Origin of the sequence: Streptomyces sp. NPDC057099, assembly GCF_042671245.1 — a bacterium.
In the GTDB taxonomy this organism is placed as follows: domain Bacteria; phylum Actinomycetota; class Actinomycetes; order Streptomycetales; family Streptomycetaceae; genus Streptomyces; species Streptomyces purpurascens.
This window is the reverse complement of record NZ_JBHUTX010000020.1, coordinates 1-109962: the sequence shown is the minus strand read 5'-3', so window position 1 is coordinate 109962 and position 109962 is coordinate 1. Positions and strand designations below refer to the sequence as shown.

Genomic DNA, 109962 nt, shown 5'->3' with positions numbered 1-109962 from the left:
AGTGCCGTGTCGCGGTCGGAGTCGATCCGGGTGTTCCGGGTGCTGGCGGAGCCGTTCGACGTGACCAACGGGCTGCTGACACCGTCGATGAAGCTGCGCAGGGACGAGATCGTGCGGCACTACGCGGCCGAGATCGACACGATGTACGAGTCTCGCAGGCGGCCCGGGCGGCCGAGCACCCCGGAGGATCCTTCGCACTGGGACGACTCGGACAACGTGTTCCGTTGAACGCGGACCGGACGCGTAGTCCGCGCTCGCACGGGAACACGACAGTGGCGACGCAAGAGAGAGGACGACAGCCCTGACGACAGCCCTTGCTGACGACCGGGCCGGAAAGGCGATATGTCAACCGAGCCGCGTGGGGACGACGCACTGACCTCCGAGGACATCCCGAGCCGCACGAACAGCTTCGTGGGCGAGCCGCACGACGTGACCGGTGCGCGGCTGGCCGCGGAGGGGTTCTTGCGCGACCTGGCACGATCCTCGCCGCCCTCCGCCCCCGAGTACTGGGACGACATCCTGCTGGTGGTGACGGAACTGGCCGCCAACGCGGTCCAGTACGCCCCGGGTCCGTTCGCGCTGCGGATGCGCCGGACCTTCGACGGGGTGCACGTGGTGCTGCACGACACCAGCAGCACGGAGCCCGCCCCGCGGCCCTTCGATCCGCGCAGCGGGGGCGGCGGCATCGGCTGGCACCTGATCCACACCCTGTGCGACCAGGTCAGCGTGGTGGCCGACGAGCGCGGCAAGGACGTGCACGTGTTCCTGCCCTGGTGAGCCGGGAGCGTCACGGGCGCGGAGCGCCCGTGACCGGCCCGGACCGAGGCCCTCTCAGACCGAGGCCGCCTCGCGTGGCGGCAGCCGGTCGTAGTAGTCGCCCACGGCCGTCAGGTACTCCCGGTCCCTGGTCTCGCTGTCCGTCTGGAAGCGGGGGGCCTCCTTCGCGTCTCCCCTGGTACAGGCCAGTGTGATCTTCCGGGCCTGTGTGTCGATGCCGATGACGACTCCGGCCGGCACCAGCACGCTGCGGCCGAACACCCAGACTCCGGTGTCGACGACCAGGTGCCGCATGCCGTGCGGGGCGTCCTCGCGGTCCATGTGCCCGATCGTGCCGTCGGTCGCGGCGACGGTGAACCCGGTCAGGTCCTGCCCCTCGACGTGACCGCTGTCCGGCGCGTACGACCAGATTCTGTCGATGGCCACGCTGCTCCATCCTCCTTCGCGGTGTACGGATCGCGGATCCCCGGGCGGACGATTCCCGCCCACCCGGCTCCACAGCAGCAATTACCCTCCTGCCGCAAGCGCATTCGGCGCACACCCCTGCCACCGTACGACGCGGAGCGGCGGGTATCGGAGAGGTTCCGGTCAGGTGGAATGGAGGGCGGCTTCCTGGGTAATCGCGGGGGCGCGGTGACATACGGAGCCCGGTGACGAAGGGAGGCACATGAGACACGGCATCCGAGCCCGCCCGACAACCGGCATCGCCCCGTACCGCGGTCACCCCTGAGAGGTGACCAGCCCAGGCCGTAGCACTTGATGGAGGTATCCGTGCCCCTCGCCCAGAACCCGCTGTCCGTGGAAGTCGAGCTGCCCCGGGAGGACGTGGCCCTGATCACGGTCGACGGCTACCTGGACGTCGACACCGCGACCGAGTTCCAGGCCCATCTGGCCAACCAACTCCACCACGGCCGGCGGCATTTCCTGCTCGACCTGTCGTCCGTCCCCTTCATGGACTCGTCGGGGATGAACATCATCCTCCGCGTGTACCAGGAGACCCGCAAGACCGCCGGCAGCGTGCACGTCATCAGCCCGACGTCCGCCGTCCGCCGCATCCTCGACCTGACGGGCGTCAGCATCACGGTTCCCATATCGGAGAGCGTGGACGAGGCTCTGGCCCGTGCCGACGAAGTGCCGGACACCCCCGAGGAGCCGGGGGCGGCGGGCGCCTGACGACCCGGTGCCGTCGCTCCGGATCGCTTGCGCCGGATCCGGTGTCGTACGAGGTCGGGGCATGGTTAGAGTTGTCGTCCGGCAAGTGTGATCATGCCGTTCTCGTTTCCCGAAGCGGGCTCGGTCGACGCAACGCGGAAGAGGAGAGAACCAGGTGCCGGAGCAGGAAGCGGACGGACAGCTCGAAACGCCCACGCGGGAGGTCAGGGACTTCCTGCACCGCCGGCGCGAACAGATCGCCCAGCGGTGGGCGGACGAGCCGCTGTTCCGCACCGTGTTCACCGTCTCGCGCGACGAGGCGGTGGAGGCGGGCAAGGCCGTCGTGGACGCGCTGGCGCAGGTGGCCGACTCGGACCAGGTGGAGGACCCGGACTCCGCGGGGTTCAGCGGGGTGCGGGAGCAGCTGGCCCGGATGGGCGCGGCCCGTTCCCGTGCCGGGCTGTCCAACACCCAGGTGTCCAGCGAGCTGGCCGCCCTGCGGCCGCCCGTCGAGAACCTGCTGGCCGCCGACCTGGAGCAGGCACCGCCCGAGCACCTGCGGGCGTGTTCGACGGCGTTCGCCGTGCTGATGGGCACCCTGCGGCTGGTGGCCATGCAGACGGCGCTGAGCGAGTGGGAGGCGCTCAGCGACCGGCAGCGCCTGCAGCTGATGGAGGTGGCCACGCCCGTCATCCGGCTGTGGGACGGCATCGTGGCCGTGCCGCTGATCGGGACGCTCGACAGCGCTCGCAGCCAGGTGGTCATGGAGACGCTGCTGGACGCCGTCGTCGACCAGCACGCCCGGTTCGCGATCCTGGACATCACCGGCGTGCCCACGGTCGACTCGCTGGTGGCGCAGCACCTGATGAAGACGGTGGCCGCCGCGCGGCTGATGGGCGCCGAGTGCATCGTCTCCGGCATCCGGCCCGCCATCGCGCAGACCATCGTCCACCTCGGTCTGGACCTGGACGTGATCACCCGCGCGAACCTCGCCGACGCGCTGGGGTACGCGCTGCACCAGCTCGGCGCGGACATCGTGAACGCGGGTACGGGACAGCGGTGAGCGACGCCTACCTCCGTCCCGCCACGGGCCATGTGCCGGTCCTGCGGCTCGGCGACGTCCTCCTGGTCACGCTCCAGGGGGACCTGCACGACAGCACGGCCCAGCAGCTCCAGCAGGACCTCGCGGAGACCATCTCCCGTACCGGGGTGCGCGGTGTCCTCATCGACATCTCCGGGGTGGAGATCGTCGACTCGTTCCTCGGCCGGGTGCTGGCCGAGATCGCCGCGCAGGCCAAGCTGCTGGCCGCGCGGACCGTGGTGGCCGGCATGCGCCCGGCGGTCGCCATCACCCTGGTGGAACTGGGACTGACGCTGCCGGGGCTGCGCACCGCGCTCAGCGCCGAGGCGGGCATGGAGCTCCTCACCCGGCGGACCCCGGTGGCCCGTCCCGGCGGCCCGCGTCAGGAGAGTCCGTGATGCACACCGCCGCGGGCGTGGAGGCCTGCCTGCCCATCCGGTCGGACCTGGACCTGGTGTGGGTGCGACAGCACGTGCGGCAGGCCGCGGCCCTGCTCGGCTTCGGCCTGGTGGCGCAGACCAAGCTGGTCACCGCCGCCAGTGAGCTGGCCCGCAACACCCTCGTGCACGGCGGTGGCGGGCAGATGGAGGCGACGCACGTGAGCAGCGCGGGTGCGCAGGGCCTGCGGCTGGCCTTCACCGACGAGGGGCCGGGCATCGCCGACCTGGACCGGGCGCTCAGCGACGGCTACACCTCCGGCGGCGGACTGGGGATGGGGCTGAGCGGCGCGCGGCGCCTGGTACACGACTTCCACATCGACAGCACGCCGGGCGACGGCACCACCGTGCGGGTGACCTGCTGGGTCGCCCACCCGCCGCGTCCGCGCGAGGAGGCCTGATGCCGCGCGTGTGGGACGTCCCGGTACGCGACTCGACGCGGGTGCGCGACGCGCGGGTCGCCGCGGAGGACGCGGCCGCGCTGGCCGGTCTCGACGAGCGGCGCACCGCGGCCGCCGCGCTGGTCGCGACCGAGCTCGCCACGAATCTGCTCAAGCACGCCGAGGGTGGTCAGGTGCTCATCGACATCGTGGCGCCGCCGGTGCTGCGGGAGGGACGTGACGAGTCCCGGGTCGTGCAGATCGCCGCGATCGATCACGGCCCGGGCATTCCCGACGTGCCCGCGGCGCTGCGCGACGGTTTCTCCACGACCCGCTCGCTCGGTGCGGGCCTCGGCACGTGTCTGCGTCTCGCCGACGACTTCGGCCTGCACAGCACGCCGGGCCGCGGCACGGTCGCGGTGGCCCGTGTGGGCACCACGCCCCGCGGTGACGGACCGCCCGCCGGGCCGGCCGTGCGCGTGTGGGCCGACGGGGTCTCGGGGAGCTGGAGCGAGACGCCCGGGCCCGGCACGCCGGGTGGTGCCGTTCCGGGGTGGTCCGGCGGTGTCCCCGGGCCTGAAGCGCGGCCCGGCCCGTCGGACGACGGCCCCGCGCCGGTCGCCGCCGTGCGGGCCGGAGGCGTGAACATCCCCTACGCCGGAGCCGAGTGCTCGGGCGACGCCTGGGCGTGGGTGCGGGCCGGGGAGCGGGTGACGCTGATGCTGGCGGACGGTCTGGGGCACGGTCCGGAGGCCGCTCGTGCCTCGTCCGCCGCGGTCGTGGCGCTGCACCGCTGGGCCCACCTCTCCCCCGCCGAGGTGCTGCGGCAACTGCACGGCGCGCTGAAGGGCACCCGGGGCGCGGCCGTCGCCGTGGCCCAGCTCGATCTGCGGGCCGGGCGGCTGCGGTTCGCCGGCATCGGCAACGTGGGGGCGCGACTGCGCACGGACGGCACCTGGCGTCATCTGCTGTCGCGGCCCGGCATCGTCGGCGTCCACCGGCCCGGCACCCTCCGCGAGGAGGAGGCCGACTGGGCGGACGACCGGCTGCTGATCCTGCACACCGACGGCCTGCCCAGCCGCTGGACGCCGCCGTCCGGCGCCGGGCTGCCCGCGGCCGACCCGGCCGTGACGGCCGCCGTGACGATACGTGACGCGAGCAGTCCCGCCCGCCCGGTGCGGGACGACACCGCCGTGGCCGTGCTGACTCCGACCCCGCCGGAACGCCCATGATGCGCACTTGGCAGATCACCACCGTCACCGATGCGGCACGCGCCCGCATCGCCCTCGCGCGCCTGGCCGCCGCGTACGGGGTGCCCACCGTCGAGCGGACGAGGCTGGCCGCCGCCCTCAGCGCGCACCTGCGTCAGTGCCTCACCAAGGGCGGCACGTGGCTGCTCACGACGGACCTGGCCGGCTCTCCCACCGAGGAGGGGCTGCTGCACGCCGTGGTGACCCCGTCGCCGGACGCGTCCGCCGCGGCCGGGGAACCGCCGTGGGAGGTCACGGCCCCCTGCCCCGAGGCGGCCCGGGCCGGGGAGAGCGGCACCGTCGCGGACGACCCGGCCGCCCTCGCGGAGGCGCTGCTCGGTGCCGACGAGGACACGGCCGTGGTGCTGGACAAGCTCACCGAGCAGGAGGACCTGGTCTCCTTCCACCGCGAGGAGCTGCACCAGACGAACCAGGGCGTCCTGGCGCTGCACGCGGAGCTGGACGCGGCCGGGCGGGCCCAGCGCGAGGCCTTCGCCGCCGAGCGCAGCGCCCGCAACGAGGCGGAGAGCGCCCGCCGCAGGCTGACCTTCCTCGCGGACGCGAGTGCCGTGCTGACGGCCTCGCTCAACCACGAGGAGATCGTGCGCCGGCTGCCGGACCTGCTGGTGCCGGAGTACGCGCGCAGCGTCGACATCTGGCTGTTCGACCACGAGGACGACCGGCACGGGTCGGCACCGCATCCGGCCGCCGCCGTGGTGGCGGCCCGGACCGGTCGGCCGCAGTACGCCGCCGACCATCCGGGTGGCCTGCCCGGCGTCGAGGACCAGCCGCCTTCGGCGCTGGATCCCGGGCGGCCGCTGCTGTGTGTCCCGCTGCCGACGCGACGGGCGCCGCTGGGAGTCCTGACCCTGTCGCCGCCCGGTGCGCGCTGGGACCCGGACGACGCGGTGATGCTGATCGAGCTGACCCGGCGGGCCAGCATCGCGATCGACAACGCCCGGCGCTTCGAGCACAACCGCGACATCGCCGAGACGCTGCAGCGCGCCCTGCTCACGGATCTGCCGACGACGCCGGGGCTCAGCCTGGCCGCGCGGTATCTGCCCGCCACGCACGGGATGAACATCGGCGGTGACTGGTACGACGCGTTCCGCCAGCGGGACGGCGGTCTCATCACCGTCATCGGCGATGTGACCGGGCACGGGCTGCACGCGGCCGTCATGATGAGCCAGCTGCGCACCGCGCTGCGGGCGTACGCCGTCGACGGCGACAGCCCGGGCCGGCTGCTGACCCGGCTGCATCGGTTCCTGCACCATCTGCAGCCCGACCTGTACGCCACCGCCGTCATCGCGCGCTTCCACCCGGACGAGCCCACCCTGACCTGGGCCGCCGCGGGGCATCCGCCGCCGGTGCTGCGGCTGCCCGACGGGACCGTGCGCACGCTCGACGCCAAACCCGGCGCCATGCTCGGCATCCCGCTCACCCAGGAGATCGCCGACCACACGGAGCAGGTGGAGCCCGGGTCGACGCTCGCGCTGTACACGGACGGGCTGGTCGAGCGGCGCGCGCAGGGCATAGACCCGGGCATCGAGCGGCTGGCCACGGCGCTCGGCGGGTTCCGTTCCGCGGAGCTGGACGCGGATCTGGAGGGCTCGGCCGACCGGATCCTGCATCCTCTGCTGAGCGATTCCGAGCGCGACGACGACGTGTGTCTGCTGCTGTGTCATCTCCAGGGGGACGCCACGTCCTGACGGCGCGGTCCGACCGGCGTCCGGCCGGCCGTGCCTTGCACGCGTTCTTCACTCCCGCCTGGTGCTTTTCGGCCACCGGGCGGGCATGGTGGTGATCGACGCGTTCGTCTGCCTGCCGCGTCCGACTGGCGTCCCGGTCGGACACGCGGTGGGATCGAAAGGGTGCGAACCAGCGATCCAGGGGCAGTCGAAAGGCGTTCGAGGCAGACCGCCTGGAGCCGCAGAAAGGGATGAACACCGTGACACGACCCAGGATCCTGGTGGTTGGCGCAGGCTTCGCCGGCGTGGAGTGCGTCCGCCGTCTGGAACGGAAACTCTCCCCGGACGAGGCCGACGTCACGCTGGTGACGCCGTTCGCCTACCAGCTCTACCTGCCGCTGCTTCCCCAGGTCGCCTCCGGCGTGCTGACGCCGCAGTCGATCGCCGTCTCCCTGCGCCGCAGCAAGAAGTACCGCACGCGGATCATTCCGGGCGGGGCCGTCGGCGTCGACCTGAAGTCCAAGGTCTGCGTCATCCGCACCATCACCGACCAGATCGTCAACGAGCCGTACGACTACATCGTGCTGGCCCCCGGCAGCATCACCCGTACCTTCGACATCCCCGGTCTGACGGACCACGCGTTCGGGATGAAGACGCTCGCCGAGGCGGCGTACATCCGTGACCACGTCATCTCGCAGCTGGATCTGGCCGACGCGAGCCAGGACCCGGACGAGCGGGCCTCGCGGCTGCAGTTCGTGGTGGTCGGCGGCGGCTACGCGGGCACCGAGACCGCGGCGTGCCTGCAGCGCCTGACGCACGCCGCCGTGAAGCGCTACCCGCGGCTGGACCCGGGGCTGATCAAGTGGCATCTGATCGACATCGCGCCGAAGCTGATGCCGGAACTCGGCGAGAAGCTCGGCAGCAGCGCGCAGGAGATCCTGCGGCGGCGGGGCATCGAGATCTCCCTGGGCGTCTCCATCGCGAAGGCCGGCCCCGAGGAGGTCACCTTCACCGACGGGCGGGTGATCCCGACCCGCACGCTCATCTGGACCGCAGGGGTCGTCGCCAGCCCCCTCATCGCCACGCTCGGCGCCGAGACGGTCAAGGGACGGCTCGCGGTCGCCCCCGAGATGAACCTGCCGGGCAACGACGGGGTGTTCGCGCTCGGCGACTCGGCCGCCGTGCCCGATCTGGCCAAGGGCGACGACGGCGCCATGTGCCCGCCCACCGCGCAGCACGCCCTGCGGCAGGGCAAGCACGTCGCCGACAACGTCATCGCGGCGCTGCGGGGGCAGTCGATGCAGCGTTACGTCCACAAGGACCTCGGGCTCGTCGTCGACCTCGGCGGCACCGACGCGGTCTCCAAGCCGCTGGGCATCGAACTGCGCGGCCTGCCCGCCCAGGCCGTCGCCCGCGGCTACCACTGGTCGGCGCTGCGCACCAACGTGGCCAAGACGCGGGTGATGACGAACTGGCTGCTCAACGCGGTCGCCGGCGACGACTTCGTACGGACCGGCTTCCAGACCCGGAAGGCCGCCCGGCTGAAGGACTTCGAGTACACGGACGCCTATCTGACGCCGGAACAGGTGCGGGAGCACATCGAGGGCTCAGGTCGGCGGGACTAGGCGGGGTCGAAGGGGAGCTTCCGATTCCGGCATGACATGCTGAGACGCGGATCTTGGTGTGGGTCGGGAGAGAGTGCGGCGGCGTGAGGGCAGCAGGACGGTCGGTGTGGACAGGTCTGCGGGACCGGATCGCGGCGTCCGACCCCGGACTGCTGCGCCTGACGGCCGGGTTGCGCACGGTCGGCGCCATCGCACTCACCCTGGCCGTGCTCAGCCCGTTCGGGGCCGATGTGCACCAGCTGGTGGCGGGGGCCATGGCGGCGATGGTCGCCACCTTCGCCATCCGGGAGAAGCAGCTCGGACCCCAGGCCGTGACACTGGCGCTGGGCCTGCCGGTGGCGCTGGCCTCCGTGTCGCTGAGCGCGGCGCTCAACGCGCGTGTCTACGTCGGTGACATCTTCTTCGTCGTCCTGATCTTCTGCGCGGTCTACGGCCGCCGGTTCGGCGACCGCGGCACCGCGCTGGGGCTGATCGGCTTCCAGGTCTACTTCCTGTCCCTGTTCGTCGGCGTCACCGTCTCCTCGCTGCCCGCGCTGTGCGGCGTCATGGCCGTGGCGTTCTGCTGCAGTGCCGTACTGCGCTTCGCGGTGGTGCCGGCGACGCCCACGGGCGTCCTGATGCGGCTGCGGCTGGCCTTCCGCGCCCGGCTGGCCCAGCTGGTGTCCGCACAGCTCGACCTCCTCGACGCCGACGGGGAGGAGATGGACAAGGCCCTGGACGCCGTGCGCGAGGGCACCGCGCGGCTGCACGAGACGGCGATGATGATCCAGGCGCAGCTGGACGAGGGCACCCAGGACGAGTCGGTGGCGCGGCTCGTGCAGCGCCGGGTCGCGGACGCGGAGATCGCCGCCGAGCGGCTCGGTCTGCTGTTGCTGACCGCCCGCACCGCCGAGCGTGCCGACACGCTCACCCTGCACCTGCCGGGCGCGCCCGCGCCGTCGCTGAGCGCGCCGGCGGTACCGGACGAGGCCACCGCCACGCTCCGCCGGGATCTCCAGGCGCTGCACACCCTCGTGCTGCGGGCCGGGAGCGGCCATACAGGCACAGGGCTGGCCCACGTACGCAACCGGCTGCTCGGCTACCGGGACGAGGAGAACCTGCCGGCCGCACCCGCCGCCGTCCAGGACGTCTTCCGGGGCATCGGCGAGTCGGCCCGCGCGGTCATGGGTCTGCGGATCGCGCTGGACGGCCCGCAGGACGAGTCGGACGACACCCCTGCCACGGCCCGCTCCCGCGAGGAGCTGGACGCCGAGGACGCGGCGATCGACGGCGGCGGCGAGGAGCCGACCGTCGAGGAGGAGACAGGTCTGCGGCGGCCCACCACGCGTGCCGCGGTACAGGTCGCCGTCGGCTCGACGCTGGCCATCGTGGGCGGCGAGCTGCTGTCCACACAGCGCTGGTACTGGGCCGTGCTGACCTGCTGGATCGTTTTTCTGAACACCGCCTCGACGGGCGAGATCCTCGTCAAGGGCTACCGGCGGCTGCTCGGCACGGTGTTCGGCGTCGTGGCCGGAATCGTGCTGGCGGGACTGGTCGGGCAGCACACGTGGACGGCGTTCGCGCTGGTGCTGGTGCTGATCTTCGCGATGTTCTACTCGGCGCCGTTGTCGTACACGCTGATGTCGTTCTTCGTCACGGCGATGCTGGGGCTGCTGTACACGCTGCTGCACACCTACAGCCTCGACGTGCTCGTGCTGCGGGTGGAGGAGACGGCTCTGGGCGCGGCCTGCGGCGTGGTGGCGGCGGCGCTGGTCCTGCCCGTGCGGACCGACCGCCGTACGAACGAGCTGCTCGGCACCGTGCTCGAACGGCTGGCCGATGTCACCGAGGCCGCGGTCGGGCAGCTCAGCGGCGGGCCCGCGGACGAGCTGCTGGACAAGGCGCGCGACCTGGACCAGGCGCTGGCCGACCTGCGGGCCGCCACGCAGCCGCTGACCCATCCGGTCACGCCGCTGCGGGCCCGGCGCCACACGGCCCGGTACGTGGTGGCGCTGCTGGAGACGTGCGCGTACCACGCGCGGACGCTGGCGGCGACCGCCGAGCTGCTGCCCACGCATCCCTCGATCGCGGCGGACCCGCGGTTGCGCGGGGCCGCGGCGCGTACCGTGCGCAACATCGGGACCATCGCGGCCCGGGTCGAGGACGAGCACACCGGGGCCCGGGTGGAGACCGGCCCGAGCATCGCCTCGCTGCTGGGGTCCGACGCCGGCACACCGCGCTACGGCCGGATCACCGACCGCGTGCTGCGGCACCTGGAGCGGCTGGACGAGGCCGTGGTGGGCCTGGCCCGGCCGCTGGGCGTGCCGGTGGCGGAACCCCGGAGCTGAGGCGCGGCCCGCTCAGAAGTCCGTGGGCAGTCCGCTGACCTCGGCGATGCCCCGGAGCTCCTCGGTCTGCCTGTGCCGTTCCTTGATGTAGTCGGCGATCTCGCCGAGGCGGGCCGGGTCGGACGCGGTGGTCGCGTCCGTGACGATCCTGACCGGGCCGGTGTCGTCGACGTCGAGTTCGACCACTTCGTTGTCGAGGCGGCCGGTGACGGCGGTGGCGATGACGAGGGCCACCTCGTCACGCACCTCCTGGGGCAGTTCGTCGCCGTCCCCTGAGTCGAGCGCGAAGTCGAGGCTGGACAGGCGCTCCTCGTCGATCGCCTCGAGGACCGGTTCCACCACGCGCATCAGGAGGCGGTAGTCCTCGGTGTCCATCCGGATGCGCAGGAGGTCCAGGTACATGTCCACGGGCCGGTCGTCGCCATGCGGAATCTCGGAATCGCTCATTGGCTTCGTGTTCCCCGCAGGACGCGGCTCAGACGCGTCGCCAGCGGGCCATCGCGAAGGAGAACACCCCGAACAGCACCAGCCCGGCCGCGACGCAGACCAGGAGCCAGGGGCCGAGGGGGGTGTCGGCGAAGGTGCGCAGGGTGTCGTCCAGGCCCTTGGCCTGGTCGGGTTCGTAGTCGATCGCGGCGCGGACGGCGAAGACACCGGCCACGGCGAACACCAGCCCGCGGGCGGCGCCGCCGGCCACGCCGGTGACGTCCACCAGCCGACGGGTGCGGCGGTCCATCTGCCCGAGCCGGAGCTTGTCGTGGTACTTGCGCAGGACCGCCCGTACGCCGATCCATCCGCCCGCGGCGACGATCGCGATCCCGGCCGCGCCGACCAGCCACTGCCCGCCGGGTATCTCCAGGGCTCTGGCGGTGGCGTCCCGGGACTGCTGGTCGCTGGAGCCGCCGCCGCTCTGGTGACGGCTGGCCGCGAAGGACAGCACGGAGTAGGCCACGAAGGCGTAGAACGCGCAGCGGACGGCTGCCATCAGCCGCTTGCGGGCGCTGCGGCCGTCCTTTCCGACGGAGCCGAAGAACACCTCGGACAGCCGCCACAGGGCCATGCCGACGAGCCCGATGCCCAGGGCCCAGAGCAGCACCGCTCCGAACGGCTTCTGCGAGATCGCCGCCAGGGCTCCCCCGCGGTCGGCCTGCTCCTTGGTGTCACCGAAGGCGATCTGCAGCGCCAGCGCGCCGACCAGCAGATAGATCACGCCCCGGGCGGCGAATCCCGCCCGTGCCGCCCCCTCGGTCACCGAACCCTTTGCCGCCCGTCGAGCTCGGAACCGTCCGGTCTGTGCCAGCGCACTCGTGTTCATGTCGACCTCCCGGCGTTCCGCATGCCCCCGCTCTGCGGCCACACACCCGGCCGGCCTCCGGACCAGCGCATTCCGGCCTGGCGACCCGGGAGTGCCCGGCCGGGGCGGGTACGCGACAGGGCCCGGCCGCGGCTGATGCCGTCGGCCGGGCCCTGTCCCGCCCGTGGTCAGGTGGCCAGGGCGGCGGTCCCGCGGGCCGGGTCAGGCCGTCGTGGAGGTGCTGCCGCCGTCCCGGGCGCCCGTCCGCTGCCCCAGGGCCTCGTCGCGCACACGGGCGCAACTGCGGCTGATGAGCCGGGAGACGTGCATCTGGGATATGCCGAGGTGGTCGGCGATGCGGCTCTGCGTCATGTCCTCGAAGAAGCGCATGTAGAGAATGGCCCGTTCGCGTTCCGGCAGGCGGCGCAGGCCTTCCTTGGCGGACTCGCGGTCGACCACGACGTCGTAGGAGGCGTCGGCCGCGCCGAGGGTGTCCGCGAGGCTGTAGCCGTCGTCGTCGGCCGAGAGCTCGGCGTCCAGCGACAGGGTGCTGAAGCTCTCCAGCGCTTCGAGCCCGGCGCCGACCTCTTCCTCGGTCAGGCCGGTGCGGGCGGCGAGGTCCGCCACGGAGGGCTCGGGGCTGCCCGGGCTCTGAGTGAGTTCACGGCGTGCCACCCGCACCTTGTTGCGCAGTTCCTGCACCCGGCGGGGGACCCGCAGGGCCCACATCCGGTCCCGGAAGTGCCGCTTGACCTCGCCGGTGATGGTGGGGACGGCGTAGCTCTCGAAGGCTCCCCGGCTCGGGTCGAACCGGTCGACGGCCTTGACCAGTCCGAGAGCCGCGACCTGCTTCAGGTCCTCCAGCGACTCTCCGCGGTCGCGGAAGCGGCCGGCGATGCGGTGGGCCATGGGCAGCCAGAGCGCGACGAGCTCGTCACGGACGGCCTCCCGCTCGGGACCCTCCTCCAGTTCCGCCATCCGGGTGAAGAGGGCCGCGGTGTCCGGGGCGTCGTCGTGCCGCCGCCGGGCGGCGGTGGTCGTCGTTCCGGGCGTGCCGGGGCGGTTCGTGGGCGTGTCGATGAGCATGCGGATTCGCTCCTGACAACGGTGATTTCAGGGTCTACCGCGGGAAGGCCGCCGCCCGGATCGCCTGGAGGGCCTCCGGGGCAGTCATACCGCTCCCGCCGGCGCGCCTCCGGTCCGAAGCACGAGGTTGCGACTGCCCTGCCCTCGGTGGAACAAACTCCACTTTGCTGTGCAATCTGCCCGGGAGCCGGCACCCGGGTTTTCAGGCGAAGGGCACGACGGCGGTGATGCACTTGCCGCCGGCCGGCAGGTCCGAGACGCGGACGTCGCGGGAGAGCCGGCACACGATGGGCCAGCCGTGGCCCCCGTGCCGCAGCCGTCCGTGCGGATCGGTGGGCGGCGCGGTGACGGGCAGTGCGTCACTGCGGTCGCTCACCGAGACTCGCACGCCGGGGCCGTCGACGTCGACCTGGAAGTCGGTGACGCCGCCGCCGTGCAGGATCGCGTTGGTCGTCAGTTCCGAGACGACGAGCAGCGCGTCGGACAGGGCGTCCGCGTCGCACGGGGTGTGGGTGGCGCGGCAGCGTTCGGCCACGGCCCGCTCCACGGCCCGGCGCGCCTCGGCGGGTTTGTACGGCCGGGCCCGGTCCGCGCCGAGCGGCCCGAATACGGATTCGATCATGTGCTCGTCGCACATCCTGCAGCTCCCTGGTCGGTGAAGACGGGAAGCCGGGTCCGGCCCGCGTTCCACGGCCGCCCGCACGGGGCACGCCTGGGGCTCACGGTGCCCGCTGCTTCCTTCAGCCTGCCGCGGCGTTCGGGGCGCGCACCTCGCGAGCGCCGCGGTCCTCTTCTCTTCGGCTGACCTCTCCCCGCACCTGCAAACCTCCGGTTCGCCTCCTCCTGCCGAAAAGCGCCCGAACGGCCGCCGGTCGGTGCCATCTCCGCGCGATGTGCGGGTAGGCGGGGTGCATGACCGATGTGGTGGACTCGGACGAACTGCTGCGGCGTATCCGGCGCGCGAGGACCTGCGCGGCGCGGGAGGAGCGGACGTGGCGTGCCAGGAGCGAGGAACTGGGCGCGACCGACCCGAAGGGGGCCAGGGACGCGACGGTGCGAGGGATGTCCTACGAGGCGGTGGTCAGGGTGCTGGACGAGATCCTGACGCCGGGCAAACACAGTCCGGAGGAGTGACCGGGGCCCGGCGCGGAAGGTGAAACGGGTCACCCGCCCCGCTCCGGGGTGCACAGCCGGCCCCTGGATGGTTTATCGTTCATTCATACGTGGTGCCGGAGTCGAACCCGTGGTCCTCCGTGCATCACCGCTAACGGCCCTGGCTGGTCTCCCCCGTCCAGCCAGGGCTTTTTCATGCCCGGAGAAAGTTGCGCACGCCGAGGTGCCCGAGGCCCCGCCAGCGGCTGAAATGGGCGTAGGGAGAAAGCACCGGAAGTCGACCTCCCGGCGAGGAGCTCCGCCTCATGACCAAAGCGATCAAACTCCTGACCGCCCTGCCTCCGTCGCAGCGGCACCGTCTGATGACGCTCGCGCGGGAGGTGTCCTTCGCCGAGGACACCCGGATCTTCGAGGCGGGCGGCGCGGCCGATCGCTTCTGGGTCATCCGCTCCGGCGCGGTCTCCCTGGACCAGGAGGTCAACTCCCTGCAACGGGTGACCGTGGCCAGCCTCGGCGCCGGCGACCTGCTCGGCTGGTCCTGGCTGTTCCCGCCGCACACCTGGGACTTCGGCGCGGTGGCGTTCAGTCCCGTACGGGCCTACGAGTTCGAGGCGGCGGCCGTGCTGGAACTGTGCGAGGAGGATTCCCAACTGGGGCTGCTGCTGGTGCGATCGGTCGCCGAGGTGCTCGCGCACCGGCTGGAGATGACCCGGGGCAAGCTGATGGAGCAGTACACACTGCACCGGCGAGGGGCCCTGTGAGACGTCAGACGCGGTAGCGGCGCAGTGCCGGTACCGCGGCGGCCAGGGCCAGCATCACGGCGACGACCAGCAGGCCGCCGCCCGTGACGGCTGCGCGGGGGCCGAAGGCGGAGCCCGCCGTGCCGTGCAGTACGTCGGCGAGGCGCGGGCCGCCCGCCACGACGACGGTGAAGACGCCCTGCATGCGCCCGCGCATCTCGTCGGTGGCGGCGGACAGCAGGATCGCTCCCCGGAAGACCATCGAGACCATGTCGGCCACACCGGCCACGGCGAGGAACACCACGCCGACCCACAGACTGCTGCTCAGTCCGAATCCCGCGATGGCCACACCCCACGCGACCACCGCCCCGATGACCATCCAGCCGTGCCGGCGCGCCCGGGAGAAGGTGCCGGAGAACAGGCCGCCGAGCACGGCGCCGATGGGGATCGCCGCGAACAGCAGGCCCAGCGCGAGCCCTTCGCCGTAGGGCGCGTAGGTCTGGGCGGCGAGCTGCGGGAACAGGGCGCGCGGCATGCCGAGGACCATGGCGATGATGTCGGCGAGGAACGACAGCAACAGCACGGTGTGCCCGGAGATGTAGCGGAAACCGGCGGCGATCTCCCGTACGCCCGCGCGGCGTTTTCCCGTGCCGGACAGGGGCGGCAGCGCCGGCAGCCGGTACACCGCCCACACCGTGACGCACAGCGCCAGGGCGTCGATCAGATAGAGCTCGGGCAGCCCGATCACGGGGATGAGGGCACCGGCGAGCAGCGGGCCGGCCACCTGGCCGGTCTGCATCACGGTCGAACCGAGGGCGCCCGCCGCGGGCAATTCGTCCTCGGGGACCAGGCGGGCGATGGAGGCGGTGCGGGCCGGTGCGTTCAGGCCCCAGAAGGCCTGCTGCATCGCGAGCAGCACCATGAGCGCGGCGACCGACTCCAGACCGGCGAAGGCCTGGAGCCAGAACAGCAGCGAGGTGACGGCGATGCCGCTGTTGGTGATCAGCAGCAGCTTGCGCCGGTCCATGCTGTCGGCGATCGCCCCGCCCCACAGCGCGAACACGATCAGGGGCACGAGGCCCGCCAGGCTCGCCGCGCCCACCCAGGCCGAGGAGCCGGTGATGTCGTAGATCTGCTTGGGCACGGCGACGGCGGTGAGCTGGCTGCCGACGGCCGTGACGATGGTCGAGCCCCACAGCCGCCGGTAGGCGGGGCGGCGCAGGGGGCGGGTGTCCATGGCCCAGCGGCGCCAGCCGCGGCGCCGGGGTGCCTCCGGCGCCGGATCCTGTTCTTCCGTCCTGCTCTCGCTCGTGTCCACTCGCCGCTTCCTGGATGCTCGCTACATCTACCGGGCCGGGGATCACTATCCCACCGGCCGCCGAGCGCCCCGGAGCCGAGGTGTCAGCTTCCGGCGATGAGCGCGGCACCGAGCACGATCATGGTGGCGGCGAGCACACCGTCCATGACGCGCCAAGCGGCGGGCTTGGCGAGGAAGCGGCCGAGCAGCCGGGCGCCGAAACCGAGGGCGGTGAACCAGCACAGGCTGGCCAGCACGGCGCCGAGGCCGAACGTCCAGCGCAGCGGGCCCTGGTCGGCGGCGACGGAGCCCAGCAGGAACACGGTGTCGAGGTAGACGTGCGGGTTGAGCCAGGTCATCGCCAGGCAGGTGAGCACGGCCCGGCGGGCTGATCCGGCCGCCTCCCCCTCCGCCCGGAGTCCGCCGCCCGGCCGGATCGCCCGGCGGGCGGCCAGGGCGCCGTAGCAGAGCAGGAAGGCGCCGCCGATCCAGCCGACCGCCGTCAGCGCGCCCGGCCATGCCACCACCACCGCGCCGACGCCGCCGACCCCGAGCGCGATGAGGGCGGCGTCGGAGAGGGCGCAGATGCCGACGACGGCGAGGACGGCTTCGCGGCGGACCCCCTGGCGCAGGACGAAGGCGTTCTGCGCGCCGATGGCGACGATGAGGGACAGTCCGGTGCCGAATCCCGCGGCTGCGGCGGTGAAGGTGCTGGTCATGACCTCGACGCTACGGACGGACCCGGCCCGGGTACAGCTAAAGATTCTTACGTATCATTAACGCACGTGATGACTTCCGAGATGGCGGACCTCCCTCTGGACCAGGTGCGGACCCTGCTCGCGGTCGTGGACGAGGGCACCTTCGACGCGGCGGCGGCCGCGCTGCATGTGACGCCGTCGGCGATCAGCCAGCGGGTGAAGGCGCTGGAGCAGCGCACGGGGCGGGTCCTGCTGCTGCGGACCAAGCCGGTGCGGCCCACCGAGTCGGGCGAGGTGCTGGTGCGGCTGGCCCGCCAGGTGGCGCGGCTGGAGCGCGACGCGTACGCGGAGCTGGGCCTCAGCGGTACGGGCGAGCCGACCCGGGTGTCGGTGGCGGTGAACGCGGACTCGCTGGCCACCTGGTTCCTCGGGGTGCTCACGCGTGTGCCGGAGGAGCTGCGGCTCCACTTCGAGCTGCGCCGCGAGGACGAGGACCACACGGCGGCGCTGCTGCGGGAGGGGGTGGTGATGGCCGCGGTGACCTCGTCACCGGATGCCGTGCCGGGCTGTTCGGTGCGGTCCCTCGGGCGGATGCGCTACCTCCCGGTGGCCGCGCCGGACTTCGCCGCACGCCACGTCTGCGGCCCTCTGGAGCAGGTGCTTCTCGATGTGCCCGTCGTGTGCTTCGACCGCAGGGACGACTTCCAGGACGGCTTCGTCCGCCGGCTCACCCGGGGGCGGAGCGGCGCGAGCGCGCTGCGGCACTACGTACCGACCTCGGAGGGATTCGTCGACGCCGTGGCCGCCGGACTGGGCTGGGGCCTGGTGCCCGAGGCCCAGGCGGAACCCCTGCTGCGCACCGGCCGGCTCGTCGGACTCGCCCCGGGCCGGACGGTCGACGTTCCCCTGTACTGGCAGCAGTGGAAGCTCGACTCCCCGGCGCTGGCGCAGGTCGCGGAGACGGTGACGGCGACCGCAGCGGAGGCGCTGCGCACCTGAGGCGCGCCGCCCTACTCCCCGATGCTCTCCAACTGCGCCGCCGCGCTGTGCAGCAGCATGTCCAGGGCCGTCGGATAGGCGCTGGTCAGCATGCGCGTGGCGAGCAGGGGTGCCGCTTCCGCGATGCGGGGATGGGTGGTGGCGGGCAGGCGGGCGTACGTCGAGCGCCACATCTCCTCGTCGGCGTGCAGTGAGGCGGTGGGCAGCGCCAGCGAGGCGGCGTCGAGTGCGGCGAAGGCCAGGGTGGTGTCGACGAAGGCGTGGTAGACCCGCACCGCGTCCGGCAGCGGGAAACCCGCCGTGCGCAGGACGTCCAGGACCGCCTCGTCGGCGGCGAGTTCGTGGGCCCGGCCCGAGACACGGCTGGCGGTGAGCACGGCCGCCTGCGGATGCGCCACGTACGCGGCGTGGATGCGCAGCCCGACGGCCCGCAGATCCGCCCGCCACTCCCCCGTCGGCGCCCAGCCGCCGAGCGCCTGCCCGATCAGCGCGTCGCCGATGGCGAGCGTCAGGTCGTCCATGCCCCGGAAGTACCGGTAGAGCGTGCTCGGGTCGGCGTCCAGGGCCAGGCCGAGCCTGCGGGCGGTCAGTCCCGCGCTGCCGTGTTCGTGCAGCATGCGCAGCGCCGTCTCGACGATCAGCTCCTCGGACAGCACGGTGCCGCTCTTGGTGGGCCTGCGCCGACGGCGTTTCTCCTCCGGCACCACGGGCTTCGGCACGACGGCTCCCTCCTTATGCCAACGCCATTGACCTTAAGACAGAGGGCGGCGTTTCATCTCCTCAAGGGCCCGCCACGTTCTTCGCAAAAAGGGAGTTTCTGTCATGCGTGTACTGCTCGTGGGCGCCGGCGGTGTGGGCGGCGCGATCGCCCGTATCGCGGCCCGGCGGCCCTTCTTCGAGGCGATGGTGGTGGCCGACTACGCCCCGGCCCGGGCCGAGGCGGCGGTCGCCGCGCTCGGCGGCGACACGCGGTTCACCGCCGAGCAGGTGGACGCCGGCGACGAGGCGGCGGTGGCCCGCCTGCTGTCACGGCACCGCTGCGACGTCCTGCTGAACGCCACCGACCCCCGCTTCGTGATGCCGCTGTTCCGTGCGGCCCGCGCTGCGGGCGCCACCTATCTCGACATGGCGATGTCGCTGTCCCACCCGCACGAGGACCGGCCGTACGCGGAGTGCGGGGTGAAGCTCGGCGACGAGCAGTTCGCGCAGGCGGCCGACTGGGAGAAGGAGGGGGTGCTGGCCCTCGTCGGCATGGGGGTGGAGCCGGGCCTGTCGGATGTCTTCGCGCGGTACGCCGCCGACGAACTCTTCGACGAGATCGAGGAGATCGGCATCCGGGACGGCGCGAACCTGACCGTGGACGGCTACGACTTCGCGCCCTCGTTCAGCATCTGGACCACCATCGAGGAATGCCTCAACCCCCCGGTCGTCTACGAGAGCGACCGCGGCTGGTTCACCACCGCACCCTTCAGCGAGCCGGAGGTCTTCGACTTCCCCGAGGGCATCGGACCGGTCGAGTGCGTCAACGTGGAGCACGAGGAGGTGCTGCTCGTCCCGCGCTGGGTCGACGCACACCGGGTCACCTTCAAGTACGGCCTGGGCCGGGAGTTCGTCGAGACACTGAGGACTCTGCACCTGCTGGGTCTGGACCGCACCGACCCGGTGACCGTGCCGGGGCCGGACGGGCCGGTGGCGGTCTCACCCCGGGACGTGGTCGCCGCGTGCCTGCCCGACCCGGCGACCCTGGGCGAGCGGATGCACGGCAAGACGTGTGCGGGCACCTGGGTTCGGGGCGTCAAGGACGGGAAGCCGCGCGAGGTGTACCTGTACCACGTGGTCGACAACCAGTGGTCCATGAAGGAGTACGGCAGTCAGGCCGTGGTGTGGCAGACCGCCGTCAACCCGGTGGTCGCGCTCGAACTCCTCGCCACCGGCGCCTGGTCCGGCACGGGTGTGCTCGGCCCTGAGGCGTTCCCGGCCGGCCCGTTCCTGGACCTGCTGACGGCCTACGGCTCACCCTGGGGCATGCGCGAGCAGTGACCCGTTGTCCGTGCGAATTTGTTTCACGAGGCATCGACAGGTGACCCGAAAAGGAGTAATCATCCGAACGGGCACGTTTCTACTGTGATGCAGGTGACTTCGATGGACAACTGGCGAGACCACGCTGCCTGCCGGCACGAGGACCCCGAGCTCTTCTTTCCGATCGGCACCACGGGCCCGGCCCTGCTGCAGACGGAGCAGGCCAAGTCGGTGTGCCGGCGCTGCCCCGTCCAGGACGAGTGCCTGCAATGGGCCATGGACACGGGCCAGTCCATCGGCGTGTGGGGCGGCACGAGCGAGACGGAACGGCGTGCGCTGAAGCGGCGCACGGCGGCCCGGCGCCGCTCCGGCTGACGTCCCTCCACCGGCCGTTCGGGGTGGCCGGGGTTACGCTCGCGCCGTACCCGTCCGTCACAGAAGGGGCCGGCCATGAGCGTGCGCGTCCGCCGTGTCTACGATCCGCCCGAGCCGGACGACGGGACGCGCGTCCTGGTCGACCGGCTGTGGCCGCGCGGACTGTCGAAGGACGCGGCCCGGGTGGACGAGTGGCCGAAGGCGATCACCCCGTCGACGGAGCTGCGCCGCTGGTACCACGCGGGCGAGGCCTCCCACGAGGAGTTCGCCGAGCGGTACGAGGCAGAGCTCACCGGCGACGAGGCCGCCGAACTCCTCGGCCACGTACGGGACCTGGTCCGTGAGGGCGATGTGACGCTGCTGACCGCGTCCAGGACGCCCGAGCAGAGCCACGCGACGGTACTGGCCCGCCTCCTCGACGGCTGAGGAGGCGGGCCCGGGCGCGTCAGGCGGTCTGCTTCGCCGCCGCCCGGCCCGCCGCCCGGCCCGAGAAGAGGCAGCCGCCGAGGAAGGTGCCCTCCAGCGCGTTGTAGCCGTGGACCCCGCCGCCGCCGAATCCGGCGACCTCGCCGGCGGCGTACAGCCCCTCCACCGGCTTGCCGTCGGCCCCGAGGGCGCGGGAGTCGAGGTCGGTCTGGATGCCGCCGAGGGTCTTGCGGGTCAGGATGTGCAGCTTGACGCCGATCAGGGGGCCGGCCGCCGGGTCGAGGATGCGGTGCGGGGTGGCGACCCGGCCGAGACGGTCGCCGATGTAGCGGCGGGCGTTGCGGATGCCCTGCACCTGGGCGTCCTTGGCGTAGGGGTTGGCGATCTGCAGGTCGCGCGCCTCGATCTGGCGCTTGATCCCGGCCGTGTCGAGGAGCGGCTTGTCGGTGAGGTCGTTCATCTTCGCGACGAGCTGTTCGATGCCGGGCGCGGTCACGAAGTCGGCGCCCTTGCGCAGGAACGCGTCGACCGGGCCGGGGGCGCCCTTGCCGAGGATGCGTTCCTTGAGGAACCCGGCGCGGTCCTTGGCGGTGATGTCGGGGTTCTGCTCGGAGCCCGACAGCGCGAACTCCTTCTCGATCATCTTCTGGGTGAGGATGAACCAGGAGTGGTCGTGCCCGGCGATGTCCTCGGTGGTGCGCAGATGCTTCAGGGTGCCGAGGGTGTCGTAGCCGGGCAGGTACGGCCCGGGCAGGCGGCGGCCGAGGGCGTCGAACCACATCGAGGACGGCCCGGGCAGGATGCGGATGCCGTGGCCGGGCCAGATCGGGTCCCAGTTCTGAAGGCCCTCGGTGTAGTGCCACATGCGGTCGCGGTTGACCAGTCGTACGCCCGCCTCGGCGCTGATGTCGAGCATCCGCCCGTCGACGTAAGCGGGTACGCCGGTGACCATCTCCTGCGGCGGGGTGCCGAGGCGCTCGGGCCAGTGGCGGCGGACGATGTCGTGGTTGGCGCCGATGCCGCCGCTGGTGACGATGACGGCCTGGGCGGTGAGTTCGAACTCGCCTATCGGGTCGCGGTTGGAGGCGACGCCGCGGGGTGAGGAGTCCTCGGCCAGGACCGTGCCGCGCACGCCCCGGGCGGTGCCGCCTTCGACGACCAGTGCGTCGACGCGGTGGCGGTGGTGGAAGGTGAGCAGCCCGTCGCGCGCGGCCTGCTTGGCGTAGCGGACGAAGGGTTCGACGACGCCGGTGCCGGTGCCCCAGGCGATGTGGAAGCGGGGCACGGTATTGCCGTGGCCGTGTGCCGTGAGGTCGCCGCGCTCGGCCCAGCCGACGGTGGGCAGGAAGGTGATGCCGTGCCCGTCCAGCCAGGACCGCTTCTCCCCCGCGGCGAAGTCGACGTAGGCGCGCGCCCAGCGCACGGCCCAGGAGTCCTCGTCGTCCAGCCGGTCGAAGCCGGCACTGCCCCGCCAGTCGCTCCAGGCGAGGTCGAAGGAGTCCTTGATGCCCAGGCGCCGCTGCTGCGGCGAATCGACGAGGAACAGCCCGCCGAAGGACCAGAAGGCCTGTCCCCCGAGGTTGGCGGCGTTCTCCTGGTCGACGAGGGCGACCTTGCGGCCCTTGCTGGTCAGCTCGTGTGCCGCGACCAGGCCGGCAAGGCCCGCTCCTACGACGATGACGTCGGCGTCCATGGCGACCGTTCCCTTCCTCAGTACTGCCTGTGATCGGGGGTGCCGCTGCCGTCGGTCAGCAGGGCCGTGAGCAGTTGCTTCAGCCAGGCGCGGGCGTGTTCGACGTCCCGGTCCAGCAGCAGTTGCGTGGTGACGCCGTCGTACGCGGCGACCACGGCACGGGCGGCGCCGTCCGTGCCGCCCAGGACGGCGGGCAGTGCGGTGTGCCCGCGGGCCCGGCCGAGCCGGTCGGCGATCGCCTGCCGCAGCCGCGCGCGGTGTTCCAGCAGGCTGTGCGCCACGTCCGGGTCGCGGGCCGCGTGCACGAGGAAGTCCGTCTTCACCAGGAGCCAGTCCCGGTCGAGGAGCAGCACGTCGGTGACGCGGTCCACGGTGGCCGGCACGTCGAGGCCGGGTCCGTCGAGGGCGAGGGCGCCCGACACCTGCTCGGCGATCAGGTCGGCCCGCTCGCGGTAGAGGGCGAAGAACAGCTCGTCGAGGCTGGAGAAGTTGGAGTAGAAGGCGCCTCGGCTGTAGCCGGCGGCCTCGCAGACCTCCTCGATGGAGACGTGCCCGAAGCCCTTGGCCGCGAACACGGAGAACGCCGCGTCCAGGAGGTTGGCCCGCGTGCGCACCCGGCGCCTGGTCACACGCCCCGTCGTCCCCTCCACGGCCATGTCCGGCCCCCTTTCGATACATGACTGTATTCGATACACCGATGTATCGAAAGCCTCGCGTCGCGAAGCCTGGAGATTCAATGGAACATATTTTCGATTGCGGAGTACGCTGGGCGCATGCACCTCCAGGGCTCCCTCTTCGACCAGACCGACGAGCTGCGCCTCGGTCCTCTCGACGGGATCAGCCGAACCGACCTCGGTTTCGGCGCCTGGCTCGACGTCCTGCCCGCATGGCTCAGCGGTTCCGACGACCTGTTCGAACAGCTGGCCGCCGAGGTGCCGTGGCGGGCGGAGCGGCGCACCATGTACGACCACGTCGTCGACGTCCCCCGGCTGCTCGCGTTCTACGGCACGGACGACCCGCTGCCGCACCCGGTACTGGACGAGGCGCGGGACGCCCTGTCCGCCCACTACGCCGGCGAGCTCGGCGAGCCGTTCACGACGGCCGGGCTCTGCTACTACCGCGACGGCCGGGACAGTGTGGCCTGGCACGGCGACCGGATCGGACGCGGTGCCCGCGAGGACACGATGGTCGCCATCCTCTCGGTGGGAGCGCCCCGGGACCTGCTGCTGCGCCCGATGCGCGGGGGCCGCGACACCGTGCGCCGCCCGCTGGGCCACGGCGACCTCGTCGTGATGGGCGGCTCCTGCCAGCGCACCTGGGAGCACTCCGTCCCCAAGAGCACCCGGGCGACGGGGCCGCGCGTCAGCATCCAGTTCCGCCCGCACGGCGTGAACTGAGGCGGTCCGAACCGCCCTGTCGCGCGGGCCCCTTGAGGCGGACCCGGCGATTCCGCCTGCGGCGGGGTCTGATTTCCTTCTCTCGTCGGGCTGGGACCACACAACGCGGGGCGATCATGCGGGCAGACGTACGGCAAGTCGCGGACGGCACCTATCTGGTGCACGGCTCCAACACCAACTGGGTGATCCTCACGGAGGGGGACGCCGTCACCCTGGTCGACACCGGCTACCCCGGGGACCGGGAGCAGGTCCTCGCCTCGCTCGCGGAGGTGGGCAGTTCCCCGGAGGCGGTCGCGGCGGTGCTGATCACGCACGCGCACAACGACCACCTGGGTTCCGCCGAGTACCTGCGCGCCACGTACGGCACGCCCGTCCATCTGCACGAGGCCGAAGTGCCGCACGCGCGCCGGGAGTTCCTGCACCAGGTGTCCGTCGGGACGGTGCTGAAGAACGCCTGGCGGCCCGGTGTGCTGCCGTGGGTGGTGCACGCGCTGCGCTCCGGAGGCACGACGCACAATCCGGTCACGGCCCCCGAGCCGTTCCCGGCGGCGGGCGCCCTGGACCTGCCGGGCCGGCCCGTACCGGTGCACACGCCGGGCCACACCGACGGGCACTGCGCCTACCATGTGCCGGGCACCGGCGTGGTGATCTCCGGCGACGCCCTGGTCAGCGGGCACCCCACCTCGCGGATCGAGGGACCGCAGCTGCTGCCGGACATGTTCCACCACGAGCTCCCGCGTGCCGTGGCCTCCCTGGACCTGCTCGCGGAACTGGAGGGCGAGCTGCTGCTGCCCGGGCACGGGCCGGTCCACCGCGGTCCGGTGCGGGACGCCGCTCTGCGGGCCCGCGAGCACGCCCTCTAATCTGATGTGACGATCGGCGGCGAGACAAGGACACCCGGCCCATGGCACTGCAGATCAGCGCGACCAACCCGGAGCACCCCGCGCTCTTGCTGGAACTGCCGTGGGACGTGCCCCTGGAGGAGTGGCCGGAGGAGTACCTCGTGCCTCTGCCGCGCGGTATCTCCCGGCACGTGGTGCGCTACTCCCGGGCCGGTGACGAGGTGATCGCCGTCAAGGAACTGGCCGCGCGGCCCGCGCAGCGCGAGTACGACATGCTGCGCGACCTGGACCGGCTCGGCATCCCGTCGGTGGACCCCCTCGCCGTGGTGACCGGCCGCACCGCCCCGGACGGCGCCCCGCTGGAGAGCGTCCTGGTCACCCGGCATCTGGGCGGCTCGATGCCGTATCGCTCGATGTTCGAGACGACCATGCGCCCGGCCACCATGCACCGGCTGATGGACGCGCTCGCCGTACTGCTGGTGCGGCTGCACCTGGCCGGGTTCGCCTGGGGCGACTGCTCGCTGTCCAACACCCTCTTCCGGCGGGACGCGGGCGCCTACGCCGCCTATCTGGTGGACGCCGAGACCGGTGATCTGCATCCGCAGCTCAGCGTCGGACAGCGCGAGTACGACCTGGACCTCGCCCGGGTGAACATCAGCGGGGAGCTGCTGGACCTGGAGGCGTCCGGGGCGCTGCACCCGTCCGTGGACCCCATCGAGTTCGGCATGGAGATCTGTGCCCGCTACCGCGGCCTGTGGGACGAGCTGACCCGCACCTCCGTCTATCCGGCCGGCAAGTACCAGCACATCGAGCGGCGGATCCGCCGTCTGAACGAACTCGGCTTCGACGTCGCCGAGATGCAGATCGAGCACGCCTCGAACGGTGACACGGTCAGCTTCGTGCCCAAGGTCGTCGACGCCGGCCACCATCAGCGGCAACTGCTGCGCCTGACCGGCCTCGACACGGAGGAGAACCAGGCCCGGCGGCTGCTGAACGACCTGGAGAGCTGGATGGCGACCCAGGACGACTACGCGCCGGGCGATCCCCTGGGCGCCCGCCCGGAGGTGCTCGCCCACCGCTGGGTGCGGGAGGTGTTCCGGCCGACCGTGCGGGCCGTGCCGCCCGAGCTGCGCGGCGCCGTGGACCCGGCGGAGATCTACCACCAGCTCCTCGAACACCGCTGGTACATGTCCGAGCGGGCCCAGCACGACATCGGCATCGAGACCGCGGTCGAGGACTACATCCGGAACATCCTGCCCAAGGCCCGCAAGACCCTGCAGCCGACCGCGGACTGAGCCGCCGCGGCCGTCACCTCAGGCGTCGTCAGGCGTGCGGCACCACGGCGACCGGGCAGCGCGCGTGGTGCAGCACCCCGTGCGCCACCGAGCCGATCCGGGCGCCGACGGCCGTACGGTGCGCCCTGCGGCCCACCACCATCAGCTGGGCCGTCCCCGCCACCGACAGCAGGACCTGGCCGGCGCTGCCCATCTCCACGTGCTCCGTCACCGGCACGTCGGGGAAGCGCTCGCGCCACGGCCGGACCGCCGCGTCCAGGCTCTTCTTCTCGTAGGGCTCCAGTCCCCCGGCCTCGTCGAGGAGCTTCAGCGAGCCCGGGCTGTAGGCGAACACGGGCGGCAGGGTCCAGGCCCGTACGACCCGCACGGTCGCCCCGCGCGCGGCCGCCGTCTCGAAGGCGAACCGCAGCGCGTCGGCGCTGTCCTCCGGGTCGCCCTGCTGGCCCACGACGATCTCGCGCCCGGCGGCCTCGGCCGAGGGCTCGTCGCCGGCCCGGACGAGCACGACGGGCCGGGCGGCCTCGGCGATGACCTGCTGGCCGACCGAGCCGAGCAGGAATCCGACGATCGGCCCGTGCCCGCGCGAGCCCAGCACCAGCAGCTCGGCGTCGGCAGCGGCGGCGAGCAGGGTGTCGACGGCCGGCCCCTCCACGACGTCGGTGCTCACGGCGAGGTCCGGGTGCCGTTCGGTGACGGTCCCGACGGCCTCGGTCACCGCGTTGCGCACCCACTCCGCCTGGCTGTCGGCGTCCCCGGCGATCCCCGCTTCGAGCGCCTCCTGCGGCTGGACACGCCAGGCGTGCACCACTCGCAGGGCCAGCCCGCGCCGCGCCGCCTCCCGGGCCGCCCAGGACAGAGCGGCAAGGCTCTCCCGCGATCCGTCGACTCCTGCGGTGATCGGGCGTGTCATCCGGCTGCCTCCCTGTGGAACGTCACGGCGTGCTGCTCAGTCTTCACTACCCCCCGTCGGTGAGCCGAGGCATCCGAACCTGATCTCCGTATCGGAGCGCGGCGCGGCGATCGAACATACGATGGGCGAAGGTCGGTGCGGTGCCCCGGGGCGCCGTGCCGGTAGTCGACCGCCCGGTGTGGGGGACGTATGGCACAGGCCGCCGACGCGGCGCGGACCGTCATCATGACCGTGGACGACGACCCGGGGGTCTCACGGGCCGTGGCCCGGGATCTGCGGCGGCGGTACGGCGCGTCGTACCGGATCGTGCGCGCGGAGTCCGGCGAGTCGGCGCTCGACGCGCTGCGGGAGCTGAAGCTGCGCGGCGATCTCGTGGCGGTGATCCTGGCCGACTACCGGATGCCGCAGATGAACGGCATCGAGTTCCTCGAACAGGCCCTGGACGTGTACCCGGGCGCGCGGCGGGTGCTGCTGACGGCGTACGCGGACACCAACGCGGCGATCGACGCGATCAACGTCGTCGACGTCGACCACTACCTCCTCAAGCCGTGGGACCCGCCCGAGGAGAAGCTCTACCCGGTGCTCGACGACCTGCTCCAGGCGTGGCGGACCAGCGACTTCCGGCCCGTGCCCAGCACCAAGGTCGTGGGGCACCGCTGGTCGTCGCGGTCCTCGGACATTCGGGAGTTCCTGGCCCGCAACCAGGTGCCGTACCGCTGGTACTCCGCCGAGGAGCCGGAGGGCCGGCGGCTGCTGGCCGCGGCCGGCACGGACGGGATGCGGCTGCCGGTGGTGATCACGCCGGACGGGACGCCCCTGGTCGAACCGGAGGCCGTCGACCTCGCCGCCCGGGTCGGTCTCGCGACGACCCCGACGGCCGACTTCTACGACCTGGTCGTGATCGGCGGCGGACCGGCCGGGCTCGGCGCCGCCGTCTACGGCGCCTCCGAGGGGCTGCGGACCGTACTGGTGGAGCGGTCGGCGACCGGCGGCCAGGCCGGACAGAGCTCACGCATCGAGAACTATCTGGGCTTCCCCGACGGTGTGTCGGGGGCGCAGCTCACCGACCGGGCGCGGCGGCAGGCGGCGAAGTTCGGCGCCGAGATCCTCACCGCCCGCGAGGTGACGGCGCTGGAGGTCAACGGCGCCGCACGGATCGTACGGTTCTCCGACGGCTCGGCGGTCGCCGCGCACAGCGTGATCCTGGCGACCGGCGTGTCCTACCGGCAGCTGGCCGCGCCCGGCTGCGACGACCTGACCGGCTGCGGGGTCTTCTACGGCTCGGCCCTCACCGAGGCCCCTTCCTGCCAGGGGCAGGACGTGTACATCGTGGGCGGCGCCAACTCCGCCGGGCAGGCGGCGATGTACCTGTCCCGGGGCGCCAAGTCGGTGACGCTGCTGGTGCGCGGCTCGTCGCTGTCGGCCTCGATGTCGCACTACCTCATCCAGCAGATAGACGAGGCGCCCAACATCCAGGTGCGCTCCCGCACGGTCGTCGAGGCCGCGCACGGCGACGGCCACCTGGAACGGCTGACCCTGCGCGACGTGGACAACGGGCACACCGAACAGGTCGACGCGCAGTGGGTGTTCGTGTTCATCGGCGCGGCCCCGCTGACCGGCTGGCTGGACGGCACGGTGCTGCGGGACGAGCGCGGTTTCATCCTCGCCGGGCCCGACCTGACCCCCGACGGCCGCCCTCCCGAGGACTGGGAGCTGGACCGGCCGCCGTACCACCTGGAGACGAATGTGCCCGGCGTGTTCGTGGCGGGCGACGCCCGTGCCGAGTCCGCCAAGCGCGTGGCGTCCGCCGTCGGAGAGGGAGCCATGGCCGTGATGCTCGTCCACCGGTATCTGGAGCAGTCATGAGCGGTCGGTCGATGCCGTGCAGCCCCCAGGAGATCGGGGCGCTGTTCCTGTTCGAGAAGCTCACGCCCGAGCAGCTCGGCAGGCTGTGCGGCGAGGGACGGGTGGAGCGGTTCGAGCCCGGTCCGGTGTACACCGAGGGCGAACCCGCGACCTGCTTCTACGTGATGCTGGACGGCACGGTCGTGCTGTACCGCCGGGTCGGCGGGGACGACGTGGAGGTGACCCGGACCTCCCAGCGCGGGGTGTACGCGGGGTCCATGCAGGCGTATCTGGGCGACCGGGTGCGGCAGGTCTACAACAACTCCATGCGCGTCACCGAGCCGACGCGGTTCTTCGTGCTGCCCGCCGACACGTTCGCGGACATCATGCAGGAGTGGTTCCCGATGGCGGTGCATCTGCTGGAGGGGCTGTTCTTCGGTTCGAAGAGCACTCAGCGGGCCATCGGGCAGCGCGAACGGCTGCTGGCGCTGGGCTCGTTGTCCGCGGGGCTCACCCACGAGCTCAACAACCCAGCGGCGGCGGCCGTACGGGCCACCGCGACCCTGCGGGAGCGGGTCGGCAAGATGCGGCACAAGCTGGCGATCATCGCGCAGGGTTCGTACTCCCCCGAGGTCATGGCCAACCTCATCGACATCCAGGAACGCACCGCCGAGCGGGTCGCCAAGGCACCCGTGCTGAGTCCGCTGGAGGCCTCCGACCGGGAGGACGCGCTCAGCGACTGGCTCGACGACCAGGGCATCCCGGACGGCTGGCGGATCGCGCCCACCTTCGTCCAGGCCGGTCTCGACGTGGACTGGCTGGACCAGGTCGCGGCGGCCGTGGACGAGGAGATCCTGCCGAGCGCGATCGGATGGCTCAATTACACCGTCGAGACCGAGCTGCTGATGGACGAGATCAACGACTCGACCACGCGCATCTCGCATCTCGTCGACGCGGCGAAGCAGTACTCTCAGCTCGACCGCGCGCCCTTCCAGAACGCCGATGTGCACGAACTCCTCGACTCCACCCTGCTGATGCTGTCGGCCAAGACCGGCAAGCGGATCAAGGTCGTCAAGGAGTACGACCGGTCGCTGCCGAGGATCCCGGCGTACCCGGCCGAGCTCAACCAGGTGTGGACGAATCTCATCGACAACGCGGTGTCGGCCATCAACAGCGCGGGCGGTGAGGGGACGTTGACCGTGCGGACGGCTCCGGACCACGACCGGCTGCTGGTGGAGTTCCGGGACACGGGCGTCGGGATCCCGGCGGCCGACCGGGGGCGGATCTTCGATCCCTTCTTCACGACGAAGCCCGTGGGTGAGGGCACCGGGCTCGGGCTCGACATCTCCTGGCGGATCGTGGTCAACAAGCACCACGGGAGCATTCAGGTGGAGTCGGAGCCGGGGGACACACGGTTCCAGGTGCTGCTTCCGCTTACATCGGTCGAGGAGGAGCCTTCATGAGTGGCGACAGTGGTGACAGTCGTGCCAACGGGATCGACCCGGGCGTGCCGCCGAGCGGCAACGGGTGCGTCGAGTGCGATGCGGGTGGCGGGTGGTGGTTCCATCTGCGGCGGTGTGCGCAGTGCGGGCACGTGGGGTGCTGTGACAGTTCGCCCGCGAAGCATGCGACGGGGCATTTCCGGGCTACCGGGCATCCCTTGGTGCAGAGCTTCGAGCCCGGGGAGAGCTGGTACTGGGACTACTCGGCGAACGAGTTGTACGAGGCCGGGCCGGAGTTGGCTCCGCCGGGGAGTCATCCTGCGGATCAGCCGACGCCGGGGCCTGCGGGGCGGGTGCCGGTGGACTGGGCGAAGGTGTTGCGGGCCTAGGAGGCCCCCTGACAAAAGAAGGTTGGTTCAGTGCCCCAGGGTTCATTCGTCACGCCGGTTGTGGGGCGGGAGTCCGAACTTGCCCGGCTGAGTGGCGTGCTGGACCGTGCCCGGGGTGGGGAGGCGCGTGCGGTACTGGTCGCCGGAGACGCCGGAGTCGGTAAGACGCGGGTCCTGGAGGAGGTGTCCGGGCAGGCCGCCGCAACCGGGATGGTCGTTGTCACCGGGCACTGCGTGGACCTCGGGGACGTCGGGCTGCCGTATCTGCCGTTCACCGAGGTGCTGGGGGTGCTCTCGGGGGACGAGCGGTTCGCCGCCGCTCTGGCCGCGCACCCGGTGGTCGAGCGGTTGCTGGGGGCCGGGACCGACGGTGTGCGGGACGTGGACGGGCGATTGCGGCTGTTCGAGGGGATGGCGGGGCTGCTGGCCGATGTGGCGGATGTCGCCCCGTTGCTGCTCGTGCTGGAGGATCTGCACTGGGCCGACCAGTCGTCGCGGGATCTGCTGCGGTTCCTGCTCGGCCGGGGTGTCCTCCGGCACCGGCTGGCGGTGCTCGCCTCGTACCGGGCCGACGACCTGCACCGACGGCATCCGCTGCGGCCGCTGCTGGCGGAGTTGATACGGCTGCCCGCCGTGGAGCGGCTGGAGCTGCGGCCGCTGGCCGATCCCGATGTGGCCCGGCTGGTGCGCGCCCTGGAGCACCGGCCGCTGCCGGACACCACCGTGCGGCGGATCGTGGAGCGCGCCGAGGGGAACGCCTTCTACGCGGAGGAACTGTTCGCGGCCAGCGACTCGGAGCCCGGTGGGGTGCCCGGCGGACTCGCCGATGTGCTGCTGATCCGCTTCGAGCAGCTCTCCGACACCGCGCAGCAGGTGCTGCGGACCGCGGCCGTCGCCGGGCGCCGGGTGGAGCACGAGGTGCTGCGGGAGGCGGTCGGGCTGCCCGAGGAGGAACTGGAGTCGGCGCTGCGCGAGGCGGTGGGACGACAGCTTCTCGTGGCCGGGGACGACGACACGTACTCGTTCCGGCACGCCCTCGCCCGCGAGGCCGTCTACGCCGATCTGCTCCCCGGGGAACGGGCGAGGCTGCACGGCGCGTTCGCGAGGCTGCTCGCCGGACGCGGCCGGACCGCCGAGAGCGCCGCCGAGCGCGCGCACCACTACCGGGAGAGCCATGACCTCGCCGAGGCACTGACCGCCTCGCTCGAGGCGGCCGACCACGCCCAGCGGGTCGGTGCGCCCGCCGAGGAGCAGCGGCATCTCGAAGCGGCCCTGGATCTGTGGCCCGCGGTGGGTTCCGAGGTCCGGCCCTCGGGCGGCGGCGTCGACCGCGTGACGCTGACGCTGCGCGCCTCGGCTGCGGCCGTGCACGCCGGGGAGCTGCACCGCGCCGTCTCCCTCACCCGGTCCGCGCTGGGCGAGCTCGGCCAGGACGCCGACTCCGAACTCGCCGCCCGGGTCCGCTACACCCTCGCCGGGAACCTGCTGAGCGTGGACAGCCTGACGGCGGCGTTCGCCTACAGCAGCGAGGCCCTGGGGATGATCCCCGAGGATCCGCCGTCGCGTACCTGGGTGTGGGCGGCGGCCACTCATGTCATGGCCGCACGTCACGTCGGGGAGAACGAGACCGCGGTGCGGGTCGCCCACCGGGCCCTGGGGGTGGCGGAGCGGCTGCGGGTGACCGATGCCCAGGCGGACCTGCTGATCTCCCTGGCCGTGTTCGACGGCGGCGGGCGGCGCAGCCCGGAGGGGCGTGAGCGGCTGATCAAGGCCCGGGAACTGGCCCGGAGTTCGGGCAACGCGCCGGTGGAGCTGCGCGCCCTGTTCAACCTGGCCATGGGGTGCTACGAGTCCGGTGCGCTGGCGGAGTGCCTGCCCTGGCTGACGGAGGGCCTGGACCGGGCCCGGCGCGCGGGGCTGCTGTCGTCGCCGTATCCGCTGGAGATGCGGTACCTGCGACTGCTGGTGCTGCATGTGCTGGGCCGCTGGGACGAGTGCGTGCGCGCGGCGGCCACGGACGCGGACGTGCTGCCGTCGGCCGGAGGCTACACGGACGGTCCGACGCTCTCCGTGGCGCTGGCGCGCGGCGATCTCGTGGCCGCCGACCGGTCGCGGGCCCTGCTGGAGGGGCCGTTCGACTGGATGGGCACCATGGTCGCGGGCATCGTGCTCACCGACGCCGCCGGACTGCGCCGCGATCCCGAGGACGCGGTGCGGTGGATGCGGTCCACGGTCACGACCCTCACCGACGAGGCGGGCACCCGCCCGAACGTCACGGTCCGGCTCGCCGCCCTGGCGTTGTCCGCCGTGGCCGACGCGGCGGCGGGGCTGCGGCTCACCGGCGACGCGGCGGGAACCCGCCGCTGGACGGACACCGCGACCGAACTCGTCGAACTGGCACGGGCCACCGCCGAGCGCGGCGAGGACGGCGGCCCCCAGGGTCCCGAGGGGCAGGCGTGGCTGGCCCGGGCGGAGGCGGAGTGGCTCCGGGCCGTGTCGGGGCCGGACGCAGCGGCCTGGTCGGAGGCGGTGAAGGCCTTCGGCTACGGCGATGTCTACGAGCGGGCGCGCTGCCGGTTGCGGTACGCCGAGGCCCTGGTGGCGGCCGGGCGTCGCGAGGAGGCGGTGGCGGAGGCCCGGGCGGTCCGGGAGACCGCCGACGCCCTCGGTGCCACGCCGCTGCGGGAGCAGGTCGACGCCCTGGTCCGGCGCGGCCGGCTCTCGGACGCGCCGGGCGCCGAGGACCGGGCCGGCGCGCTCACCGCACGCGAGCAGGAGGTGCTGCGGCTGCTCGCCCTCGGCCGCAGCAACCGGCAGATCGGCGACGAGCTGTTCATCAGCGGCAAGACGGCGAGCGTCCATGTCTCCAACATCCTCGCCAAGCTGGGCGCGTCGAGCCGTGGCGAGGCGGTGGCGATCGCCTACCGGGAGGGTCTGATCACGCCGGAGCCGTCGGCGTCCGGCTGACCGGCATGACGGGCGGACCGGGCTAGCGGCTCCCGCAGTCGAGGCTCTCGAGGTCGACGGCGTCGGCCATCGCCTGCATCCCCTTGTCGTTGGGGTGCAGATGGTCGCCGCCGTCGAAGGCGGGGAGGATCCGCTCGGGGTCGTAGGGGCTGCGCAGGACGCGGTCGAAGTCGGCGACCGCGTCGAACTCGCCGCTGTTGCGGATGAAGGCGTTGACCTCCCGGCGCACGGCCTCCCCGGCGGGGTCCCATTCCTGCCAGCCCTTGAAGGGGGCGATCGTGGAGGCCACGACGCATTTGCCGGCCGCGTGCACCCGGTCGATCAGGGTGCGGTACCCGGCGATCAGCTGGGCGGCCGTGGGGCCCGGCTCGAGCTTGATGTCGTTGACCCCCTGGAAGAGGAACACCGTGCGCACGCCCGGCAGTGAGAGCGCGTCCCGCGAGAGGCGGTTCAGGGCGCTCTGCCCGGGACCGTCGGTAAGGACCCTGTTTCCGGCGATCCCCGCGTTGGCGACCCCCTTGACGGTCGTCGTGGGGAACTTGGCCAGCCGGCGGGCGAGGTAGTCGGGCCAGCGCCGGTTGAGGTCGATGGTGGACTGCCAGCCGTCGGTGACGGAGTCGCCCAGGGCGACCACGGCACCCGCGGCGGGCCGCGGCCGGACGGTGACGGCGTCGAGGTAGAACCGGGAGCCGGTCCGCTGTTTCCAGTGGGCCGCGCTCTCCTCCGCGGTGTGGTCTCCCTCGGCGGTGTACGACGTCTGCATCGCCATCCAGTGCCCGGTGAGCGCGCCTCCCGCCCGGGCGACGTACAGGCTGACGGCGAGCGAACTCGCGGCGGGGACCCGGCCGGGCAGCGGGTCGCTGTGGACGATGCCGCCGGCGGGGACGGTGACGGAGCGCGCGCCGTCGAAGGTCAGGCGTCTGTTGCTGCCGGGGACGAGCGCGGCTCCGTCGCGTTGCAGGCCGGCGTGGACATTGCCGAAGGTCACCGGCTGGTCGCCGAAGGCGTTGGACAGCCGCACCCGCAGGCCGCTGCCGCCGACGCTGGTGTGCACCACGAGCCGGTAGCCGCGGCCGTCGACCGCCTCGCCGATGTGGTCGGCTGAGGAGGCCCAGGTGACCACGCCGTCCCCTGGCTCGGCCGGGGCGCTGGGAGGCGGGGCCTGCTCGTCGGCCCCCTGGGGTGTCGCGCCCGCTCCGCAGCCCAGCACCAGGCAGGTGGAGAGGGCCGCCAGGGCGATACGGCGGTGGGGGCGTGCGGTGCGGGGCATCGTCGGCGCTCCTTCGGCCGGTCGGCGGGCGATCGTCCGGGACGGTCCCGGCGTACGACACGGTAGTGGTGCGACCTCTGGCGCTGCGCACGTGCCCCTGTCGCGACGGGACGAGCCTCTCGATCACGGCTGTCAGGACGCCTGCGGCACGTCGATCCGGTCGATGTCCGGCGCGTGGCCCGAACCGCTGTCGAACGTGATCGTGTTGGTACCGGCCTTGAGGGTCACCGGGACGCTGACCGTCTCGACGGTGCCCCAGTCGCCGGTGGAGGGGAACCTGTGGCGGGTGGCCTCGCCGCCGTTCGCGGAGATCTCGACCGGGCGGGCGTCGCCGCTGACGTAGGCGACCTCGACCTGGTAGGTGCCGGGGCGTTCGACGACGACCTCGTTGAAGGTGAGCTTGCCGCCGAGGTAGAGGCCGCCGACCTTGCGGTCGCCGGAGCAGGACGGGCAGTCGGTGGGCGCGGCGTTGCCGGTGAGGGTGTTGGCGGCGGACTCGGCCTCGTAGCCCGTCGTGGCGAGTGTGCCGCCGCGCGGGGTGACGGTGAGGAGGCGGGAGCCGTGGGCGGGCAGAGTCCGGGTGATCCTGTTCTTGTGGCTGCCGAGGTTCTCGTGCTTCCACAGGTCGCGGACCCCGGCCTTGCCGGTGACGCCGAGGGACGCCCAGTGGGCGGTGACGGCGGCGGGCCTGTCGGCGAGGTTGAACAGGGCGACGGTGTAGCTGCCGTCGGGGTTCTCGGCGGCCCACACCTGCTGCGGGTCGGAGGGCGTGACGGGGCGTGCGGGTGGCGTGGCGTCCTGGTTGACGGCGATGACCTCGCGGTTCGTCAGCAGGGACAGGCCGTGGGCGTCGAGGCGGGTGAGGTCGTCGCCGGTGTACAAGGGGGACTTGGCGATGGCCCACAGGGTGGCGTAGCTCTGTCGCTCGGCCTTGGTGAGGCCGTCCATCTCGCCGTTGCCGACGTCCAGGGAGTCGAGGTCGTTCCAGCCGCCGGGGCCGGCGTGCCGGGTCCAGCCGGGGACGTCGTCCCAGCGGTCGTCGACGGAGTTCTCCCAGCTGACGAGGGTGTTGCAGTAGCACTCGACGTCGGTGTCGATGCGCCAGCCCTGGGAGTGCTTCTTCCAGTCGGCGACGCGGCCGATGTCGAGCGACCAGGAGATCTCCAGGTGGATCGGGCGTCCGGTGGCGGCGATGGCCTTCTGCCAGGCGGCGACGTCGGCGACGTTGTCGTACTGGTCGCCGCTCTTGCCGGAGCCGGGTCCCACCCCGTCGAGTTTGAGGAAGTCGTAGCCCCAGTCGGCGAACATCCGCGCCTGGGAGTCGACGTACTTCTGCGCGCAGGGGCCGGAGAAGTCGAGCTTGTAGGCGCTGTCCCAGCCGTTGGTGGTGCGCAGGTCGTCGTGGACGATGTCGGCGGTGGTGCAGCCGGGGGCGCCCAGGACGGGCACCCTGCCCTCGCCGTAGGCCTCCTTCTCCAGGCCCACCGGCAGATAGATGCCTGCCTTGAGGCCCTTGGCGTGGATGTGGTCGGCGACCGGCTTCATGCCGCGCGGGAAGCGCACCGGGTCGGGCCGCTGGCGGGCGTACCGGTCGAAGCCGGGCCGCCACGCGTTGTCGCGCCACCAGCCGGCGTCGATGTTGACGTACTCGTAGCCGTACTTCTTCAGCTTGGCGGCCAGCGCGTCGGTCTGCTTCAGGACGTTGGCCTCGGTGAGGTAGCTGTAGTCGCCGTCCGGGTTGAGGCCGGGGTACTTGGAGGACTGCATGCTCCAGCTCGACCAGCCCATGTACGGCTTGGCGGCGAGGGCGGGCGCGGTGGTGCCGGCCCGGGCCTCGGCGGGGGCCGTGGTGACGGCGCCCGCGGTGAGGGCCAGAACCACCAGGGCTCTCAGGGCGCGTGCGGGCATGACGGAGTACGAGGTTGACCGCATGGGTCGTGCCTCCCGGTGTCGGTTCAGCGGCCGGGCCGCTGGTCGGCTGTGATGAAGGACTGGATGGCGGTGGCGGCGGCCCCCCGCGCCCACTGCTCGAAGGGCAGGGGTCTGGTCTGTACGTCGCACCGGGCGGCGGAGCCGAAGGCGGCGGCATCGAACGCGCCGCGGATCTGCTCGGCGAACAGGTCGTAGGCGGCCAGGCCCTCGCCGGAGATGATCACGCGTTCGGGTCCGAGCAGGTTGGCCACGGTGGCGATGCCGCGCCCGATCGCCTCGCCCGCCCGCGCGTACACCTCCCGCGCTCCGGCGACCCCCTGGTGGGCCAGTGCCAGGGCCTCCCCGGTGCCGGCGACCGGCAGACCCGTGGCCGCACGGACCTGACGGACGATCGCGGCGTCGCCCGCGACGGCCTCCACACAGCCCCGGTTGCCGCAGTGGCAGGGCGGACCGGACGGGTCGACGGTGACGTGCCCGATCTCCCCGGCGACTCCGTGCGCACCGGCGACGACCCGGCCGTGCACGACGAGGCCGCATCCGATGCCGGCGCCGACGGTCACCACGGCGAAGTCGGACAGTCCCACCCCGGCGCCGAACCACTGCTCGGCGACGGTCAGGGCCCGTACGTCGTTGTCGACGGTGACCGGCAAACCGGTCGTGGCCGCGGCGAGTTCGGCGAGCGGTACGTCGTACCACTCCAGGAACGGCGAGTACCGGACGGTCCCGGCGGTGCGGTCCACATCGCCGGAGACGGCGATGCCGAGGCCCAGCACGCCCGTGCCGAGGCCTTGCGCCTCGGTCAGCAGGTCCTGCGCCAGCGCGGTGACCGCCGACAGCACGTGCCGGGTGTCCCGGGCGGACAGGGGCACGCGCCGGGAGACACGGACCCGGCAGCACAGGTCGGTGAGCACCCCGATGATCTCGTCGCCGGTCACCTTGGCGCCGATGAACAGCGCCCGGTCGCCGTTCACGCGCAGGGGGTTGGCGGGCCGCCCGAGCGTCGGCCGGGCCTCCCCGTCCGCGTCCTCCGCGAGGTAGCCGGCCTCGATCAGCGGCCGAACCGCCTTGGTGACGGCGGCCGGTGACAGTCCGGCACGCCGGGCCGCCTCCAGCCGGGTGAGGGGGCCGTGGGACAGAACGGTGGTGAAGACCTGGGAAGCGGCCGGGGTGTTCGCCGGGAACGTCTCGGCACGACGTGTCGAGTGCATGACCGGAACGTAGGAGGGTTAATTTCCGCTGTCAATAAAAGAAGCAGGATAGCTCCCGAAGCCCTGGGGCTCGGCCCCCGTCGGGAACCCTCGCCCTCTCCAGGCCGTTGTCCGGGCGTGATCAGCGAGTTGGTCCCCGGTGGCAATCTGGCGTTGCCGGGCGGTGCGGTGACCGTCCGGGTGCCCGGGCCGTTCGACGTGTCCGCGCTGATCACGGACGACAGCGGAAGGGTCGGGGGCGACGGCGACTTCGTCTTCTACAACCAGCCGGCCGCCCCGGGGGCCGTACTGCGGCGTGACACGCTCACCGTGGACCCGTCGAGGTTGCGTGCCGGAGCCACGCGGGTCACCGTCGCCGTCAGCCCCGCCGAGCCCGGAACCCCTCTCGGCCGCCTGCCCTCCCCCACACTTCACGTCACCGACGCCGCCGGCCGCCCCCTCACCCGTTTCACCCCGCCGCGCCCCCGCGAGGAGACGGTGCTGCTGCTCGCCGAGTTCTACCGACGCGGCGACCGCTGGAAGCTGCGGGCGCTGGGCCAGGGGTACGCCGACGGACTGGCGGGAGTCGCCCGGGACTTCGGCGTCGACATCGCGGACGACCCGTCCGCGTCGGAGTCGGGCGCGCTCGACAACGGGGTGCGCCGAGCGGCTCTCGCGCCCACGACCGGGCAGGCGGGGGCCTCGGCCGCACGGCACCGGGCCGCCACCGAACCGGCCCACCGTGGCGCCCACTCCCCCGGACCTCCCCGACCACCCGCCTTCGCGCCCTCCGCACCCGATCCCGACGGGTTCGTCGCGCTGGTCAACTCCGCGCGGGCCGCAGCCGGTTCGCCACCGACGACCCTCGACGCCCGTTTGGAGTCCGCCGCCCGGGAGCACGCCGCCGCCATGGCGACGACGGGACGCCTCGGCGTCGAGAGCCGGGACGGTGTCTCCGTCTTCCAGCGCGTCAGCAACGCGGGATACGCGTTTCTCACCGTCGGCGAGCACCTCGTGTCCGGCCCGCGCACACCCGCCGAGTTCGTCGCGTACTGCCTGCGCACCGACGCTCCGCGCCGCACCCTGCTCCACCCGGTGTTCACCCACACCGGACTGGCCCACGTCCACGACGGCCCCTCCGGTGACACCTACTGGACCGCCCTGTGGGCCCGGCCCTTCACACCGGACGGACTGGCCGGCACGGCAGCGGCCGTCACCGACCTCACCAACCGGGAGCGGGCACGGGCCGGACTCCCTCCCCTGGCCGTCGACCCTCTCCTGACCGCCGCCGCGCAGGCGCACAGCGCCGACATGGTGGCCCGCGCCTTCTACTCGCACACCGGGCCCGACGGCAGCCGGCCCTGGGACCGCGCCGCCGCGGCAGGATCCGCCCGGCGTTCCATCGGCGAGAACATAGCCTGCGGCCAGCGCTCCCCCGCCGACGTCGTGGAGGGCTGGATGGACAGCCCTGGCCACCGGGCCAACATCCTCAAGCCCGACTTCACCCACATCGGCATCGGCTTCGCCGGTGGTGGCCGGGCGGGCACGTACTGGACGCAGCTCTTCGGCGCCTGACACCGCGCCACGTCGCTCCGAACCGTCGCCCCCACCGTGATCTTGGCGGAGGGAGACACTCCGGGCGAGGATGCCCGTATGAAGGGTGACCTCTTTTCCAGCGAGCACATGGCCCAACCGCCCGTCGCGGCGGGCATGACGATCGAGAACGCCAAGTGCGTCCGGTACACGGTGAACGGCGAGATGCTCTCCCGGCAGGGCGCGATGATCGCCTACCGCGGCAACCTCCAGTTCGAACGCAAGGGCCAGGGCATGGGCGGCATGCTCAAGCGCGCGGTCACCGGGGAGGGACTGCCGTTGATGGCGGTGCGCGGACAGGGCGAGGCCTGGTTCGCCCACGAGGCGCAGAACTGCTTCATCGTCGACGTCGAACCCGGCGACGAGTTCACCGTCAACGGCCGCAACGTCCTGTGCTTCGACGCGACGTTGTCGTATCGCATCGCGACCGTGAAGGGCGCCGGCATGACCGGCGGCGGCCTGTTCAACAGCGTCTTCTCCGGGCACGGCAAACTGGCCCTGGTCTGCGAGGGCACCCCGCTCGTCATCCCGGTCTCCGCGCAGCACCCGGTGTATGTCGACACCGACGCGATCGTCGGCTGGACCGCGGGCCTGCAGACCTCCCTGCACCGCTCCCAGTCCATCGGGTCGATGCTGCGCGGCGGCTCCGGCGAGGCCGTGCAACTGGTGCTCCAGGGCGAGGGATACGCCGTGGTGCGGCCGAGCGAGGCGACCCCGCAGAAGCCCGGACAGCACTGATCGAACCACGGAAGCCCCTCGGGTGATCTACGCCTCACAGGCAACCCGGTCCGTTCACTCGACGTCTTGATCGACAACAGGTGTGCCCTGGCCCTTGTGGCCAGGGCCGGTTTCCCCCCTTCTATACGCACCATGTATACACAGCGCGTATACATGGTGCGTATACGAACCGAAAGGCATCGATGTACGGCAAGGCATTCGCCCCGGAGTACCAGGGCGCGCTCACCACTCTGTCCGTCAACTCCTCTCTGACCGACGTACTGGCCGCCGGCACCGAGCAGTTGAGGGCGGCCGAGCGCGCCGGCGAGCCCGGGGAGGTGGCGCGTTCCGGACTCGCGGTGGCCGAGGCGCAGCGTCGGCTGGGCCGGGTCGCGGACGCGGACCGGGCCTGGAAGGCGAGTTACCGCGCCGCCCGCGAGGCCGAGGACGTCGGGGCGATGGCCTGGGCCCTGTGGAGCGGCGGCACGCTGGCCCGGCAGCGCGGCGCGCTCCGGCTGGCCCGCCGTCTCCTCCAGCTCGCGGCCGACCTGGGCGAACGCGGCGGGGACGTCGTCGTACGCGGCTACTCGCTGGCGGGCCTGGCCGAGACCGGCCGCATCCAGGGCGACTACGAGGCCGTCGGCCGGCTGCACGAGCAGTTGCTCGCCGAGGCCCGGCGGCGCGGCGAGGCGCGGCACACGGTGTGGGCGCTGGAGGGCATCGCGCAGATGCACCGCAACACCGGGGACTACGACAGGGCGTACACCCTGTTCGAGGAGTCCGCCGAGATCGCCGCGCGGGCCGACGACCGGCGCGGTCACGCCTGGGCGCTGCGCGGTCTGGCCGATGTGGTGTCGGTGCGCGACGGGGACACCGAGCGGGCCCTGGAGCTGCTGAGCGAGGCGGAGGCGTCATGCCGCGCGATGAAGCTGTCCAGCGCGCTGGCCTACAACCACAAGATGCGCGGCAACGTGCTGTACCGGGCCGGGCGTTACGCCGAGGCACGCGCCCTGTACGAGCAGGCGCTCGCGGAGTTCCGCGAGATGAGCGAGCCGCGCGGGGAGGCGCTCTCGCGCCTCGGACTGGCCAAGGCCCTGGCCCGGCTGGGCCGCGACCGCGGCGAGACGGCGGCCGAACTGGCCGACCTCGCCGGCACGCTGGAGCGGATCGGCCTCCAGCACGCCCGCAAGATGGTGGCCCGCGCCCATGAGGAGCTGGGGATACCGGACGCGGGGCTCGCTCTCGCGGGGGCGACGGAGGCGGCACGATGACGGCGCTCCCCACGGCGGTGCAGGCGGCACGGCGAGACACGGCGGTACGGACAGCGCGCCAGGACACGGCGACGCAGTCCCCGACCACCCCGCACGCGACCCGGCTTGAGACCGCGACGCCTGGCGAGCCGCAGGGTCTCGTCGACGACTCCGGCCGCTCCCGCGACGCCCACGCGGTCCTCGAACGCTGCCGTGCCCTCGTGCGTCCCGCCCTGGTTGAGGCCGTCGGGCGGCTGCATCCCTGGGTCGGCGAGATGGCCGCGTACTCCTTCGGCTGGTGTGAGGTGGGCGGCGCACCGGCCGTCGCCTCCGGCGGCAAGGGCGTACGGCAGGCGCTCGCGGTGCTGGGCGCCGAGGCGGCCGGTGCGCCCGGCCGGTCCGGGGTGGCGGCGGCCGTGGCGGTGGAACTGGTGCACACCTTCTCCCTGCTGCACGACGACATCATGGACGGCGACGCGGACCGGCGCCGCCGCCCGACCGTGTGGAAGGCCTACGGCACGGGGCCCGCGGTGCTCGCGGGCGATGCCCTGTTCGCGCTGGCGATCGAGACGCTCGCCGCGCAGCCGGGCGGTGCCGGTGCCGTGCGGACGCTGTCCGGGGCGCTGGGTGACCTGGTGCGCGGGCAGGCGGACGACCTGCTGTTCGCCGAGCGGCCCTGGACGGGGCCGCGGCGGGTGCGGCCCGACGAGTACCGGACGATGGCGGAGCACAAGACGGGCGCCCTGCTGGGCTGCGCTGCCGCGCTGGGTGCCGTGCTCGGGGGTGCCGCCCCGGAGACGGTCACCGCGCTCGACCGGGTGGGCCGGCACCTCGGGATCGCCTTCCAGATCGTCGACGACGTGCTGGGCATCTGGGGTGACCCCCGGGTCACCGGCAAGCCGGTCCACGGCGACCTGCGGGAGCGCAAGAAGACGTTCCCGGTGCTGGTCGCGCTCGGCTCCCCGAGCGGCGGCAGGATCGCCGCGCTCCTGGAGAGCGGAGACGAGCCCGACGCGGCGGCGGCGCTGATCGAGGAGGCGGGCGGCCGTTCGGCGGCCCTGGCCGAGGCCCGGCGTCACCTCGCCGTCGTCGAGACGGCGCTCGCCGGGGTGCCGCTGGCGGCGGGAGCGGCCGGCGAACTGCGCTCGCTGCTCGACTTCCTGGTCCGGCGCGACGTCTGATCCGGTGCCTTCCGCCCGGCGTGATTGACCTCGGCCGGGTCGGCGGGCCAGGGTGCGACCAGGCGTGTTTCGCGACCCCGCGCCGGAAGGACGACAGCAGTGATCAGCATCTCGGAGATCGAGGCAACGGCCGAGCGGATCGCCGGGCACGTCGAGCGCACGCCGACCGTGTCGAGCCCGGGGCTGTCGGCGCTGCTCGGCACCCCGGTCACCGCGAAGCTGGAACTGCTGCAGCGCACCGGCTCGTTCAAGGCGCGCGGGGCGACGGCGAAGCTGCTGTCGCTGGGCGAGGCCGAGCGGGCCGCCGGGGTGGTGGCGGTCAGCGGCGGCAACCACGGGATCGCCGTCGCGGTCATGGCCGCCGCCCTCGATGTGAAGGCCACGATCGTCATGCCCCGCTCGGCGCCCTCCCGTGCCGTGGAGATCGCGGAGACGTCCGGCGCGTCGGTGCGGCTGACCGACGACATGGACGGCGCGTTCGCGCTCATGACGCGGCTTCAGCAGGAGGGGCTGACCCTGGTCCACCCCTTCGACGACCCGGTGGTGATCGCCGGGCAGGGCACGGTCGGCCTGGAGTTCGCCGCCGACGCCGGGGAGCTCACCGACGTGCTGGTCAGCATCGGGGGCGGCGCGCTGATCTCCGGGGTCGCCGCGGCACTGCGGGCGCGGCGGCCCGGGGTGCGGGTGTGGGGCGTGGAGACCGAGGGCGCCCAGGCCATGTCCGAGGCGCTGGCGGCGGGCGGTCCGCTGCCGGTCGCCCTGTCGTCGATCGTCTCCACGCTCAGCGCCCCGTCCGTGTCGCGGCTGACGTACGACCATGTCTCGGCCCTGGTCACCGAGGTGCTCGTGGTCCCGGACCGGGAAGCCGTGCGGGGCTCGCTGGAGCTGGCCGACCACGCCAAGGTGTGGGCCGAACCGGCCGCCGGCTGCCTGCTGCCCGCCGCCCGGCGGGTTCTGGAGCGGGTCGGTGACGGAGCCCGGCTCGGCCTGGTGGTGTGCGGGGGCAACGCGACCACGGGAGACATGATCGCCTGGTCGCATCGCTTCGGTCTGCGCTGAGGATCCGGCCGCCCTCGGGGAATCCGTCGCGGAATTCATCGGAGGGCTCCGAGTTCAGATGTTGTACACCGCGGCATTTACCGGCGGTTACCACCAGGCCAGCCCGGAATTTGCGAATCCGCGGGCGGCGGCGGGCCAATTCTCCGAGCCCTAGGAGGCCGGGCGGCCGAGGTGAGCCGTGCCGGAGCCCATGAAAGACCGTTTCTCCTCGCGCACTTGCCCCCATCTCTTGAACAAAAGACAAGAATGAACACGGAGTTGCGATCCGATTGAACAGAGTGCGCCTCACTCCCCGTACCTCTGGAAAAGGTTGAGAGCCAGATTTCCAGTCGAGGGATGGCCATGGGCAGGGCGCACGTCTCCACACACCAGTTGGTCGCCGGCCGGTACCGGCTGCTCGAGATCATCCAGCGCGAGACCAACCGCATCTGCTGGTACGCCGAGGACACCGGCGCCGGCGAGGTCTCGCGGCCGTGTCTCGTCACCCAGATCGGGCTTCCGGACGACCCCCTCGAACCCGAGCGCCGGGCCTCCGCCCGGCTGCTGCGCACGTCCGAGAACATGGCGCTGCTGTGCCCGGGCCGGATCGCCACGGTCGTCGACACCGTCGAGGAGGCCGGCGCCCTGTGGACCGTCAACGAGTGGATCGACGGCACGCCACTGGGCGAACTCCTCTCGGAGCAGGGCACGTTCAACTACGTGCGCGCCGCGCGCATCGGCCTGGAGCTGCTCGACGTCCTGGACGCGGCGCACGCCGAGGGCATCACCCACGGCGAACTCAGCCCCGGCCAGGTGTTCGTCCGTGAGGACCACTCGGTCGTCGTCACCGGCTACGGCCTGGCCGGCGCCACCCTCGCGCCCCGGCTCACGGCCCCCGCGTACGCCTCTCCGGAACAGGCCCGGGACGAGCGCATCGGTCCCGCCGCCGACCTGTGGGCGCTGGGCGCGATCCTCTACACGATGGTCGAGGGACGCCCGCCGTTCCGCGACCGGGGGCGCCCGGAGAACACCCTGAAGGCCGTGGACCGGCTGCCGCTGCGCTCGCCGGTGCGCTCCGGGCCGCTCACCCAGGTCGTGCAGGGACTGCTCCGCAAGGACTCACGGGAGCGGCTGACCCGCCCGGTGGTCCGTGAGGCGCTGACCCGCGCGCTCAGCGAGGACCCGGAAGCGGCCATGGCGTCGGTGCAGGCCCCGCGGCTGCGCGGCTCGTACGCCGCCATACTGCCGGGGAACCCGGCCTGGAGCAGACGGACCATGGTGGCCGGGACGGCCCTGGCCGTCGTCACCGTCGCGGTCGCCGTGCTCGCCGCGACCCAGGGGCTGCCCGGCAGTGACACCGGCGGCGAGGCGGCCGACTCGCCGGCCCGGCCGCCTGCCTCCGCCGCCTCGCCTGGCGAGAGCACCGGCGACGACAGTCCCGAGCCGTCCGGGACGCCCAGCCCGACCGAGGAACCCTCCTCCCCCACACCCACCCCGTCGTCTCCCGAGCCCACGCCGTCCGCCCCGGCCACCGGCCTGCCGCCCGGCTTCCAGCGCTACCACGCGCCGGAGGGCTTCTCCGTCGCGCTGCCCGAGAACTGGAAGCGGCTGGACACCGACCGCCAGGGCCTCGCGTACCGGGTCGTCTTCGGTGCCGACGGCGACGACCGCACGCTGGCCGTCACCTACAGCGCGGACGCGGGCCCGGACCCCGTGGCCGTGTGGCGGGACGACGTCGAACCGAACCTGAAGCAGTCCGGTGACTACGAGCGGATCGGCGCGATCCGCGCGACGACGTACCAGGGGCGCGAGGCCGCCGACATGGAGTGGACGGCGGACATCGGCGACACCCGCGTACGCACCTTCGGCCGGGGTCTCCTGCTGGGCGGGGGCCGGAGCTTCTCGCTGCGCTGGACGACCCCGGCCGCGGACTGGGAGGACAGCGCGAGCGAGGAGACGTTGCGCACCGTCCTCAAGACCTTCCGGCCGGACTCAGACTGAACCGCGTGGTGCGCGCAGGGAGATGAGCGGGCCGGGACGCAGGGGCTGCGTGCGCCAGCGCGCGGTGAGCGTACGGTCCGCGAGGGAGCACGTCAGCGCCAGGCGGTGCGGGGTCTCCAGGAACGCGGCCTCCACGGCCAGCGTGCCGGCATCGGTCCAGCCGCCGCTCACCGCGGTCGGGAGCGGCGCCTCCGTCACCGTCCAGTCCGCCTTCCCGATCCGCAGCTCCAGCCGGGTCTCCCCCTCGGTGAGCCTGAGCGTCCAGGCGTCCGCGTCCTGCCCGAGTTCGGCCGACAGGGCCGGACCGTCCCCCGCCGGGGAAGCGAACGCGGCGGCGGCCCAGCCCTCGGCCCGTCCGGGCGGTGTCGGGCTGCCCGGGGCGGGCGGCAGCGCGAGCCCGGCGAGGCGCTCGCGCAGGGCCGCGTCGGCGGTCTCCCGGCCGGTCAGCGGTTCGGGGCCGAAGGCGGGCAGCAGATGCTTCCAGACGAGGTCCAGGTAGTCCTGCATCCGCTCGGTCGCCGCGGTCGTGGCGATCACCGCGTCGTGCTCGGGCAGTACCAGGCAGTACTGGCCGTACGCGCCGTCGCCCCGGTAGCCGTGCCGGGAGGTCCAGAACTGGTAGCCGTAGCCCCGGTCCCAGTCCTGCCGGTCCACCTCTCCCGTGGCACCGGCGGTCGGGATGTGCGGGCGCGAGGCCCGGGCCGCCCATCCCTCGGGCAGCAGCCGCCTGCCCTCCCAGATTCCGTCGCGCAGATACAGCTCGCCGAGCCGGGCGATCGCGTCGGTGGTGGCGTGCAGACCGCTGTAGCCGATCTCGCGGCCGGCGCGGTCCCGCTGCCAGAACACCTCGCCGATACCGAGGGGATCCAGCAGCCGCGGGCGCAGATACTCGGTGAGCCGCTGCCCGGTCACCCGCTGGACGATCGCGCCGAGGGTGTAGGTGGTGGGCTGGTTGTAGGCGAAGACGGTGCCGGGGTCGCGGTCCGGCGGAAGGAGCAGGAACCCGCGTACGGGCTCCGCCCGGTCCAGCCCGTAGGTCTCCTCGATGGTCTCCCGCTCGTGGCCGCTCGCCATCGACGCCACGTGCCGTACGAGCATGGCGCGGCTGCGGGGGTCGGTGATGTCGGCCTCGAACTCCGGGAAGTAGGAGATCACGGGCGCGTCGAAGTCGAGCAGTCCCTCGGCCTCGGCCAGGGCGGCGGCGGTCCCGGTGAAGCTCTTGCTGAGCGAGTACAGCAGGTGGGGGCGGTCGGGGGTGTAGGGCGCCCACCAGCCGGAGGCGACGAGGTGTCCGTGCCGCATGATCATCAGGCTGTGCGGCTCGATCTCCGGGGCCGCTTCGAGGGCGTCGAGGAAGGCGTGGACGCCGGAGGCGTCGACACCCTGGGAGGCGGGGCTGCCGGTCGGCAGGGCGGAGGCACTCATGGAGGCATCCTCCCCCTGCCGCCGGACCTTGATCGAGCCGTTTTCACGCCCGCTGTCCGGGGACTCGCCGGTCATGGTGCAAATCGGATACACGATGATGACCGAACAGGCCGGCCCCCGAGCGCTCGTCGACCATGTGGTGCGGGCCGAGGAGGCGGGCTTCGACTTCTCGGTGACCTCCGACCACTACTTCCCGTGGCTGCGCTCGCAGGGCCACTCGCCCTACGCGTGGGCGGTGCTCGGCGCGGCCGCCCAGGCCACGTCCCGTATCCCGTTGATGACGTATGTGACCTGCCCGACGTTCCGCTACCACCCGGCGGTGGTGGCGCAGAAGGCGGCGACGCTGCAGTTGCTGTCCGAGGGCCGGTTCCGGCTGGGACTCGGCTCCGGCGAGAACCTCAACGAGCATGTGGTGGGCGGCGGCTGGCCGTCCGTCGACGTACGGCACGAGATGTTCGAGGAGGCCGTGGAGATCATCCGGGCCCTCTTCGAGGGCGGCCACGTCAATCACCGCGGCACGCACTTCGACGTGGAGTCGGCCCGGCTGTGGGACCTGCCGGACGAGGCGCCGCCCATCGGCGTCGCCGTCTCCGGGGAGCGGTCGTGCGCACTCGCGGGCCGGCTCGGCGACCTGGTGATCGCCACCGAGCCCAAGCCGGGCCTGCTGGAGGCGTTCGACCGGCACGGCGGCGCGGGCAAGCCCCGTATCGGCCAACTGCCGGTCTGCTACGACCCCGACCGGGACACGGCCGTCGAGCGCGCCCACTCCCAGTTCCGCTGGTTCGGCAGCGGCTGGAAGGTCAACTCGGAGCTCCCGCACCCGGATTCCTTCGACGCGGCGACCCGGTTCGTCACACCCGACGACGTGGCCGACGCCATCCCCTGCGGTGACGACCCGGACACCTTCGTCGAGGCCGTCCGCCCGTACGCCGAGGCGGGTTTCACCGAGATAGCCCTGGTCCAGATCGGCGGCGAGTCGCAGCCGGCGTACCTGGACTGGTCGGAGAAGACCCTGCTGCCCGCGCTGCGCGACGCGTTCGGCTGAGGCCGGTGGCGGCAGATGCTTTCCGAGGGTGGAGATAGGCTGCTGGCCTGCACGTACTCGATGCAGCCAACCCCCCTCAGGAGAGTCGTCCGTGACCGTAGCCATCACCCCGCCCGAGACCTCCCCGGCGCCCGTCTCCGACCTTGTCGCGCTGGACGCGCGGGAGTTCGGGGCGTACGCCCGGACCGGAGGGTGGGCCTTCGGGCTGAAGGTGGCGCGCAGCGTGCGGCCCGGCGGGCAGGGCGCGGACGAGACGCCGAAGGTGTCGGCGAAGGAGTTCGCGGAGCTCGCCGGGTGCTCTCCGGAGCGGGTCATGCGCTACTACAAGGCGTGGGACCGGGCGGCGGACGACGGTCTGGTCCCGCACTTCGAGGCGCTGGCGCCGGGTGCGGACGTGGAACTGCCGGACGCGGACGTGTGGCTGAGCTACTACGTCTCCCGCAACAGCGCCACCTCCGAGCGCGGCACCGCCATCACCGAGGCCGCCGAGGCGGAGGGCATCCGGCCCACGAAGGCCCTGGAGGTCGCGGAGAACCCCACCGCCCTGCGTGCCGCGATCCTCGCCGACCCCTCCACCGCCCGCGCGGCCCGTCAGGCCCTGCTGGACCGGGTCCGGGAGGACCCCGACCTGCAGGCCGAGCTGGCCCGTGACGTCGTGCGCACCGACGAGCTGAAGAAGGCCGTCGCCGGCGAGAGCAGGGCGGCCGACCGCATCGGATACGTGCGCCAGATCGCCGAGTCGGGGCAGATCAAGACGCCCGCCGGGCAGACCCTCGACGCACCCGCCGATCTGCGTCAGGAGGCCGAACGGCATCTGTCGCTCATCGACGAGCTGGACGAGGACGAGGACTCCGGCGAGTGGGCCACCGAGGCGTACGACACCATGAAGTCCCTTGTCGTGGAGACCGTGGAGGCCGATCCGGGGCTGCGGGTGCAGGAGCGGCGCACGAAGTTCTACAGCAGCCTGCAGCGGGCGACCAAGGTGTTCGAGGAGCTGACCTTCGACGACACCCCGGAGTTCTACGAGGACGACATGGTGGAGCGCCTGGAGGAGCTGCAGCGGGCGGTGGCCGTCTGCATCGAGTCGCTGCGGGGTGCCCGCGGGAATCACCCCGAGGGCTGAGCATCTTGCGCGTGTGAGGGGTACTAGAGGGCTCTACGTCGGTTCATCCCGGAGGCCCTTTCGTGAACTCCTTCGTGCACAAGACCCTGGTGGTGCAGCTCCAGGCCGGTGACACGGACCGTTTCTCGGTACTCGCCCACCTGAGCTACGACGCCGCGGACCCGTTCGCCGTCACCCTCGTGTTCAGCCACGACGGCCGCGTGCTCGCCCGGTGGCAGCTGGACCGCGAGATGCTCGCCGACGGTCTACGGCGTCCGGTCGGGATGGGCGATGTGCGGATCCGCCCGGTGTCGCGGGGCATGTGGCAGGAGCTGCGCCTGGAGTTCCTCGGTGACGCCCGCCCCGACGGCGGCCGTCACCACGCCCTGGTGTTCGCGTGGGCCCCGGGGTTCGCGGCGTTCCTGCGGGAGACCCACGAGGTGGTCCCGCCGGGCCGCGAGGAGGTCCATGTGGACGATTTCCTGGCGGACGTCATCGCCGGGGGCTGATCCCAGGGGCATAGGGCCGGCCCGGCGGCCGTCACTCCGACGTATGGCGGTACCTGGTCCACAGGGGCAGGACGAACCAGCACAGCAGGTACCAGCAGACCACTCCGGCGACCAGGTAGGGCACGAAGCCGTTGTGCGTGGCCACGCGCAGGATCAGCAGCAGGGAGGCGGTCGTCGTGGCCAGCAGCAGGAGGAGGCCGAGCAGCGTCAGCCGGGAGGCCAGCCGTACCGCCTGCGGCTTGACGCGCCGCCCGGAGACGAGGCGGTGCAGGGACACCGGGCCTATGAGCGCCCCGGTCGCGCACGCGCCGAGGACGACCGTCACGAGGTAGATCGTCTGGTCCGTGCCGGTCAGTTCGTCGTACTTCTCGGTGAAGACCACAGTGAGCAGGAAACCGAACAGGATCTGCACGCCCATCTGGGCCACGCGGACCTCCTGGATGAGCTCCTGCCACATCCGGTCCGCTCTTTCCTCCTCCGTCTCGTTGCGCCCCCGGCGCCTGGCCCCGCCCTCTACCGTCTCCGACACGGTTCCTCCCGGTGTGAGACCTCAGGTGCTTCTCTCCCGCGAGTTCCCCGGAACGGGCCGTCCTCCCGGGCCGGGCGGCGGTTTGAGCGACCAGGCGAGGGTTACACGGACGACGCGAATGACGCAGAACCCGAGGAGGTCGTGGACGCATGTCCGGAACGCAGCTCACCGTGACGCTCAGCGGCGGCGGCACGGGCGACGCACGAGCGGTCGTCCGCGCCCTGCAAGGCACGTTCGGGGCGCCGGACGAGCTTCCCGCCGACGAGAACGCGACGGTGCACACGGCCACGTTCGGCGATGCGGAGGCGGGGCGCGCCGGCCGTGCCGGGGAGAGCTCCGAGCGGCTGTCCGCGCCGGTGACCGTGACCGTGCAGGGCACCCCGGAGGCGGTGCGGCGGGCGAGCGACACGCTCACCGGGGCCTTCACGGCCCGCGACGACGGGGTCGCCTCCGGCGACCAGGAGCAGGAACGGCAGCTGCTCCTGGTGCCGTGACGGATACCGTGAACCGGGCAGTCTCTACCAGCGGGATTCGATCTGGTCCTTGATCCGCTGCTCGTAGAGGTCGCCGATCGCCGCCAGCGTCCGGCCGGACAGCTCCGGCAGGCGGGCGGCGTTCGCGTTGGCGCGGGCCTGCTCGGGTGAGCGGGCGCCGGGGATCACGGTCGTGACGCCGGGCTGCTCGATGATCCAGCGCAGGGCCAGCTGGGCCGGGGTGTATCCCTCGGGGGCGAGTGCCGCGAACTCGGCGGCGGCCTCGATACCGGTGGCGTAGTCGACGCCGGAGAACGTCTCGCCCACGTCGAAGGCCTCGCCGTGCCGGTTGTAGGCGCGGTGGTCGTTGCCGGGGAAGACCGTCTCCCGCGTGTACTTGCCCGACAGCAGGCCGGAGGCGAGCGGGACGCGGGCGATGATGCCGACCCCCGCCGCACGGGCGGCCGGGAGCACCTCGCGCAGGGGCTTCATACGGAACGGGTTGAGGATGATCTGCACGCTCGCCACGTTGGGCCGGGCGATCGCGGTCAGCGCCTCCTCACAGGTCTCGACACTGACGCCGTACGCGGCGACGCGCTCCTCCTCGACCAGGGTGTCGAGGGCGTCGAACACCTCGTCCGTGGAGTAGACGGACGTGGGCGGGCAGTGCAGCTGCACCAGGTCGATCCGGTCGACGCCGAGGTTGCGCCGGGAACGGTCGTTCCAGTCGCGGAAGTTGTCGAGCACAAAGTTCTCGGGGATCTGGTCGACCCGGCGGCCCATCTTCGTGGCGACCAGGACGTGCAGGTCCGGCCTGCCGCTGAGGAACGTGGCGATGGTCTGCTCGCTGCGGCCGTCGCCGTACACGTCGGCGGTGTCGAAGAAGGTCACCCCGGATTCGGCCGCCGTCTCCAGTACCGCGAGGGCTTCCTTGTCGTCGACGTCTCCCCAGTCGGCACCCAGCTGCCATGTGCCCAGGCCCACGACGGAGGCATGCTGACCCGACCTGTCGAATGTGCGCTCGTCCATGGGCGTCAGTCTGTCATCCGTCACGGCCACGCGCGGAACGTATCCCTCCGGCCCGTCCCCCCTGCCCGATTCACTCACACGAGTGAATAGTGGCGACAGGAACGTGTCACGTGTCAGCCGGGCCCCTAGCGTGACTCCACGTGACTACCGGTTCAATGAGCAACTGCCCTTCCCAAGAACCGCGTTGGACGCGCCGGGGCTTCCTCCTCACGGCGGCCGCCCTCGCCGCCGTGCCGGGTCTGCCGGCGGATCCGGCGGCCGCTGCGGCGGAGCTGCCGGACTTCCCGGCGGATGTCGCGCTGTACCGCTCGGCGTACCGGAACTGGGTCGGCGAGATCACCGCGGACGGTCTGTGGGCCTGTGCGCCGGACGGCCCGGAGCAGGTGGCCGAGGTCGTCAACTGGGCGTGGCGGCACGGGTGGCGGGTGCGTGCCCGGGGCGCCTCGCACGGCTGGTCGCCCCTGACCGTGACGGAGGGGACACCGTCCGGCGCGCCCGTCCTCCTCGTCGACACGACGCCTCGTCTGACCGGCCTCACGCTGGACTCGCCGACGGCCGTACGGGCCGGAACCGGCGTGACCATGGAGGCCCTGCTCACCTTCCTGGAGGAACACGGCCTGGGAGTCACGGCGGCTCCCGCTCCCGGTGTCCTCACCCTGGGCGGCGCCCTGGCGATCGACGCGCACGGCACGGCCGTTCCCGCACGGGGCGAGCGCCGGCGGCCCGGGCACACGTACGGCTCGCTCAGCAATCTGATCCTGTCCCTGACGGCGGTCGTCTGGGACTCCCGGGCCGGCGCGTACGTGGTGCGCACGTTCCGTCGCGACGAGGCGGACGGTGCCGCGCTGCTGACCCATCTCGGACGGTCCCTGGTGACCGAGGTGGTGCTGCGGGTGGGCGCGAACACGAACCTGCGGTGCGTGAGCCGTACGGACATCCCGGCGGGCGAGTTGTTCGCCGCGCCCGGCTCCGGCGGGCGTACCCTCTCGCGCTACCTGGACGAGGCCGGGCGGGTCGAGGCGATCTGGTTCGCCTTCACCGAGCATCCCTGGCTGAAGGTGTGGAGCGTCTCCCCCACCCGGCCGCTGACCTCGCGGCGTGTGACGCGGCCGTACAACTACCCGTTCTCCGACAACATCCCGACGCCGGTGGCGGAGCTGGTGGGCCGGATGACGTCGGACGCGGCCTGGTATCTGGCGCCGGTGCTGGGCGCCGCGCAGTATGAGGCGGCCGCGCTCGGGCTGGTGACGACGCTGTCCGCCGATCTCTGGGGGCCGTCCAAGAACACCCTGCTGTATCTGAAGCCGAGCACCCTGCGGGTGCACGCCGACGGCTACGCGGTCCTGACCTCGCGGGAGCGGGTGCAGCGGGTGGTCTCGGAGTTCGCGGCCTTCTACCGGGAGCGGCTGGCGGCGTACGCGGCCCGGGGCAGCTTCCCGGTCAACGGCTCGGTGGAGATCCGGGTGACCGGCCTGGACGAGCCGGGCGACGCCGGAGTGGCCGGGGCCCGCCCGCCGCTGCTGTCCGCGCTCCGGCCGCGCGCGGACCACCCCGAGTGGGACACGGCCGTGTGGCTGGACGTCCTGACGCTGCCGGGCACGCCGGACGCTGAGGCGTTCCTGCGGGAGATCGAGCGGTTCCTGCTGCGTACCTTCGACGGCGGGTTCGCGCTCACCCGGGTGGAGTGGTCCAAGGGGTGGGCGTACACGGACGACGGGGTGTGGAGCGACGAGGAGGTCCTGGGGTCGGTGGTGCCGTCCGCCGTGGGTACGGCGGAGTGGGCCGAGGCGGACGCGGTGCTGGACCGGCTCGACCCGCACCGTGTGTACGGCAACGCCTTCCTGGACCGGCTGTTCGGCCCCGGTGCCTAGGGGGTGAGGTGTGCCTGCACCGCTGGCGCGTACCGGTCCACCAGGGCGTCGACCGTGCTCGCCCGCACCTCGGTGCCGCGGGCGATGCCGTACATCACGCCCAGGCCGAGCAGGGTGGCCACGGCCAGTTCGGCGCGCAGGCCGGCGTCGGGGCCGGATAGGCGATCGGTGAGGCGATCGGTCACCTGGGTGCGGAAGTTGGCGCGCAGGATGTCGCCCTGCTCGCCGTGCAGGGGCGCGAACACGATCCGCAGCAGCGGGTCGGCGCCCTGCTCGGACTGGCTGACCAGGACGTGGCTGACCATGTGCGCTCCGAGTTCGTCGAGCGGCGCGGCCAGCAGGGCGGCGGCGTCGGTCTCGAAGGACATGACCCGGGCGAACAGCGTGTCCTTGTTGCCGAAGTACTTGAGGATCAGCGGCGGGCTCACGCCGGCGCGCTCGGCGACCGCCTTGAGCGTGATGTCGGCGTGCGCGTGCCGGGCCAGCAGATGACGGGCCGCTTTCAGGATGGCCGCCTTGGTGGCCTCGGCGTCCCTGCGGGCCGGAGTGGGCGTGACGGGTGGAGTGCTCACGGCACTCATGCTCCCTCCATCGCGCGGTCGTGCGCGCCCCGGGTGCGGTCCTCGTCCGGCGCACGGCCGTCCGGTTCGTCGGCCGTGGGGTCGCCGGGTATGCAGAGCGCCGCCACGACGGCCACCAGGGCGACCGCACCGGCCATGGCGAACGCCAGCAGATATCCGTGCAGGGTGGGGACCGGGGCCCCGCCGACCAGGCTGGTGTGGTGCACGAGGACGGCGGCCACGGCGGCGCTGGAGCCGGCCTGGCCGATCGTCCGCATCAGGACGTTGACGCCGTTGGCGGAGGCGGTCTGCCCGGCCGGTACGGCACGCAGGATGAGCGTGGGCAGCGCCGAGTAGGCCAGGGTGGTGCCGGTGGCGACGACCGTGGCCCCCGCGATGATCATCCACAGATCGCGGCTGTCGGCGATGCGGACCGCGTACCCGGCGGCGATGACGGCGGCCCCGAGGGCGAGTGTGACGCGCGGGCCGCGCGCGGCGGAGATCCGGGCGGAGACGGGCGACAGCAGCAGCATGACCACGCCGCTGGGCAGCAGGCAGAGACCGGTGGCGACGATGGACAGACCGAGCCCGTACCCGGTCGCCTCGGGCGCCTGCACGAGCTGGGCGGTGACCAGGGTGTTGGCGTAGAACGCGAATCCGGCGAGCAGCGCCGCCACATGGGACAGTCCGACCCGGGGCCGGGCCACCAACCGCAGGTCCACCAGTGGCTGTTCGGCCCGCAGCTGCTGCCACCACCACAGCGCGAGCACGACGGCGGCGGCCAGGAAGAGGCCCACGACGCGCGGGCCGCCCCAGCCCCACTGCCCGCCCTGGGACACCCCGAGCAGCAGGCAGACGAGCCCCACGGCCAAGCCCAGCGCCCCCGGGACGTCGAACCGGCCCGGCTCGCGCACCGGCGACTCCCGTACCGCCCACCACACCAGCGTCACGCCCGTGGCGCCGAGGGCGCTGGTCACCCAGAACATGGTGTGCCAGTCCGCGTACTGCACGATCACCGCCGCCAGCGGCAGGCCGAGCGCGGCGCCGATGCCGACGGTGGAGCTCATCAGCGCCACGGCCGAGCCCCGGCGCTCCGGCGGCAGCTCGTCCCGCAGGATGCTGATGGACAGCGGGACGACCGCGGCGGCGGCCCCGGACAGGGTGCGGGCGGCGATCAGCACGCCGATGTCGGAGGTCAGGGCGCACAGGACCGACCCCAGAGTCATCAGCGCGAGGGCCGCCATGAGCACCCGTCGCTTGCCGTACATGTCGCCGGCCCGGCCCAGGACCGGGGTGAGGACGGCCCCGGACAGCAGGGTGGCCGTGACCATCCAGGAGACCGTGCCCGCCGAGGCGCCGGTCAGCCGGGGCAGGTCGGGCAGCAGGGGCACGACCACGGTCTGCATGACGGCCATGAGGATGCCGCCGAACGCGAGCACCGGGACGGTGAGCCGGTTGCGTATCGCGGCGGTCCGGTCCATCGGCACTCCAGCGGACGGCGCCTGGGCGAGGCGGCAGGTGAATGGCAATTCACCTTAGCCGGTGAATTGCCATTCACCCAAGTCGGGAGGTCCGGTCGACCTCGGGGCACCGCCGGGAGGGCGGACCACCGAATCGCGCCAGTTTCGCGGCGTGACGTGCACCACGGGCAGCGGGTCCCGTGGGGAGGAACAACCTCCCCGACGCCCCAAGCGGGCGGAATTTCCCCTTCCGTGCCCGCGCCCCCACCACTGACAGCAAGATCATCTTTGTTCAACCTTGCACGACATGGGGGGAATTGCCCGGATCGCAGCCAACCGGCTCGCGCGGATTTCTCCCGGTACCGGATGGACCGGTAGGCATGCCCAGGTCAACACCCGAACCGACCCAGGAGGTCCGCATGCCGGAACTCACCCGTCGCCGCGCGCTCACCGCCGCGGCCGTCCTCGCCGGGACCGCCGGCGTCCTGCCCGCCGTCGTGCCCGCCACGGCCGCCACCGGGCACGGGCACCACGACTCCCCCGGGACCTTCGACGAGGTCTACAAGGGCCGCCGGATACAGGGCCGCCCGGCCACCGGGACCGGTCATCACCACCACGGCGCCGGATACGCGGTGTTCGTCGACGGTGTCGAGCTGCACGTGATGCGCAACGTCGACGGCACCTGGATCAGCGTCGTCAGCCACTACGACCCGGTGGCCACCCCGCGCGCCGCCGCCCGCGCCGCGGTGGACGAGCTGCAGGGCGCGCCACTGCTGCCCTTCCCCGCCAACTGATCCGCACCGAAAGGCTCTGGAGCACCCGCACATGACCGTCCGCAAGAACCAGTCCGCCCTGACCGCCGACGAGAAGCGGCGTTTCGTCGCCGCCCTCATGGAGCTGAAGCGCAACGGCCGCTACGACGAATTCGTCACGACGCACAACGACTTCATCGTCTCCGACACCGACAACGGCGAGCGGACGGGCCACCGCTCACCGTCCTTCCTGCCCTGGCACCGAAGATTCCTCCTGGAATTCGAGCGGGCGCTCCAGTCGGTGGACGCTTCGGTGGCCCTGCCGTACTGGGACTGGACCGTCGACCGTTCGCCGCGTGCCTCGCTCTGGGCGCCCGACTTCCTCGGCGGCACCGGGCGCGACCGGGACGGCCGGGTGTCGGACGGGCCGTTCGCCTCGGCCGGCGGGAACTGGCAGATCAATGTGCGGGTCGACGGCCGTACGTTCCTGCGCCGGTCCCTCGGCGCCGGGGGACGCCAGCTGCCGACGGCCGCCGAGGTCGAGTCGGTGCTGGCGATGCCGACGTACGACATGGCGCCCTGGAACAGCGGCTCGGACGGTTTCCGCAACCATCTCGAAGGCTGGCGCGGCGTCAATCTGCACAACCGCGTCCACGTGTGGGTGGGCGGGCACATGGCCACCGGCGCCTCGCCCAACGACCCGGTGTTCTGGCTGCACCACGCGTACATCGACAAGCTGTGGGCCGAGTGGCAGCGGCGGCACCCCGGCTCCGGCTATCTGCCGGTCTCGGGCACGCCGAACGTGATCGACCTCAACGAGACCATGCGGCCGTGGCACGACACGAGCCCGGCGGATCTGCTGGACCACACGGCGCACTACACGTTCGACGCCTGATCAGGCGGTGGCGGCCGTGCGGCACTCCGGGTGTCCCCAGCCGCTGTCGTTCTTGCTGATGGGCTCGCCCGCCGCGTAGGAGCGGCCGCACTGGCAGCGGCCGGGGAACTTCGCCTTGATGGTGCGCGAGGAGCCCTTGGCGCCGGAGGCCTTCGCGGTGCGGGCCGAACCGCCGCGCGGGCGGGAGCGGGGTGCCTTGACCGGGGTGTCCGGGGCGGGCGGCGGCTCGGGGGAACCCAGCTCGCTGCCCGCGGACTCCTGGACGGTGGCGGCCTGGCTGGCGGCGCGGTCGGCGAAGTCGTTGAGCCGGTCGCCGTCGACCTGGTGGGCGGGCACGTAGCGGAACTCGACCGAGCGGCCGTCCAGGAGTTCGTCGATGCGCACGACGAGGTCCTGGTTGGCGACCGGCTTGCCGGCGGACGTCTTCCAGCCGTTGCGCTTCCAGCCGGGCAGCCAGGTGGTGACCGCCTTCATCGCGTACTGCGAGTCCATCCGGATCTCGAGCGGTACGCCCGGGTCGGTCGCCGTCAGCAGGCGCTCCAGCGCGGTCAGTTCCGCGACGTTGTTGGTGGCCTTGCCGAGCGGCCCCGCCTCCCAGCTCACCGGGCTCTCGGAAGCGTCGGCGACGACCCAGGCCCAGCCCGCGGGTCCCGGGTTTCCCTTCGAAGCCCCGTCGCACGCGGCCACAACACGTTCACGCATGGGCTCGATCATGCCATGGCCGCACGGTCCGCCCGGCCGGGAGGGTGGGGTGGTTACGACACGTCGGCCAGCTTCGGCATGTCACCCTCGGTCGTCGTGACATCGATCACCGAGAAGATCGCGCCCTGCGGATCGCTGATGGCGGCGAACCGGCCGAACGGCGTGGTCATCGGACCGAACCGCAGGACGCCGCCGAGCTTGGTCGCCTTCGCCACGGCGTCGTCGCAGTCCTCGACGGTGAAGTAGACGTTGATGTACGGCGGCATCTCGGGCGGGAACTCCTCCGTCATCTTCATCCGGCCCAGCACGGTGCGTTCGCCGAGGTCGTAGATGCGGAAGTCCATCTCGCCGTCCTCCATGTCCCGCTGCCGGTAGGAGAAGACGGCGGGGAAGAACGCGTCGGACTTCTCGGGCTCGCGGGTGAAGACCTCGGCCCAGATGTAGGCGCCCGGTTCGGCCATCACCTCGAAGCCCTCGTGGGTGCCCGCCTGCCAGACGCCGAAGACGACCCCGCTCGGGTCGCGGGCCAGGCACATGGTGCCGAAGTCGCCGACCTGCATCGGCTCCATCAGGACCTCGCCGCCGTTGTCGCGGATCCGGGCGGCGGTGGCGGCGGTGTCCCGGGCGGCGAAGTACAGGCACCACTGCGACGGGGCCTCCGGCTGGCCGGGCATGGGCGGGACGACGGCGGCGACCGCCTTGCCGTCCGCGTAGGCCTGGGTGTAGTCGCCGTACTCCGGCGACGCCTCGGCGAAGGTCCAGCCGAGGACGTCTCCGTAGAAGGTCTTGGCCCCTTCGAGGTCACTGAACGTCGCGTCGGCCCAGCAAGGGGCTCCTTCAGGTTGCACGGCCATGGCTACGGCCCTCTCCGGACGGGTGGATGGTCCGTTTCCTCACGCTAGTCACCCTCGGGTCGGCCCGCGCGCCGAACGGGCCGTTCCGCAGCAGACTGGGCAGGAGCCCTCGGCAGGACGGGGAGCGGTATGGCGGACGGGACGATGCGCGCGTGGTCGGTGGAGCGGCCGGGTCCGGTCGAGGAGGGGTCGCTCCGGCTGGTCGGGAAACCGGTGCCGGTGCCCGCGGAGGACGAGTTGCTGGTGCGGGTGCGCGCCTGCGGAGTGTGCCGTACGGATCTGCATGTCGCCGAGGGCGATCTGCCCGTGCACCGGGCGGGTGTCACGCCCGGGCACGAGGTCGTCGGGACGGTGGCCGGGGCGGGCGCGGCGGTGCGCGGCCTCGCGGTGGGCGACCGGGTCGGCGTGGCCTGGCTGCGCCGCACGGACGGCGACTGCGCGTACTGCGCACGCGGCGCGGAGAACCTCTGCCCCCGGTCCGAGTACACGGGCTGGTACGCCGACGGCGGCTACGCGGAGTACACGACCGTACCGGCCGCGTTCGCCTATCGGATGCCGGACGATGTGCCGGACGTGGCGCTGGCGCCGCTGCTGTGCGCGGGCATCATCGGCCATCGCGCGCTGCGGCGGGCCGCGCTGCCGCCCGGCGGGAGGCTAGGGCTGTACGGCTTCGGGGGCAGCGCCCATCTGTGCGCGCAGGTGGCGCTGGCCGAGGGGGCCGTCGTGCACGTCATGACGCGTGGTGCGGCCGCGCGGCGGCTGGCGCTGGAACTGGGCGCGGCGTCCGCGCAGGACGCGTACGCGAGGCCGCCGGAGCCGCTGGACAGCGCGATCCTCTTCGCCCCGGCCGGCGAACTGGTCCCGGTGGCGCTGCGCGCCCTCGACCGGGGCGGCGTCCTCGCCATCGCCGGCATCCACCTCACCGACACGCCTCCCCTGCACTACGAGACCGAGCTGTTCTACGAGAAGCAGGTGCGCAGCGTCGCGTCCAACACGCGTGCGGACGGCCGCGAGTTCCTGACGCTGGCGGCTCGCCACGGCGTCCGGGCGACGACGCATCCCTACCCGCTGTCGCGGGCTGTGGAGGCGCTCGGGGACCTGAAGGCGGGGCGGTTCGACGGGGCGGCGGTGCTGGTGAACGACTGGGTGTGAGTGGTGTCGGCGTGCGGGTCACCACGGGGTGTGCGCCGGAGGGGGACGGGTGGTGACCGCGGCGATACGCGGCGTCCGTGCGCCCTGTGCGCCGGGCGCGGCGGGGTCGGTGACCGGCGTGGGGGCACACGCCGGCTCGTCCTCCACCCCCATCGTGGGTTTGCCACCTCCGGCGCGAGAAACCGCCCCCTTCACGCGGTTATCCGGGTACCTCTGCCGCTGTTTGGCTATGCCTCGCGGCGCGTCCGGCTCACGGGCGCCATGAGTCGCCGCCTTCGCCGGCCACCCCACCGTCCCTGCCACCACTCCACCCATCCCGGCCGGCCACTCGGCTCGGCCGGGGCAGGGCGCACCCGTGTCCCGGGCCTCCCGGGCCACCCCCGCTCAGCAAAGGCCTCGCCCCGCTCACTCAGCGAACACCCCGTTCGATCCCAGGGAGGGAATGTGTCCGCCCCCGAAAGCACCACCGGCCCCGCCACCGACGAGCCCGCCCCCGAGCCCGCTGCCGGCAACGGCCCGGCCGAGGCTCAGCTCACCAGTCTCGGCACGCAGGCGGCGCGCCGGCTCGCCACCACCACCAAGTCCGTGCCCCAGATGCAGGCCATCACCTCACGCTGGCTGCTCAAGATGCTGCCGTGGGTCGACGTCCGGGGCGGTGCCTACCGGGTCAACCGGCGTCTGACGTTGCGTCTCGGCCGGGGCCGGGTGCAGTTCGAGCAGAACGGTGCCGACGACATCAGGGTCATCCCTCAGACGCTCACCGAACTGCCCGTGCTGCGCGGCTACTCCGACGCCGAGGTGCTGAAGCAGATCGCGTCGCGCTTCGAGGTCCGTGAGGTGCGGGCCGGCGAGGTGCTCTTCGAGGCCGGCCAGCCCGTGACCGAGGCCTATCTGATCGTGCACGGCCGTTTCACCCGGTACGCGACCGGCAAGTACGGCGAGGAGGAGGTCATCGGCGTCGTCACGGACGGCGAGGGGCTCGGTGACGAGGCGGTGGGGCGGGCCGACCCGCTGTGGCTGACGTCCGTACGTGCGGAGACCTCGGGCGTCGCGCTGGTGCTGTCCTGGGACGCGCTGCGGGAGTACACGGACCGCGTCCCGTCCTTCGCGGCCCATCTGGAGGCCTACGCGGAGCGGCAGAGCAAGCCGATGAACCGCAAGGGCGAGGCGGATGTGCCGGTGCAGGCCGGGCACGTGGGCGAGCCGGTGCTGTCCGGCGGCTTCGTCGATTACGAACTCGACCCACGCGAGTACGAGTTGTCGCTCACGCAGACCGTGCTGCGCGTCCACACCCGGATCGCCGACCTCTACAACGACCCGATGGACCAGACCGAGCAGCAGCTCCGGCTGACCATCGAGGAGATCCGTGAGCGGCAGGAGTGGGAGCTGGTCAACAACCGCGAGTTCGGGCTGCTGCACAACATCGACTACAGCCAGCGCATCAGCACGTTCTCGGGCCCGCCGACCCCGGACGACCTGGACGAGCTGCTGTCGATGCGGCGCAAGACGCGGCTGTTCCTCGCCCATCCCAAGGCGATCGCGGCGTTCTTCCGGCAGTGCAACAAGCGCGGGCTGGTGCCCGGTACGGCGAACGTCGACGGGCACGAGGTGCCCGCCTGGCGCGGTGTGCCGTTCTTCCCGTGCGGCAAGATCCCGGTCAACGACCACCACACCACCAGCATCATCGCGCTGCGCACCGGCGAGGCCGACCAGGGGGTCGTCGGACTGTTCCAGACCGGTATCCCTGAGGAGTACCAGCCCGGCCTGAACGTACGGTTCATGGGCGTCGACGAGACCGCGATCATCCGCTACCTGGTCACCGCGTACTACTCGATGGCCATCCTGGTGCCCGACGCCGCGGGCATCCTGGAAAACGTCCAGATCGGCCGGACGGCCGGCTGACGGGGTGGAATCGAACACGCCCATGAACCCGCCCCCGCCCCCCGGCTCCGAGCCCCGCCCTGTGGCCTCACCGGCCCTCGGAACTCCGGCTCCACAGCGCTCGGGCTCCACGCCCCCACCCGGGCCACCGGCCCCCGGCTCGCCGATCCCACCGACTGCCGAATCCCCGGGCCCATCGGTCCTACCCCCCCTCGGCCCCCCGGTCCCACAGGCTCACGGGTCCCCGGCGCCACCGCCCTCGGGCTTCACGCCCCAACCCGGACCACCGGCCCCCGGGTCCCCGACCCCACCACCCCTGGGTTTGCCGATCCCACCGACTACCGAATCCCCGGGCCCACCGGCCCTGCCACCCCTCGGCTCCCCGGTCCCGCAGGCTCCCGGGCCCCCGCCCTCGGCCTCCACGCCCCAACCCGGGCCACCAGCCCCGGAGTCCCCGACCCCACCGACTGCCGAATCCCCGGCCCCACTATCCCCGGGCTCCGCGACCCCGCCGAGCCCCGCACCCCGGGCGGCCTTCCGGCCTCCCGCCCCACCGGCCTTCGGCTTCTCAGCCCCACCGGCGCTCAGGTCTCCGGCACCACCGCCTTCGGGCTCCGAGCCTCCTCCAGCCGCCGGCCTTTCGGCCCCAACGCCCCTCGGCTTCTCAGCCCCACCGGCACTCAAGCCTCCGGCACCACCGCTGCCCTCGGGCTCCGAGACCCGGCCAGCCCTCGATCCTCCGACCTCGAGAACCGGCCTCCCGATCCCACCGATCGCCGAATCCCCGGTCCCCCAACCCCCCGGCTCCGCGACCTCACCGGCCACCGCGCCCCGCCCGGCCTTCCGCCCTCCCGCCCCACCAACCCTCAACTTCTCGGCCTCAAGCCCTCCGGGCTCAGCGATCACCAGGCCCCCGGCCTCCACGATCCCAGCACCCCCAAGCTCAACAACCCAACCCACCCCCACCCCCCGGCACACCCCACCCGGCCCCCCGAGCCTCGCCCGTACCGGACGGGCGAGGCCCGGCGGGCCCGTGCCCGGGCTTCGGTATCGGCCTGCCGTGCCCGCCGATCCCGAGAAGGTCGTGGAGATCGACCGGAGGCTGGAGGCCTGGGCGCACCGGCTCGAGCTGTTTCCGCCGGCGTGGACGGGGGACTTCGCGGGGTTCCAGTTCGGCCGGGCCGTGGTGCTCCAGCATCCGGGGGCCGCCGATCTGGACCGCCTCGCCGTCGCAGGCGAACTGCTGCTGGCCGAGAACCTCGTCGACAGCTGCTACTGCTCGGAGGACGAGGACCGGGGCGGATCCACCCGCGGCCTCGGCGGGCGGCTGATCATCGCCCAGTCGGCACTCGACCCCTTCCACGGGCCACCCGAGGCGGAGAAGGAGTGGCGCCAGGGGCTGACGGCCGACGGCCCACTGCGCTCGTACCACCGCGCGCTGCGGGACTACGCCGGGTTCGCCACGCCCAGCCAGGCCGACCGGTTCGTGCACGACATCGCCCGGCTGCACCTCGGGTACGTCGCCGAGGCCGCCTGGGCGGAGACGCGGTACGTGCCGCGCGTCTGGGAGTACCTGGTGATGCGGCAGTTCAACAACTTCCGCCCGTGTCTGTCGATCGTCGACGCCGTGGACGGCTACGAACTGCCCGAGGCGCTCTACGCCCGACCGGAGATCCAGCGGATCACGGCGCTCGCGTGCAACGCCACGACGATCGTCAACGACCTGTACTCCTTCACGAAGGAGCTCGCGGCCGAACCGGACCACTTCAACCTGCCGCTGGTCATCGCCGCCGACGAACAGTGCGGACTCAAGGCCGCCTATCTGAAGGCCGTCGAGATCCACAACCAGATCATGGACGCCTTCGAGGAGGAGTCCGCGGTCCTGTCCGCCGGCTCGCCGCTCGTCGAGCGCTACGCCCGGAGCCTCGCCGCCTGGGTGTCCGGCAACCACGAGTGGCACGCCACCAACACCCACCGCTACCACCTGCCCGACTACTGGTAGAGCACAGTCCCTTGACGTCACGCCAGAAGCACGAGGAGCCGTCCTTGACCACCACCGCCGACGCCGCGACCGCAGCACTGCAGCCCTCGCCCGCCGCCGACTCGACGTACCAGACCCGCGTGGCCGACTACTGGAACGCGGAGGAGAACCCGGTCAACCTCGAACTGGGGAAGATCGACGACCTGTACCACCATCACTACGGCGTCGGAGAGGCCGACTGGTCCGTGCTCGACGAGCCCGACCCGGCGTTGCGTCGCGAGCGTGTCACCTCGGAACTGCACCGCCTGGAGCACGCCCAGGCGGAACTGCTAGCCGCTCACCTCGGCCTCCTGACGCCCGCCGACCGCGTCTTCGACGCCGGCTGCGGACGCGGCGGCGGCAGCGTCGTGGCGAACCTGCGGTACGGCTGCCGCGCCGACGGCGTGACCCTCTCGGCCAAGCAGGCGGACTTCGCGAACGAGCAGGCCCGGCAGCGCGGCATCGACGGCAAGGTCCGCTACCACTGCCGGAACATGCTCGACACGGGCTTCCCCTCGGGCGCGTTCGCCGCGTCGTGGAACAACGAGTCGACGATGTACGTGGAGCTGGACCTGCTGTTCGCCGAGCACGCCCGGCTGCTGCGCCGCGGCGGGCGCTACGTGGTGATCACCGGCTGCTACAACGACACCTACGGGCGGGCCTCCCGTGAGGTCTCCCTGATCAACGCCCACTACATCTGCGACATCCATCCGCGGTCGGAGTACTTCCGGGCGATGGCCCGCAACCGGCTGGTCCCCGTCCATGTGCAGGACCTCACCGACACGGCCCTCCCCTACTGGGAGCTGCGCAAGCAGGCCGACCATCTCGTCACGGGCATCGAGGACACGTTCCTGACCGCGTACAAGAACGGCAGTTTCCAGTACCTGATGATCGTCGCCGACCGCGTCTGATCGAGCGTCAAGTCGTCGGCCACGGGCGCCTCGTGGCCGACGCGTGTCTTCCGCCCCGGGCCCGGCTGTGCTTGCCTGGGGAGCCGTTTCACCGGCCGGGGCGGGAGTTGCGGAATGCGCGGACCGTGGATCGTGGGTGTCCTGCTGGCCGGGCTGCTGCTCGGGGCGTGCGGGGATCCGTCGTCCGGACCTGACACGTCCCCGCCGTCAGCGCCGGAGGTGTCCACGACCACGCACCAGAGGGCCCCGGCCTCACCTGCCCCCCGTGCCCCGGCCAAGGCACCCCGCGTGCTGTATCTCGGCGATTCGCTCGCCATGGAGAACCAGAAGGTTCTCGGCCAGGAGCTGCGCCGGGACCTGCGCGCGAAGTACACGAGCGCCCCCTACTCGGGCACCACCCTGTGCGACTACCTGGAGGGCACCGCGGAGCGGTCGCTCGTACCGGCGCGGGACAAGGCGGCGGCCCTGGTGCGGTCGCTGCGGCCGGACTTCGTGGTGCTGCAGTTCTGGGGCAACGCCTGGGACTTCACCTGGTGCATGGACAAGATCACGTACGACGGTTCACGGGAGCGGTACTTCCAGCGGTACGAGGCCGACGCGCGCAGGCTCGTCGAGCAGATCGCGACGGCCGGAGGGACGCACCGGCCGCGGATCGTGTGGGTGCTCCAGGGGCCGGACCCGATCACGCCCGACCGGGTGCGGCGCGTCAACGGTCTGTACCAGCGGTTGGCCGCCGACTCGGACGGCATCGTCGCCGACGCCGGGGGGACGGTGAGCCCCGGCTCGGACCGCTACACATGGACCCAGCACCTGCCCTGCACGGCCTACGAGCGTGCCCACCCCGACTACTGCACCCAGCCCGGCCGCGACCGGACGGCCCTGCACCGCGACGACGACTATCTGCACTTCTGCCTGGCTCCCACGACGTCCACGCCGAAGCCCTGCCCGGTGCGCTCCCCCGGCATCCTGCGCATCGCCCGGGAGATCACCAAAACCGTTCGACAGTCGGGGAATTGACCGTTCGAATGGGCGTCATGTGCGCTGTGCGAATGCATGAGGACGATCGAGAGGTCGACGTCCCGCTCGTCGGCCGGCTGATCGCGGGACAGTTCCCGCAGTGGGCGGGGCTGCCCCTGCGGCGCGTGGAGTCCTCCGGGAGCGAGAACGCCATGTTCCGCCTCGGCGCGGACAAGGTCGTGCGGCTCCCCCGGCATCCCCGCGCCGTCGAGGCCATCACCCACGAACTGCGCTGGCTGCCCCGGCTGAGCCCGGGCCTGCCCGTCGCCTCCCCCGAACCCCTCGGGCGGGGCGAGCCCGGCGAGGGCTTCCCGTGGCCCTGGTCGGTGTACGGCTGGCTGGACGGCCGCAACCCGGTGCCCGGCGCGCTCGACGAGCCGCGTCTGCTCGCCGAGGACCTGGGCGCGTACGTCGCGGCCCTGCGCCGGATCGACCCGGCAGAGGGCCCGACCGGATACCGGGGAGTGCCGCTGGCGGCCCGGGACCCCTTCCTGCGCGAGGCGCTCGCCCAGCTCTCGGGGCGGATCGACACCGCAGCCGCGACGGAGGCGTGGGAGGAGGCCCTGCGCGCCCCCGAGTACGCCGGGCCGCCGGTCTGGGCGCACGGCGATCTGATGGCCGGGAACCTCCTGGTCACGGCCGGACGGCTGAGCGCCGTGATCGACTTCGGCACGGTGGGGGTGGGGGACCCCGCCGTCGACCTCATCAGCGCCTGGTGTGTACTGCCGGCCGATGCGCGCGATACCTTCCGCAAGGCCGTGGGCGCCGACGAGGCCGAGTGGGCACGGGGCCAGGGCTGGGCGCTGTCGATCGCGGTCATCGCCCTGCCGTACTACTGGGACACGAACCCGCCGGTCGCGGAGAACTCCCGCCTTGTGATCCGGGAGATCCTGGCCGAGACGGCGTAGGGGCAGGCATGGTCCCGCCCCTCGCCAGGGGGCGTCTCATTCGCCCGCGTAGGCCTTGTCCAGGGTCGCGATGTCGAACTTGGTCATCGCCATGAACGCCTCGGTCACTCGGGCCACCTTCGCCGAGTCCGGGTCGGTGATCATGTCCTGGAGCCGGTCGGGGACGACCTGCCAGGACACTCCGTACTTGTCCTTGAGCCAGCCGCACGGTCCGGGCTCGCCGCCGTTCTCGGTGAACCTGGTCCAGTAGTAGTCGATCTCCTCCTGATCAGCGCAGAAGATCATGAAGGAGACCGCCTCGGTGAACTTGAACTGAGGGCCGCCGTTGAGCGCGAGGAACTTGTGGCCGTTGGCCGTGAACTCGACGGTCATGACGGTGCCCGCCCGGTGGGGCGTTCCCTCGGGGTAGCGGGCGACCTCGCCGATGCTGGAGTTCTTGAAGATCGAGACGTAGTGGTGGGCGGCCTCCTCGGCCTGGTCGTCGTACCAGAGACACGTGGTGAAACCGTCGGTGGCCATGGGTACCTCCTGGGCGCGTGGAACGCTGTCACCACTGTCGACCGGCGCTCGCCCCGGAACTCATCGGTCGTCCGGCCGGCAAATTCAGGTGGCCGTTACACCGTTCGGAACTAGCATCCCGGCTCATGACGTCTTCGCCCGCCGAGAGCGGCAGCAGTTTCCATCCGTTCCGCATCGACATCCCACAGAGCGACCTCGACGACCTCCACGACCGTCTCGACCGGACCCGGTGGCCCGACGAGCTGCCCGGGGTGGGATGGGCCTACGGTGTTCCGTCGGGCTATCTGCGCGAGCTGGTGCGGTACTGGCGGCACACGTACGACTGGCGGGCGGCGGAGGCGCGGCTGAACACGTGGCCGCAGTTCACGACCGAGATCGACGGCGCGCGGGTGCACTTCGCGCACATCCGCTCCCCCGAACCCGACGCCACCCCGCTGATCGTCACCCACGGATGGCCGGGGTCGATCGTCGAGTTCCTCGACATCGTCGGGCCGTTGACGGACCCGGCCGCGCACGGCGGCGACCCCGCCGACGCCTTCCACGTCGTGCTGCCGAGCATCCCCGGCTTCGGGTTCTCCGGGCCCACCCGGGAGACCGGCTGGGAGGCGCGCCGGATCGCCGACGCGTGGGCCGAGCTGATGACGCGCCTCGGCTACGACAGGTTCGGCGCCCAGGGCGGTGACTGGGGCGCGGGCATCTCCCGCGAACTGGGCCGCGTCCACCCCGGCCGGGTCACCGGCATCCACCTCAATCTGCTGCCCGGCGGACAGGCCACCACCGAGCCGACCGCCGAGGAGCTGGACGCGCTGAGTCCCGAGGAGCGGGAGCGCACGCTGACCTCCTGGCGCCGGTGGGAGAAGTGGTCCCGCGACGGGACCGGCTACTTCCATGTGCAGTCCACCCGGCCGCAGACCCTGTCGTACGCGCTCACGGACTCGCCGGTGGGCCAACTCGCCTGGATCGTGGAGAAGTTCCGGGAGTGGACGGACTCCGAGGAGCTGCCCGAGGAGGCCGTCGACCGGGACCTGATGCTCACGAACGTGATGCTGTACTGGCTGACGGGCACGGCGGGTTCGTCCGCCCGGGTCTACTACGAGCGGGCCCACGCCCGGGGCGAGCGGATCGCCGCCCCGCACGAGCCCTCCACCGCCCCGACCGCGGTGGCGTCCTTCTTCGGCGACCCGCAGATCCCGCTGCGCCACAAGGCGGAACGGACGGAGAACATCGTCCGCTGGACGGAGTTCGACCGGGGCGGGCACTTCGCCGCGATGGAGGAACCGGGCCTGTTGGTGGACGACGTGCGGGCGTTCTTCCGGCAGCTGCGCGAGAAGGGCTGACGCCCGCTCTGCCCGTAGCGAATCTGCCGCGGGCAGAGAATCCGCACAACGGCGTCGTCCGAGGTCAAGAGTGAAGTCGACGGCACTTCCGCGGAACTTCCGCCACGACGAGGAGAACAGATGACTCCACTCACGACACTCGCCCCACGGGCTGAGGAGGGCGACACCCCTCCGAGCCGGTTCGACGACCAGCTGGCCGCCCAGTTGCTCGCGCAGCGCATCGTGCTGCTGGGCACCCAGGTCGACGAGGTCTCCGCGAACCGGGTCTGCGCCCAGCTGCTGATCCTGTCCGCCGAGGACCCGCGCACCGACATCAGCCTGTACATCAACAGCCCCGGCGGGGCGGTGCACGCGGGCCTCGCCATCTACGACACGATGCGGCTCATCCCGAACGACGTCTCCACCCTGGCCATGGGCTTCGCCGCGAGCATGGGCCAGTTCCTGCTCAGCGTCGGCGCGACCGGCAAGCGCTACGCCCTGCCCAACGCGCGGATCATGATGCACCAGCCGTCGGCCGGCATCGGCGGGACCACCGCCGACATCGAGATCCAGGCGGAGAACCTGGAGCACACCAAGCGGACCATCGAGCGGATCACCGCCGAGCACACCGGCCAGAGCGAGGAGACGATCTCCCGGGACGGCGACCGGGACCGCTGGTTCACGGCCGAGGAGGCCAAGGAGTACGGCATGGTCGACCGGGTCGTGGAGTCCCTCGCGGACGTCCGCCCGACGGCCGGCCGACGCAGGATGGGGCTGCAGTGATGGGTACCTACACGATTCCGAACGTCGTCGAGCGCACCCCGCAGGGCGAACGGTCCTACGACGTGTTCAGCCGGCTGCTGTCCGAGCGGATCATCTTCCTCGGCACGGAGATCGACGACGGTGTCGCCAACGTCGTCATCGCCCAGCTGCTCCATCTGGAGTCCTCGTCCCCGGAGAGCGAGATCGCGATCTACCTCAACTCACCCGGGGGATCGTTCACTTCGCTCATGGCCATCTACGACACGATGTCGTACGTACGGGCGCCGATCTCGACGTTCTGTGTCGGGCAGGCGGCCTCCACGGCGGCCGTGCTGCTGGCGGGCGGGGACCCCGGACGGCGGTTCGTGCTGGAGCACGCCCGCGTGCTGCTCGGCCAGCCGGCGACCGGAGGGCAGCGGGGCATGGTCTCCGACCTGGCACTCCAGGCCCGGGAGATGGTGAGGATCCGCTCCCAGGTGGAGGAGGTGCTGGCGCGGCACACCCACCACGAGGTGGCGACGCTGCGGGCCGACATGGACCGCGACAAGGTGTTCACCGCGCAGGAGGCGGTGGACTACGGGCTGGCCGACGAGGTGCTCAGCCGGCGCCTCGTACAGGTCTGAGGCGCCGGCCGTCAGGCAGACCGAGTCAGGCGACCAGGCACATTCCGTCGTGCGAGGACGGTGACGCCACTGCCCGGCGGCTGCCGCCACCGGTGTACCGCGAGGTGACGCGGGTCAGTTCGCCCTGCGTCCTCGACAGCAGGTCGCCGAGGCTCAGTCCGAGGGCGCGGGCCGCGCCCGCGAGGACCTCCGAGGAGGCCTCCTTGCGGCCGCGCTCGACCTCGGAGAGATACGGCATGGAGATCCGTGCCTGGTCGGCGACGTCCTTCAAGGTGCGCTCCTGCGCGAGGCGTTCACGGCGCAGGACGTCGCCGACCAGGTCGCGCCAGAGCGGCTCCCGCACGGCGGGGGCCGGGGGGCTCGCACCTTGCGGGCGCAGCGGGATGACGCGGACTTCGTTCGGCACGTGGTTGCTCACTGCTCCAGCCTAGGAGCGCCGGCCGCAGGAGGAAGGGCCCGGCGTTCCGCCCTGGGTGGAATCAGCGGAACGCGAAGGCCCGGTTACGGCGTTGGGGCCGAGACGCTCCGGCTCCGGCGCTCGGGCCGCACCCCGCCTCTTGCCCACGGTCGGCCGTATGGGTGAGCATGGGCAGACCGGAATGCCACGCTCCACCGATTTTCCGCCGTACGGCATTCGGGGGCATGTGTTGCGCCTTCCCGGGTACCCGCAACCCGGAAGGACCTAGGCAGATGTAGCCGTGACTTCGTGGGGAGAGGCAATGGAGACCGCCGTGATCCGGTCAAAGGCAGAAGTCGCCGGGGAGAACGCCGAGGCCGGAACGAGTGGCGGAGCACTGCCGGTCGTGGACCCGCGGTCCGTGGCCCCGCGGGACGCCAGGGCGCTGTCCCGCCAGTTCTTCCAGCGCCTGACGGTACTCGAGGAGGGCACGCACGAGTACCAGTACGCGCGCAACACGCTGATCGAGATGAACATGTCGCTCGTGCGGTTCGCGGCCGGCCGGTTCCGGGGCCGCGGCGACGACATGGAGGACATCGTCCAGACCGGCATGATCGGCCTGATCAAGGCCATCGACCGGTTCGAGCTGTCGCGCGAGGTCGAGTTCACCTCCTTCGCGCTGCCGTACATCGTCGGTGAGATCAAGCGGTTCTTCCGGGACACGACGTGGGCGGTGCATGTGCCGCGGCGGCTGCAGGAGCTGCGCGTGGAGCTGGCCAAGGCCCGTGAGGAACTCGCGAGCCGGCTGGACCGCGAGCCGACCGTCGCCGAGCTGGCCACGCTGATGAACATCTCCGAGAACGAGGTCGTCGAGGGGCAGATCGCCGCGAACGGGTACAACTCGTCGTCGCTGGACGCCGCGCTCACCGGCGACGGTCCGGAGGGCGGCGAGGCGGTCCTGGCCGACTTCATCGGCGTCGAGGAGAACGGGCTGCGGCTCGTCGAGGACTTCCACTCGCTCGCCCCGCTCATGGCGGAGCTCAGCGAGCGCGACCGGCAGATCATCCACATGCGGTTCGTGGAGGAGGCCACCCAGGCGGAGATCGGCGAGGAGCTGGGCTGCTCGCAGATGCACGTCTCGCGCCTGATCAAGCGGATCATCACCCGGCTGCGCGAGGGCATGCTGGGCGAACTCGGCTGCGCCTGACGCAGACGGCGGGCCGGCCGGACCTACGGCGACCAGCGGGTGCTGTCCCCCATGCGGGAGTGGGGCGGCACCCGCGACTGTGTCCGGATATATGGGGCGCGCGAGCGCCCTCGATTGAACACCCACACCAGGAGGGAAACCTCCGCCGGACGGCTCAGCTACCGGTCGCACCCGCGAGCGGCAGCACGGCGCGCACCCGCTTGCCCACCGGCACCCGCTCCACGCTGACCTGCTCCGCGAGCGCGTGGACGATCTCCAGGCCGTGCCGGCCGACGCGCTCCGGGTTGCGCGGGAAGATGCGGGGCATGGCGGAGCTGCTGTCGTAGACCGAGACTGTCACGACGGTGTCCGTGCCCACCAGCTCCAGGATGTACGGCCCGTTGCTGTGCCGGTCGGCGTTGGTGACCAGCTCACTGACCACGAGTTGCACCGCGCCGTCGGCCCGGTCGTCGATGCTCGCGCACCACTCGGTCCTGAGCTGGTCGAGGAAGAGCGCGGCGAAGGACCGCGCCTCGGCGATGCATCCCTGCTCGCCTGTGTAGTGTGCCGCCCGCCTCAGCGGTTCCACGGGCACGTCGAAACCAGTCGGTATCACTGCCCCGTCCAGGTGGTCGATCATTCGTTTCTTTCTGGGAAGAAGCCGGACTGGCCGGACGCTCTGCACCAGTGCTCGTACCCCGAGCCGGGCTTCGCAGTCCTGACACGTTTTCGCTCGTCCCCTGCCGTGGGCATTGTCCCCCGTGCGCGGGGCACTCGGAGGGAAAAAGGACCGGCCGAGGGCGGCCGGGCCGGATCGCCGGAGGTGTGCGGTGGCCTGGTGGGCATGGCTGGTCGTGGTGGTCGCGGCGCTGACCGGCGTCGCTGTGATGACGCTCGCCGTGCAGGCCGGCCGGCGGTCGGGCACGGTCATCGCGGTCCGACGCCGGCCCGGCGGGAAGGGCGTGCGATGAACCAGCTGATGGCGGCACGGAGCCTGACCACTCTGCCGGTGGTCACCCTGGGCGGCGACGCCGTCGCGCAGATCAAGGACACCGTCTTCGACGCCGCGGCCGGTCGTATCACCGGGTTCACGCTCAGCGGCCGGGGTCTGCTGTCGGGTCCGCTGAAGCAGAGCCTGCCCTGGCCGGCGGTGCACGCGCTGGGCCCGCACGCGGTCATGATCGTCGATGCCGGCGCCCTGGCGGACACGCCCGTCGTGGTGGCACGCCGTGAGGCACAGCAGGGCCGGGTACTGCACGCCAAGGTGCTGACGGACGAGGGCGCCGAGGTCGGCACGGTGCTCGACGTGGTCGTCGAGGGCGGTACCAGCGGCCGGGTCGTGGGATTCCGGATCGCCGCGGTCAAGGCGTTGGTGAAGGGCTCCCGGCGACGCCGGCACCGCGTGTACGTACCGCGCGGCGAGACACTCGCGGTCTCCGGCCGCGCCCTGGTCATCCCGGCGGACGCCACCCGCTACGTCGCCGACGACCTGCCGGCCTTCGTCGCCCGGGTGGGCGCCTTCCGGCAGGGGCACGAGGGGACGCCGACATGATGCTGTTCTCGCAGGCGCGGGGCCTGCCGGTGCTGACCCTGACCGAGGCGGACGAGCTCGGCGTCGTGAAGTCGCTGACGGTCGACGCCGCGGCCGGTGTGGTCACCCATGTCCGGGTGCGGGGCCGGCACTCCCGCAAGGAGACCGTGCTGGCCTGGGGCGCCCTGCACGCCCTCGGCCCGGACGCGGTGCTCGTCCGTTCCGCGACCGCCCCGGCCGAGGTGCCGCCGCACCACGAGCTGCCGGGACTCAGGATCCTCACCGAGACGGGCGACTGGCTCGGCACGGTCCAGGACGTCGCGTTCGAACCGGACACCGGCCGCGTCGAGGCGGTCGTCACCGCCCACGGCGATGTGCCGGCCCATCGGCTGCTCGGGCTCGGGGACTACGCCCTGGTGGTCCGCGCCGGGTGAGTCAGGAAGCCGGGGGCCGGCCCGTCGTGTCACCCCCGGTGTCGTTCCCGGTGTCGCCACCGGTGTCACCCCCGGTGTCGTTCCCGGGCGGGGGCGTCGAGTCGTCCGCGGGCGGCGAATCGCCTGTCGACGGTTCCGAGGACGTCTCCGTGGCCGCCGGTTCACTCGTGGTCGGCTGGGACGAGGGCGAGTCGGTCGGCGTGGTGACGGTCGCCGACGTGGTGGGCTCGTCCGGTGGAGCGGTCTTGCGGTCGTTCTCGCCCGTGTCGCCCTTGTCGCGCTTGAACCACTCGCCGTCGGGCTCGCACATGACGAAGACGTCGATCGGCTCCTGAGCGGGCCTGACCTCGACGACGTCCGACGCCTTGTACCCCGCCCACTTGTCTCCGGTCGTCTTCTTCTGCTGGGGGGCCGGCGGGCTCAGCGGGTTGCCGCACGCGCAGCGCACCCGGGGCACGCCGCGGTCGTCGACGAGCACGGCCGTGCCGGCCTGGAGGACGGCCTGGTACTGCGTGGCGCGGCCGTTCTTGTAGCCGTGATTGGTGACCCAGGTGTCCATGCGCAGCTGCACGGGGGTGAGCGAGCGCAGGTAGGCGGGGACCTCGGACGGGTCGATGCGCTGGACCGAGGCGAACGCGCGCTGCTTGTCCGGAGCCTGCTTGAGGTACGTGATCTGCTTCTCCACGTCGCAGCTGGCGACGTTGCGGGTGCCGCCGTACAGGCCGGGTGCTCCGCCTCGCACGGCCCGGACGGCGTTCTGCGACGCCGATCCGGCGGGCGTCGGCGTGACCGACGGGGCGGAACTCTCCTTGGCCGTCGAGTCGGTGAACGGGTCCGGGCCGGTGTCGGCCGCGGGCTGCAGCAGCACATCGCCGTCCGAGGTGCCGGTACCGCCGTCGGACCCGCCGCTTCCACCGTCGGGGCGGGTGAACACCACGACCAGGACCACGGCGGCCACGATCGCGCCCGCGATCAGCGCGACACGGGGTACGGAGCCCCACCACGGGCGGCGGGGCTCCGGCGGCTCACCACCCCCGCTCGGAGGTTCGGAGGGCGGGCCGCCGCCTCCCGAGGGCGGCTGGGAGGGGCCCGACAGCGGGCCCGAGGGAGGTCCTGTGGGGCGACCGGACGACGGCGGTTCGACGCTCACGAGCTCTTCTCCCGACGTGGGTTCTGTACGGCCTGCGCACACCCGAGGCGATCAGTCCTGATATGTACCGCTTCTGCCACTACGAGTTCATTGTGTGCCCCGGTCCCGTCCGGCCCGCAAGCCGACGCGGACGGACCTCCCGACGGGCGCCCGGCGCGGGCGCTGCTTAGCGTGGCAGCGTGAGTTCGCGCACCTCCTCCGGCCAGGCACCTACCTCCGGCGCGCGGGCCGTCGCCCGTCACGGCTGGGTGCACGCCCTCGGCACGGTGCTCGGCGGGCTGCTCGCCATGATGGTGGTGGCCACGCTCGGCCTGTGGGCCGCCGGGGCCGCGGACCTTCCGGACGGCGCGTTCGCCCCGGTCGTCATGGCGACCGTGGTCACCGCCGTCGGGGGCACGGTGAAGCTCTCCGGAAACGCCGGCGACTTCGCCGACACCCAGGCGGGACTGACCGTGATCCCGCTGTCCGTCACGCTCACCGGGGCGCTGGTGATCGCCTGGGGTTTCCTGCGGCCGCTGCGCCATCGCGCGGTCGCCGGCGCCAGGGAGCTGGCCGGCTGGGCCGCCAGGATCGCGGCCCTGTGGCTGCTCGCGCTGATCGGGCTGACGCTCGCCGCCCGCCACACGTTCGAGATCTCCCTCGGCGACGAGGAGCTGGGGGAACTCGGCGACCTGTTCGGCGCCTCGCCGAAGATCGGTTTCACCACCGACGTTCCGCTGTCCGTGTTCGTCGGGCTGGTGTGGCTGGCCGGTGTGCTGGTGCTGGCCCTGCTGGTGTCGCGCGCCGCCCCGTTGCCGGCCGGGCTGCTGCGCTTCCAGGCGTCGGTGCGGCCGGCCGCGTACGCGATGGTCGCGCTGCTGCTCGCGTATGTCGTCATCGGCGTGGTCATCGCGCTGGTCGTCGCGGCGACGCGGGGCCACGCGACGGAGACGTTCGCCGTGATCCTGCTCGGCATGCCCAACCTGGTGTGGCTGGCGCTGACGATCGGCCTCGGCGCGACCTGGACCGGCCGGGTGGAGGGGCCGTTCGGGCTGCCCATGCCGCAGGTGCTCGACGAGGTGCTGCGCACTCCGGACATCTCGGAGCTGAATCTGCGGACGCTCTCGGAGCACGACGGCCGGGTGTGGTGGCTGCTGGTCATCGACGTGGTGCTGCTGCTGGCCGCGGCGTTCGTGATGGCGGCCCGGTCACCTGCCCGGGTCCGGGCCTGGCAGCATGCCGTGCACATGGCGGTCGCACTCATGCTCACGGTGTTCATGATCTGCCTCGTCGGACGCATCTCCGCGCACTACGGCCTGTCCGTGCTCGGCATCGGCGACCTGGGCGGGGGCCTCGGGGGCGAACTCTTCCTCAGACCGCAGCTGTGGGGTGCCGTCGGCCTGGCCGTCCCCTGGGGGCTGGTGACCGGATTCGCCGGGGCGCTGCTGGCGCGGCACGTACGGCGCCGGGGTGAGGTCCGCTCCGACAGCGAGAGTTGACGCCGGGCTCTACATCCGCTGCGTGAAGACCGGTTCGGCCCAGCGCGGCGGCGGCTTCGGCCGCTCCTCCCCCGGCTCTCGGCCCGCCCGGACGGGGGTGTGGCCTACGACGGGCCCGCCGCCGGTCGTCGCGGCGCGCAGGGCGGCGACGAAGGCGAGGCAGGACGGGTACCGGTCGTCGGGGCTCTTGGCGAGGGCCTTGGCGAGGACGGGGTCGACCTTCGGGGCGAGGTCGGGCCGGGCCTCGGTGAGCGGCGGCGCCTCGTCGTACTGGTGGGCCCAGAGCAGGGCCATGTCGTCGTCCCGGCGGAAGGGCGGATGGCCGGCGAGGATCTCGTAGACGACACAGCCGAAGCCGTACACGTCGCAGCGGGCGTCGACCGGGCGGCCCGAGATCTGCTCGGGGGCGACGTAGTCGAGCGTGCCGACGAACTGGCCGACCGTGGTGAAGCCGGTCAGTGACAGCGACTTCTTCGTCAGGCCGAAGTCGGTGAGGTAGGCGTGCTCGGGGTGGTCGCTGTCGGTGCCACGGGCCACCAGGATGTTGCCGGGTTTCACGTCCCGGTGCACCAGGCCGTGGTCGTGGGCCGCGTCGAGCGCGGAGGCGACCTGGGCGGCGATACGCAGGGTGGTGGCGGGCGACAGCGGGCCCTCCCGGTCGAGCAGATGCCGCAGGTCGCTGCCGACGACGTACCGCATGGCGATGTACAGCACGCCGTCCGTCTCGCCGGCCTCGAAGACCGGCACGATGTGCGGGTGGTCGATCGCGGCGGCGGCCCGGGACTCATGGGTGAAGCGACGCCGGAAGGTGTCGTTGCGGGCGAGTTCCGGGGCGAGCAGCTTCAGGGCGACGGTGCGTTCCAGACGCAGGTCGCGGGCCCGGTACACGACGGCCATGCCGCCGCGCCCGATCTCCTTCTCGATCCGGTACCCGGCGATCTGCTGCCCGAGCAGCTCGGAGGGCCGCCCGGAGAACAGGCTCGTCTCGCGGGTCAACGGGTGTCACCCTCGGGCGACACGACCCGGGTGGGCTCGGACCCCACGATGCGCGTGGGCGGCGCCTCGGCGGGGCTGTCGGGCTCCTCGGCCTCTTCTTCCGCCTCTTCGGGAGCCACCACACGGGTGGGCGGGGCGGCCGTGGGACGGGCGCCCCCCTCGGCCTCCTCGGGTGCCACGAGCCGGGTGGGCTCGGGGACATCGGCGGACACGACGCGGGTCGGCTCAGGCGCCTCGGGCTGCGCGGCACGCGCGGGTTCAGGCCCCTCGGGCGACACGACCCGCGTCGGCTCGGGCGCCTCAGGCTGCCCGGCACGCGCTGATTCAGGCCCCTCGGGCGACACGACCCGCGTCGGCTCGGGCGCCTCAGGCTGCCCGGCACGCGCTGATTCAGGCCCCTCGGGCGACACCACCCGCGTCGGCTCAGGCGCCTCAGGCGCCCCCGCGCTCGCCGGCTCAGGTCCCTCGGGCGACACCACCCGCGTCGGCGCAGGAGGAACGACCGGCGTGGGCGGTTCCTCGACCCGGGGCGGTTCCTCTGCCGCCTCCGGGGGCACCACCCGCGTGGGGGTGGGCGCCGGTGCCGGGGGCTCGGACGGTCGGGGCTCCGGCTGGGAACTCGGTGTCTCGTCCGTCGCGTACGTGGTCGCCCGGATGCCCTCCGCGTACACCCAGTGCCCGTGCGCGGCGTCGTAGAGCCACACCGACTCGCCGTCGACGACGACGCCGATCCGCAGCCCGTGGGTGCGGGAGTGGAAGGCCTCCCGGTCGAGGCCGCCCGCGAGGTCCTCGACAGCGGACCGGTAGCGTGCCAGGGCCTCCTGCGTGCGGGTCAGCAGCGGACGCGAGTCGGCGGTCAGGGTGAGCGGCCCGTCCGCGGCGGGCGGATCCTGCGGTACGGCGACCAGGTGGCGGCCGTCGACCCAGGCCGACCAGCCGTTGAAGCACAGCACATGCCCCCAGTCGCCCTGTTGCTCGACGAGCTGCACCGGCAGCAGGGGGTCGAGGTCCACGGTGGGCCGGGCCGGGTCGGGGGCCTCCCAGGCGGGCATCCCGTGCTGCGGGACGACGTGCGTGGGCCGGAAACCGGGAGTCGTCATGGGGGCTCCCTACTTCCGCATCACGGCCGGTTCGTGCCGGCGCAGCAGCCGGGACACGAGGAAGCCGAAGAGCGCCGACAGCACGACCAGCATCCCGACGTCGAGCAGCCAGATGCCCGCCGAGTGCTCGAAGAGCGGATCCTTGGTCAGATCGTCGGGCACGATCCGGGCCAGCCCGACGGTGCCGGCCATCGCGGCCAGCGCCCAGCGCGCGGGCACCAGCCAGCCCAGCTGCTCCAGCCCGGGCACGCCGTCCAGCTTCAGCAGGGCACCGCAGAAGACGACCTGGACGATGGCGACGAGCACCAGCAGCGGCATCGTCACCTCTTCCTTGCGTACCAGCGCCGAGATGAGCAGGCCGAGCATCATCGCCGTGAACGCCAGCAGCGCGACGGCGACCGCGATCTCCACCAGGGGCGGCATCAGCACGCCTTCGTCGCCGGGCGCGCCCAGGTCCACGCCGAGCAGGGCGACGAGTGTCAGCACCACCGCCTGCAGCACGGTGATGGCACCCAGCACGACGACCTTGGACATCAGGTACGCCGATCTGGACAGGCCCACCGCCCGTTCCCGCTGGTAGATCACGCGTTCCTTGACGAGCTCGCGCACGGCGTTGGCGGCGCCGGTGAGCACCGCGCCGACGCAGAGGATGAGCAGCGTGTTCATCGCCGTGTCGACGGTCAGCTTGCCGCCCGACAGGGCCCGCGCCATCACGCCCATCACGAACGGCAGGGCGATCATGATGATCAGGAACGTGCGGTCGGCGCTGAGCGCGGAGGCGTAGCGGCGCACCAGCGTGTTGAGCTGGGCGGCCCGGCTGCGCGGCCGGGGCGGTGCGGCGATGACGACGGGCTCGGACCGGGGCTGCCGGGGCTGGGCGGTGGCGTCGGCGATGTAGCGGTCCCGGAAGGGCGAGGCGCGGTAGTCACCGGCCCAGTCCCGGTCCTGGTCCCGCTCGAAGGCCTCGAAGGCCTCGGGCCACTGCTCGAAGCCGAAGTACGCCAGGGCGTCCTCGGGCGGCCCGTAGTAGGCGGTCTTCCCGCCGGGCGCGAGCACGAGGAGCCGGTCGCACACGTCCAGGCTGAGCACACTGTGGGTGACGACGATGACGGTCCGGCCGTCGTCGGCGAGGCCGCGCAGCATGTGCATCACCGAGCGGTCCATACCGGGGTCGAGGCCGGAGGTCGGCTCGTCGAGGAACAGCAGCGACGGCTTGGTCAGCAGCTCCAAGGCCACGCTGACCCGCTTGCGCTGGCCTCCCGACAGGCTGTGCACGGGCTGATCGACGCGCTGTTCCAGGCCCAGTTCGCGGATCACCTCGTCGACCCGGGCGCGCCGTTCGGCCTTGGCGGTGTCCTGCGGGAAGCGCAGCTCGGCGGCGTAGGAGAGGGCTTTCCGGACGGTCAGCTGGGCGTGCAGGATGTCGTCCTGCGGGACGAGGCCGATGCGCTGGCGCAGCTCGGCGTAGTCGCGGTAGAGGTCGCGGCCGTCGTAGAGGACGGTGCCGTGGTCGGCGGGCCGCTGGCCGGTGAGGGCGTTGAGGAGCGTGGACTTCCCGGCGCCGCTCGGGCCGACGACGGCGAGCAGGCACTTCTCCCCCACCGGGAACGACACATGGTCGAGCAGCGTCTTGCGGCCCCGGTCGACGGTGACCGCGAGGTCCTGTACGTCGAGGGAGATCTCGCCGGTGTCGACGTACTCCTGGAGTTCGTCGCCGACGAGGCAGAACACCGAGTGACCGATGCCGACGATGTCGCCCTGGCCGACGGGGGCGCTGGTGACGGGGCTGCCGTTGAGGTAGGTGCCGTTGTGGCTGCCCAGGTCGGTGATCTCGTACGTGCCGTCGGGCAGGGCCCGCAGCTCGGCGTGCCGGCGGGAGACCACCAGGTCGTCGATGACCAGGTCGTTGTCGGTGGCGCGGCCGATCCGGACGGTACGGGCGGGCAGCGGCCGTACGGTCGTGGGCTGCCGGTAGGTGCCGGTGGCCGCCGGCACGGATACGGCGGAGGGGCGTTCCGGAGCCGGTGCGGGGCGGCCCAGCAGGACCACGCGCGGCCCGTCGGCCGGGTTGCCGAAGCGGATGACGGTGCCGGGGCCGACGTCCCACTCGTGGATGCGGCGGCCCTCGGCATAGGTGCCGTTGGTGCTGTCCTCGTCCTCGATGGTCCAGTGGCCGTCGGTGGGCCGCAGCACGGCGTGGTGCCAGGAGACCCGGTCGTCGTCGATGACGATGTCGCTCAACGGGTCGCGTCCTACGCGGTAGTCGCGACCCGGAATCATCACGGTGGAGTCCGTCTCGGTCTCCAGGACGAGTTCTGGTGCTACCGAAGACTGCGCCATGACCAAGATTCTACCGATTTGCCTGCTATATGCCTCTGCGAGCAGGTCAGGCCACGGGGATTCCCAGGCCGGGGGCCGTCCGCTGCATCCGCAGGGCGTCCACGGACTCGGCGAGCAGTTCGTACTCGGTGGTGTCGTCACTGGTGGCGATGCGCACCAGCCGTCCGGCCGCCAACTCCTCGGCGACCCTCTCCTGGTGGCCGGGGTCGGCACACCAGGCGCGCAACTGTGTGGGCACGTCGGGCACGGTGTCGGCGACCGGCACGAGCGCGCCCGGCGGTAAGTGCTCGGCGTCGGGCTGGGGGTCGAGGCGCTGGGCGATCCAGGAGGCGCGGTCGCGCAGCCACCACAGGGCGAGGGCGAGGGTGGGCGCCCGATAGGTCCCCAGGGGCACTCCGATGCGGCGGCCGTCGCAGACTCCGTACGCAGTGACGTGACACAGGAACTCGTCGTGCACGTGACCTCCCCCGTTGCCCTGCCCGCCCGCCGGACTCGACTCTCCGCGGCTCGCGTGCTGTGCGTGAGGGCGCCGTCGCTCGATGTGAAAACGCTCTCGCAGGTCAGTATGTTCACTACTGAAACACTGTCACCACGACTTTCCGGCCACTCTCCTGGCATATTCACACCCCGAGTTGGCCGAAACCCGGCGAGCGCTGGAGGACGTCATGGCCACACCCGGAGATCTGGACGCGGAGTTCACCGCGGTCCTGCGCAAAAGCCCCGCCGAGGGCGGCTGGACCTATCTGGTCTGGCCCCGGTCCGTCGAGTTCTTCGGCACCCGCGGCCTGGTCAAGGTCCGCGGGACGATCGACGGGCACCCGTTCCGCAGCTCGTTCATGGCGCTGGGCGACGGCACGCACAAGCTGCCCGTGAAGGCCGACATCCGCAAGGCCATCGGCAAGGAGGAGGGCGACACGGTGACCGTGCGCCTGGAGGAGCGGATCAGCTCCTAGACGGCTCGGGCCGGGAGCGGCCACCCGCCCCCGGCCGAGGAGAGCGCTACTGCTTGACGATCGCGTCGATCCGGGCCAGCTCGTCCGCGTCGAAGTCCAGGTTGCGGATGGCGCCGACGCTGTCCTCGAGCTGCCGCGCGCTGCTCGCGCCGACCAGCGCGGAGGTGACCCGGCCGCCGCGCAGCACCCAGGCCAGCGCCAGCTGGGCCAGGGTCTGGCCGCGCGACTCGGCGATGTCGTTCAGGTCGCGGAGCCGGCCCACCAGCTCCTCGGTGAGCGCGTCCGAGTTCAGGAAGGGGCTGTCGCTCGCGGCCCGGGAGCCCTCCGGGATGCCGTCGAGGTAGCGGGCGGAGAGCACGCCCTGCTCCAGCGGCGAGAAGACGATGGAGCCGACCTGGAGCTCGTCGAGGGCGTCGAGCAGGCCCTCGTCCTCGGGGCGGCGGTCCAGCATCGAGTAGCGCGGCTGGTGGATGAGGAGCGGGGTGCCCAGCTCGCCCAGGATGCGGGCGGCCTCGCGGGTCTGCTCCGCGGAATAGTTGGAGACACCGACGTACAGCGCCTTGCCCTGCTGCACCGCCGAGTGCAGGGCGCCCATCGTCTCCTCGAGCGGGGTGTCCGGGTCGGGGCGGTGCGAGTAGAAGATGTCGACGTAGTCCAGGCCCATCCGCTTCAGGCTCTGGTCCAGCGAGGACAGCACGTACTTGCGCGAGCCCCACTCGCCGTACGGGCCGGGCCACATCAGGTAGCCGGCCTTGGTGGAGATGACCAGCTCGTCGCGGTACGCCGCGAAGTCCGACTTCAGGAACTCACCGAGCGCGGACTCGGCGGCGCCGGGCGGCGGTCCGTAGTTGTTGGCGAGGTCGAAGTGGGTGACGCCGAGGTCGAAGGCGCGGCGCAGGATGGCGCGCTGGGTCTCGACGGGCCGGTCCGGGCCGAAGTTGTGCCACAGGCCGAGCGAGAGCGCGGGGAGCTTCAGGCCGCTGCGTCCGGTGCGCCGGTAGGGCATGTCCGCGTAGCGGTCGGGGTGTGCGGTGTACAACGCGACTCCAGAGGGGTTGGCACGGTCGGGAAGAAACCGGTGTCCACTCTGGCGTGACCTGCTCCCATGCGTCCAACAGAAGAATCCGATGGAATTCAGCGACTACGCTTCTCAGTCATGGAACTGCGCCACTTGCAGCACTTCGTCGCGGTCGCCGAGGACCAGCACTTCACCCGGGCGGCGGAACGCCTCCTGGTCTCCCAGTCGGGCCTGTCGGCCTCGATCAGGGCGCTGGAGCGGGAGCTGCAGACACCGCTGTTCGTGCGGACGACCCGCCGGGTGACGCTGACCCCGGCCGGGCGGGCGCTGCTCGGTGAGGCGGAGCGGATCCTGGCGCAGGTGCGGACGGCCCACGAGGCGGTGGCGGCGGTACAGGGCGTGCTGCGCGGCATGCTGACGCTCGGCAGCGAGCAGTGCATCGCCGGGGTGCATGTGGCGGGGCTGCTCGCCGCTTTCCGGCACCGTCACCCGGACGTGGAGATCTGCCTGCGGCAGGCCGGGTCGGGGGCCCTCGCCGAGGACGTCGCGGCGGGCCGGCTCGACCTGGCGTTCGCCGTGCGCACCCAGGAGGACAGCGACCAGCTGCGGTCGGTATCGCTGACCAGCGAGCCGATGACGCTGCTGTGCCACGCCAGCCACCGGCTCGCCGCCGCCGGCGCCGCCGTCACCCCGGAGGAGCTGGGCGGGGAGGTGTTCGTCGACTTCCACCCGGACTGGGGGCCGCGCCGCACCACCGACTCGGTGTTCGCCGCGGCGGGGGTACGGCGGAGTGTGGCCCTGGAGGTGAACGACGTGCACACCTTGCTCGACCTGGTCGACGAGAACCTCGGCGTCGCCGTGGTGCCGCGGCACTTCGCGCACAAACGCGCCTCCCTGACCGCGCTGCCCGTGAAGGGCACCGGCGAGGCGGTGTACGAGACGGTGGCGCTGCTCCCGCCCCGGCAGGCCATGAGCCCGGCGGCCCGCGCGTTGATGGGACTGCTGGAGAGCGCGTGAGTGGGGGCGCGTGCCGCGCGGCGGTGCGCGATGGTGGAGCCATGCATGCGAAGGACATCCTCATCGACGGCTACGACCGCATCCGGGAAGAAGTCCACGCCACCGTCGAGGGCCTCGGGCCCGACCAACTGGCCGCCCGCCCCTCCCCCGGCGCCAACTCCGTCGCCTGGCTGGTCTGGCACCTCACCCGCGTCCAGGACGACCACATCGCCGACGCCTTCGGCCTCGATCAGGTGTGGCTGTCCCAGGACTGGGAGAAACGCTTCGGCCTTGGCCTGTCCCGCCACGACACGGGCTACGGCCACAGCCCCGCCAAGGTCGCCAGGGTCCGGGTCGACTCGGGCGAGCTGCTGACCGGCTACTACGACGCCGTGCACGACCAGAGCCTGACCGCCCTGCGCGGCCTGGCCGCCAAGGATCTGGAGCGGGTCGTCGACGACCGCTGGGACCCGCCGGTCACCCTGGGGGTCCGGCTGGTCAGCGTCCTGTCCGACGATCTCCAGCACATCGGACAGGCCGCCTACCTGCGGGGGCTCCTTCAGAGCGCGGCTTCGTAGCCGGGCAGCACGACGTCCCGGATGAGCGCGCTCCGCTCGTCGAAGGGGAGGAACGCGCTCTTCAGGGCGTTCACCGTGACCGTGCGCAGGTCCTCGACGCTCCAGCCCGCCTGCTCCACCAGCAGGGACATCTCGCGGGTCATCGTCGTGCCCGACACCAGCCGGTTGTCGGTGTTGAGGGTGACGCGGAAGCCGAGGTCCTTCAGGGCGGTGATCGGGTGCTCGGCGATGGAGGTCGCGGCGCCGGTCTGGAGGTTGGAGGTCGGGCACATCTCCAGGGCGATGCGCCGGTCGCGCACCCAGGCGGCGAGACGGCCGAGCTTGCCCGCGGCGAGGTCGGGGATGTCGTCGGTGATGCGCACGCCGTGCCCGATGCGCTGGGCGCCGCACACCTGGAGGGCCTGGTGGATGCTGGGCAGGCCGTGCGCCTCCCCGGCGTGGATGGTGAACGGCACGTTCTCGCGGCGCAGGTGCTCGAAGGCCGCGAGGTGGTCGGCGGGCGGGAACCCGTCCTCGGCACCGGCGATGTCGAAGCCCACGACACCGGCGTCCCGGAACGCCACGGCCAGGTCGGCGGCCTCGCGCACCCGGTCGAACATCCGCATCCCGCACAGCAGGGTGCCGACACGGACCGGGGTGCCCGCGGCCGCGGCCTTCGCCATACCGGCGGCGAGGCCCTCCTGCACCGTCTCGACGACCTCGGCGAGGGCCAGCCCGCCGTTGGTGTTCAGCTCGGGGGCGTAGCGCACCTCGCCGTAGACGACGCCGTCGGCGGCCAGGTCGAGGACGTACTCCTCGGCGGTGCGCAGCAGGCCCTCGCGGGTCTGCATCACGGCCAGGGTGTGCTCGAACGTGGCGATGTAGCGCACCAGGTCGCCGGAGTTGGCGGCCTCGTAGTACCAGGCGGCGAGCTCGTCGGGGTCGGAGGTGGGCAGGGTGTGGCCGACCGCGTCCGCGAGCTCCACCACGGTGGCGGGGCGCAGGCCGCCGTCGAGGTGGTCGTGCAGCACGGCCTTCGGAAGCCGGCGGATCAGTTCGGCGTCTACGCGCGTAGCAGTCATGGCGGGTCTTTCCTTGAGCGGGCGGTTCGAAGCGAGCGGGAGGTCAGCCGGCGGGCTGGAGGAGATCCCAGCGGTTGCCGTACAGGTCCTGGAAGACGGCGACGGTGCCGTACGGCTCGTGCCTCGGCTCCTCCAGGAAGGTGACGCCCGCGGCGGTCATCCGGGCGTGGTCACGGGCGAAGTCGTCGGTGTGCAGGAAGAACCCGACCCGCCCTCCGGCCTGGTCCCCGACCCGGGCGGCCTGGGCCTCCCCCTTGGCGCGGGCGAGCAGCAGGCCGCTGCCGACTCCCGGGGCACCGGGCTCGACGACGACCCAGCGGGATCCGTCGGGCCGGGGCGCGTCCTCGGCGAGCCGGAATCCGAGGGCCTCGGTGTAGAAGCGGATCGCCTCGTCGTAGTCGTCGACGACGAGGGTGACCAGGGCGATACGTCTCATCGGGACCTCTCGGAGCGTGCGGTTGACGGGAGAGGTTATACGTAAAACGCACAGGATGCCAACCACATCGCTCGTTACTGTAACTACTAGTATGTACACTCGCGATCCACGATCCCCGGGAGGCCCCATGCCCTTGGTCCGCATCGACACGCTCCGCGCCGGCCCCGAGCGCCTCGCCGCGATCGGCCGTGCTGTCCACGACGCCCTGCGGGAGACGCTCGGCATTCCGCCCGACGACCGGTTCCAGATCCTGAGGGACCACGACGGCACGAGCGGCACGCTGCGGTACGACGACTACCTCGGCGTGCACCGCGACGACGGAATCGTCTACGTCGCGATCACCCTCCGCTCCGGTCGCACGCCCGCGCGGAAGCAGGCGTTGTACCGGAGAATCGCCGAACTCGCCCAGGCGTACGCGGGCACCGAGCCGAGGAACGTGTTCGTGGTCCTGACCGAGAACGAGTCGGCCGACTGGTCACTGGGCGAAGGGCTGGCGCAGTACGTCGATTCCGCGAGGACCTAGGCCCTCGGCCTACGCCCGCAGCCCGAGGCGGGACCCCTGGACCGGCCGCTAGCGTCCCGTCCATGAAGATCACCGAGCCACCTCGCACCCCCGAGCAGCGCAAGGCGGACCTGCTGGTCCGGCTGGAGCGGGAAATCGACATCTGGGTCGCCACGGCCGACGCCGAGGGGGTGCCGTGTCTGGTTCCGCTGTGGTTCGTGTGGCACGACGAGGCCGTGTGGCTGTGCACCCGGCTGGCCAACCCCACCGGCCGCAATCTGCGGGACGGCCGACGGGCCCGGCTGGCCTTCGGGGACACCCGGGACGTCGTGCTCGTCGACGGCGACGTGGAGACATTCACGTCCGCCGAGGTGCCGCCCGCCGCGGCCGAGGCGTTCCGCGCGAAGACCGGCTGGGACCCGCGCGAGGACCACGCGTCGTACGCCTTCTTCCGGGTGCGGCCGCGAGCGGTGCAGGCGTGGTGCGAGGTGCACGAGTTGCCCCGCAGGCATCTCATGCGGGACGGGAGCTGGGCGGTCTAGCCGGTCGCCCCGGCGCTGCGCCGCGGTGCGCCCAGCCGGTCCAGTTCCTCGTCGGTGAGGCGGATCGCACCCGCCGCCACGTTCTCGGCGAGGTGGTCGGGGTTGCCGGTGCCGGGGATGGCGAGGACGTGCGGGCCCTGGTGCAGCGTCCAGGCGAGGCGGATCTGCGCGGGGCTCGCACCATGGGCGCGGGCCACGGCTCGCACCTCCTCGTCGTGCCCGATGGTGGCACCGTGCTCCCCGCTCTCGCCGGCGACGGCGTAGAACGGCACGAAGGCGATGCCCTGTTCGCCGCAGATCCGCAGCAGTTCGTCGGTCGCGGGGTCGGGACGGTCGAGGGCGTACCGGTTCTGCACGCAGACCACGGGCCCGATGGCCCGCGCCTCGGCGAGGTGGCGGGGCTCGATGCTGGAGACCCCCAGGTGCCGGATCAGGCCCGCGTCCCGGAGTTCCGCGAGGACCCCGAAGTGCTCGGCGATCGAGTCCCACTTCGGCATCCGGCGCAGGTTGACGACGTCGAGGTGATCGCGGCCGAGCTGGCGCAGATTCTCCTCGACGTGGCCGCGCAGATCCTCGGGGCGTGCCGAGGTGCCCCACTCCCCGTCGTAGGTCCGGTACGGGCCCACCTTGGTGACGATGACCAGGTCGTCCGGGTAGGGCCCCAGCGCGGTGTTGATGAGCTCGTTCGCGGAACGCAGCGACGAGAAGTAGAAGGCGGCCGTGTCGATGTGATTCACGCCGAGGTCGATCGCCTTGCGCAGGACGGCGATCGACCGGTCGCGGTCGCTCGGTGTGCCGTGGTGGAAGGCGGCGCTGCCCGTCAGCCGCATCGCGCCGTAGCCGAGGCGGTGGACGGGCAGGTCGCCGAGTTTCCAGGTGCCCGCGACGTCCGCGGTGATCGTCTGTGAGCTCATCGGCGGAGTCTCACACACACCGCGCGGGCCGGTGGAACCGTTTTACGGATAGGTGTACGAGTTGAGCGTGGCGACGGCGGTGGCGGGATTGCCCCGGTCGTAGTGGTCCACGGCGAGGAAGTTGGGCTTCTTGCGGGCGGCAGGCTGGCAGAACCGCCGGGCGCGGTCTGCGAGTTTGGTGTTGTCCGTCGTGGCCGTGGCGGTGAGTCCGGCGTCGCGGAAGTGGTTCATGACGAACAGCGGGCGGAAACCGGGTTCGGTGCGGGTCAGCGGGATGTTCGTGCCGGCGTCGTACCAGCGGCTGTAGCAGGACCAGTCGGAGGAGCCGAGGCCCGAGCCCATGGACCAGTAGTTCTCGACGGTCCACTCGCGCTGGTACATGACGCCGAAGCTGTCCCGGGTCAGGCCCGCCGCCTGGTCGGCGGAGCGGCTGTGGTCGGTGAAGATCAGCAGCCGGTCGCCGGCGGCGGCCAGGTCCGCCATCGTCGGCCAGCCGCTCTGCCGTACGCCGGTGCGGTCGGGCCGGTACAGCACGTCCGACAGGCCGTTGACGCGGGCGAGTTCCGCGCGCAGGACGCCCGGGTCGACGTAGTCCTCCAGGAAGACGGTGACGAACTGGTCGGGGTGGGCCTTCAGGAAGTCCACCATGCGCTGGAGGTCGACCCAGAGGGCGACCGGCCTGCTGACGAGGGTGCAGCTGTTGTGGCAGAGGATCGCGCCGTCCGGGGTCTGGTGGATGTCGAGCATGAATCCGCGGACTCCGTCGGCGAGTTGCCGCTCGATACCGCGGGTCTGGTTGGGCACGAGGTTGACGAAGGGCGGGGCGAAGCCGCCGTCGACGCCATTGGCGTACGCGTTGTGCGAGGTGAGGAACGTGACCTGGTCCAGGGTCCGTTGCTCCTGCGGCGGCATGGGGCCGGTGGCGGGGTCGACGGGGGTGAGGTACCAGGCGGCGAGGTCGCCCGCCCCGCCGACAGCGAGCCGGGCGGGGTAGGTGGCGTCGGACGGCTTGGGGGCCACCGTGAGGTGGCGCGCGGCGCCCGGGGCCTTGAGCGTGTAGCGGTCGGTTCCGGCGGGGGCGATCTCCCAGGCGGCGTCGGCGCTCGTACAGGCGACGGTCGCGGCCTGGTCGCCGTTGCGGCCGAGGCAGGTGCCCGGTGTGTCGGTGTTCTCGAGGAGGGAGGAGGACCCGTTCGCCTTCAGCCGCCACTGCTGGCGGTCCTCGTTGCCGCGGGGTCTGTGCTGCTCGACCGCTCCGCCGCTGTCGGCCGCGTTGAGCCCGGTGGTGGCGCTCTGGACGTAGTACGTGCCCGGGGCCGGGACCGCGGCGGCGGTGGAGGTGGCGGTGGCGGGCGGCGGGGCCACGACCGCGGCGGCCAGCGCGGCGGTCGTGGCGAGCAGGGCGTGGGGGGTGCGCAGACGCATGAGGGATGCCCTTCGTCGGACGGATCAGGACCGATCGAGACTGACCAGCTGGAGAGACTGATCAGGTGCATGACATTCCGTATGACACCACGCCCTGAGGTCCGGCGTCAGCAGTAGAGGTTGCCGCCGGGTGACGTCCCGAGGATCTGCGTGAACCGCTGGTAGTTGTTGACGCGGCTCTGCACCTGCGCCGGGTTCTTGCCGTCGCACTCCAGGGAGCCGTTGATGCTGCGGATGGTCTGGCCGAAGCCGGCACCGTTCACCATGGCGTTGTGCGGGGTCATGGTGCCGGGGCCGGTCTGGGTGTTCCAGTACCACAGGGCCGTCTTCCAGGCGACGGCCGAGTCGTTCTGCACCAGCCAGGGGTTGTTCAGCAGGTCGATGCCGAGCGCGTCACCCGCGGCCTTGTAGTTGAAGTTCCAGCTCAGCTGGATCGGGCCGCGCCCGTAGTAGGCGGCCTGACCGGCCGGACAGCCGTAGGGCCGGCTCCAGTCGCAGTAGTGCGGGTAGTTGGCGGTGTTCTGCTCGACCACGTGCACCAGGCCGCCGGTCTCGTGGCTGACGTTGGCGAGGAAGGCGGCGGCCTCCTGCTTCTTCACCGTGTCGCTGCCGGTGTCGGCGAAGCCGGGGTAGGCGCTCAGGGCCGCGGTGAGCCCGCTGTACGTGTAGAAGGAATTCCGGTTCGGGAACATCTGGTTGAACTGCGCCTCGTTGACGACGAAACGCGCGTTGGGCGTGCCCGGACCGCTGTCGCAGGCGTACGGCTCCCAGTACCAGGTGCTGATGACCGGGTCGTAGCCCGGGTTGGCGTGCTCGGCGATGTACGCCTTGCCGTCGGTGTAGCGGACGATGTCGCCGGCCGCGTACGACTTGCCCGCCACCCAGTTCGGGTAGCTGGAGCACGCGGCGGCGGAGGCGTTCGAGGCGGGCAGCAGCACCGGGGCGGTGCCCGCGAGGGCGAGGGTGACCAGGACGGCGGACAGACGGCGTCTCGACACGGGATCGACTCCTTTGCGGAGCACGGCCGCACCCGGCAGGGCAGGGCGGAGCAGGGCCTTGGCGCACGTGCCGGCCGGGCCGGTCACGGCGTGGGGGCGGCCGTGGTGGGGGGTGTGGAGGCACACTCAACCGCGTTGGTCTGTACCAGTCAAGGGTGTAGACCAGTCATCCGCGTTCGGGGCTGTCGAGGGCTCGCACGGGGGCCGACTCCGCCAGCGTCGCCGCGAGTCGGTCCAGCAGGGACCGCAGCAGTTCGTCGTCGCCGTCGCCGAGCGTGGGCCGGCCGGCGCGGACCGCTCGGTCGACGCGTTGCCAGAACTCCCGGCCGCGCGGGGTGAGGTGGGCGAGGATGCGGCGGCGGTCGAACGGGTCGACCCGGCGGTGCACCAGGTTCTGGTCGACGAGCTGGTCGACCAGCTTGGTCAGCGTCGGAGGCGGCAGGAAGGCGGCCTCCGCGATCGCCGTCATGTGGTGCCCCTCGCCGTCGGACAGCAGGACCAGCACCCGCCACGCGTCGAGCGAGCAGCCCTCCGCCTCCAGCACGGCCCGCAACCGCCGCGCCGCGAGCCGCTCGGCCCGGGTCAGCAGTTGCACCAGGTCGTCGGACCGACGCGGAGTTGGGGTGGGCATGCCGCTCCTAGGGCCTGTCGTTCGGATCACGCCGCAGACGCGGGGTCTGGCACGCACATCTGCCGCGTTGTCTTCACTCACCGACTCCCCCACGCTCGGCTCCGCTCGCGCGGGAGGGACCCCCATCGCGTCGATTCCCTCCTCCGCCTTGCAGCTGCACGCACCAGACCCGCTCACGGCGATGACAAGCCGCTGCCGATTCCCTGCGACCTGATCCAAACGACAGGCCCTGGCTCAGAGGTGCGTCCATCGTAAGAGACGCACTGGAGTTCGTCTGACGGAGCCGGAATCATGACGCCATGTTCCGGCACGACCTCCCCGCGCCCGAGTGGTTCACGGCCGACGACTCCGTGCTCGGCGTGGCTCTCGTGTTTCCCCTGCAGGGGCCGGCCGGGATCTTCGGGCCGACGTGCGAACTGTGCGCGCGGCTGGCCGCCGAGGAGGTCAACCGGGACGGCGGCGTGCTCGGCAGGGAGCTGCGGCTGGTGCCGGTCGACGGCTCGGGCCCGCCGCACGAGGTCGCCGGCCAGGTCGAGGCGCTGGTCGACCTGGGTGTCGTGCAGGGCGTCACGGGCTGGCACATCTCCTCGGTGCGGCAGGCGCTGGCGCCGAGGATCGCCCACCGCGTCCCGTACGTGTACACGGCGCTGTACGAGGGCGGGGAGGACACGGCGGGCGTGTTCCTGACGAGCGAGACGCCGCGCGATCAGCTGCGGCCCGCGATGGACCTGCTGGCGCAGGAGCGCGGGGTGCGGCGCTGGTTCGTCGTCGGGAACGACTATGTGTGGCCTCGGTGTACGGCACGGGCGGCCCGGGCGTACGCCCGCGCGTCCGGCGGGTGTGTCGCCGGTGAGGCCTATCTCCCCCTCGGCACCGACGACTTCGAGCCAGTGCTGCGCCGCGTCGAGCGCGCGGACGCCGACGGGGTGCTGATGCTGCTCGTCGGCAGCGACGCGGTGCGCTTCAACCGGGCGTTCGCGGCATACGGTCTGCACACGCGCTGTCTGCGGCTGAGCACGCTGATGGACGAGAACATGCTGATGGCGAGCGGCCCGGCGGCCACCGAGGACCTCTACAGCACGGCCGGCTTCTTCGCTTCGCTCGCCAACCGGGACACCCTCGACTTCCACGGGCGGTACGCGGCCCGCTACGGCGTCGAGGCGCCCGCCCTCGGCAGCCTCGGCGAATCCTGCTACGAGGGCGTGCTGCTGCTGGCCGCGCTGCTGAGGAGGGCCGGGACGCTGGATGTGTCGGCGATCGGCGCGGCGGCGGGCGCGGTGTCGTACGAGGGCCCGCGCGGGCTGCTGCACCTGCGGGACGGTCATGTGCGCCAGCGCATCTACCTGGCCCGTGCCGACGGTCTCGACTTCGACGTGCTCACGGAGCTCGACGCTCGTCCGTGACAGGGCTGTCCGCCCGGCGCCGTCGTACGAGCGTCTCCCTGCGGCGGTCGAGGAACGCGCGTTCCGCCCGGTTCTCCGCGAGCGCGATGGCCGCGTCGTACGCCCGTACGGCTTCGGTGTCGCGGCCCAGGCGGCGCAGCAGGTCGGCGCGGACGGCGTGCAGGACGTGGTAGCCGTCGAGGTCGAGTGCGTCCACGAGGTCGAGGGCAGGCTCGGGGCCGTCGGTCTCGGCGACGGCGACGGCTCGGTTCAGGGCCACGACCGGGCTCGGGGCGAGGGTCATGAGCTGGTCGTAGAGCTGCCGGATCTGGTCCCAGTCGGTGGCGTCGCCGGTCGGCGCGTCGCTGTGCACGGCCTGGATGGCGGCCTGGATCTGGTAGGGCCCGGGCCGGTCGCGGCGCAGGCAGCGGCGGACGAGTGCCTGTCCCTCGGTGATCAGGTCATGATCCCAGCGGGCCCGGTCCTGCTCGGGCAGCGGCACCAGTTCGCCCTGGTCGTCCACTCGGGCGTCACGGCGCGCCTCGACCAGGAGCATCAGCGCGAGCAGACCGGTCACCTCGGGCTCGTCCGGCATGAGACCGGCCAGCAGGCGGCCGAGCCGGACGGCTTCGGCGCACAGGTCGGGCGCGCCCTCGTACCCCTGGTTGAAGATCAGGTAGACGACGGCCAGGACCCCGCCGAGCCGGTCGGGCAGGTCCGCGTCGCGGGGCACCCGGTACGGGATCCCGGCGTCGCGGATCTTCGCCTTCGCCCGGACCAGCCGCTGGGCCATCGTCGGCTCCGGTACGAGGAAGGCGCGGGCGAGCTGCGCGGTGGTGAGCCCGCCGAGCAGCCGCAGGGTCAGGGCGACGCGGGCCTGGAGGGAGAGCGCGGGGTGGCAGCAGGTGAAGATCAGGCGGAGCCGGTCGTCGCGCACGGGGCCCTCCTCGGGCGGTGCGCCGGAGGCGTGCAGCAGGGCGGCCTCGGCGTGCCGGGCCGGTCTGGACGACTCGCGGCGCAGCCGGTCGACGGCCCGGTTCCGGGCCGTGGTGATGATCCACCCGGCCGGGCTGGGCGGGACGCCCGTCTCCGGCCAGCGCCGCACCGCCGTGGTGAAGGCGTCCTGGACCGCTTCCTCGGCGAGGTCGATGTCGCCGAGGAAGCGGACCAGGACGGCGACCGCGCGGCCGTACTCGGCGCGGAAGACCGCCTCGACGTCCACACCCGTCATTCGGCGCCGCCCATGAAGGGGCGCACCTCGATCGGCAGGGTGGTGGCCAGGGCCGCCTTGCGCCCCCACTCCAGGGCGGCGTCCAGGTCGGGTGCCCTGACCAGGCAGATGCCGCCGAGCATCTCCTTGCCCTCGGCGTACGGGCCGTCGGTGATCAGGACGTCGCCGTCGCGGGGCCGCAGCACCGTGGAGGACTCCGGGCCGTGCAGTCCTCCGGCGAAGACCCACGCACCCGCCTCGCGCAGTTCCTGGTGGAAGGCGTCGAGGTTCTTGCCGATCTCTTCGAGGACCTCGATGGCGGGCGGACCGCCGACCGGCTGCATCACGCTGAGCAGGTAGTACTTCATGACGGCCTCCATGGCGTCCTTGTGTCGGACTGTCGGACTCTCGGGGTATGGGGATGTCGGGGTGTCCTTGCACCTCCTACACGAACGACACGCCCCCGGATCGACACCCCGCGCCGCGCGACCGAGAGAATTTCTCCCATGACCACCACACCCCATCCCCTCGTCACCCGCGCACAGCGACTGGCGCACGATCTCCTCGTCCCGCACGCCGAGCGTGTCGACCAGGAGGGTGTGCCGGAAAGCCATATCGAGGCGGTGAAGCGGGCCGGGCTGCTCGGGGTGGGCGCGCCGAAGGAGTACGGCGGAGCGGAGGCGCCCGTCGAGGTGGCGCGGGAGACGGCGGAGATCCTGGCCGGGGCGTGCTGCTCCACCTGGTTCGTGCAGACACAGCACCACACCCCGGTGAAGCTGCTCGCCACCTACGACTCGCCCGTCCGCGAGAAGCTCCTGCGTCCGCTGTCGACCGGCGAGGTGATGGCCGGTATCGCGTTCGCCCATGTCCGTGCCTTCCCCCGCGTCCCCGTGCGGGCGGTGCCGGAGCGGGGCGGCTGGCGCTTCGAGGGAACGGTGCCCTGGTTCACGGGCTGGGGGCTGAACGACGTGATGCTGCTGGCCGGTGTGACGGACACGGCCGAGGTGGTGTTCGTCCTCGCCGAGGCCCGCGAGCAGCCGGGGCTGTCCCCGTCGGCGCCGATGCGGCTCGCGGCCCTCACCGCCGCCCGTACGGTCTCCCTGGAACTGGACGGCCTGTGGGTGCCGGACGAGGCCGTCGTGCTGCGCGTGCCGCAGAAGGAGTTCGCCCTGGTCGACCTGCCCAGGGCCGCCAACGCCAGTCCGGCCGTCTTCGGGGTGGCGGACGCGGCACTGGACCTGGTGGCGGCCGCCTCGGACGGCGAGGACACGGCCCACTCACTGCGGGCCCGGCTCGACGAAGTGCGGCGGGAGGCCTATGCGCTGGCCGACCACCCGGTCCCCCACGAGTGCGTCCCCGAACGCCTGGCTGTGAAGACCCGCGCGTACGACCTCATGCGCGCGGCCACGACCGCGGCGGTCGTGGCCGGGGGCGGCCGGTCCATGGCCCTGGACAGCCGGGCGCAGCGGCTGGCCCGCGAGGGGATGTTCCTCCTGGTGCAGGGCCAGACGGCCGAGGCACGCCGGAGGCACCTCGGGTCGCTGGCGTCGGCTTAACCGAGCCGGGGCAGGAGCGGCCTGTCGCTCCGCGGTGTGCCGGTGCGGGACGGGACCTTGCCGCAGAACTCCGCTTCGATCACATCGACGTAGAGCGATCCGTTCCGGAGCCAGTCACCGTTGATGTTGAACGTCATCTGGTGCCTGCCGTCCTGTGTGCCCACCATCGCGGACAGGGATCCGTTGGTGCGGCCGCTCTTGCCCACGACCTTCACCCCGCAGGACAGCTCCGCGAACTCGACTCCGAGTCCGTACCCGACGCCGCCCCCCGCCGGGACCTCGTCGAGCATCTCCTTCAGCTGGGCCGGCGGCAACAACTCGCCCTTGAGCAGAGCTCTTTGGAACCGGTTGAGGTCACCGCTGGTGGAGATGACGTCGCCGGCCGCGCCCAGCCAGGTCATGTTCTGTTCGGTGGCGTCATGGATCTCGGCGTCCGGGGCCTCCTCATGGAGCCGGGAGTAGCCGACGGGGTGCGGGTTCGGCATCTTCGGCGACGTCCCGGGGAAGGACGTCCCGCGCAGCTTCAGCGGCCGGATCACGCGACGGGTGATCTCCCGCGCGTACGAGCGGCCCGTCGCCTTCTCGATGACCATCCCCGCGATGACGAAGTTGGTGTTGGAGTACACCGGCGCCCTCTCCGGGTCGGGCAGCGGCGGGTACTTCAGCGCGAGCGCCACGAGTTCCTCGGGCGTGTGGGTGTCGTACCGGTGCTCCGGGAAGCCGGGGCCGGCGGCGCCGTGGATGAACGCGGGGTCGTCGGTGTAGTTGGCGATGCCGCTGGTGTGGTTGAGGAGCCGGCGCAGGGTGATCTTGTTCCCGTCGTAGCCGTTGCCCTGAACCAGGCCGGGCAGCCAGGACTCGACCGTGTCGTCCAGGCTCAGTCTGCCTTCGGCCTCCAGTTGGAGCAGGACCGTCGCGACGAACGTCTTGGTGATGCTGGCACCGCGGAAGTGGTCGGCGGGGGAACGCTTGCGGCCGGTGCCGGTGTCCGCGTGTCCGGACACGGCCGACCAACTCTCCTTGCCGTCACGGACCTTGGCCGCGACGCCGGGGAGTCCGCCCTTCTCGACCAGGTCCCGCAGGGCGGTTCGGGTCGCCTCGTGGCCGTGCTCGGACTGTGCCGCGTGTGCGGACGGGGCGAGTGCCGCCGTTCCGGCGGACAACGCCAGGGCCAAGGCTAATGAGACGGTGCGTGCGGTCCGCTGCTTCATGCGCGTGTACCTCCCGGTCACCAAGGGGCAGGGCTTGCCTCTTGGTGACCAGGACGCCGAAGTCGGGCTCCGGGGTTGATCTTTGGAGGGCCGGAGGTGTCAGCCCGCCACGGCCAGCAGCGGGGTGCGGCCGAGCGCCGCGGAGAACTGGTCCACCACCTGGATGAGTGCCTCGGCGGCGGCCGGCGCGACGGTCAGGGAGCCGTCGTCCTGCACGGTGAGGTCCTTGTCGAGGGTGAACCAGCCCTGCACCGTGTGGGCCGCCCCCATGGAGGTGAGCACCGGGCGCAGGGCGTAGTCGATGGCCAGGACGTGGGCGATGCTGCCACCCGTGGCGAGCGGCAGCACGGTCTTGCCGGTGAGGGCGTACTGCGGGAGCAGGTCCAGCAGGGCCTTGAGGACACCGGAGTAGGAGGCCTTGTAGACGGGCGTGCCGACGACGATGCCGTCGGCCCGCGCGAACAGGTCGGTGGCCTCGACGATCGCGGGGTGCCGGAAGTCCGCGCCGAGCAGGGCCTCGGCGGGGATGGTGCGGACATCGAGCGGGATGACGTCATGGCCCTGCGCGGCCAGCCGCTCGTCCAGGTGGCGCAGCAGGCGGCTGGTGCGGGAGGAGGCGGAAGGGCTGCCGGAGACGGACAGGACGGTGGCCATGGGTTCTCTTTCCGGGAGAAGGCGCGACTGCGCGCGGCAGAGCCGCATTCGTGGACGCCGTATTCAGCCGCGGTCAGCTGTGGTCAGCCGCGGTCAGCCGCATGCAAAGGGCGTGACAGAGCGACGAATTCAGGCGTGCGAGGAGGCTGCGAGCCGGAAGGCTCAGGCTGCGGCGCGACAGGAAGCGCTGGAGACGCGTGCGAGGTCGACGTGGCGTCGCCGCGTGAGGTCCAGTCGCATGGTCATGCCATGGATCGTCGCAGCGGGAGCCGAGGACCGTCAAGGAACGTGCGGCCCATCTCGTATCCCGGACCCCGGATTTCGGCCTCCGTCAGGCGTCGTCGTCCGACGGAACCACCACGAGGAAGGCGTCCGACTCCAGGTCCATCACGACGGTGGCGGGCTCGCCTTCGGCGCGGCAGCGTGCCGCGTACTCCTCCGCCGGCCACGATCCGCGCGGGGCCCCCGCCGGGAACCGCTCCAACACCTTCGCGCTGATCGCCGTAGACATGTCCGCCGCCCTCCGCTGTCCTGCGTCGCCCGCCGGGCGACATCGATCGGTCACTGCCGTATCCGCTCTGTTGCCCGCGATCCGCCCGGACATGTACCGCCCGGTAGGAGTCCGTACCCCCCGCACAACCTCTACACATAAAGGAAAAATAAGAGCAGAATGTGCGTACCCGGCGCTTACCGCATACCCCACCAGACGCGGTCGCCCTGTAAGACGAAGGAGACGAGTCATGGCCAACGTCTCGCCCACCAGAGGTGACATCACCAGCCACCCTGATGCCTCCGAGATGCGGGATCGGTACGCCCGCATGCTCGGTGGTCGCGATGTGGCGCTCGTGGACGGCCCGGTGTTCCTGCTGGGTCTGTACTGCGCGGCCTCCCCGTGGATAGTCCACTACACGACCAGCCAGCCGTCGCTCGTGACGCACAACCTGATCATGGGCATCGCGATCGGCATGCTGGCACTCGGGTTCACTCGCGCTCCGGAGCGTATGTACGGGCTGAGCTGGGCCATGTGCGCCCTCGGGGTGTGGATGATCGTCTCGCCGTGGATCGTCGGCGAGAGCCCGGATGCCGGGGTCGTGTGGAACAACATCATCATCGGTGCACTGGCCGTGCTCCTGGGTCTGGTGTGCGCCGGCACCGCGGCGAAGGCCTCCCCGAAGCCGTAGCCCCGCCGGACGGAAACGACGGCCGGTCCGCGATCCCGGACCGGCCCTTTCGTGTCCGCGCCCGCGCCGCGAACGGCTACGAGGCACGGGACCCGGACTGTCCCGGCCGCCCGGGGGCACACGCACTGCAGCGGGGGTCCTGAGGAGAAGGGGCGGAGATGGAAGTCGACGGCATCATCAGTGCCATCGTGATCGGCATCGTCATCGGCGTCCTGGGCCGGCTCGTGGTCCCGGGCCGTCAGCGCATCGGAATCCTGTGGACGATCGTCGTCGGCATCATCGCCGCGCTGATCGGCTCCGCACTCGCCGGAGCGTTCGGCGTGGCCGACACCAAGGGTGTCGACTGGGTCGAATGGCTCATCCAGATCGGCCTCGCCGCGCTCGGCGTCGCCGCGCTGGACCGCTCGAAGGCAGGCCGCTGAACCGACGGCGCAGCGACGACGGTGTATCGACGGTACGTGCGCGACACCAGGAATCACCTGGCACCCGGTGTGCCGCGGCCCGACGGCCCGGCACACCGGAGCCGCACCTGAGCCACACCTGAGCGGCATCGGCCGGTGCTCCCCCGGCGTCAGCGGCCCGTCGACCGCATCGCGGCAAGCCCCTCGCCGCTGGACGGGTACCGCGGGGTCCAGCCCAGTTCGCGTTCCGCCTTGGCGCAGGACACCCGCAGCCGCGACGCCATCACGGTGTGCGCGTACGACATGGGTTTCATCAGCCACAGCGGCACGGTCATCGGCTTCGGCAGCCCGAACGCCCCGGCCACGCTCTCGAGGTGGGCGCGGAAGCCGAGCGGGGTGCGGTCCGCGATGTTGTACGCCTGCCCCGGCCGGCCCCGTTCCACTGCGGCGGCCACCGCGCGGGCGGCATCGGTGAGCTCCACCCACGGCAGCACCCGGTCGCGGTCGCCGGGCAGGGGCAACTGCCGCCTGCGCAGCAGCGGCAGCAGGGCGTCGGTGCCGCCGGGGCCGTAGAACAGGCCGAAGCGGAGCGCGATGCCCTCCAGCGCCTCCGACTCGAAGGTGAGCCGCTCCTTGGTCCGCATGCCGGCGATGTGCCGCTCCAGCCGCGGAGTCCCGCCGAGCGGGCCGAAGGGGTCGTCCTCGGTGAGCGGGCGGTCGCCGTGATCTCCGTAGCCGTAGCCGAAGACCATCGACTCCGCGACGAAGCGGCGGGCACCGGTGGCGTGGGCCGCCTCGACGAGGTGGGCCGTGCCCTGGGTGCGCAGCGCGTCGGTGGCGTCCATGTCGCGGTCGCGCATCGGGGGCTTGCGCAGGGCGGTCGCGGCGTGGATCACGGTGTCGAAGTGGTGTCCGTCGACGGCGCCCAGCAGTGCGTCGCGGTCCATGAGGTCGGCGCGGATGCCGTTGTCCGGGCTCCGGCCGAGTCCGGTGACCTTGTGGCCCGCCTCGGTGAGCGCGTGGGTGATGTGCCGGCCGAGGACACCGCTCGCGCCGGCGAGGAGGATGCTCTGGTTCTTCTCGTTCGTCTTCTTCTCGTTCGTCTTCTTCTCGTTCGTCGTCATGACCATGCGACGGATCGGACGGGCGTGGATGTGACATCCGATGGGATATCCGGGGCGGTCGGCGTCGATCCCGCCGTACAGTCCTGTTGATCACTTCGTCACGAGGAAGGGCCCGGCACCATGGCCGTGAAGGACACGGAACTGCCTCACCTGCGCCGCTGCGTGGAGCTCGCGGCCGAGGCACTGGACGACGGGGACGAACCGTTCGGTTCGGTTCTGGTGGGGAAGGACGGCACGGTCCTCGCCGAGGACCGCAATCGCGTGGCCTCGGGCGACCGCACCCGGCACCCCGAGTTCGAGCTGGCGCGCTGGTCGGCCGCCCATCTCACGCCCGAGGAGCGGGCGGCGGCCACGGTCTACACCTCCGGCGAGCACTGCCCGATGTGCGCGGCGGCGCACGCCTGGGTCGGTCTGGGACGCATCGCCTACGTCGCCTCGTCCGAGCAACTCGTATCCTGGCTGGGCGAGTTGGGAGTCCCGGCGCCACCGGTGCGGACACTCCCCGTTCACGAGGTCGCACCCGGTGTGACCGTGGACGGTCCGGTACCCGAACTGACGGAACGGATCCGGGATCTGCACGTACGGTTCCATCGCGGGCGCGGCTGAGCCGCCCCGGGATCCCCCCGCGCGCCCGAGATGCAGGGCCGCATGGGCGAATCTACGATCGAATTCAACTGGACCAGGCGTCCCGCCTCGTTCTCCCCAAAGAGGGGAGGCGCATGTCCGCGAGCGTTTCCCGCCGCGGCTGAAGGGGCTGAACGGCCATGACGACGCACAACGACGACGTGGACTGGGACCGCTGGCCGGTCGCGGACTACCTCGCGGAGAACTACCGCGAGGTGCGGCCCTCGGACGCGGCGATCATCGCGCACCACAGCACCTTCTACCGGCGCTTCCCACCCGGCGGCATCGCGCGCTCCGTGGAGTTCGGGGCGGGCCCCAACCTCTACCCGCTGATCCTCGCGTCCGCCGCGTGCCGCAGGATCGACGCCGTGGAGGCGGGGGCGAGCAGCGTCGCCTATCTCCAGGAGCAGATCTGTCACCGCCTCGACGCGAGCTGGCTCCCCTTCCACGCGCTGTGCCGAGAGCTCAACCCCGAGGTGCCGGCGACCCTGGCCGGGGCGCTGGCGCCGGTGAACGTCGTCCACGCCGACGTCCGGAGTCTGCCGCCCGGCTTCTACGAACTCGCCTCCATGCACTTCGTCGCCGAGGGCGCCACGGAGGACTTCGCCGAGTTCGCCGACTTCTGCCGCACCTTCGTCCGCACGGTCACGCCGGGCGGCCACCTGGTCGCCGCCTTCATGGAGAACCTGCCGACCTACCGCATCGGCCCGGCGTCCCACTGGCCGGGCTGCCCGGTGAACCCGACGACGGTCACCGAGGTCTTCACCCCACTGACCCGCGACCTGGATGTAACCCATATCGACACCGACCCCACCATGCCGGACCACGGCGACTCCGGGATGGTGCTGCTCACGGGGGTGGCGGAGCCGGTGTGACGACACCGGTCCGCCGAGCGCCCCGGGGGTTCCCGCCCGCCGTGCCCACGCGCCGCGCGCACCCGGCGCCACGGACGGCGCCCTTACGGCCCCGACGCGGCCGAGGCCGCCCGCCGGGTCCGATCGTCCGGACAACGGCCGCGCCCGCGCACGGGTGTGCGGCGGGCCCGGACGTCGTCGCCGCTCCCGGGCCCGGACCGTTCGGTGTCGCCTGCCACCGATCGGCGGGCCGCAGGGCGCGGCCGTTTCCGGGCCCGGGAGCGGTATCGCGTGCCGACGCCCGGCGGGACCGCCAGGCCTCCGCCGCGTCAGCGCGGCTGTGCGCCGTCCGGTCAGTCGTCCGCGGCCGGGCGGAAGCGCCGGCGCAGCACCACACCCCCGAGCACCAGCGCCGCGCTCGCCGCGACGACCGGCAGGGTGTGGTCCGAGCCCGTGTGGGCGAGGACACCCGTGGCCTGCGGCGCGGTGTGCGGGGCAGGGGCGGGGTCGGGGGCCGGGTGCGCCCGGGGCGGAACGGACGGCTTCGGGGCCGTCGGCTTCGGTGGGTGGTGGGGGCGGACCGGCCGACCGCCGGGGGTGTTCGAGGACTCGTTGCCTGCCGCCGCGTTGCCGATGCCGACCACGTTCACACTGTTGCCGGTGACGTTGACCGGGAGATCGACCGGCAGCTGTACGCCGTTACCGGAGGCCACGCCCGGTGAATCCTTTCCGCTGCCGTCGGCGACCGCACCGCCGGACTTGCCCGGCCGTCCCACCCGCCCGTCGCCCTTGTTCGCGCAACTGTTGCCCGCGGCGGGGTTCAGGACCCCCACCACGTTCACCGTGTTCCCGCACACGTTCACCGGGACATGCACCGGCAACTGAATGGTGCTACCGGACACCACCCCGGGCGAACCGGCCGCCGATCCGTCCGCCGCGGAATCCGCGTACGCGGGGACGGCCATGGCCATCGCGCCCGAGGCGGCGGCGACGGCGATCACACCGTTTCGGGTAACCCGATTCATAGGTTCCCTGCCTTCCAGACATCGTCGCGGGCACTCACCCGCACGGGATAGAACGCGAGGCGCACGATCCGAGTTATGGCTTATCGGCCTTTCACTCCATCGAGCGGCCCGGTTGTCGAACTAGCGGTAAAGCCCTTCGTATGCGGGACGAAGCCGCGCGCCATCAGGCACTTCGAGCGGCCCCACCCGCCCGGAGGCGCTGCTTCCGGGGCCCGCTTATGGTGGGCGAGGGCGCCGGTTCCCGGTCCGCTGTGGGGCGCCCCTGGAGGCATTGATGCTGGCCAAGCTGTCCACGCACCTCTCGATCCGGCGCTGCGCGGTCACCGGCGTGGCGGGGCTGGCCCTGCTGGGCGCGGGCCTGCCGGCGGCCGGCGACTCCCCGCCCGGCCTGGCGCGCTTCTACGACCAGAAGGTCACGTGGTCGGCGTGCCAGGGCATGGACATGCCGAAGGACCTGCAGTGCGGCAAGGTCACCGTCCCGCTCGACTACGCCAGGCCCGACAAGGGCACTCTCGATCTCGCCCTGGCCCGCTACCGGGCCACCGGCAAGTCCCGGGGCTCGGTGCTGCTGAACTTCGGCGGCCCGGGCGTCCCGGGCGTGACCCAACTCGCCCTCGGCGGCAAACACTTCATGGGCCTGACGAACGGCTACGACGTCGTCGGCTTCGACCCCCGCGGCGTCGGCCGCTCCGCCCCGGTGAGCTGCGGAAACGCCTCCACCGGCGCACTGGACGCGACGGACGGCAACGCCGAGGCCGCCGATCCGCAGGCCGTGCTCGAGAAACTGCGCGCGGCGGCGGCCGAATGCGCCGAGCACTCGGGCCCCGTCCTGCGCCACATGGGCACGGTGAACGCCGCACGCGACATGGACGTCATACGCGACGCGCTCGGCGACGACAAGCTCAACTACCTGGGCTTCTCGTACGGAAGCCGGCTCGGGGCGGTGTACTCGGCCCGGTTCCCCGAGAAGGTCGGCAGGGTGGCGCTGGACGGCGTGGACACGCTGACCGAGCCGCTGTCCGAGCAGGGCATGGTGAGCGCCCGGGGACAGCAGACCGCGCTGGAGAACTTCCTGACCTGGTGCACGGAGGACATCGCCTGCCCGTTCGGGCAGGATCCGCGCGAGGCCAGGGAACATGTCGTACAGGTGGTCGAGTCGCTCGACGAGGATCCGGTGCCGACGGACTTCGGCGAGGCGTTCTCCGGCCAGGACTTCGCGGGCGCGCTCGGGCAGGGGCTCTACAGCAGGGAGCTGTGGCCCTCGCTGCAGCGGGCGGTCGCCCAGCTGCTCGAGGAGGGCGACACGCGCGGTCTGGAGGCCTTCGCGTCCGGCGGTGTCACGCTGCCGCCGCTGCGGGGCAAGCACCGCGGACTCGTCGACCCGGAGGACGTGCCCCTGGACAACCTGCCGGCGGCGCTGATGGCGGTCAATTGCGCGGACGATCCCGACCGCCCCGCCGCCGCGCAGGTCACCAAGGACCTCGGCCGGCTGCGCGCCCGGTACGAGCAGGCGTCACCGGTCTTCGGCCGGTACCGGCTCACCCAGGTGCTGCTGTGCTACGGCCGCCCCAAGGGCACCGACTTCATACGCGACGAGGTGAAGGACGTCGACACGGCGCGGATGCTGCTCGTCGGCACCCGGGGCGACCCCGCCACGCCGTACCGGTGGACGGTGGAGACGGCCGAGCGGCTCGGCTCGTCCGCCGTGGTGCTCGACAACCGGGGCGAGGGCCACACCGGCTACGGGTCCTCCAAGTGCGTGCACGCCAAGGTCGACGCCTTCCTGCTGTACGGCACTCTCCCGCCGGACGGCAGCTCCTGCGGCTCCGACCACGACACCGAGTGAGAGCACGGATCCGCTCCGGGACGGCGCACCCAGCACCCTCACTCTCGTGAGCGTCGCCGAAGCGCCTCGGCGGCCTGCTCCGCGTCCACGACGGAGACGGCGAGACGGATGAACGGCACCGGCCGCCGCAGATCCACGACCACGACGGGAACGCCCGCCCGCACCGCCACGAAGTCCCGGCCGAGCGGGTGCAGCCGCTCCCCCACGCACCACCGGCCGGGACGGCAGCGCCCGCCGAACGGCGTGCCGCGCAGACCGCGCCACCAGTCACCCTCGACACGCACGGAACGCACCTCCGCCAGCGGCACCCGCACCTCCCGGCGCCGGGCCGACAGCCCTTCCCGCAGCGCGAGCCGGACCACGACCTCCGCGCCGTCCACCACCAGGCGTGCCATCGACTGCCACCTCCTCCCCCAGCGTGCCCCCGCGAACGCGCGCACGGGCACTCGAACCGGCGAACCGATTGCCCCAAATGCCCCAATCCCGAATCGGCTCTATCGTGCTGTCATGGAGCACGTTCTGAGTCCCGCGACCCTTGCCGAACTGCGGCGCCCGCGCCCCTACCCCGCGGTCTCCGTGCTGACGCCGATCCACCGGCGCGAGCCCTACAACGCCCAGGACCAGGTCCGGCTGCGCAACGTGGTGGCCGAGGCCAAGAGGCAGCTGGAATCCGATCCGGCGGTCAGCCGGGACCGACGGACCGAGGTCGCCCGGCATCTCGACCGGGCGCTGTCCGAGGTCGACCTGACGCACGCCGAGGACGGCCTGGTCATCTTCGCGGCTCCCGGTGAGCACCAGGTGTGGTCGCTCGCCCGGTCCGTGCCCGAGCGCGTGGTCCTCTCGGACACCTTCCTCACCCGCAACCTCGTCTCCGCCCAGACGGCCGGACGGCCGTTCTGGGTGCTGTCGCTCGCCGCGGACCGCGTCACGCTGTGGAACGGCGGAGTCGACCGCGTGACCGAGGCACGCGTCGGCGGCTTCCCGCTGACCAGACGCGTGGAGAACTTCGATCCGGAACGGCAGCAGCGGATCGGGGACCTGCCGAGCGCCTTCCGGGAGGAACGCACCCGCCAGTTCCTGCGCGAGACCGACACCGCGCTGAGCAGCGTCCTGCGCGACCACCCGCGACGGCTGTACGTCACCGGCGAGCCGGCCGCACTCTCGTTGCTGGACGAGGTCGGCGGCGCCGCCAAGGGCGGGGTGCACGTGCCGCACGGCGGGCTCGCCCACGGGACGCCCGAGGCCGTGTGGCAGGCCATGCGGCCGGTGATCGAGGCGGAGGCCCTCAGGAGCACGGACGCCGTGAGCCGCGCCCTCGAAACGGCCCGCGGGCGGCGGGAGTTCGCCGCCGGGGTCGACGAGCTGTGGCAGAGCGCCCGGGTCGGCCGTGTCCGGCTGCTGGCCGTGGAGGAGAACTACCGCGTGACGGTCCGCGACGCCGGGGACCATCTGATCCTCGCCGAGTCCGGCGACCTCGACTCCCGCGAGGACATCGTGGACGAGATCGTCGAGCAGTGCCTGGAGACGGGCGCCGACGTCCGCTTCGTACCGGACGGCGCGCTCGGCGAGGCGGACGGCATCGCCGGGGTCCTGCGGTACTGAAGGTCTCGAACACAAGGCCGTCGAACGTGCGCGGCCCTCAGACGCAACGTTACCCACGGGTCGTCAAATGCCCTGTGTAACCTACGACTTGGGCAACCGAGCGGCACACCTCGCGCCTACCTCGGAGTAACTCCGTGAGACTGTGGCATATGCCAGAAGCACCACCGTATCGTGTGTTGCCGAATCCCTTACAGGGCGTCGCGGGCTGTGCGACAGTCGTAACGGTCCCTCCGTCCGCCTTGGTCGAATCGTCCCCGCATCGGAGTGCGTCATGCCGTCCCACCTCTCCGCGGACCGTCCAGCCGCCCAGCCGCCCGGACGCGGCTCGGTCGACGCGCTCATTACGCAGACGCGGCGGCTGAAGGGCGATATGGACGCGGTGCGGCGCGACGCCGAGGGGGACGGATCGGACCACCCGCGGGGTCGCTGGCAGCGCGCCCTGTACGACCTGGCCCTGCACCAGCTCAACGACCTCGACGAGCACCTGGCCCAGCTGCGGGACGGCCCGCCGCCCGCGACGGCCCCCCTGGAACCCGCCGCGCCCCCGCAGGGCTCGCTGCTCAGCCGGGTCGGCAGCGCCGAGTGGAACCTGCTGACGGACGAGGCCAGTTGGTCCGGGGAGCTCTACCGGATCCTGGGCCGCGACCCCGAGGCTCCGCCGCTCACCCTCGACGAGATGCCGTCCCTGGTCCTCGACGAGGACCGGCCGAAGCTGACGGCGATGGTCACGAACTGCCTCGTCGACGCCCGGCCCATCGACGGCGAGTTCCGCATCGCCCGCCGGGACGGCGGCGTCCGGACCGTGCACATGATGGGCGAACCGGTGCTCGACACTGACGGCAGCACCGCCTCGATGTGGGCCGTGCTGCGGGACGTCAGCGAACTGCGCCGCAGCCAGCGGATGGTCAGCGAGACCCGTGACTCGCTCCACCACCGAGGGCAGGCCGCGCAGACCGAACACCGGCTCGCGGTCGAGCTGCAGGAGGCCGTGCTGCCGCCGTGGCGCGGCTCCCTGCGGCTCCCGCACCGCGGCCCCGGAACCCTCGACCTCGCGGCCCACCACCTGGCGGCCTCCACGAAGACACTGATCGGCGGCGACTGGTACGACGCGCTCCAACTGACCGACGGCGAAACCCTCCTCAGCGTCGGCGACCTCACCGGACACGGAGTAGGTGTCACCTCGAACATGACCATGCTGCTCGGCGCCGTACGCGGCATGGCGATGGCCGGCGCCCCGCCGGGACAGCTGATGGCCTGGCTGAACCAGTTACTCGACGCCACCGTGCAACCCGCCCTCGGCAGCGCCGTCTGCTGCCGCTACCGGCCCGGGACCCGCACCCTGATATGGGCGCAGGCCGGACACCCCGCCCCGCTGCTGTTCCGCGACGGTACGGGGCGCGCGCTGGACACACCGGACGGCGTCCTGCTCGGCGCCACCTCGGGCGCCGTCTACGGGCAGGCCGAAGAGACCCTCGAAGTGGGCGACCTGCTGCTCCTGCACACCGACGGGCTGGTGCCCGGGCACACCGGAGCGGCGGCAGCGAACCTCCTCCTCGATCTGGCCCCGCGCCTGACCGGGAACCGGACCGCGGAGGACTGCGTACAGACACTCGTCCAGGAGTTCGGCGAGAGCGCACGCGAGGACAACGCCTGTGTGCTCGTCGCCAAGGTCACGTCATAGGACACTCAGGCCCGCGCGCTGTTGCCGCCCCTGCCCTTCGTCTTCGGCAGGGCGAGCTTGATCTCCTCCCGCAGTTCCTGGATCCTCGGGTAGCCGGAGTACTCGGCGGTGAGCCGGTACATCTCGCGCAGGCGGTCCCAGGTGCGGTGGGAGGAGTTGGATCCCATCGACACCAGGGCCAACCGCGCGTACCGGTCCGCCTGTTCGGGGTCGTCCGCGATGAAGCAGGCCGACGCCATCGACAGATAGTCGAAGATCTTCGACCGCTGCCGGCCGTCGACCCGCAGGGCCAGCGCCTTCTCCGCGTAGTGCTGGGCATGCGCGGACGCACCCGGATCGAACTCGGCGAGCGTGCGGTAGGCCAGGGCCTGCATGCCGTAGAGATCCTCCTCCTTGAAGGTCTGCATCCAGTCCGGCGGCGGTACGTCGGCCTTGTCGGAGACGAACAGGTCCTCCGCCTGCCCGAGCGTGCGGCGCATCGCCTGGCCCTTGCCCATGGCGGCCTGCGCCCAGGCCTCGATGGTGCAGAGCATCGCCCGGGTGCGGGGCAGCACGTCGTCGCCCGAGCCGGACGTGGCGAGCCTCATCAGGTCCAGGGCCTCGTCCGGCTTGCCCAGATGGACCATCTGCCGGGCCGCACGGGAGAGCGCCTCGCCCGCGCGGGGCCGGTCCCCGCCCTCCCGGGCCGCGTGCGCGGCGATGACGAAGTACTTCTGGGCCGTGGGTTCCAGGCCGACGTCGTGCGACATCCAGCCCGCGAGGACGGCCAGGTTGGCGGCGACGCCCCACAGGCGCCGCTGGAGATGGGGTGGGTGACGGTAGGCGAGCATGCCGCCCACCTCGTTGAGCTGGCCCACCACGGCCTTGCGCTGGAGCCCGCCGCCGCGGGCGGCGTCCCAGGCGCGGAACACCTCGACCGAGCGCTCCAGTTCCTCGATCTCCTGCGACCCGATGGGGGCGGCCTCGTAGCGGTCGAACCCGGCGGGGTCGGCGTGCAGGGGTTGGTCGAGGTCGGGAGCGTCGACAGCCAGGGCAGGGTCGGTGTGCAGCCAGTCGTACATGGCGCTGCTGAGTGCGGATCCCGCGGCGAGCGCGGCGCCCGCGCCCACCAAGCCGCGTCGGTTGAGCATGAGGTCCATTCCCGTGAATTCGGTGAGGACCGCGGCTGTCCGCTCGGGCGCCCACGGCACACCGTCGGGAGGCTCCGCGCTCCCGCCGCCCTGCCGTTTCCCCGCACGCCCGTGCCGGACCAGACCGAGGTCCTCGATGGTCACGACACGGCCGAGACGCTCGGTGAACAGAACCGCCAGCACCCGCGGCACCGGATCGCGCGGGATCTCTCCCGTGTCGATCCAACGCCGCACCCGGGAGGTGTCGGTCGAGAGCTGGGGGTGGCCCATGGCCGCCGCCTGCCGGTTGACCAGCCTCGCGAGTTCGCCCTTCGACCAGCCGGCCAGGCCGAACAGGTCCGAGAGACGGGTGTTGGGTTGTCCGCTCACATCAAGCCCCCAGGTACTCGGCTGAGTTGACAGTAGCCCGGGGAGACTTGCCGGGCGACTATTCGCCAGGGTTCGCCAGGGTTCGCCAGATGGTGTGCCACCGGACATCCGGTGTCAGGTAGGAACGCGCCACCCCGACCCGGTCGCCGCAGGGACATTCCCCAGGATGCTCCCGGGAGTCCGGGCCGGGTGGGGCGCAGTCGTCGCAGGCACACGAAGGGATCTGTCTCGCCCATGTACGCAGCATCGTCCTCCGTGTCCGCACCGCCCCGGTCACTGCACCCGCGTCCCGCGGACAGTGGCCCCTACCTCGCCCCCGCGCGGCCGGCGGCCCCCGTGCTCGGCGCGGGCAGGGCGCGGCGCGGCGCGGTTCTCGGAGCCCAACCGCTCAGCGGAAGACTCGACTTGTCCGGCCCCCAGGGCGCGCAGCTGCGCACCGCCATCGCGTCGGTGCACCGCATCTGCCCGGAGTTCGCCCCGGTGCAGGTACTGCGCCGCAACGGCCGGTCCGTGCTCCTGGTCGGTACGACGGGTCGCAACACGGCCGTCGCCAAGTGTTTACTGGACCACTCCCCCGCCTGGTCCGAGCGGATCCAGCACGAGATAGCGGCGTACCGCTCGTTCGTCCGGCACCGCCCTCCCGTGCGGGTGCCGAGACTGATCGCGGCGGACCCGGACAACTGCACCCTGGTCATCGAGCGGATGCCCGGGCGGGTGGCGGCACTCCAGCGGCACCCGGCCGAGACACCGCCGCGCGCGGACATCAGAGCCGCGCTGGGCGCGATCTGCCGGCTCAACGCCTGGCGGCCGCCGGCGGGCACCTTCGACGCCCCGCTCGACTACGCGACGCGGATCTCGCGGTACCACGAGCTGGGCCTGCTCACCGACCGGGACCTGGGTGACCTGCAGAAGCTGCTGCACGGCATCGCGCAGGCGGCCGGGCGGCAGGGCATGGGCCAGTTCTGCCACGGCGACGCACTGCTGTCGAACATCCTCCTGTCACCAGCCGGTCCAGTGCTGGTGGACTGGGAGCACGCGGGTTGGTACCTGCCGGGCTACGACCTGGCGACGCTGTGGTCGGTGCTCGGGGACGCACCGGTGGCTCGTCGCCAGATCAGCCAGATCGCCCAGTCGGCGGGCCCGGCGTCCAGGGATGCCTTCCTGGTGAACCTGATGCTGGTGCTGACCCGTGAGATCCGTACATATGAGACGGCCGTGCAGCGTTCGATGCACGACCCGGCCCCGGCGGCACCGGGCTCGGCCCACCCTGGTGCTGCGCCGTCCGGCGAGGAGCAGCGGCTGTTGCTGCGGCGGCTGCACCACGACTGCCAGCTGGCCCGGCGGGCCGTGCGCGCGGCGGTCGGCACTCGCTGACGGGGACGAAAGGGCCGCTGTACGCCCGTCCAGGCGTACAGCTG

General features: G+C 72.2%; 111 protein-coding genes (1 of these 111 only partly in view). 65 read left to right on the top strand and 46 right to left on the bottom strand.

Annotation, left to right across the window (positions count from 1 at the left end):
- Together ACFT4A_RS24320 and ACFT4A_RS24315 are read left to right on the top strand one after the other, a co-directional pair.
- Positions 1–228, top strand: the 3' end of a protein-coding gene (locus tag ACFT4A_RS24320; protein WP_382833336.1) for an AMP-dependent synthetase/ligase. Its footprint begins 1671 nt before the window's first position; the window shows 228 of its 1899 coding nt (coding positions 1672–1899); its start codon lies beyond the left edge, outside the window; its stop codon occupies positions 226–228.
- A 114-nt stretch (positions 229–342) separates the two neighbouring features.
- Positions 343–777 (top strand): ATP-binding protein, encoded by a 435-nt coding sequence (locus ACFT4A_RS24315; protein WP_382833334.1) that lies wholly within the window; start codon positions 343–345, stop codon positions 775–777.
- A 54-nt stretch (positions 778–831) separates the two neighbouring features.
- Here ACFT4A_RS24315 and ACFT4A_RS24310 read toward each other — a convergent pair whose 3' ends face one another.
- Positions 832–1203, bottom strand: a complete 372-nt coding sequence (locus ACFT4A_RS24310) for a PRC-barrel domain containing protein (RefSeq protein WP_382833332.1) — start codon at positions 1201–1203, stop codon at positions 832–834.
- A 345-nt stretch (positions 1204–1548) separates the two neighbouring features.
- On the opposite strand from ACFT4A_RS24310, the gene ACFT4A_RS24305 reads away from it, so the two are divergent.
- The 8 genes from ACFT4A_RS24305 to ACFT4A_RS24270 all read left to right on the top strand — a co-directional run bounded on the left by ACFT4A_RS24305 (position 1549) and on the right by ACFT4A_RS24270 (position 10717).
- Complete coding sequence (locus tag ACFT4A_RS24305) at positions 1549–1950, top strand: STAS domain-containing protein (protein ID WP_382833330.1); 402 nt, start codon at positions 1549–1551, stop codon at positions 1948–1950.
- Positions 1951–2104: 154 nt separating this feature from the next.
- Entirely contained in the window at positions 2105–2992 is an 888-nt protein-coding gene (locus ACFT4A_RS24300) for an STAS domain-containing protein (protein WP_382833328.1), read from the top strand.
- Entirely contained in the window at positions 2989–3408 is a 420-nt protein-coding gene (locus tag ACFT4A_RS24295) for an STAS domain-containing protein (protein WP_382833326.1), read from the top strand. Before ACFT4A_RS24300 ends, ACFT4A_RS24295 begins: the two co-directional genes overlap by 4 nt.
- Positions 3408–3848, top strand: a complete 441-nt coding sequence (locus tag ACFT4A_RS24290; RefSeq protein WP_382833362.1) for an anti-sigma regulatory factor — start codon at positions 3408–3410, stop codon at positions 3846–3848. Before ACFT4A_RS24295 ends, ACFT4A_RS24290 begins: the two co-directional genes overlap by 1 nt.
- Positions 3848–5059, top strand: a complete 1212-nt coding sequence (locus tag ACFT4A_RS24285; RefSeq protein WP_382833325.1) for a SpoIIE family protein phosphatase — start codon at positions 3848–3850, stop codon at positions 5057–5059. The genes ACFT4A_RS24290 and ACFT4A_RS24285 overlap by 1 nt, the downstream gene beginning before the upstream one ends.
- Positions 5056–6786: a PP2C family protein-serine/threonine phosphatase gene (locus ACFT4A_RS24280; protein WP_382833323.1), complete on the top strand. Its 1731-nt coding sequence runs from the start codon at positions 5056–5058 to the stop codon at positions 6784–6786. The genes ACFT4A_RS24285 and ACFT4A_RS24280 overlap by 4 nt, the downstream gene beginning before the upstream one ends.
- 230 nt (positions 6787–7016) lie before the next feature.
- Complete coding sequence (locus ACFT4A_RS24275) at positions 7017–8390, top strand: NAD(P)/FAD-dependent oxidoreductase (protein ID WP_382833321.1); 1374 nt, start codon at positions 7017–7019, stop codon at positions 8388–8390.
- An 83-nt stretch (positions 8391–8473) separates the two neighbouring features.
- Positions 8474–10717: an FUSC family protein gene (locus ACFT4A_RS24270; protein WP_382833319.1), complete on the top strand. Its 2244-nt coding sequence runs from the start codon at positions 8474–8476 to the stop codon at positions 10715–10717.
- Positions 10718–10729: 12 nt separating this feature from the next.
- Here ACFT4A_RS24270 and ACFT4A_RS24265 read toward each other — a convergent pair whose 3' ends face one another.
- The 4 genes from ACFT4A_RS24265 to ACFT4A_RS24250 form a co-directional block, all read right to left on the bottom strand.
- Positions 10730–11164 carry a hypothetical protein gene (locus ACFT4A_RS24265; RefSeq protein WP_382833318.1) on the bottom strand — a complete coding sequence of 145 codons (435 nt, stop codon included), beginning with the start codon at positions 11162–11164 and terminating at the stop codon, positions 10730–10732.
- Positions 11165–11192: 28 nt separating this feature from the next.
- Positions 11193–12032, bottom strand: coding sequence for a DUF1206 domain-containing protein (locus ACFT4A_RS24260; RefSeq protein WP_382833316.1), 840 nt, complete (start codon positions 12030–12032; stop codon positions 11193–11195).
- Positions 12033–12233: 201 nt separating this feature from the next.
- Positions 12234–13097 (bottom strand): SigB/SigF/SigG family RNA polymerase sigma factor, encoded by an 864-nt coding sequence (locus tag ACFT4A_RS24255; protein ID WP_382833314.1) that lies wholly within the window; start codon positions 13095–13097, stop codon positions 12234–12236.
- 202 nt (positions 13098–13299) lie between these two features.
- On the bottom strand, positions 13300–13734 hold the full coding sequence (locus tag ACFT4A_RS24250) for an ATP-binding protein (RefSeq protein ID WP_382833312.1): 435 nt from the start codon (positions 13732–13734) through the stop codon (positions 13300–13302).
- 275 nt (positions 13735–14009) lie between these two features.
- On the opposite strand from ACFT4A_RS24250, the gene ACFT4A_RS24245 reads away from it, so the two are divergent.
- Positions 14010–14231, top strand: a complete 222-nt coding sequence (locus tag ACFT4A_RS24245; RefSeq protein ID WP_382833310.1) for a hypothetical protein — start codon at positions 14010–14012, stop codon at positions 14229–14231.
- Positions 14232–14515: 284 nt separating this feature from the next.
- Complete coding sequence (locus ACFT4A_RS24240) at positions 14516–14971, top strand: cyclic nucleotide-binding domain-containing protein (RefSeq protein WP_382833308.1); 456 nt, start codon at positions 14516–14518, stop codon at positions 14969–14971.
- 4 nt (positions 14972–14975) lie between these two features.
- On the opposite strand, the gene ACFT4A_RS24235 is transcribed toward ACFT4A_RS24240, so the two are convergent.
- Together ACFT4A_RS24235 and ACFT4A_RS24230 are read right to left on the bottom strand one after the other, a co-directional pair.
- A complete protein-coding gene (locus tag ACFT4A_RS24235; RefSeq protein WP_382833306.1) occupies positions 14976–16268 on the bottom strand; it encodes an MFS transporter in 1293 nt (430 codons plus the stop codon).
- A gap of 83 nt (positions 16269–16351) precedes the next feature.
- The gene (locus tag ACFT4A_RS24230; RefSeq protein ID WP_382833304.1) at positions 16352–16966 is read right to left on the bottom strand and encodes a LysE/ArgO family amino acid transporter; all 615 of its coding nucleotides are present in this window, start codon (positions 16964–16966) and stop codon (positions 16352–16354) included.
- 81 nt (positions 16967–17047) lie between these two features.
- Between ACFT4A_RS24230 and ACFT4A_RS24225 the strand changes: the two genes are divergently transcribed.
- Positions 17048–17944, top strand: a complete 897-nt coding sequence (locus tag ACFT4A_RS24225; protein WP_382833360.1) for a LysR family transcriptional regulator ArgP — start codon at positions 17048–17050, stop codon at positions 17942–17944.
- Between the two features lie 11 nt (positions 17945–17955).
- On the opposite strand, the gene ACFT4A_RS24220 is transcribed toward ACFT4A_RS24225, so the two are convergent.
- The gene (locus ACFT4A_RS24220) at positions 17956–18663 is read right to left on the bottom strand and encodes a TetR/AcrR family transcriptional regulator (RefSeq protein ID WP_382833303.1); all 708 of its coding nucleotides are present in this window, start codon (positions 18661–18663) and stop codon (positions 17956–17958) included.
- Positions 18664–18766: 103 nt separating this feature from the next.
- Between ACFT4A_RS24220 and ACFT4A_RS24215 the strand changes: the two genes are divergently transcribed.
- From ACFT4A_RS24215 to ACFT4A_RS24205, 3 genes are all read left to right on the top strand, one after another.
- Entirely contained in the window at positions 18767–19984 is a 1218-nt protein-coding gene (locus tag ACFT4A_RS24215) for a saccharopine dehydrogenase family protein (RefSeq protein WP_382833301.1), read from the top strand.
- Positions 19985–20086: 102 nt separating this feature from the next.
- Positions 20087–20338 (top strand): WhiB family transcriptional regulator, encoded by a 252-nt coding sequence (locus tag ACFT4A_RS24210; RefSeq protein ID WP_215123942.1) that lies wholly within the window; start codon positions 20087–20089, stop codon positions 20336–20338.
- Positions 20339–20413: 75 nt separating this feature from the next.
- Positions 20414–20764: a DUF488 domain-containing protein gene (locus ACFT4A_RS24205; protein ID WP_382833299.1), complete on the top strand. Its 351-nt coding sequence runs from the start codon at positions 20414–20416 to the stop codon at positions 20762–20764.
- A 19-nt stretch (positions 20765–20783) separates the two neighbouring features.
- Here the strand turns inward: ACFT4A_RS24205 and ACFT4A_RS24200 are convergent, their stop codons facing one another.
- Together ACFT4A_RS24200 and ACFT4A_RS24195 are read right to left on the bottom strand one after the other, a co-directional pair.
- The gene (locus ACFT4A_RS24200) at positions 20784–22457 is read right to left on the bottom strand and encodes an FAD-binding dehydrogenase (protein ID WP_382833297.1); all 1674 of its coding nucleotides are present in this window, start codon (positions 22455–22457) and stop codon (positions 20784–20786) included.
- Positions 22458–22474: 17 nt separating this feature from the next.
- Positions 22475–23113, bottom strand: coding sequence for a TetR/AcrR family transcriptional regulator (locus ACFT4A_RS24195; protein WP_382833295.1), 639 nt, complete (start codon positions 23111–23113; stop codon positions 22475–22477).
- 117 nt (positions 23114–23230) lie between these two features.
- Between ACFT4A_RS24195 and ACFT4A_RS24190 the strand changes: the two genes are divergently transcribed.
- The 3 genes from ACFT4A_RS24190 (at position 23231) to ACFT4A_RS24180 (ending at position 25991) form a co-directional block, all read left to right on the top strand.
- A complete protein-coding gene (locus ACFT4A_RS24190) occupies positions 23231–23854 on the top strand; it encodes an alpha-ketoglutarate-dependent dioxygenase AlkB (RefSeq protein WP_382833293.1) in 624 nt (207 codons plus the stop codon).
- A 116-nt stretch (positions 23855–23970) separates the two neighbouring features.
- Positions 23971–24717 (top strand): MBL fold metallo-hydrolase, encoded by a 747-nt coding sequence (locus ACFT4A_RS24185; protein ID WP_382833291.1) that lies wholly within the window; start codon positions 23971–23973, stop codon positions 24715–24717.
- Between the two features lie 41 nt (positions 24718–24758).
- On the top strand, positions 24759–25991 hold the full coding sequence (locus ACFT4A_RS24180; protein ID WP_382833290.1) for a DUF4032 domain-containing protein: 1233 nt from the start codon (positions 24759–24761) through the stop codon (positions 25989–25991).
- A gap of 28 nt (positions 25992–26019) precedes the next feature.
- On the opposite strand, the gene ACFT4A_RS24175 is transcribed toward ACFT4A_RS24180, so the two are convergent.
- Entirely contained in the window at positions 26020–26901 is an 882-nt protein-coding gene (locus ACFT4A_RS24175) for a universal stress protein (protein ID WP_382833288.1), read from the bottom strand.
- 189 nt (positions 26902–27090) lie between these two features.
- Between ACFT4A_RS24175 and ACFT4A_RS24170 the strand changes: the two genes are divergently transcribed.
- From ACFT4A_RS24170 to ACFT4A_RS24155, 4 genes are read left to right on the top strand one after another with little or no spacing between them, the layout of a single operon-like run.
- On the top strand, positions 27091–28767 hold the full coding sequence (locus tag ACFT4A_RS24170) for an FAD-dependent oxidoreductase (protein WP_382833287.1): 1677 nt from the start codon (positions 27091–27093) through the stop codon (positions 28765–28767).
- Complete coding sequence (locus ACFT4A_RS24165; protein WP_382833286.1) at positions 28764–30209, top strand: ATP-binding protein; 1446 nt, start codon at positions 28764–28766, stop codon at positions 30207–30209. Before ACFT4A_RS24170 ends, ACFT4A_RS24165 begins: the two co-directional genes overlap by 4 nt.
- A complete protein-coding gene (locus ACFT4A_RS24160) occupies positions 30206–30577 on the top strand; it encodes a UBP-type zinc finger domain-containing protein (protein ID WP_382833284.1) in 372 nt (123 codons plus the stop codon). Before ACFT4A_RS24165 ends, ACFT4A_RS24160 begins: the two co-directional genes overlap by 4 nt.
- A gap of 30 nt (positions 30578–30607) precedes the next feature.
- Positions 30608–33544, top strand: a complete 2937-nt coding sequence (locus tag ACFT4A_RS24155; RefSeq protein WP_382833282.1) for an AAA family ATPase — start codon at positions 30608–30610, stop codon at positions 33542–33544.
- A 22-nt stretch (positions 33545–33566) separates the two neighbouring features.
- Here ACFT4A_RS24155 and ACFT4A_RS24150 read toward each other — a convergent pair whose 3' ends face one another.
- From ACFT4A_RS24150 to ACFT4A_RS24140, 3 genes are all read right to left on the bottom strand, one after another.
- A complete protein-coding gene (locus ACFT4A_RS24150) occupies positions 33567–34814 on the bottom strand; it encodes an SGNH/GDSL hydrolase family protein (protein ID WP_382833280.1) in 1248 nt (415 codons plus the stop codon).
- Between the two features lie 132 nt (positions 34815–34946).
- On the bottom strand, positions 34947–36746 hold the full coding sequence (locus tag ACFT4A_RS24145) for an alpha-galactosidase D (RefSeq protein ID WP_382833278.1): 1800 nt from the start codon (positions 36744–36746) through the stop codon (positions 34947–34949).
- Positions 36747–36769: 23 nt separating this feature from the next.
- Entirely contained in the window at positions 36770–37954 is a 1185-nt protein-coding gene (locus ACFT4A_RS24140) for an ROK family protein (protein WP_382833276.1), read from the bottom strand.
- Between the two features lie 120 nt (positions 37955–38074).
- Between ACFT4A_RS24140 and ACFT4A_RS24135 the strand changes: the two genes are divergently transcribed.
- From ACFT4A_RS24135 to ACFT4A_RS24110, 6 genes are all read left to right on the top strand, one after another.
- Positions 38075–39508: a CAP domain-containing protein gene (locus ACFT4A_RS24135; RefSeq protein ID WP_382833358.1), complete on the top strand. Its 1434-nt coding sequence runs from the start codon at positions 38075–38077 to the stop codon at positions 39506–39508.
- A gap of 78 nt (positions 39509–39586) precedes the next feature.
- Positions 39587–40264, top strand: a complete 678-nt coding sequence (locus ACFT4A_RS24130; RefSeq protein WP_382833274.1) for an AIM24 family protein — start codon at positions 39587–39589, stop codon at positions 40262–40264.
- Between the two features lie 182 nt (positions 40265–40446).
- A complete protein-coding gene (locus ACFT4A_RS24125) occupies positions 40447–41514 on the top strand; it encodes a tetratricopeptide repeat protein (RefSeq protein WP_382833272.1) in 1068 nt (355 codons plus the stop codon).
- Positions 41511–42674: a polyprenyl synthetase family protein gene (locus tag ACFT4A_RS24120; protein WP_382833270.1), complete on the top strand. Its 1164-nt coding sequence runs from the start codon at positions 41511–41513 to the stop codon at positions 42672–42674. The genes ACFT4A_RS24125 and ACFT4A_RS24120 overlap by 4 nt, the downstream gene beginning before the upstream one ends.
- A 99-nt stretch (positions 42675–42773) precedes the next feature.
- Entirely contained in the window at positions 42774–43733 is a 960-nt protein-coding gene (locus tag ACFT4A_RS24115) for a threonine/serine dehydratase (protein ID WP_382833268.1), read from the top strand.
- A gap of 342 nt (positions 43734–44075) precedes the next feature.
- Positions 44076–45713: a serine/threonine protein kinase gene (locus ACFT4A_RS24110; protein ID WP_382833356.1), complete on the top strand. Its 1638-nt coding sequence runs from the start codon at positions 44076–44078 to the stop codon at positions 45711–45713.
- Here ACFT4A_RS24110 and ACFT4A_RS24105 read toward each other — a convergent pair.
- Positions 45705–47138 (bottom strand): serine hydrolase domain-containing protein, encoded by a 1434-nt coding sequence (locus ACFT4A_RS24105; RefSeq protein ID WP_382833266.1) that lies wholly within the window; start codon positions 47136–47138, stop codon positions 45705–45707. The genes ACFT4A_RS24110 and ACFT4A_RS24105 overlap by 9 nt on opposite strands.
- 73 nt (positions 47139–47211) lie before the next feature.
- Between ACFT4A_RS24105 and ACFT4A_RS24100 the strand changes: the two genes are divergently transcribed.
- From ACFT4A_RS24100 to ACFT4A_RS24090, 3 genes are all read left to right on the top strand, one after another.
- Positions 47212–48183, top strand: a complete 972-nt coding sequence (locus ACFT4A_RS24100; RefSeq protein ID WP_382833264.1) for an LLM class F420-dependent oxidoreductase — start codon at positions 47212–47214, stop codon at positions 48181–48183.
- A 91-nt stretch (positions 48184–48274) separates the two neighbouring features.
- Positions 48275–49306 carry a hypothetical protein gene (locus ACFT4A_RS24095; RefSeq protein WP_382833262.1) on the top strand — a complete coding sequence of 344 codons (1032 nt, stop codon included), beginning with the start codon at positions 48275–48277 and terminating at the stop codon, positions 49304–49306.
- A gap of 62 nt (positions 49307–49368) precedes the next feature.
- Positions 49369–49794: an SsgA family sporulation/cell division regulator gene (locus tag ACFT4A_RS24090; RefSeq protein ID WP_382833261.1), complete on the top strand. Its 426-nt coding sequence runs from the start codon at positions 49369–49371 to the stop codon at positions 49792–49794.
- A gap of 31 nt (positions 49795–49825) precedes the next feature.
- On the opposite strand, the gene ACFT4A_RS24085 is transcribed toward ACFT4A_RS24090, so the two are convergent.
- On the bottom strand, positions 49826–50251 hold the full coding sequence (locus ACFT4A_RS24085; protein ID WP_382833354.1) for a DUF6328 family protein: 426 nt from the start codon (positions 50249–50251) through the stop codon (positions 49826–49828).
- A 221-nt stretch (positions 50252–50472) separates the two neighbouring features.
- On the opposite strand from ACFT4A_RS24085, the gene ACFT4A_RS24080 reads away from it, so the two are divergent.
- Positions 50473–50817, top strand: coding sequence for a hypothetical protein (locus ACFT4A_RS24080; RefSeq protein ID WP_382833259.1), 345 nt, complete (start codon positions 50473–50475; stop codon positions 50815–50817).
- 24 nt (positions 50818–50841) lie between these two features.
- Here the strand turns inward: ACFT4A_RS24080 and ACFT4A_RS24075 are convergent, their stop codons facing one another.
- Positions 50842–51825, bottom strand: coding sequence for an aldo/keto reductase (locus ACFT4A_RS24075; RefSeq protein WP_382833258.1), 984 nt, complete (start codon positions 51823–51825; stop codon positions 50842–50844).
- 155 nt (positions 51826–51980) lie between these two features.
- Between ACFT4A_RS24075 and ACFT4A_RS24070 the strand changes: the two genes are divergently transcribed.
- Positions 51981–53696 carry a cholesterol oxidase substrate-binding domain-containing protein gene (locus tag ACFT4A_RS24070; protein WP_382833352.1) on the top strand — a complete coding sequence of 572 codons (1716 nt, stop codon included), beginning with the start codon at positions 51981–51983 and terminating at the stop codon, positions 53694–53696.
- Here ACFT4A_RS24070 and ACFT4A_RS24065 read toward each other — a convergent pair.
- A complete protein-coding gene (locus ACFT4A_RS24065) occupies positions 53693–54277 on the bottom strand; it encodes a TetR family transcriptional regulator (protein WP_382833256.1) in 585 nt (194 codons plus the stop codon). The genes ACFT4A_RS24070 and ACFT4A_RS24065 overlap by 4 nt on opposite strands.
- Positions 54274–55737, bottom strand: a complete 1464-nt coding sequence (locus ACFT4A_RS24060; protein ID WP_382833255.1) for an MFS transporter — start codon at positions 55735–55737, stop codon at positions 54274–54276. The genes ACFT4A_RS24065 and ACFT4A_RS24060 overlap by 4 nt, the downstream gene beginning before the upstream one ends.
- A 398-nt stretch (positions 55738–56135) precedes the next feature.
- Between ACFT4A_RS24060 and ACFT4A_RS24055 the strand changes: the two genes are divergently transcribed.
- Both ACFT4A_RS24055 and ACFT4A_RS24050 read left to right on the top strand, forming a co-directional pair.
- Positions 56136–56510 (top strand): tyrosinase cofactor, encoded by a 375-nt coding sequence (locus ACFT4A_RS24055; RefSeq protein WP_382833253.1) that lies wholly within the window; start codon positions 56136–56138, stop codon positions 56508–56510.
- Between the two features lie 31 nt (positions 56511–56541).
- The gene (locus tag ACFT4A_RS24050; RefSeq protein WP_382833251.1) at positions 56542–57363 is read left to right on the top strand and encodes a tyrosinase family protein; all 822 of its coding nucleotides are present in this window, start codon (positions 56542–56544) and stop codon (positions 57361–57363) included.
- Here ACFT4A_RS24050 and ACFT4A_RS24045 read toward each other — a convergent pair whose 3' ends face one another.
- Both ACFT4A_RS24045 and ACFT4A_RS24040 read right to left on the bottom strand, forming a co-directional pair.
- A complete protein-coding gene (locus ACFT4A_RS24045) occupies positions 57364–58077 on the bottom strand; it encodes a ribonuclease H (RefSeq protein ID WP_382833250.1) in 714 nt (237 codons plus the stop codon). It lies immediately after the preceding gene.
- Positions 58078–58118: 41 nt separating this feature from the next.
- Positions 58119–58919 (bottom strand): VOC family protein, encoded by an 801-nt coding sequence (locus ACFT4A_RS24040; protein WP_382833248.1) that lies wholly within the window; start codon positions 58917–58919, stop codon positions 58119–58121.
- 144 nt (positions 58920–59063) lie between these two features.
- On the opposite strand from ACFT4A_RS24040, the gene ACFT4A_RS24035 reads away from it, so the two are divergent.
- From ACFT4A_RS24035 to ACFT4A_RS24010, 6 genes are all read left to right on the top strand, one after another.
- The gene (locus ACFT4A_RS24035; RefSeq protein WP_382833350.1) at positions 59064–60071 is read left to right on the top strand and encodes a zinc-binding alcohol dehydrogenase family protein; all 1008 of its coding nucleotides are present in this window, start codon (positions 59064–59066) and stop codon (positions 60069–60071) included.
- Between the two features lie 444 nt (positions 60072–60515).
- Positions 60516–61973, top strand: a complete 1458-nt coding sequence (locus ACFT4A_RS24030) for a family 2B encapsulin nanocompartment shell protein (RefSeq protein ID WP_382833246.1) — start codon at positions 60516–60518, stop codon at positions 61971–61973.
- Positions 61974–62877: 904 nt separating this feature from the next.
- Entirely contained in the window at positions 62878–63954 is a 1077-nt protein-coding gene (locus tag ACFT4A_RS24025; RefSeq protein ID WP_382833348.1) for a family 2 encapsulin nanocompartment cargo protein terpene cyclase, read from the top strand.
- A gap of 44 nt (positions 63955–63998) precedes the next feature.
- Complete coding sequence (locus tag ACFT4A_RS24020) at positions 63999–64883, top strand: geranyl diphosphate 2-C-methyltransferase (RefSeq protein WP_382833244.1); 885 nt, start codon at positions 63999–64001, stop codon at positions 64881–64883.
- A 114-nt stretch (positions 64884–64997) separates the two neighbouring features.
- The gene (locus ACFT4A_RS24015) at positions 64998–65900 is read left to right on the top strand and encodes an SGNH/GDSL hydrolase family protein (RefSeq protein WP_382833243.1); all 903 of its coding nucleotides are present in this window, start codon (positions 64998–65000) and stop codon (positions 65898–65900) included.
- A gap of 32 nt (positions 65901–65932) precedes the next feature.
- Positions 65933–66808, top strand: a complete 876-nt coding sequence (locus ACFT4A_RS24010; RefSeq protein ID WP_382833241.1) for an aminoglycoside phosphotransferase family protein — start codon at positions 65933–65935, stop codon at positions 66806–66808.
- 36 nt (positions 66809–66844) lie between these two features.
- Here the strand turns inward: ACFT4A_RS24010 and ACFT4A_RS24005 are convergent, their stop codons facing one another.
- The gene (locus ACFT4A_RS24005; RefSeq protein ID WP_382833239.1) at positions 66845–67327 is read right to left on the bottom strand and encodes a VOC family protein; all 483 of its coding nucleotides are present in this window, start codon (positions 67325–67327) and stop codon (positions 66845–66847) included.
- Between the two features lie 125 nt (positions 67328–67452).
- Here ACFT4A_RS24005 and ACFT4A_RS24000 point away from each other — a divergent pair, with 125 nt between their 5' ends.
- From ACFT4A_RS24000 to ACFT4A_RS23990, 3 genes are all read left to right on the top strand, one after another.
- Complete coding sequence (locus ACFT4A_RS24000; RefSeq protein ID WP_382833237.1) at positions 67453–68664, top strand: epoxide hydrolase family protein; 1212 nt, start codon at positions 67453–67455, stop codon at positions 68662–68664.
- 120 nt (positions 68665–68784) lie between these two features.
- On the top strand, positions 68785–69426 hold the full coding sequence (locus ACFT4A_RS23995) for an ATP-dependent Clp protease proteolytic subunit (protein WP_382833235.1): 642 nt from the start codon (positions 68785–68787) through the stop codon (positions 69424–69426).
- Positions 69426–70028: a ClpP family protease gene (locus ACFT4A_RS23990; protein WP_382833233.1), complete on the top strand. Its 603-nt coding sequence runs from the start codon at positions 69426–69428 to the stop codon at positions 70026–70028. Before ACFT4A_RS23995 ends, ACFT4A_RS23990 begins: the two co-directional genes overlap by 1 nt.
- A 25-nt stretch (positions 70029–70053) precedes the next feature.
- Here the strand turns inward: ACFT4A_RS23990 and ACFT4A_RS23985 are convergent, their stop codons facing one another.
- Positions 70054–70446 (bottom strand): helix-turn-helix domain-containing protein, encoded by a 393-nt coding sequence (locus ACFT4A_RS23985; RefSeq protein WP_382833231.1) that lies wholly within the window; start codon positions 70444–70446, stop codon positions 70054–70056.
- Positions 70447–70747: 301 nt separating this feature from the next.
- Here ACFT4A_RS23985 and ACFT4A_RS23980 point away from each other — a divergent pair, with 301 nt between their 5' ends.
- Positions 70748–71632, top strand: a complete 885-nt coding sequence (locus ACFT4A_RS23980; RefSeq protein ID WP_382833229.1) for an RNA polymerase sigma factor SigF — start codon at positions 70748–70750, stop codon at positions 71630–71632.
- A gap of 154 nt (positions 71633–71786) precedes the next feature.
- Here ACFT4A_RS23980 and ACFT4A_RS23975 read toward each other — a convergent pair whose 3' ends face one another.
- Positions 71787–72251: an ATP-binding protein gene (locus ACFT4A_RS23975; RefSeq protein WP_382833228.1), complete on the bottom strand. Its 465-nt coding sequence runs from the start codon at positions 72249–72251 to the stop codon at positions 71787–71789.
- Positions 72252–72441: 190 nt separating this feature from the next.
- Between ACFT4A_RS23975 and ACFT4A_RS23970 the strand changes: the two genes are divergently transcribed.
- The 3 genes from ACFT4A_RS23970 to ACFT4A_RS23960 are packed head-to-tail and all read left to right on the top strand — an operon-like array spanning position 72442 to position 73576.
- The gene (locus ACFT4A_RS23970; protein ID WP_382833226.1) at positions 72442–72582 is read left to right on the top strand and encodes a hypothetical protein; all 141 of its coding nucleotides are present in this window, start codon (positions 72442–72444) and stop codon (positions 72580–72582) included.
- Positions 72579–73163 (top strand): PRC-barrel domain-containing protein, encoded by a 585-nt coding sequence (locus ACFT4A_RS23965; RefSeq protein ID WP_382833224.1) that lies wholly within the window; start codon positions 72579–72581, stop codon positions 73161–73163. Before ACFT4A_RS23970 ends, ACFT4A_RS23965 begins: the two co-directional genes overlap by 4 nt.
- Complete coding sequence (locus ACFT4A_RS23960) at positions 73160–73576, top strand: PRC-barrel domain-containing protein (RefSeq protein ID WP_382833222.1); 417 nt, start codon at positions 73160–73162, stop codon at positions 73574–73576. Before ACFT4A_RS23965 ends, ACFT4A_RS23960 begins: the two co-directional genes overlap by 4 nt.
- A 1-nt stretch (position 73577) precedes the next feature.
- Here the strand turns inward: ACFT4A_RS23960 and ACFT4A_RS23955 are convergent, their stop codons facing one another.
- Positions 73578–74726, bottom strand: a complete 1149-nt coding sequence (locus tag ACFT4A_RS23955) for a DUF6777 domain-containing protein (protein WP_382833221.1) — start codon at positions 74724–74726, stop codon at positions 73578–73580.
- A gap of 179 nt (positions 74727–74905) precedes the next feature.
- Here ACFT4A_RS23955 and ACFT4A_RS23950 point away from each other — a divergent pair, with 179 nt between their 5' ends.
- The gene (locus tag ACFT4A_RS23950; protein ID WP_382833219.1) at positions 74906–76204 is read left to right on the top strand and encodes a streptophobe family protein; all 1299 of its coding nucleotides are present in this window, start codon (positions 74906–74908) and stop codon (positions 76202–76204) included.
- A 9-nt stretch (positions 76205–76213) separates the two neighbouring features.
- Here the strand turns inward: ACFT4A_RS23950 and ACFT4A_RS23945 are convergent, their stop codons facing one another.
- From ACFT4A_RS23945 to ACFT4A_RS23930, 4 genes are read right to left on the bottom strand one after another with little or no spacing between them, the layout of a single operon-like run.
- Entirely contained in the window at positions 76214–77200 is a 987-nt protein-coding gene (locus ACFT4A_RS23945; protein WP_382833217.1) for a serine/threonine-protein kinase, read from the bottom strand.
- Positions 77197–78300: a hypothetical protein gene (locus tag ACFT4A_RS23940; protein ID WP_382833216.1), complete on the bottom strand. Its 1104-nt coding sequence runs from the start codon at positions 78298–78300 to the stop codon at positions 77197–77199. Before ACFT4A_RS23940 ends, ACFT4A_RS23945 begins: the two co-directional genes overlap by 4 nt.
- 9 nt (positions 78301–78309) lie before the next feature.
- Positions 78310–80640: an FHA domain-containing protein gene (locus ACFT4A_RS23935; protein ID WP_382833214.1), complete on the bottom strand. Its 2331-nt coding sequence runs from the start codon at positions 80638–80640 to the stop codon at positions 78310–78312.
- Between the two features lie 46 nt (positions 80641–80686).
- On the bottom strand, positions 80687–81097 hold the full coding sequence (locus tag ACFT4A_RS23930; RefSeq protein WP_184595929.1) for a hypothetical protein: 411 nt from the start codon (positions 81095–81097) through the stop codon (positions 80687–80689).
- A gap of 208 nt (positions 81098–81305) precedes the next feature.
- Between ACFT4A_RS23930 and ACFT4A_RS23925 the strand changes: the two genes are divergently transcribed.
- Positions 81306–81593, top strand: a complete 288-nt coding sequence (locus tag ACFT4A_RS23925; RefSeq protein ID WP_382833212.1) for a DUF1905 domain-containing protein — start codon at positions 81306–81308, stop codon at positions 81591–81593.
- A 46-nt stretch (positions 81594–81639) separates the two neighbouring features.
- On the opposite strand, the gene mgrA is transcribed toward ACFT4A_RS23925, so the two are convergent.
- Positions 81640–82632, bottom strand: a complete 993-nt coding sequence (gene mgrA, locus ACFT4A_RS23920) for an L-glyceraldehyde 3-phosphate reductase (RefSeq protein ID WP_382833211.1) — start codon at positions 82630–82632, stop codon at positions 81640–81642.
- A gap of 117 nt (positions 82633–82749) precedes the next feature.
- Between mgrA and ACFT4A_RS23915 the strand changes: the two genes are divergently transcribed.
- A complete protein-coding gene (locus ACFT4A_RS23915; protein ID WP_382833209.1) occupies positions 82750–83628 on the top strand; it encodes a LysR substrate-binding domain-containing protein in 879 nt (292 codons plus the stop codon).
- A gap of 41 nt (positions 83629–83669) precedes the next feature.
- The gene (locus ACFT4A_RS23910; RefSeq protein WP_382833207.1) at positions 83670–84185 is read left to right on the top strand and encodes a DUF664 domain-containing protein; all 516 of its coding nucleotides are present in this window, start codon (positions 83670–83672) and stop codon (positions 84183–84185) included.
- On the opposite strand, the gene ACFT4A_RS23905 is transcribed toward ACFT4A_RS23910, so the two are convergent.
- On the bottom strand, positions 84167–85246 hold the full coding sequence (locus ACFT4A_RS23905; RefSeq protein WP_382833205.1) for an adenosine deaminase: 1080 nt from the start codon (positions 85244–85246) through the stop codon (positions 84167–84169). The two genes, ACFT4A_RS23910 and ACFT4A_RS23905, sit on opposite strands and share 19 nt — an antisense overlap.
- A gap of 43 nt (positions 85247–85289) precedes the next feature.
- The gene (locus ACFT4A_RS23900) at positions 85290–85682 is read right to left on the bottom strand and encodes a VOC family protein (RefSeq protein WP_382833204.1); all 393 of its coding nucleotides are present in this window, start codon (positions 85680–85682) and stop codon (positions 85290–85292) included.
- A gap of 127 nt (positions 85683–85809) precedes the next feature.
- On the opposite strand from ACFT4A_RS23900, the gene ACFT4A_RS23895 reads away from it, so the two are divergent.
- Both ACFT4A_RS23895 and ACFT4A_RS23890 read left to right on the top strand, forming a co-directional pair.
- Positions 85810–86205: a tautomerase family protein gene (locus ACFT4A_RS23895; RefSeq protein ID WP_382833202.1), complete on the top strand. Its 396-nt coding sequence runs from the start codon at positions 85810–85812 to the stop codon at positions 86203–86205.
- 62 nt (positions 86206–86267) lie between these two features.
- A complete protein-coding gene (locus ACFT4A_RS23890; RefSeq protein ID WP_382833200.1) occupies positions 86268–86726 on the top strand; it encodes a pyridoxamine 5'-phosphate oxidase family protein in 459 nt (152 codons plus the stop codon).
- Here the strand turns inward: ACFT4A_RS23890 and ACFT4A_RS23885 are convergent.
- From ACFT4A_RS23885 to ACFT4A_RS23870, 4 genes are all read right to left on the bottom strand, one after another.
- Positions 86723–87640, bottom strand: coding sequence for an oxidoreductase (locus tag ACFT4A_RS23885; RefSeq protein ID WP_382833198.1), 918 nt, complete (start codon positions 87638–87640; stop codon positions 86723–86725). The genes ACFT4A_RS23890 and ACFT4A_RS23885 overlap by 4 nt on opposite strands.
- Positions 87641–87682: 42 nt before the next feature.
- Positions 87683–89059: a phospholipase gene (locus ACFT4A_RS23880; protein ID WP_382833346.1), complete on the bottom strand. Its 1377-nt coding sequence runs from the start codon at positions 89057–89059 to the stop codon at positions 87683–87685.
- Positions 89060–89172: 113 nt separating this feature from the next.
- Complete coding sequence (locus tag ACFT4A_RS23875; protein ID WP_382833196.1) at positions 89173–90063, bottom strand: glycoside hydrolase family 19 protein; 891 nt, start codon at positions 90061–90063, stop codon at positions 89173–89175.
- Between the two features lie 166 nt (positions 90064–90229).
- Entirely contained in the window at positions 90230–90694 is a 465-nt protein-coding gene (locus ACFT4A_RS23870; protein ID WP_382833194.1) for a MarR family winged helix-turn-helix transcriptional regulator, read from the bottom strand.
- Positions 90695–90993: 299 nt separating this feature from the next.
- Between ACFT4A_RS23870 and ACFT4A_RS23865 the strand changes: the two genes are divergently transcribed.
- Positions 90994–92097: a substrate-binding domain-containing protein gene (locus tag ACFT4A_RS23865; protein ID WP_382833192.1), complete on the top strand. Its 1104-nt coding sequence runs from the start codon at positions 90994–90996 to the stop codon at positions 92095–92097.
- On the opposite strand, the gene ACFT4A_RS23860 is transcribed toward ACFT4A_RS23865, so the two are convergent.
- Together ACFT4A_RS23860 and ACFT4A_RS23855 are read right to left on the bottom strand one after the other, a co-directional pair.
- Positions 92072–93307 (bottom strand): RNA polymerase sigma factor, encoded by a 1236-nt coding sequence (locus ACFT4A_RS23860; RefSeq protein WP_382833190.1) that lies wholly within the window; start codon positions 93305–93307, stop codon positions 92072–92074. The genes ACFT4A_RS23865 and ACFT4A_RS23860 overlap by 26 nt on opposite strands.
- Entirely contained in the window at positions 93304–93654 is a 351-nt protein-coding gene (locus tag ACFT4A_RS23855) for a YciI family protein (RefSeq protein ID WP_382833188.1), read from the bottom strand. Before ACFT4A_RS23855 ends, ACFT4A_RS23860 begins: the two co-directional genes overlap by 4 nt.
- Before the next feature lie 138 nt (positions 93655–93792).
- Between ACFT4A_RS23855 and ACFT4A_RS23850 the strand changes: the two genes are divergently transcribed.
- Positions 93793–94842 carry an acyl-CoA dehydrogenase family protein gene (locus ACFT4A_RS23850; protein ID WP_382833186.1) on the top strand — a complete coding sequence of 350 codons (1050 nt, stop codon included), beginning with the start codon at positions 93793–93795 and terminating at the stop codon, positions 94840–94842.
- Here ACFT4A_RS23850 and ACFT4A_RS23845 read toward each other — a convergent pair.
- From ACFT4A_RS23845 to ACFT4A_RS23830, 4 genes are all read right to left on the bottom strand, one after another.
- Entirely contained in the window at positions 94839–96053 is a 1215-nt protein-coding gene (locus ACFT4A_RS23845; protein ID WP_382833185.1) for a serine hydrolase domain-containing protein, read from the bottom strand. The two genes, ACFT4A_RS23850 and ACFT4A_RS23845, sit on opposite strands and share 4 nt — an antisense overlap.
- 99 nt (positions 96054–96152) lie before the next feature.
- Complete coding sequence (ssuE, locus tag ACFT4A_RS23840; RefSeq protein ID WP_382833183.1) at positions 96153–96707, bottom strand: NADPH-dependent FMN reductase; 555 nt, start codon at positions 96705–96707, stop codon at positions 96153–96155.
- 162 nt (positions 96708–96869) lie between these two features.
- Positions 96870–96947 (bottom strand): putative leader peptide, encoded by a 78-nt coding sequence (locus tag ACFT4A_RS23835; RefSeq protein WP_351405193.1) that lies wholly within the window; start codon positions 96945–96947, stop codon positions 96870–96872.
- A gap of 91 nt (positions 96948–97038) precedes the next feature.
- Positions 97039–97218, bottom strand: a complete 180-nt coding sequence (locus tag ACFT4A_RS23830; protein WP_189725354.1) for a hypothetical protein — start codon at positions 97216–97218, stop codon at positions 97039–97041.
- A gap of 229 nt (positions 97219–97447) precedes the next feature.
- Here ACFT4A_RS23830 and ACFT4A_RS23825 point away from each other — a divergent pair, with 229 nt between their 5' ends.
- The gene (locus tag ACFT4A_RS23825; protein ID WP_215123874.1) at positions 97448–97888 is read left to right on the top strand and encodes an SPW repeat protein; all 441 of its coding nucleotides are present in this window, start codon (positions 97448–97450) and stop codon (positions 97886–97888) included.
- Positions 97889–98046: 158 nt separating this feature from the next.
- Complete coding sequence (locus tag ACFT4A_RS23820) at positions 98047–98310, top strand: GlsB/YeaQ/YmgE family stress response membrane protein (RefSeq protein ID WP_184595905.1); 264 nt, start codon at positions 98047–98049, stop codon at positions 98308–98310.
- 149 nt (positions 98311–98459) lie between these two features.
- Here ACFT4A_RS23820 and ACFT4A_RS23815 read toward each other — a convergent pair whose 3' ends face one another.
- On the bottom strand, positions 98460–99419 hold the full coding sequence (locus tag ACFT4A_RS23815; RefSeq protein WP_382833181.1) for an NAD-dependent epimerase/dehydratase family protein: 960 nt from the start codon (positions 99417–99419) through the stop codon (positions 98460–98462).
- Positions 99420–99533: 114 nt separating this feature from the next.
- On the opposite strand from ACFT4A_RS23815, the gene ACFT4A_RS23810 reads away from it, so the two are divergent.
- On the top strand, positions 99534–100019 hold the full coding sequence (locus ACFT4A_RS23810; protein ID WP_382833179.1) for a nucleoside deaminase: 486 nt from the start codon (positions 99534–99536) through the stop codon (positions 100017–100019).
- 158 nt (positions 100020–100177) lie between these two features.
- Positions 100178–100912 (top strand): class I SAM-dependent methyltransferase, encoded by a 735-nt coding sequence (locus ACFT4A_RS23805; protein ID WP_382833178.1) that lies wholly within the window; start codon positions 100178–100180, stop codon positions 100910–100912.
- 332 nt (positions 100913–101244) lie between these two features.
- Here ACFT4A_RS23805 and ACFT4A_RS23800 read toward each other — a convergent pair whose 3' ends face one another.
- Positions 101245–101916 carry a chaplin gene (locus tag ACFT4A_RS23800; protein WP_382833176.1) on the bottom strand — a complete coding sequence of 224 codons (672 nt, stop codon included), beginning with the start codon at positions 101914–101916 and terminating at the stop codon, positions 101245–101247.
- A 274-nt stretch (positions 101917–102190) separates the two neighbouring features.
- Between ACFT4A_RS23800 and ACFT4A_RS23795 the strand changes: the two genes are divergently transcribed.
- Positions 102191–103762, top strand: coding sequence for an alpha/beta hydrolase (locus ACFT4A_RS23795; protein ID WP_382833174.1), 1572 nt, complete (start codon positions 102191–102193; stop codon positions 103760–103762).
- Positions 103763–103800: 38 nt separating this feature from the next.
- Here ACFT4A_RS23795 and ACFT4A_RS23790 read toward each other — a convergent pair whose 3' ends face one another.
- Positions 103801–104157, bottom strand: a complete 357-nt coding sequence (locus tag ACFT4A_RS23790) for a hypothetical protein (protein ID WP_382833172.1) — start codon at positions 104155–104157, stop codon at positions 103801–103803.
- A gap of 112 nt (positions 104158–104269) precedes the next feature.
- Between ACFT4A_RS23790 and ACFT4A_RS23785 the strand changes: the two genes are divergently transcribed.
- Positions 104270–105364, top strand: coding sequence for a chemotaxis protein (locus tag ACFT4A_RS23785; RefSeq protein ID WP_382833171.1), 1095 nt, complete (start codon positions 104270–104272; stop codon positions 105362–105364).
- 271 nt (positions 105365–105635) lie between these two features.
- Positions 105636–107045 (top strand): PP2C family protein-serine/threonine phosphatase, encoded by a 1410-nt coding sequence (locus tag ACFT4A_RS23780; RefSeq protein WP_382833169.1) that lies wholly within the window; start codon positions 105636–105638, stop codon positions 107043–107045.
- A gap of 5 nt (positions 107046–107050) precedes the next feature.
- Here ACFT4A_RS23780 and ACFT4A_RS23775 read toward each other — a convergent pair whose 3' ends face one another.
- Complete coding sequence (locus ACFT4A_RS23775; RefSeq protein ID WP_382833167.1) at positions 107051–108544, bottom strand: hypothetical protein; 1494 nt, start codon at positions 108542–108544, stop codon at positions 107051–107053.
- Between the two features lie 234 nt (positions 108545–108778).
- Between ACFT4A_RS23775 and ACFT4A_RS23770 the strand changes: the two genes are divergently transcribed.
- Entirely contained in the window at positions 108779–109918 is a 1140-nt protein-coding gene (locus ACFT4A_RS23770; protein WP_382833165.1) for an aminoglycoside phosphotransferase family protein, read from the top strand.
- Positions 109919–109962: the final 44 nt, after the last annotated feature.

Bases quoted from the DNA above. Each gene is read 5' to 3' on its own strand.
- ACFT4A_RS24315 (WP_382833334.1), top strand. From the start codon at position 343: ATGTCAACCGAGCCGCGTGGGGACGACGCACTGACCTCCGAGGACATC.
- ACFT4A_RS24290 (WP_382833362.1), top strand. From the start codon at position 3,408: ATGCACACCGCCGCGGGCGTGGAGGCCTGCCTGCCCATCCGGTCGGAC.
- ACFT4A_RS24285 (WP_382833325.1), top strand. From the start codon at position 3,848: ATGCCGCGCGTGTGGGACGTCCCGGTACGCGACTCGACGCGGGTGCGC.
- ACFT4A_RS24280 (WP_382833323.1), top strand. From the start codon at position 5,056: ATGATGCGCACTTGGCAGATCACCACCGTCACCGATGCGGCACGCGCC.
- ACFT4A_RS24275 (WP_382833321.1), top strand. From the start codon at position 7,017: ATGAACACCGTGACACGACCCAGGATCCTGGTGGTTGGCGCAGGCTTC.
- ACFT4A_RS24265 (WP_382833318.1), bottom strand. From the start codon at position 11,164: ATGAGCGATTCCGAGATTCCGCATGGCGACGACCGGCCCGTGGACATG.
- ACFT4A_RS24260 (WP_382833316.1), bottom strand. From the start codon at position 12,032: ATGAACACGAGTGCGCTGGCACAGACCGGACGGTTCCGAGCTCGACGG.
- ACFT4A_RS24255 (WP_382833314.1), bottom strand. From the start codon at position 13,097: ATGCTCATCGACACGCCCACGAACCGCCCCGGCACGCCCGGAACGACG.
- ACFT4A_RS24250 (WP_382833312.1), bottom strand. From the start codon at position 13,734: ATGTGCGACGAGCACATGATCGAATCCGTATTCGGGCCGCTCGGCGCG.
- ACFT4A_RS24245 (WP_382833310.1), top strand. From the start codon at position 14,010: ATGACCGATGTGGTGGACTCGGACGAACTGCTGCGGCGTATCCGGCGC.
- ACFT4A_RS24240 (WP_382833308.1), top strand. From the start codon at position 14,516: ATGACCAAAGCGATCAAACTCCTGACCGCCCTGCCTCCGTCGCAGCGG.
- ACFT4A_RS24230 (WP_382833304.1), bottom strand. From the start codon at position 16,966: ATGACCAGCACCTTCACCGCCGCAGCCGCGGGATTCGGCACCGGACTG.
- ACFT4A_RS24225 (WP_382833360.1), top strand. From the start codon at position 17,048: ATGGCGGACCTCCCTCTGGACCAGGTGCGGACCCTGCTCGCGGTCGTG.
- ACFT4A_RS24215 (WP_382833301.1), top strand. From the start codon at position 18,767: ATGCGTGTACTGCTCGTGGGCGCCGGCGGTGTGGGCGGCGCGATCGCC.
- ACFT4A_RS24210 (WP_215123942.1), top strand. From the start codon at position 20,087: ATGGACAACTGGCGAGACCACGCTGCCTGCCGGCACGAGGACCCCGAG.
- ACFT4A_RS24205 (WP_382833299.1), top strand. From the start codon at position 20,414: ATGAGCGTGCGCGTCCGCCGTGTCTACGATCCGCCCGAGCCGGACGAC.
- ACFT4A_RS24200 (WP_382833297.1), bottom strand. From the start codon at position 22,457: ATGGACGCCGACGTCATCGTCGTAGGAGCGGGCCTTGCCGGCCTGGTC.
- ACFT4A_RS24195 (WP_382833295.1), bottom strand. From the start codon at position 23,113: ATGGCCGTGGAGGGGACGACGGGGCGTGTGACCAGGCGCCGGGTGCGC.
- ACFT4A_RS24190 (WP_382833293.1), top strand. From the start codon at position 23,231: ATGCACCTCCAGGGCTCCCTCTTCGACCAGACCGACGAGCTGCGCCTC.
- ACFT4A_RS24185 (WP_382833291.1), top strand. From the start codon at position 23,971: ATGCGGGCAGACGTACGGCAAGTCGCGGACGGCACCTATCTGGTGCAC.
- ACFT4A_RS24180 (WP_382833290.1), top strand. From the start codon at position 24,759: ATGGCACTGCAGATCAGCGCGACCAACCCGGAGCACCCCGCGCTCTTG.
- ACFT4A_RS24175 (WP_382833288.1), bottom strand. From the start codon at position 26,901: ATGACACGCCCGATCACCGCAGGAGTCGACGGATCGCGGGAGAGCCTT.
- ACFT4A_RS24170 (WP_382833287.1), top strand. From the start codon at position 27,091: ATGGCACAGGCCGCCGACGCGGCGCGGACCGTCATCATGACCGTGGAC.
- ACFT4A_RS24165 (WP_382833286.1), top strand. From the start codon at position 28,764: ATGAGCGGTCGGTCGATGCCGTGCAGCCCCCAGGAGATCGGGGCGCTG.
- ACFT4A_RS24160 (WP_382833284.1), top strand. From the start codon at position 30,206: ATGAGTGGCGACAGTGGTGACAGTCGTGCCAACGGGATCGACCCGGGC.
- ACFT4A_RS24150 (WP_382833280.1), bottom strand. From the start codon at position 34,814: ATGCCCCGCACCGCACGCCCCCACCGCCGTATCGCCCTGGCGGCCCTC.
- ACFT4A_RS24145 (WP_382833278.1), bottom strand. From the start codon at position 36,746: ATGCGGTCAACCTCGTACTCCGTCATGCCCGCACGCGCCCTGAGAGCC.
- ACFT4A_RS24140 (WP_382833276.1), bottom strand. From the start codon at position 37,954: ATGCACTCGACACGTCGTGCCGAGACGTTCCCGGCGAACACCCCGGCC.
- ACFT4A_RS24130 (WP_382833274.1), top strand. From the start codon at position 39,587: ATGAAGGGTGACCTCTTTTCCAGCGAGCACATGGCCCAACCGCCCGTC.
- ACFT4A_RS24125 (WP_382833272.1), top strand. From the start codon at position 40,447: ATGTACGGCAAGGCATTCGCCCCGGAGTACCAGGGCGCGCTCACCACT.
- ACFT4A_RS24120 (WP_382833270.1), top strand. From the start codon at position 41,511: ATGACGGCGCTCCCCACGGCGGTGCAGGCGGCACGGCGAGACACGGCG.
- ACFT4A_RS24110 (WP_382833356.1), top strand. From the start codon at position 44,076: ATGGGCAGGGCGCACGTCTCCACACACCAGTTGGTCGCCGGCCGGTAC.
- ACFT4A_RS24105 (WP_382833266.1), bottom strand. From the start codon at position 47,138: ATGAGTGCCTCCGCCCTGCCGACCGGCAGCCCCGCCTCCCAGGGTGTC.
- ACFT4A_RS24100 (WP_382833264.1), top strand. From the start codon at position 47,212: ATGGTGCAAATCGGATACACGATGATGACCGAACAGGCCGGCCCCCGA.
- ACFT4A_RS24085 (WP_382833354.1), bottom strand. From the start codon at position 50,251: ATGTGGCAGGAGCTCATCCAGGAGGTCCGCGTGGCCCAGATGGGCGTG.
- ACFT4A_RS24080 (WP_382833259.1), top strand. From the start codon at position 50,473: ATGTCCGGAACGCAGCTCACCGTGACGCTCAGCGGCGGCGGCACGGGC.
- ACFT4A_RS24075 (WP_382833258.1), bottom strand. From the start codon at position 51,825: ATGGACGAGCGCACATTCGACAGGTCGGGTCAGCATGCCTCCGTCGTG.
- ACFT4A_RS24070 (WP_382833352.1), top strand. From the start codon at position 51,981: ATGAGCAACTGCCCTTCCCAAGAACCGCGTTGGACGCGCCGGGGCTTC.
- ACFT4A_RS24065 (WP_382833256.1), bottom strand. From the start codon at position 54,277: ATGAGTGCCGTGAGCACTCCACCCGTCACGCCCACTCCGGCCCGCAGG.
- ACFT4A_RS24060 (WP_382833255.1), bottom strand. From the start codon at position 55,737: ATGGACCGGACCGCCGCGATACGCAACCGGCTCACCGTCCCGGTGCTC.
- ACFT4A_RS24055 (WP_382833253.1), top strand. From the start codon at position 56,136: ATGCCGGAACTCACCCGTCGCCGCGCGCTCACCGCCGCGGCCGTCCTC.
- ACFT4A_RS24050 (WP_382833251.1), top strand. From the start codon at position 56,542: ATGACCGTCCGCAAGAACCAGTCCGCCCTGACCGCCGACGAGAAGCGG.
- ACFT4A_RS24045 (WP_382833250.1), bottom strand. From the start codon at position 58,077: ATGATCGAGCCCATGCGTGAACGTGTTGTGGCCGCGTGCGACGGGGCT.
- ACFT4A_RS24040 (WP_382833248.1), bottom strand. From the start codon at position 58,919: ATGGCCGTGCAACCTGAAGGAGCCCCTTGCTGGGCCGACGCGACGTTC.
- ACFT4A_RS24035 (WP_382833350.1), top strand. From the start codon at position 59,064: ATGCGCGCGTGGTCGGTGGAGCGGCCGGGTCCGGTCGAGGAGGGGTCG.
- ACFT4A_RS24015 (WP_382833243.1), top strand. From the start codon at position 64,998: ATGCGCGGACCGTGGATCGTGGGTGTCCTGCTGGCCGGGCTGCTGCTC.
- ACFT4A_RS24010 (WP_382833241.1), top strand. From the start codon at position 65,933: ATGCATGAGGACGATCGAGAGGTCGACGTCCCGCTCGTCGGCCGGCTG.
- ACFT4A_RS24005 (WP_382833239.1), bottom strand. From the start codon at position 67,327: ATGGCCACCGACGGTTTCACCACGTGTCTCTGGTACGACGACCAGGCC.
- ACFT4A_RS24000 (WP_382833237.1), top strand. From the start codon at position 67,453: ATGACGTCTTCGCCCGCCGAGAGCGGCAGCAGTTTCCATCCGTTCCGC.
- ACFT4A_RS23995 (WP_382833235.1), top strand. From the start codon at position 68,785: ATGACTCCACTCACGACACTCGCCCCACGGGCTGAGGAGGGCGACACC.
- ACFT4A_RS23990 (WP_382833233.1), top strand. From the start codon at position 69,426: ATGGGTACCTACACGATTCCGAACGTCGTCGAGCGCACCCCGCAGGGC.
- ACFT4A_RS23980 (WP_382833229.1), top strand. From the start codon at position 70,748: ATGGAGACCGCCGTGATCCGGTCAAAGGCAGAAGTCGCCGGGGAGAAC.
- ACFT4A_RS23975 (WP_382833228.1), bottom strand. From the start codon at position 72,251: ATGATCGACCACCTGGACGGGGCAGTGATACCGACTGGTTTCGACGTG.
- ACFT4A_RS23965 (WP_382833224.1), top strand. From the start codon at position 72,579: ATGAACCAGCTGATGGCGGCACGGAGCCTGACCACTCTGCCGGTGGTC.
- ACFT4A_RS23960 (WP_382833222.1), top strand. From the start codon at position 73,160: ATGATGCTGTTCTCGCAGGCGCGGGGCCTGCCGGTGCTGACCCTGACC.
- ACFT4A_RS23940 (WP_382833216.1), bottom strand. From the start codon at position 78,300: ATGACGACTCCCGGTTTCCGGCCCACGCACGTCGTCCCGCAGCACGGG.
- ACFT4A_RS23935 (WP_382833214.1), bottom strand. From the start codon at position 80,640: ATGGCGCAGTCTTCGGTAGCACCAGAACTCGTCCTGGAGACCGAGACG.
- ACFT4A_RS23925 (WP_382833212.1), top strand. From the start codon at position 81,306: ATGGCCACACCCGGAGATCTGGACGCGGAGTTCACCGCGGTCCTGCGC.
- ACFT4A_RS23915 (WP_382833209.1), top strand. From the start codon at position 82,750: ATGGAACTGCGCCACTTGCAGCACTTCGTCGCGGTCGCCGAGGACCAG.
- ACFT4A_RS23910 (WP_382833207.1), top strand. From the start codon at position 83,670: ATGCATGCGAAGGACATCCTCATCGACGGCTACGACCGCATCCGGGAA.
- ACFT4A_RS23905 (WP_382833205.1), bottom strand. From the start codon at position 85,246: ATGACTGCTACGCGCGTAGACGCCGAACTGATCCGCCGGCTTCCGAAG.
- ACFT4A_RS23900 (WP_382833204.1), bottom strand. From the start codon at position 85,682: ATGAGACGTATCGCCCTGGTCACCCTCGTCGTCGACGACTACGACGAG.
- ACFT4A_RS23895 (WP_382833202.1), top strand. From the start codon at position 85,810: ATGCCCTTGGTCCGCATCGACACGCTCCGCGCCGGCCCCGAGCGCCTC.
- ACFT4A_RS23890 (WP_382833200.1), top strand. From the start codon at position 86,268: ATGAAGATCACCGAGCCACCTCGCACCCCCGAGCAGCGCAAGGCGGAC.
- ACFT4A_RS23885 (WP_382833198.1), bottom strand. From the start codon at position 87,640: ATGAGCTCACAGACGATCACCGCGGACGTCGCGGGCACCTGGAAACTC.
- ACFT4A_RS23870 (WP_382833194.1), bottom strand. From the start codon at position 90,694: ATGCCCACCCCAACTCCGCGTCGGTCCGACGACCTGGTGCAACTGCTG.
- ACFT4A_RS23865 (WP_382833192.1), top strand. From the start codon at position 90,994: ATGTTCCGGCACGACCTCCCCGCGCCCGAGTGGTTCACGGCCGACGAC.
- ACFT4A_RS23860 (WP_382833190.1), bottom strand. From the start codon at position 93,307: ATGACGGGTGTGGACGTCGAGGCGGTCTTCCGCGCCGAGTACGGCCGC.
- ACFT4A_RS23855 (WP_382833188.1), bottom strand. From the start codon at position 93,654: ATGAAGTACTACCTGCTCAGCGTGATGCAGCCGGTCGGCGGTCCGCCC.
- ACFT4A_RS23850 (WP_382833186.1), top strand. From the start codon at position 93,793: ATGACCACCACACCCCATCCCCTCGTCACCCGCGCACAGCGACTGGCG.
- ACFT4A_RS23845 (WP_382833185.1), bottom strand. From the start codon at position 96,053: ATGAAGCAGCGGACCGCACGCACCGTCTCATTAGCCTTGGCCCTGGCG.
- ssuE (WP_382833183.1), bottom strand. From the start codon at position 96,707: ATGGCCACCGTCCTGTCCGTCTCCGGCAGCCCTTCCGCCTCCTCCCGC.
- ACFT4A_RS23835 (WP_351405193.1), bottom strand. From the start codon at position 96,947: ATGCGACTGGACCTCACGCGGCGACGCCACGTCGACCTCGCACGCGTC.
- ACFT4A_RS23830 (WP_189725354.1), bottom strand. From the start codon at position 97,218: ATGTCTACGGCGATCAGCGCGAAGGTGTTGGAGCGGTTCCCGGCGGGG.
- ACFT4A_RS23825 (WP_215123874.1), top strand. From the start codon at position 97,448: ATGGCCAACGTCTCGCCCACCAGAGGTGACATCACCAGCCACCCTGAT.
- ACFT4A_RS23820 (WP_184595905.1), top strand. From the start codon at position 98,047: ATGGAAGTCGACGGCATCATCAGTGCCATCGTGATCGGCATCGTCATC.
- ACFT4A_RS23815 (WP_382833181.1), bottom strand. From the start codon at position 99,419: ATGGTCATGACGACGAACGAGAAGAAGACGAACGAGAAGAAGACGAAC.
- ACFT4A_RS23810 (WP_382833179.1), top strand. From the start codon at position 99,534: ATGGCCGTGAAGGACACGGAACTGCCTCACCTGCGCCGCTGCGTGGAG.
- ACFT4A_RS23805 (WP_382833178.1), top strand. From the start codon at position 100,178: ATGACGACGCACAACGACGACGTGGACTGGGACCGCTGGCCGGTCGCG.
- ACFT4A_RS23800 (WP_382833176.1), bottom strand. From the start codon at position 101,916: ATGAATCGGGTTACCCGAAACGGTGTGATCGCCGTCGCCGCCGCCTCG.
- ACFT4A_RS23795 (WP_382833174.1), top strand. From the start codon at position 102,191: ATGCTGGCCAAGCTGTCCACGCACCTCTCGATCCGGCGCTGCGCGGTC.
- ACFT4A_RS23790 (WP_382833172.1), bottom strand. From the start codon at position 104,157: ATGGCACGCCTGGTGGTGGACGGCGCGGAGGTCGTGGTCCGGCTCGCG.
- ACFT4A_RS23785 (WP_382833171.1), top strand. From the start codon at position 104,270: ATGGAGCACGTTCTGAGTCCCGCGACCCTTGCCGAACTGCGGCGCCCG.
- ACFT4A_RS23780 (WP_382833169.1), top strand. From the start codon at position 105,636: ATGCCGTCCCACCTCTCCGCGGACCGTCCAGCCGCCCAGCCGCCCGGA.
- ACFT4A_RS23770 (WP_382833165.1), top strand. From the start codon at position 108,779: ATGTACGCAGCATCGTCCTCCGTGTCCGCACCGCCCCGGTCACTGCAC.